We start from the raw sequence: 85,779 nt of genomic DNA, 5'->3' as shown, positions 1-85,779 counted from the left end.
CTTTGTATACTGATTTTGTCGGAGTGCTTGGTCTGGATGTTGCCATAGCTACAGGTGAACTACGCACTTACCCTGGAGATTGGAAATTTAATACTGTGACACGTAATGATCTTGCCTTAGGAATAGCAGCAGTTCTTTCCGAACCAGGCCATAAGAATAAGACATATGAGCTTACTGCACCTCGTCCATGGACCTTCAATGAATTAGCGCTGGTTCTGTCTGATCTTACAGGTAAGCCTATTACTCTCTTTCAAGATCCACAGATTCAAAATTGGATATATGGTTTTTTGGGCAAGATTGATACTTCCTCAACCTCACCAGATTTGGAAAGATTAATTGGAAACCCCGTCACTTCACTGAAAGAAAGCATAAAACAAATGTTCGCTACTAATAAATGATCCCGAGAATAAGTCTTAAGCAGCGAAGCAATCAACAGAAAACGGCTGAAATTAACTGCTGGATATTGCTGCGGTTGTAGGCGTCGCAGGCTTTGATTTCTTGGACTAACTCCCTAACGATATGCGTACGTAAGTTTCGTACTCGCTCCGGCTCGCGGCGGTTCATATCCTCCATAAGGTAGTAACACGCCACATTGTGCAAGGCAAACCCATCTGTAGTGGGACGAATAGCAGCCCTTATATTTGGGGGCTGCTTTTTTTTAGGTAGAATGCCCGCAATTTCCATTACTGTTTGGTGATTTAAGCTGATTTAGAAGGAAAATGCCGGAAGATGTCGAATTTTAAGGATGGATTGACCCGGCAGGATGGCTGAAGGTGACGGTGTCCAGCAACTTCGTACCAGTCTGCTTCTGGGTGTCTCACTTCTGGTACCTCAGCATATCCTAATGGAAGTAAGGGAGGGATGAGATTTGATTGGAACCAAGTACATAAAACTACTAGCACTTATTCTGTGTGTAGTTGTTTTGAATATTATAGTACTCTCGCCCGGATTTGTGGGGGTGGAGATAGGTGGAAGTGCGCTCACAACAGCATTAGGGGTTACATTGCTACTCGCTAGTGTACTTGTGTTGCTGTACGGGAGTTATGTCTGGTTATTCAAGCAACCTGTTGTTATACCTGTTAAGCAAATTAAAACGCACGAGGACTATGTAGAGGCGTTGAATCACTACAGACATGTAAAAGCGCTGGAGGGTGATATTGCGCTTGCCTTGGAGCAGTTGGGTCGGATCAGGAAGAAGACGGATACCTTGATGACCGTCCTTAATCAAAGATTCGATCCGGCTGAATTAAGCTACAAGAAGTTTGCATCCGTTACGCAGGAGGTAGAAAAGCTCTTCTACCTTAATGTAAGGAGTATCCTGAACAGGCTCAACGTATTTGACGAGACAGAGTTTGAGAGTGTCATGAATAAGAAGTCGACTTCGTTCTCTCCGGAGCTTCTTCGAGAGAAAACGGACGTGTACAACGAGTACTTGTCGTTCGTGAAAGGTTCGCTAGGTACTAACGAGGAAATTTTGTTGAAGTTAGATAAGCTGCTGTTGGAAATATCCCGCTTGGACAGTTTCGAGCTGGGTGATATTGAAAATATGCCTTGTATGCAGGAAATAGACTCCTTGATCAAACAAACGAAGTACTATAAACAGTAAGAGGTGTCATAATGACGAAAAAGAGTAAGTTTTTCCTATTGTCGGCTTTTATTCTGGTAGTTGTGTTTGCCCTCGTTTATTTCGGGGTGAATCTAACCTCAAATTTCGGGAAGACAAAGGCGCAGGTGTCTTCGGAAGATGCAGCTAAGCAATTAAGCAAACTGTATTCCGACATCTCGGTTTCTAAGGAAACACCTGCAAAAGGTCAGATCGACCTTAACCCTGCCGATGTGGCGGAGTCATTGCCGGATATCTCTAAGTTCGCAGTATCCGTGAACAATACGACTCCTAATTTTGTGGAGATTTTCTCGTCTACAGAAAAGTCGGGCACGGGTGTTGACGGTTGGCTGAATGGAGTAGCGAACGATTTCAACAAAGCGAATATTGAAGTTGACGGCAAACCGGTCTCAGTCAAGATTCGTAATATTGCTTCCGGTACAGCCTCGGATTACATCAAATCCGGTAAATATGTACCAGACGCCTACACACCTTCCAATGAGCTGTGGGGGGAGATGGTCAAAGCGAGTGGCGTTAAAACTCAGCTTGTCACTAAGCGTCTTGTCGGTAATGTTCCCGGTATTGTCATAGCCAAGGCGAAGTATGACGCTTTGGTAAGTAAGTACGGTTCCGTAAATGTCAAAACGGTCACCGAAGCGATCTCGAATAACGAGTTTTCTATGGGGTATACAGATCCCTTTGCCAGTTCTACAGGCTTAAACTTTCTCATAACAGCGCTCAATACGTTCGACAGCTCGAATATCTTGGGAAGTAAAGCGGTTCAGGGGTTTGAGAAGTTCCAAGCCAACGTCCCCTTTATCGCATCAACAACTATTCAGATGCGCGATGCAGCGAAGTCGGGTATGTTAGATGGGTTTGTTCTGGAGTACCAAACCTATGTCAATGCAGCGGACTTGAAGAGTGGGTATGCTTTCACTCCTTTCGGTGTAAGACATGATAGTCCATTGTACGCTCTGGGTGACCTACCGCAAGCGAAGCAAGACATTATTAAGAAATTCGCTGATTATGTCGCCCAGGAGAAGTACCAGAAATCCGCGAAGGATAATGGCTTCAATGGCCTGGAAGACTACAAGTCTGAACTCAGTCCGGTTGATGGCAGTCTTTTGTCCTCGGCGCAAAAGGTATGGAAAGAGAAGAAGAACGCCAATAAAGCGATCGCGGCGGTATTTGTAACCGACGTGTCTGGCAGTATGGCGGGCGAACCATTGAAACGCTTGAAAGAGTCTCTGTTGAAGGGTCAGAAGTTTTTGGGCAAGAACAACAGTATCGGACTTGTCTCCTATTCCAGCAAGGTAACGATCAACCTCCCGATCGCAAAGTATGATACGAACCAACAGTCGATGCTGGTTGGTGCGGTGAACAGTCTTCAATCCGGCGGCGGCACGGCTACCTTCAACGGTATTGTCGTAGCCTTGAAAATGCTTCAAGATCAGTTGGCGCTTGATCCAAGCATGAAACCGATCATCTTCGTCTTGAGTGATGGAGAGACGAATGAGGGGTATTCGCTGAAAGATATTAGGAGTCTGATTGAGTACTATAAGATTCCGATTTATACGATCGGTTATAACGCAGATATTAAGGCGCTTCAAAGTATTTCGAGCATCAACGAGGCGGCAAGTATTAATGCAGATACAGATGATGTAGTCTACAAGCTCGGCAACTTGTTTAACGTTCAGATGTAATGTAGTCAAGAATTGGCTTACGATGCTGGCTTGCTGACGCAAGCCCCTAGGAGGGTTACGATGTCATTTTCGATGGAAGTAGCAAGTCCGGAAGAGATCAAGGTAGCGATTGAACAAGAGGTGAAGCCTGTACCTGAGGAAGTGGCGAAGCTCAAGGAAGTAGCGGATTCCAATGTGGCCACGATCATGGCGTTGGATATGGAGTCGCTTGAGAAGCGCAAAGAAATCCTGCAATCCATCGACACTTTCGGACTCCAAACGATGAAATTGTCCTCGGATAAAAACACGTTACTTCAGGTATCGGTAGGGAATCTCTCCAAAACGGGTGATGAGGGTGGTCAAGTAGCCAAAGGTTTGGCTGAATTGCATGTTCAGTTGAGGGATTTGGACCCGAGTATAATAGATTTTGCTAAGACGGGTTTCCTCGGCAAGCTGTTCAATCCGCTGCGTGCTTACTTCCTCAAGTATCAGAAGGCCGATGCTGTGATTGCGGATATTGTGGTTTCTCTGGATAAGGGCAAGTCGACCCTCAAGAACGACAACACCACATTGGAGATCGAGCAGCAAGCACTCCGGGATTTGACCAAAAGGCTGCAAAAGGAAATTCAGCTCGGGGTATTGATGGATGAATCCATCGAGTCGCAGATCGAAACGGCCAAACAGCGTAATGAAGACCCTGACAAGATCCGGTTCATCACTGAAGAAGTGCTGTTTCCTCTGAGGCAGCGGGTGATGGACCTGCAGCAGATGTTGGTAGTCAACCAACAGGGGATTATTGCCATCGAAGTCGTAATCAGGAACAATAAGGAATTGATTCGCGGGGTAGACCGAGCTAAGAACGTTACGATCTCGGCGTTGAAAATTTCCGTTACGGTGGCCAGTGCGCTCTATAATCAAAAGATTGTTTTGAAAAAGATCGAGCTCTTGAATCAAACCACGAACGATCTGATCGCCAGCACGTCCAGGATGTTGAAGAATCAAGGAGTGGATATCCAGAAGCAATCGCTTCAGTCCAGTGTCTCGGTAGACACCCTGAAACAAGCCTTTACTGATGTGTTGTCGGCTCTGGATTCTATCAGCACCTACAAGCAGGAAGCACTGCCTAAAATGCGTGAAACGATCAATCAGTTCCGGGAATTGGCAGATGGTGGCGAGAAGCAGATTCAGCGTCTGGAGAAAGGCCATAAGCTCGGTCTGTAAGGGTGGAATTACAAGTAAGCGACAAATGGTAAGGGATGAAGCAGAATGACGAAATCGATAGTAGACAAGCTGGGTTTGCACAAGTACGAACAAGTTGCAGTATTGGATCAACCTGAGGGGATGGACTATCTATCGGAATTGACGGGCTATGCGACTACGCTCAAGGATCGTGTGTTTGATCTCATATTCGCCTTTGTGTTAGATATGGAGTCGCTGAAGGAACTGGTCGATCGTGTGATCGAACATCAACATCTCCGTAATAACGGCTATCTCTTCGTGGCGTATCCTAAGAAAGGGAACAAGGTATATCCGACATTCATTCATCGGGATGACTTGTTAGGTGGTTTGGGAAGCGATGAGGACGGATATGTCGGGAATAGCACGATTAAATTCTCCCGTATGGTTGGGCTGGATGATGTCTTTACCGTGGTCGGGCTCAAACAGGACGCTGGAAGCAAGGACCGGACTTCAACAAATTCAAGCCAACGCGTAGATGATTATATTGCTTTAATTCCCAGTGTGGAAAAGGATTTGGAGGATGCGCCTGAGCTGCTTAGCATCTACCAATCGCTTACCCCCGGGTATCGCAAGGATTGGGCGCGGTATGTGTATAGTGCCAAACAAGAAGAAACGAGAGCCGCGCGGCGAGAGGAAATGAAGATGATTCTTCAGGCAGGGTACAAAAGCCGCGAACTGTATCGCAAAGATCACTGAGGCTGGGTGTAACAATCCCGACCCGGCATTCCTGTAGCCACAAATGCATGCACATTCGCGGCAACAGGAATGCCGGATCGGCGAGAGTCGGTTCATACAATGGCCACACACCCTACTTCTTCTGCGCCGCTCGCTGCTCCTTGAAGAGGTCGTAGATATCCTTCGTTAGGATGATGCGGTCTCTGTCCTGCGCGTAGAAGGTGTGATACCATTCATCGACCTGCTTGCCGCCAGCTTTCTCCCACGTCGTAATCGCATCCAGCTTGGCCATCTCCGGCGTGTATCCTGGTGTTAAGACCGCTTTGATCCAGATGTCACCTTCGGCTGAACCGATCTGCCGGGTTGTCGCTGTCATAATCTGCTGCAGGTCCTTCGGCAGCTGAGGCATCTGCTCGGAATGCGTCGGGCCTGCTACATGCAAGTCGAAGTTGACATACGCCGAATTTTGCTCGAACATCGTCTTTACCTTCGCCTGCAGCGGATCTTGGTCATCCAGCTTGTTCGTCCCGTAGTAGCAGTTGCCGGACAATAACGGCGATGCCAGCATCGCATAATCACCGGAACCGAAGTTGAACTCCGCACGCCAGCGGTCGAGATTGAGCATTTGCGGACATTTGCCTGGCACGGTCATGCTATGCACACCATCGAAACCGTAATACATTGTCTTCATGAACTTATCGGAGGAAGCGAAGTCCACGTATTTCATAACAGCTTCCGGGTCCTTCGTCTGAGCGTTCACGACCGCTGTCATCTGGAACGGATTCACGAAGACCGGGTTGAACTGTCCGACCGACGTCTTCGGATACGGCATGACGGTTAGCTCGGCATCAGGGACATTTTTTTTGAGCGGCAAGTAAAAATCGGTATAGAAGGTGATCGGTACATTGAATTGCTCCATGTAGATGCCGATCTTCCCGTTCAGGAAATCTTGCTTCGCCTTCCACCCGTTCTTGTCGTTCATGTAATTGCGGTCGACGAGACCTTCGCTGTACAGCTTCTTCTTAAAAGCGGTCACCGCCTCAATGTTGTCCCACCCATGCACGAGCTCGTTGTTCCGTACGACGAAGTCCGGATACGTCACGCCAAACATTTCGTCCAGGATGGCCCCAGAATTGTTAGACATAGCGATCCCATACGTATCGTTCTTGCCGTTGCCGTCCGGGTCCAGCTCGGTGAATGCCTTGGCCGTGAGGTACAGCTCCTCCGTCGTATGCGGAATGTCCAGCTTCAGCTTCTCCAGCCAGTCGGTCCGAATGAACAAGCCCCGCATCGGAATCGTTTCGTTGATCCGGCCGAACTGATACAGCTTGCCGTCCGACCCAGTTCCCCCCTTGACGAGAATGGGGTACTTCTTCAACAACTCCTTATAGGTAACACTATACTTGTCGATCATGTCATCTATGGGACGCAGCAGCCCTTGGTTTATCCAGGGGTACTTGATCTGTGGCGAATATTCGAGAATCAAGTCCGGCGCTTCCTCAGCGGCGAATAGTGTGTTCAACCTCTGCTCGGATTGAATACGCGGCACAGAAACGAACTTGACGTTCACCGGCCCGTTCTCATTAATCCAGCGGGTGATGCGGTTATTATCAACCGTTCCTTCGCTGGACGGAATGGTGCCTCGGTCATAGATCGACACAGAGATGGTCCCCCGCTTGGTTGTCGATGTCGGCTGTCCACTGGCCGACGGCTCCCCGTCAGCCTTGCACCCCGACATAAGCAAGAGGACCGCCGCTCCGATGAGCATCGAGAAGACACCCTTGTTCCAGCTAGTTACCATGGCGGTCTCTCCCTTCCACACAGTATGATCCCACACTTCAGCTCTGGTACAGCTTGCGATATTCCTTGGGCGAATAGCCGGTCGCTTGTTTGAACAGCTTGGCAAAATAGTTCGGCAAATCGTACCCGATCACGCCGGACACTTCCGTCACATTCATATCTGTATTGGACAGCAGCTGCTTCGCCCGCTCCATCCGCAGGTCGATGAGAAATTGGACGAAGCTGCGTCCCGTCTCTTTCTTGAACAGGTGACTGAAATAAGCGGCATTCAGATGAATGTGGGAGGCAACCTGCTGCAGCGATAACGGCTCAGCATAATGCTCCTCAATATACCGGACCGCCCGGTTGATCGCGCTGACGCTGTACTTCATCTGCCAATCCTGGAACACCCGCAGGAAGGTCTCTGTCTCCACGGTCATCCAGTAGCGGGCTTCCTCCATCGTGCGACATTCGTGAAGCTTACCGATGCGCTCCGTGAGTGCCTTCGGGTCGTACGCGCTTTCCAGTTGCTTGCGAGCCGTATCCAATAGCGCGAAGCTAAGCGATAGTGCCTCGATCTTCCATGTATCGGTTTCCAGACCATAGCTGCCAATCTCATGGATCAGCTCGCCGAGATAACTCCGAAGCGATTCCGCTTGTCCAGCCGTGATGAAAGCGACCGTCTGTGCGCTGATCAACTGCTGCTTGGCGCGATTAATCGGGAAGGCGTAGTCTACACCGTTGCCGGTCGGAGCGTCGCTAACCGCAGGAGGAAGGGGGCGCGCCTTCTCAGCAACCGATTCATACATGTCAGGCAGCTGAAGGAGACGTGGCACGAGGCCGCCCTCGCGGGCATGCACCGTCAGCCCCAATAACGGTGTAATCGTTGTACATACCGACTCGCAGAACAGTCGCTCCTTGGCCGAGGGCTGCAGCAGCAAGCCGAATCGTCCGGCCTCTATCAACAGCAGTGTGCCGGATAATCCGTGGTTGTCCAGCATCTCGCTAATGATGTTCAGAACGGCGAATTGCAGGAGCGGCACATCGTGTTTCTTGAATTGCTTGTGCGCAGGGAAGAAGTCGACGATCTGGAACACAATGAGCCTTTGGCCGCCAACGGTCCGTTCCAACTCCGTGAGCAGTTCTACCGGATAGGGGAGACGAAGGAAGATCGAGCGCAATGTATTCTCCAGCCGCAACTGATGCTCGCTCGCCGCCTTTCGTGCTATCGCCTGCCGCTCTGACAGGAGAGCGTCCACCTTAGCCAGCACCTCATCTATATCTGACTTGCTGCAAGGCTTGACTAGCAAATCCAACGCACCGTTACGCAGTGCGGTTTGCGCATACTGGAAGTCTTGATAACCCGTAATGACGATGAATTCAATGTGAGGGAACCGGGTCTTCACTCGCTTCAGCAGCTCCAGCCCGTCCATAATCGGCATCCGAATGTCGGTAATGACCAGGTCAGGCTGGCAATCGGCGATGAGTTGTTCCGCTTCCTGCCCGTTATCCGCCTCCCCGCATACGGTCCAACTCGTGCCGGAACCGGCGATCATCTTGGCCAGCCCTTTGCGGAACAAGGGCTCGTCTTCAACCAGCACGATGCGTGTCATCTTCCGCTCCTCCTTCGTTAGGATTGATAGGATGGATATCGTATGGCAATGTAAGCCGGATAAGCGTCCCCTGGGTCAGTGGCCGAATGTCCAGACCGTACGGCTCGCCGTGCACCAGATGGATGCGCCGCGCCACGTTGCGAATGCCGATGCTTTCCCGATCCCGCCGTTCATCGTAGAGCCCTTGGTCCTCCATCGCACGTCGAATCGTCTCCGTTGGCATGCCGCAACCGTTATCCTCGATCTCGATAATGAGCTGAGCGCCTTGGCGGTATTGCAGGAAGGCTCGAATCGATAGTCGTTTATCAGACGTCTGATCCTGGAAGGCGTGAACGAACACGTTCTCCACCAACGGTTGGAGCAGCAGTCTCTGCATCCGACCTTGCAGCAGTTCATCTTCCGCTTCGATCCGTACGGTCAGCTCCTCGCCATGCCGTGCTTCCTGAATCGTCATGTAGTTGCGAATCTGGGTCAGCTCATCCTGAAATGTGCTCGGTGTCGAGATCGAGGCGAGTGAGTAGCGCAGCAGCTCCGACAAGCTGGTCACGAGCGAAGCCGTCTCGGCATCGTCGTACAAATACATGATTTTCCAATAGATCGTATTCAATGAATTATGCAGGAAGTGCGGGTTCAGTTGAGCCTGTAAAGCCTTCAGCTCGGCTTCCTTCTCACTCAGCCTACTGACGTACACTTCCTGAATGAGCGATTGAATGTCGGCGACCATCTTGTTGAAGCTGTCTGCTAGAAAGGCGAATTCATCATTCGATGTCTTCGGGATGACCTCGCGGAAGCTGCCTTCTCTCACTCGCTGCATCGCCCGAACGAGCATATGAAGAGGACGCAGCATCTTGCCGCTGAAGAACGAGACACTGAGCGCCATGAGTAAGACGCTGACAAGACCTGATACGAGGGCGAGCTGGTAGACGCTTCTCCCCTTCGCCTTAATATCAGCGAGCGAGATGCCGCTTACCAAGGTGAAGGAGCGCGGCTCATATATGCTCTTCACGAACAAGAAATCCTCATTGTCCAATTGCTTGATGAACATGCCGGCCCGGTTGTCCAGCTGGGGCTCGTAGCCCTCCCGGCCTTCCGGTTCCCGGCTGTATAGCAGCTTGTTGTTCTGATCGTAGATATACGCCCCTGTGGTGCGGCCTGCCATCAGCGGATCGAGCGAGCTGCCGAGAAACGTCTCGTCCAGAATGAGAATCATCATCCCATACACAGTCTGCTGCTTCGTCGACTTCAACCAGCGTGCCGCGACCAGGTTGCTCTTCTTCTTAGAGGGCTCCGATGAATCCGTAATCTGCATACGCTGCCAGACGATTTCCGCAGAGCTTGGCTTCATGGCCCCCTTGATCTGATCGTAGAACTCAGGGAACTGCACTTGAATCGATGCGGTAGACTGGTTAAAATACACGTTCCGCCCCTGCAGATCGACGATATATAGCCCGCGAATTTGCGGCGATTCGTACTTGAGCGGGAATAGCATCGAGGTCAGCTCGCGCTCTAGCATGAAGTTCCGGTAAGCTTCACTCTCCCCATCCGCCGGCGCGGCGTGCATACTCTGCACGTACTGCTCCACCATTGGATGGAAGAACACGAAGTCGGTGATCCGGTAGATATCCTGGATTTTGAATCCGATCTGCTCACTCGTCTGCTCGCTCGTCTTCAGATATTGCTTGCTGATCTCGCCCTCGAACAAGTTCAGGTTGATCCGGTAGGACACATACCCCGTGACGATCGAACAGACGATAATAATGACCGAGAGGCTAAGAATAAGCTTCACTTTAAAATGCTGATTGATGTAACGGATGAGCGATGGATGCTTCATGGGGCCGTGAATTCCTCCGATACGAAAGTACATGTCATCTTCATTGTAATCGGTTACAGCACATCCGACAGCTAGCAATAATTGAGAAACGGATAAAATCTTTAGATTCTGCGCTGTCCCCTTATTCCCCTGCATTTGAACATCCCCCACCTAAAAATCGTATCCATTTCCCCATAGTTCTTAGATGTTCACTCGACCCGGAAACCGTACACTTAAGCCAACAACAACGATCCGAGGTGAACGAAATGGGTATGTCCGGCAGTTGGAGACAGGCGCTCCGCTACTTGAATCAAAAAAAATATTTGTACATTCTGCTAATCCCGTGCGTGCTCTACTTCTTCATCTTCAACTACATCCCGATGTACGGTGTCATCATGGCGTTCAAGGACTTCAACTTTGCGAAGGGCATTCTGGGAAGTCCCTGGGTGGGGCTCGATAACTTCCGGTACATGTTCGGGTTGAGCGACTTCTATACGGTGTTCTGGAATTCGTTCTATCTGGGCATCCTGCGGCTCCTATTCGGCTTCCCGTTCCCGATCCTGCTCGCACTCTTCCTGAATGAAATGCGTAACCTAGTTTTCCAACGGGTGTCACAGACGATTATTTATTTGCCGCACTTCATCTCCTGGGTCGTCATCGGCGGCATTCTCGTCAACTTCTTGTCCCCGACGTGGGGCGTGGTGAATATTTTCCTGGTCAAGCTGGGGCTCGACCCGATCTTCTTCCTGGCCGATCCCGACTACTTCCGACCTATCGTTATCCTGAGCAGCATCTGGAAGGAATCCGGCTGGGGCAGTATCATCTACCTCGCGGCAATTGCGGGCATCAACTCAGAGCTGTATGAGGCGGCGAGCATCGATGGGGCGGGCAGGCTGAAGAAATTGTGGTACATCACGCTGCCGGGCATCAAATCGACGATTGTCGTGCTGTTCCTGCTGCGGCTCGGCCAGATTATGGGCAACGGCTTCGAGCAGATCTTCGTCCTGCAGAATCCGATGAACCTGGACGTATCCGAAGTGTTCGAGACGTACGCGTATCGAGTCGGTATCTTGGGAGGGCGCTTCTCCTTCGGTACGACGGTAGGGCTGTTCACCTCGGTCATCGGGCTGATCTTCCTGCTGATTGGCAACACGATAGCCAAGCTGTTCAAGGAGGAAGGTATATGGTAGCCCGCCGTACACTGCCAATCCCGTTCCTCACATCACGAGAAGGAGGCCGTTGCCGTGAAGATTAGATCCATCAGCGACCGATTATTCGACATCATTAACTATTTGTGCATCGGCATTTTCGCCTTAGCATGCTTGTTTCCTTTTTATTACGTAGCCGTCCTGTCTGTCACTCCTTATTCGGAATACCTGGATAATCCGTTGCTGCTGTTCCCGAGTCACTTCGAGTTCGGCGCGTATCGACAAATTTTCCAGATGCCGCTCATGTGGTCCGGGTACCGGAATACGATTCTGATCACGGTGCTCGGGGTCGCACTCAATATTGCGCTGCTGCTAGTCTCGGCTTACCCGCTATCGAAGAAGGATCTGAAGGGCCGCAATACCATCCTCATGCTCATCACGTTCACGATGTTCTTTAACGGCGGGTTAATTCCGAATTTCTTCCTCGTCAAGGATCTGAATCTATACAACACGCTGTGGAGCATGATCCTGCCAGGAGCACTTGGCGCATACAACCTGATTCTAATGAAAAATTTCATCAGTGAAATTCCGCCTAGCTTGGAGGAATCGGCGTTCATTGACGGGGCCAACGAGATTACCGTGCTGACCCGCATCATTATCCCGCTGTCGAAGCCGGCGATCGCAACGTTCGTCATTTTCCATGCCGTTACGCAGTGGAACACGTTCTTCTCGGCTATCATCTACACATCCAAGCGAGACTTATGGCCGCTCATGCTCATTCTCCGTGATTTGGTTGTCGATGACGGGGGCATTGCGAAGGATGCGATGGACGCGAGCAGTGCCGGGGTGACGGTCTTCACAATCAAGATGGCGATCATCATCTTCGYGACGCTGCCGATCATTCTCGTGTATCCGTTTCTGCAGCGGTTTTTCATGAAAGGCCTAATGGTGGGCTCCATCAAGGGCTAACCGAATTCATTGGCTTCACTATTTGCTTATAGCTGCCAGCCTTGCTTGCAGTTGTAATAGATCTTACAGTCAAAGGGAGAGTTGGGTATGGGACAAAAGGTGGTCAAGGTCAAGTATTTCGCACGCAGTTTGGCTGCATTGACGCTGATCGTACCGGTTGTGGCGGCATGTGGCAGCAACAGCGACAGCAAGGACACGAGTAAGAACGCAGCTACCACGACTCCAAGTGCAGGGGCAAGCGCCAAACCGGCGGCACCGGCTACGATCAAGATGTTCAACCGGGTGAATGCCGGCATCGTGCTGGAGAACAATCCGGTCGTAGCGGAGGTCGAGAAGCTGGCGAATGTCAAGCTCTCGATCGAAGCGCCTCCGATCAACAACTATGTCGACAAGCTGCAGGTCATGATGGCTTCCGGCGATTTACCAGACCTGGTGTACAACTGGGGCGGCGCGGATGCCAACATGGAGACGTGGGCGAAGAACGGCCTGCTCACGCCGCTCGATGACAAGATTGCCAAGTACCCGAATCTGACGAAGAACATTACGAAGGAAATGTGGGATGGCGTCAAGTCAGTGAACGACGGCAAAATCTACATGATCCCCAGACCGAACGTAGTCAATCACTGGGGTTATACGATTAATCAACAGTGGCTCGATAAGCTGCAATTGAAGGCGCCTACTACGCTAGAAGAGTTCACGAATGTGTGCAAGGCGTTCACGAAGAACGATCCAGACGGCAACGGCAAGGCCGACACATATTGCGTCAGCTTCTCCAACCCGACACTGGGCGGCAATACGATCTGGAACGCGTCGAACTTCCTTGCTTCGGCATTCAGCCTTCCGGTCGTGATCGGGGCGAAGGATATAGACGGCAGCTACAAGATTCGCGAGAAAATGACAGGCTACATTCCGTACCTGACCTACCTGAAGCAGCTGAATGACGAGAAGTTGATCGATCCGGAATTCCTGATCAATAAGATCTACGTCGATCAAGACAAGCTGAATCAGAGCAAGATCGGGATCATCTACTCCCATCAATATGCGGTTATGGGCAACTTGGCCAAGGATAAAGATTCCGACAAGAAGTATACGTTCCATGGGGTATTGAAGGACTCAAACGGAGTCGCTTCGGACTGGGTGCAACCGGCGGTATGGGGCGGTTGGATGATTCCGAAGTCGAGCAAGAATGTCGATGCGGTGCTGAAGTTCCTGGATTGGGGCAATACGACCGAAGCGAACGCGCTCCTGCAGATTGGCGTGAAAGGACTAACGTTCGATTCGTATGACCCGGCGACGAAGAAGATCAGCCGGACAGCGGATCAGAACACGAAGCTGACCACCTTGACGAGTACCTACATGACGCTGGCCAATGCGATTGACGGCAGTGCGTCCACAATTGAAGGAGCCGACACCGAGGAGCGTCTCGCCAAATACAAGGCACAGCTGGATGATGCGCTGAAGCAAATGAAAGTGATCAACATTCCAGCCGTTCGTTCGCCTAAGATTCTGAACTTGAACAGCGCCATTCCGGATTTGGTGAAGAAGAAGGACGATCAAGAGATGAAGTTCATCCAAGGCCAAATCTCGCAGCAGCAATTCAAGGACTTCCTGGATAAGGAATGGTACCCGGCTACAGCGGATGCTGAGAAGGAATATGTCGACTACATGAACAAGCAAGGTAAATAGCATGAAATGGTGCAACGATCGCCCTAGTCCAGGCTGCCTCAGCCGGATGGTGGGGGATCGTTGTTTTGTTAACATATAAGAATTTATAAGTTTTGGGGTTTTTCCTTTTTCAACTGATATGGCCTGGGAGCAAATTCGGTTATCTTGGCTGGGATGGAGTCAGAAACGGTAGTTGGATAAGTTAACTCGTCGATAGAATCGACAATCAGCCTGTATGTTAATTTCAAAAAAAATATTGATTCTGATTATTGGATGTCCTGTGATTACGTGGGATCATCTTGGACTCGGAAAAACCGGACGCGGAGCGTACGGACAAAGGAAACTCCTTGAAGGAAAGCAGAACAAAAAGGGAGTGAGCAGGAGAGTGGAGAAGCGAAGCGTCCGCCTTTGAAACCGATTCCTAACCACGACAACATTCCAATCAAAGGAATCGATTTCAACAGCGGGTGGAACCTCCTGTTCACTCCCTCCCCACGCGCCAAACGAAACTCAACCACTAAGGACCTGGCCGTAGGCTGGGTTTTTCTTATTCGCGGTTCCATCTGAAGAAAGTGCGATGTTCCGAAGAAATCGCTGCGGCGGAAATGGAGAAAGTTCGATTATTCAAAGATAGTTCTATTGCTCGAACCCGCCTGGTCCGGCTATGGTGGCAATAAGCAAACGCATAAAGGAGCCAATCGATGAGCAACGAGCACAACCAATCAACTGTCGCACGAAGAGCTTCGGCAGCGGGAACCGGGAGAGGCACGAGACGAGGCACAAGTTCATTCCACGCTTACTGGAAATACAAATACTTGACGTTGTTATTCCTGCCTGCGGTCGTCTATTACATCGTGTTTCATTACATCCCGATCTACGGCGTCATCATCGCCTTCAAGTCGTATAAGTTTAGCCTTGGCATATTGGGGAGTCCATGGGTCGGACTAGAGCACTTCAAAGATTTGTTCGCGGTACCAAGCTTCTGGCAAGTGTTCCGCAACACGCTGATCATTAGCCTGTACAAGTTCATATTTGGCTTCCCGATTCCGATTATTTTCGCGCTTCTCTTGAATGAGATTCGCCGGGCCTTCTTCAAAAAAGTCGTGCAAACCGTCAGTTACTTCCCACACTTCTTATCCTGGGTCGTACTTGCCGGGATGGCCGTTTCGTTCCTCTCCCCGTCATCGGGTCCGGTGAACTTGATCATGCAGGCGATGGGAATGAAGCCGATCTACTTCCTCGGCAACCCCGAATGGTTCCGTACGGTGCTCGTAGCGTCGGATATATGGAAGGAGCTAGGTTGGAGCACGATCGTATACTTGGCGGCCATCGCAGGGGTGAACCCGGAGCTGTATGAAACGGCAACCGTGGATGGAGCGGGTCGACTCCAGCGTGTGTGGAGCGTGACGCTGCCCGCCATGACACCGGTCATTACGATCATGCTAATCTTCGCGGTTGGACGACTGGTAAGCGATGACTTCGACCAAGTGTACAATTTGTTGAATCCGGCTGTTCTCGGCGTAGGCGATGTATTAGGCACCTATACGTACCGAATGGGCTTGGTCAATATGGAATACAGCTTCGCCACGGCAGTAGGATTGTTCCGCAACATTATCGCCTTCGTGCTGATCCTGATGGCCAACTATATCGCTAAGAAAATCAACGACTACGGCTTATGGTAGATCAGACGCACAGGAAGGAGAACTAACATGGTTGCGAAACGAATGACGTGGTTTGACTGGGTGAACAGCTTGTTCATGATTGTGTTGTGTTTATGTACGGTTTATCCGTTCGTGCACATGTTGTCAGTATCCTTGAGTACGGGCAGCGTGACGATGAATACGTTTCATATTATCCCGTCAGAGATGACCTGGGCGAATTATAAGAAGGTGCTGACCAATGATTTCATTCTCAGTGGCTTCACGAATACGTTAATTCGAACGGTATTAGGTACGACGCTTTCGGTTATTTTCACGGTTTTCACGGCTTATCCGCTGGCCAAACGATATTTTCCACACCGTACTTTCTGGACGACCTTCATCGTGTTCACGATGTTCTTCAGCGGAGGACTGATTCCCAATTACTTGCTAATTAAGGGGCTCGGCTTGATGAACACGACTTGGGCGCTCATATTGCCCGGCTTGATCAGCACGTTCTCCATGATTATAGCCCGGAATTACTTCATGTCGCTGCCCGAAACGTTGGAGGAATCCGCCAAGATCGACGGTGCCAATGAGATCGTCATCTTGTTCAAGATCATCATCCCAATCTCCATGCCGATCATTGCCACCCTCATCTTGTGGAGTGCAGTGGGACACTGGAACGCTTGGTTCGACAGCATGATCTATATAACGGATTCGCATAAACACGTCCTGCAGGTGGTCATGAGGCGAATCGTGCTGGAAGGGACGCAGGATATGTTGGATGTAAATCAGCTGGGCGATCCGAATCAGGTCGTCAACCCGGATACGATCAAGGCAGCTACCGTCATGGTATCGATTATCCCGATTATCTTGTTCTACCCGTTCTTGCAAAAGTATTTTGTCAAAGGCGTACTCGTTGGTTCTTTGAAAGGCTAAGTGCAGTGCACAACATTTGTAAGTATCCAACTTGCAAATTTGATGCTATAAATCTAATTAGAGGAGGGTCACATCATGCACTACAAAACAACGAAGACAACGAAGATTGCAGCCGCCGCCTTAAGCCTGATGCTCGTATTCCTTGCAGGGTGCAGCCAAGACAGCGGTTCCAACGCTCCTAAGTCGAGTGGTGAACCAACCAAGACGGCGGATGGGGATAAGAAAACCGATCCAACGGCACCGAAGGACGGGAAGACCTACAAGATTTCCTGGGTATCCGGTCAGTCGATGCCGGTCGATGCAGATGCCGAGATGGTCAAGTATTGGGAGGATAAACTCAAGGTTGATCTGGACGTATGGAATATCGAATCGACGAAGTACACGGACATCTTGGGGTTGAAATTCGCTTCCGGTGAAATTCCGGATCGCATGGCAGTCCGATCGTTCGGCGATCTGCAGAAGTATGCCAGCCAGGACATTCTGGCGGAAATTCCGCTCGATATGCTGAAGAAATATGYGCCAAACGTGTATGCTATGACCGAGAAGAGCTTCCCGAATGCGTTTAACTATGCCAAAGTAAGCGGTAAAATATATGGGATTCCGAAGCTGAGCTTCTACAGTACCTTCCGTTCGCCGATCGTATGGAGAGGGGATTGGCTGAAAAATGTAGGCATCGATAAATCGCCGGAGACTCTGGACGAATTCGAGAAAGCGGTATATAAGATTGCAAATGAAGATCCGGACAAAAACGGGAAGAAGGACACATACGGACTTTCCCAATCGTCTCTCAGCCTGGTGTACGGAGCCTACGGTTATCAGCCTAATTATTGGGCAGAGAAAGATGGGAAGCTGGTATACGGCGGCGTTCAGCCTGAAATGAAGGAAGCGTTGAAGCTACTCAGCAAATGGTACAAAGAAGGAGTCATTGATCCAGAATTCGTAACGGGCGAGAATAAAGGCGGCTATTGGGCACTATCCCACGCCTTCATCAACGGACGGATCGGGCTAAGCTCATTGGGTGTCTACTACCACTGGAAACCGCTTTTGTTCGAAGGAGACGGCGTCTCCCACGATTACTTGGAAGTGAAGAAGGTCAATCCGCAAGCGGCTGACGCTATGCTGTATGGCATGCCACCGAAAGGCCCCAACGGCAAGTTGGGAGCTCCACAAGCGAGCATGTTGACTGGTCAGTTCATCTCCTTCGGCAAGAAGCTGGAGAAAGAACCGGACAAGTTAGCCAAGATTCTGCAAGTTATCGAAGCGATCAGCGCGACATCCTATGAGAATTACGTAACGGCCATGTTCGGAGTTCAGGGCAAGCACTGGGATTTCGACAAGAACCAAATTCCGTTACTGAAGAACAACCTGCAGTCGCAAGACTTGGAGAAGATGGGCGCGAACAACGTGATGGAATCGTTGGAGCTGCCAGAGTATTCGAAGAAACGGAATGAGATAAGCGCCAAGTGGGCAGAAGCCAATTCGTTCGCCAAGGGAGGCATGACCAACAAGCTGCTGTCTCCATTGCCGTCGGAAGGCAAGTATTTGGCGGAGCTGAATAAGCTGAGTGATCAGTACTACATCTCGATTATTACAGGGGATAAGCCGGTTGATGCATTCGATGAATTCGTGAGCAAATGGAAGTCAAGCGGCGGTGACCAATTGACCAAGGAAGCGAACGATTGGTTTGCACAAATGAAATAAAGCGAACGAGAATCGGGCGGCTGCACAGCAATGTGTTGTCCGCCCGTTGATTTCAAATCAGATGGAATCGAGGTGGAGCTTTGTGACTTTGAAAGTAGGAATCGCCGGAGCACGAGGACTAAGTACATTATTGGGATTTCAAGCGCTGCCGAATGCGGAGGTTGTAGCCCTGTGTGACCTGCATGAAGGCGTGTTGATGGATCAGGCCAAGCGGTTCAACATTCCGCATACATACCGCATATATGAAGATATGCTGGAATCCGACATCGACGCGGTTGTCATCGCCACGCCGATGCAATTCCACTTGCAACAAACGATTCAAGCGTTGGAAGCGGGCAAGCATGTGCTGTGCGAAGTAACGGCCGGCGTGACGATGGACGAACTGTGGTGGCTGAAGGAAGCAGCAGAGAAGCACGATAAGGTGTACATGATGGCCGAGAACTATTGCTATATACCGGAAGTCCAGATCATATCTAACATGGTGTCGCAAGGGTTGTTCGGAGAGGTGTATTTCGGCGAAGGCGAGTATCTACATGAGAATAAGGAGCTGGCGCTCGGCTTCAATCGACGATTCCAGGGGCCGGAGGATGGCAGTCAGAAGACGTCATGGCGGAATTATTGGCAATTCGGCAAGCGCGGGGCGTTCTATCCTACTCACAGCCTGGGGCCGGTCATGCAATGGTTCAAGGGAGACCGTATCAAGGAGGTTTCCTGTGTAGGCACAGGCTGGCATACGGCGCCGCAGTTCCGGCAGGAAGATACGTCCCTCACGCTGTGCAGGATGGAGAGCGGCAAGCTCATTAAGCTGAGGCTGGATGTCATCTCGGAACGGCCGCATAATCTTAGCTACTATACGCTGCAAGGCACGAAAGGTTGTTACGAGGCACCGCGGGGGCTAGGCGATACGCACAAATTGTTCCTCAAGTCCGATCAAGTGCAAGGAAGCCATCCCGAATGGAAACCGCTGACGGACTACTATGATTATTTGCCTGAGCGATACAAGCAGGCGACGGAAGAGCAGCGGAAGACCGGGCATTGGGGCGGCGATTTCTTCATCGTGCAAGACTTCGTGGACGCGGTGTTCACAGGGGTTAAGCCAGCCATTGATGTGTACGATGCGTGCGAATGGACGGCGGTCGGCTTATTGTCCGAGCTCTCCATTATGAACGGGGGCCGGATGATGGAAATGCCGGATTTCCGCAAGCATCAGTCGTATGGGGAACAGATCATTAAGCTGTAGCTGTTAGACGTTTTTTCCTCTGCCCAGATCCGTTAGATTATATTATGATGGACATAAGTCATCTGACGTGCGGAAGAATAGTGGTGAGCTCTTCCATCAACCGCTGGGAAAGGGTTAGAGCGGTATGGATTATGATTTCTTAAACGGGTTCAGCCCCCAAGAGGCAAACCATTGATCGGGAACTTTGAAGTGAGCGGCATAACAATTCGTGTTGCACGAAGGAGTCTGTCAAGCCTTTGGTGTAATCGGATTGTTTTGCCGTCTTTTACTTGTACAACGGGTGAATGGCATGGCATCCTTTACTCCGAGTGTGACCTCTGAATATGTCGGGAAGAAGTCAGAATCTGGGGTACGGTTGTTCATTTTCTCTAGGTAATCGTGCGGGGGAGCAAGTGTAGATTAAAAGCTTTCCGAGCGCTACAATAGAAGTTGAGACACTATTATTATGTGTGTAGGCAGTGGAAATCCCGTCAATACTATTGATAGATTCAAATGGGCGGGATACATGAGAATGACGAAGGGGGATAGTCCTATGTTTGAAAGCATCGATAACAAGAAGCACCTGCTGGATCAGAAGAGGCCATTCCCTACGCATACTTTGCGCAGCATTAGAGAACATCTCATTGTGAACTGGACCTATCATTCGAATGCAATAGAAGGAAATACACTTACCCTATCTGAAACAAAGGTTGCCCTGGAAGGGATTACGGTAGGCGGTAAGACGATCCATGAGCACTTGGAAGCTATCAATCATAAAGATGCGATTTTATATATAGAAGAGATTATCAGCAGGCAGGAGCCATTATCCGAATGGCAGATCAAGAGTATTCACAGGTTGATTCTGAAAGGAATCCAGGATGAGTATGCCGGCGTTTACCGTAAGGAGAACGTGCTCATCAGTGGTGCTAATCATATTCCTCCTGACGCCACTCAAGTTCAACCCCTAATGGAACAGTTCCTGCTATGGTATGAAGGTGAGGGTCGTCAACAACATCCCATCGAGAGGGCTGCTTGGGTCCATGTCGACTTTGTTGGGATTCATCCATTCGTTGATGGTAACGGCAGAACGGCCCGTCTGTTGCTGAATTTCGAATTGATGAAGAGTGGCTATCCACCGATTGTGATTGAGAAGGAAGAGAGGGCGGAGTACTATGCTGGCCTTGATTTCGCACATACAGAAGGAGATTCTGCCCCCTTTCTTGCCTTGATTAGCAAAGTGTTGGATCGGACTTTCGATTTGTACTTGAAATTGCTATAGGTACTATTAGTGCAAAGGAATTATATTTATTGAGAATTGAAAAAAATGAAGGTTTTTTTGATCCTATAGCGAAATTATTAGTCCATAGGAACTAACTTTTTAGCAGCAACCCACTCTTATTATTTCTAAGGTAGCGGGTATAAAACAACTAATTCATGTGCATTTGTCTATTCTATTGATAGATGTGCAGTGGAGTGTAGCTTAACGTATCAGGCAACCAGATCTTGCAAACGGGGATGGGATTTTACTACAGGGAAGTAGGTCGCTCCCGAACGGGGGTGTGGGTTGAAACCAGGTTATGTCTAAGATCAGAGCGTAAGGGATTGAAGGTTCATAAAAAGGCTGTCTCGTGTGGGAGTGGGAGTTCCACAGGAGACGGTCTTTTTGTGTTTTCCGAGGTTCTGGGGGAATCTGGTCGAATAAATGGGGTTCAGTCGAGATTCGGGAAGATGGCACTATGCAGAAAGCATTGTTGTGGAGCTCATACGCACGAATCCTGCAAAAGTGCAGGATTTTTGATCCGTTTACATCCGAATGTGCCATATTGCTGCGAAAGTGCAACTTTTTGGCTGTAGTTCGGGCGAAATCGAGATCTTGTCGATAAAATAACGAAACTCAACAACCAAGGACCTCTCTGCGATCCGGACAAAAGGGTTTTAACGAATCCACGATTTATCGCCTATTAGACATAACATGGAAGTTGGAGAAATATGATGATACTGGATATGCTCAGAACCCGCCTAATAAGCGGGTTTTGTGCTTGCTGCACTTACAACGTTCACAAAAGAAGCACTCGAAAAGGGCCGAATGCGGGGCCTATCGCAAGTGGCGTATTCCATCATTTATGTTTTGTTTCCACTTAGACATAACCTGGAAGGACAAGAATAAGATAATACTGTGCAACAAACAATTGAAGCGTTGTAGCAAGTCGTAAGACATCAAGAAGTAAGGAGAATGGACGATGGAATTCGAACTGGGCAGCATACTGAAACTGGTGAAACGCCGACTGTTGTTCATCACGGCATTGTCGATTGCTGCGCTCGCACTCGCCTGGTACGTCAGCTACTACGTTCTGAAGCCGGAATACGAGGCGACTGCTTCTCTTCTTATTCAAGGAGACAAGCAGCAGCAAGCGATCAACGACATTGTAGCTGGACAGAAGTTGGTGACAACCTACGGGGAAATTATCCGAAGCAACCGGATCGCGGATGAAGTCGTGAAGCGTCTACAGCTGGAGATTACCCCGAAGAAGCTGCTGGAGCAGATCAAGACCCGGACGAGCAGTGAGTCGCTGCTTACGACAGTAATCGCGACCGATTCAGACCCGAAGCGGGCTGCGGACATCGCGAACGGCTTTGCGGAGGCGTTCTACGATAACATCCGGTCGATCATGGGGGTGGAGAATGTTCTGTTCCTCGATCAGGCCAAGCTGCCTTCGATCCCGATTACGCCGAAGCCAATGTTCAATATGGTTGTGGCGTTCGGACTGGCGCTCATGGCCGGAATCGGGATTTCCATCTTAAGGGAGATGTTGGACAAAACGGTCAATAGTGCCAAAGACATCGAGGTCGAGCTGCAGCTCCCGCTGCTTGGGACGGTAGGCAAGCTAAAGCCCCGCAAGCGGCGGTTGAAGTCGAAATCCAAATCACCAAAGGGAGCAAGCAGCTATGAAGAAGACAACGCCAAGATTGTACTGCCTGGACCAACCGAAATCAGCTAGTGCGGAATTGTTCCGCACGATTCGCACGAACATCCGATATACCCGGGTAGGCGGGGAGATCCGGTCGGTTCTCGTTACCAGCTCTCTTCCCGGGGAAGGGAAATCGACTGTAGCCGTGAATCTCGCGGCGGCCATGGCGGAGACGGGAAGGAGGGTGCTGCTCATGGACGGGGATCTGCGTACACCGGCCGTACATGATGCCTTCGACCTTCCAAACCAGATTGGACTGACCAGCATTCTAGTCGATCAGACGAAGTTGAAGGACTGCGTTTATTCCATTCGGGATTCACCAGGATTGTACGTGCTGCCATCAGGACCCGTCTCACCGAATCCGGCAGAATTGCTCAGCTCGGAAGGAATGAGGCAGCTGTTCAGGGAGCTTCATGAGAAGTGGGACACGATTGTCATCGATTCTTCTGCGGTGCTGATGCCGTTCTCGGATGCCATAACTTTGGCGGGGATGGCCGAGGGGGTGCTGCTCGTCGTGAAATCCGGCAAAGTACTGCAGAAGCATGCGAAYACAGCGAAGCAACTGCTTGAGCACCATGGGGCACATCTACTTGGAGCGGTGTTAAACGGTCAGAGGAACAGTGACAGAAGCTATGCATTCCGAGGAGAAGACTTCGCCGAATGGACGTCGTCCACGGGAAAGGGCTGAAGCAGATGAAGCTTCTGGCCCTACGTTACTTGCTCGGCAACATCGTCTATGCGGGAGCCCAGTTCATCATTGTGATCGTACTCAGCAAGTTCGGCTCCCCTGCTAGTGTTGGCCAATACGCGCTTGGCCTAGCTGTGACAGCACCGGTCTTCATGTTATCGCATCTGCATCTGCGGTCAGTTCTGATCGTGGATACGTCCGGCCAGTACGCATTCGGCGAATTTCTGGGGTTGCGGCTTCAGACAACAGCGGTGGCTCTGGCCATCACGACAGGCATCACTCTTCTAGGTGGATTCGACGCTGAGACGACGCTAGTGATTGTTCTGATAAGTGTGTATCGGGTTATTGAATCGGTTAGCGATATCCTGCTCGGTATTTTGCAAAAAAATGAGAGGCTTGATCAAATCGCAGTCTCCAGAGTCGCCAAAGGCTTGTGCTCCATGATCATCTTCACTCTGGTATTCCTCCCTACCCAAAGCCTCGTTCTGGCTTTACTCATCATGATCATCGGATGGTTGGGCATTACGATCGTATACGAAGGCCGCAAGGCCCGCGCGTTAAGTTCACTCCTCCCTGTATGGGGATGGAGAAGACTGCTGCCCTTACTGCGCACCAGTGCTCCACTAGGTATCGTACTCGCCATCATGTCACTCAACACGAATATTCCGCAGTATGTCATCGTTTATTTCTGGGGAAAGCATGACCTTGGCTTATATGCCTCGCTCTCCTACATGATTGTGGCCTGCAATGTAGTTGTGACCGCGCTTGGCGAAGCTGTCACGCCACGTCTGGCTCAGCGTTATGCCGCAGGGCGTCTTGCGGAGTTCACTCGATTGCTCGGGCGCATGACTTCCCTAGGTGCCGGGTTAAGTGTACTGGCGTGGATAGTGGGCTGGGCGTTCGGGAAGGAACTGCTGACACTGCTGTACAGCAGGGAGTTGGCCCAAGAGACGCAGCTGTTCGTCTGGCTGCTCGGTTCGGTCATTCTTGTGTTTGTATCTTCGTTTCTATGGTATGGCATGATGGCGACCGGCAAATTTACTGTGCAAATTCCGTTGTTCGCGTGTACAGCGGGGTGCAATGCGCTGGCTTGTCTGCTGCTCGTGCCTAAGGTTGGCCTGATCGGTGCAGCAGCGGGGGCGATTGTCTCGCTCCTCGTTCAGACGGTAGGCAGTCTACTCGTGCTGATCTATGCGATCCGACAGGCCAAGGGTCATGTACAACGGGAAGCGGCGGCGTAATGGCCAGACGGTTCATCCTAATCGGAAAGTGGGAGCATACATGCCGTCCTTAGCAGGGGTGTGGAATACGCATGGCCACAATGATACATTACGTCGCTCGAACACCGCCGGCTCCAGCAAGCTGTTCAAATTTGCGGTCGCGGGATACATTCTGTCCCTGCCTACCCAATTCGACTTTGGCGGGGCGTTCCGGCTCGCACCGTCCGACCTGTTCCTCATGCTCGGTCTGTTCGCAGCGGGCTTACGGTTGAAGATCGACCGGCGACAGTTCAGCTCCTGGCATTGGGGCATGCTGCTCATCTTCATCTTCGCTTCGTTCGTCTCCATCTGGCGGAACGGGTTCATTACCAAGTACGCCCTGCTGCAGAAGGATGTCGGGTTTATCCTACTGCTGCTGACGTATATCATGCTCATCCAGGCGGTAGACAGTTGGGAGCGGCTGTATGGGATGCTGCGTATCTTTCTGCTTAGCGTACTGTGGCTGAACTGCGTTTCCTTGTTCGCCTTCTTCAGCGGAGTACGCATCCCCTTCATGGAGATGGACGGTCGGCTGTCGGGCATGCTGATCGATCCGAATGCATACGGGGGGCTGCTTGTAACGGCATTCGCCGTCCACATCATGACCAGTGGCGGCCCCGTCCCACTGTTGAGAGGGTGGTTGGGCCTGGTGGCCACCATTACACTATCAGGCGGGATCATGATGACGTTCTCGCGTTCTTCATGGATTGGTCTCGTGCTGGTGTTGCTCGCCTTAACCATCATGAAGCCATCCCGGTTGGTCAAGATTGGAGCCGGATTCGCTGTGGCATTCGCCGTGCTGCTGCTGTACAAGGGTACGGCCTATCTGGACGTATTCGGCTCGATGGCCAGCCGTCCTTCGCAGATTCAATCACGGCTCGATATTCTGAGCAAGGCATTTGATTGGATCGCACAAAGCCCGCTGATCGGTATCGGTCTAGGCACGTACAACTACGAGCTGCGCATTATTATCCACAACACGCCCATGTGGTTGATGACGGAGTTCGGGCTGATCGGGTTCATGGTGTATGTCGGCTTCATGACCTGGTTCTTCGTCATCGGGTTCCGCTCTTATCGGGCCGCAGATGTCAGACACCGCCCGGTTATCCTTGCATTTCTTCTCTCCCATGCTGCGATGATCGGACTATCCATGGGCATTGAAGCGTTATTCCAACGCTACTGGTGGTTCATGATGGCCATGAATGCAGCTTGCATTCGATTGACAGCTGAGCAACCACCCTTACAGGAGCGAATAGTTCCTGCCAAGGTCAGGAAAGGAGGTCAACAGTATGAACAATCTGGCTGAAGGCGAGCCGCGAACGGCTCGATTGAAAGCAGCCTTCGTCGCGTCCATATACGGACATTTCACCGGCTTCCATCTACCCTATATGGAGCTGCTGCAGAAGAAGGGCTGTGAGGTGCATGCCTACGCACAGCCCGGAGAAGGGCGAAAGCGGCTGGAAGACATGGGGGTCGTGTGCCACGACATCCCGATCTGTCGCAGTCCGCTGCGGGTGCAGAACTTGCGGGCGCTGTCGATGCTGACGGACAGCTTCCGCAAGGAGCAGTTCCGGCTCGTGCACGTCCATACACCGGTTGCTTCGTTTCTCGGCCGTATGGCTGCGGGGCGGGCAGAAGTCCCTTGTACCGTATATACGGCCCACGGCTTCCACTTCTTCCGTGGAGCGCCGCTTATGAACTGGCTGCTCTATTATCCGCTGGAGAGATGGATGGCGCGCTGGACCGATGTGCTCATAACGATGAACGGCGAGGACTGGGGGCGCGCATACAAGTTCCCGGTCAGGCAGAAGGTCGTCTATGTGCCTGGAGTCGGAATTGATCTCGGGGTATATGGCAGCAGGGTAGAACTCCCCCCAACAGCCCGAGCACAGCTGCGTGGCAAGCTGGGATTGCCGCTACAAGCGCAGGATCAGCGAGCATTCCTCGTGCTGTGTATTGCCGAACTGAACGCCAACAAGAACCAGAAGCAGCTCATCGAAGCGCTCGGCCGGCTGAGGGACGGTCAAGCTGGGAACGTCCATCTGCTCTTGGCCGGAGTGGGACCGTCCGAGTCCGCGCTTCTGGAGCTTGCCGAACGGCTGGGTGTGCGAGAACGGGTGCACGTGCTGGGCTACAGAAGAGACATCCCGGACCTGCTGGCAGCAAGTGATGCCGCTGCACTCGTGTCCTACCGCGAGGGACTTCCTCGTGCGGTCATGGAGGCGATGGCTGCTGGCAAGCCGGTCATCGGCACGGACATCCGCGGCATCCGCGACCTGGTCGCAGATGGCGTCACGGGGATGCTGGTCCCGGTGGGCGATGCCGAAGCGACAGCGCATGCGCTGCATCAGCTGTGCAGCAATCGGGAGCTGGCCTCCGCCATGGGCGAAGCGGGAGTGCAGCGCATCGTGGACTACGGGTTGCCCGCTGTAATCGGGGAGATGGACGCGATATACACAGAAGCTCTGCTAGGGTCGGCCTGGAAAGCGGCAACGCCCGCTGGACAACCGGCGATGAGTCATCCAGGGGAAAGGTAGTCCGTACATGGATGTACGTTGTTGTTGGTGAACATTCGGTCGATGAGGGTGAAGGAAATGGTGATAAGGACGCGTCTTGTTCGGTTAGCGTTGCTGGATGCAGGCATTGTGGCAGCTTCGGTTTTATTCGTATTCTCGCTTCGGTTTGATTTTGACATCCCCCTGCAGTACTTGCAAATGCTGCCGTACGCGATAGGGATTCATATTATCGTCCATGCGGCTTGCTTCTTCGGATTTAAAGTGTATCACAGCATCTGGAGGTATACCGGCTTAGAAGAACTGGTCTTGTTGTTAAAGGCAAGCGGACTGACGTTCGCAAGTGTTATCGCGGTGAACGCGATCGCGCATTTGCTTGTGCCCGCCTACCGACTCCCGCTCTCGCTCTACTCTGCAGCCGGTTATGTGTTCCTGGGCATTGCCGGGTCCCGGATGATCAGCCGTCTGTGGGGCGACACGTCTCGCCAGCTGGCAGAACCGACTACGGCAAGCGGCAAGCTGCTGATCGTTGGAGCGGGAAGAGCGGGCATTCTGGTAGCGAAGGAGATCAAGCAGTCCCGCTTCAAGTTCATGACACCGGTCGCCTTCATCGATGACGATCCGGCCAAGCAGCAGCTTGAGATTATGGGGCTGCCCATCGTGGGCAATCGCGATCACATTCCGGCTGTTGTCCAGGAGCTGGGCATCGAATATATCGTCATTGCCCTCCCGGCCGCCTCGCGCAGTGCAGTCACTGACATTATTGACATCTGCAAATCGACCAAGGCCCAGATCAAGCTGATGCCCAGCATGAACGATATTCTTAATGGCAAAATGTCGGTCAACATGATTCGGGAAGTATCGGTCAACGATCTGCTCGGCCGGGCGCCGGTAAGGATCGATTCGAAAGAAATTCGTGAAAGCTTAAGCGATGAAACGATTCTCGTTACGGGAGCGGGAGGATCGATCGGCTCAGAGTTATGCCGGCAATTGGCCAAGTTCCAGCCGAGGGAGCTGCTGCTTCTCGGTCACGGGGAGAACAGCATCTATCAGATCGAGCATGAGTTGCGTCGACTGTTCCCTGATCAGACGATTCATCCGATTATAGCCGACATTCAGGACGCGTCCCGGATCGAAAATATTTTCCATAACTACCGCCCAACGCTTGTGTATCACGCCGCCGCACATAAGCATGTGCCGCTCATGGAATTGAATCCGGTCGAAGCGATCAAGAATAACATCATCGGGACGAAGAACGTGGCGGAGGCCAGCGACAAATACGGCGTCAAGCGGTTTATCCTCATTTCCTCGGATAAAGCGGTCAATCCAACGAGCATCATGGGAGCGACGAAGCGTGTGGCGGAAATGATCGTTCATGACAAGAACACATCCAGCAAGACAGCCTTCGCTGCTGTTCGCTTCGGCAATGTGCTTGGCAGCAGGGGCAGCGTCATTCCGCTGTTCCAGCGGCAGATCGAGAACGGCGGGCCGGTCACAGTAACGCATATGGATATGGTGCGATACTTCATGACGATTCCGGAGGCGGTACAGCTCGTCATTCAAGCGAGTGTGCTAGCTAAGGGTGGTGAGGTGTTCATACTGGACATGGGCAAGCCGGTGCGCATATTCGATCTGGCTCGTGACTTGATACGTCTGTCAGGACTGGAGCCGGAGAAGGATATTCCTATCGTCATTACCGGCATCCGGCCCGGAGAGAAGCTGTACGAAGAGCTCTTGACCGAAGAGGAAGGTCTGATGGTCACGAAGAACGACCGGATTATGGTCAGTCGTCCGTCTAGCATTCCGCGATCGGAATTCCTTCTCGTTCTGGGAGTGCTGGAGAATCTAAGCAAGCGATATGAGTATGCAACAGGCGGTTACCCCATCAAGAAATTGCTGAAACAGCTCATCCCGAGCTACCTGGGGCTGCAAGAGGAGACAGAGTTGCCGCCCGAACCAGAGCGGGTTAAGGTCGAGCTGCATGCGGGAACATGAAGACGGCTTGGAGGTATGGCGCGATCTTCCTGTTAAGTGCAGTCGTCATCGGCAGCATTTGGATCGTGGGGCTGTTGAATCCGCAAACCCATTTTCAATCAGCGGCTTCTAACGTGCTGGCCTTGCCGAATCCGGTTGTTCCAGAGGGACCGGAAGGGCTGGTGGAACCGGGAGGGCAGATAGAACAAGAGGGGCAGGAGCCTTCGGAGACATCTTCCGATAGCCGGTCATCTTCCTTCAACGTGGTGTTGATCGGCACGGATACGTGGGGCGGGGAGAGCTCGCGCGCAGACACCATTATGGTAGCCCATGTGATGCCGGATAAGCGGAAGGTGAACATCGTCTCCGTGCCGCGGGATACGAGGGCGTATGTGCAAGGGGTCGGCTACACGAAGATCAACCACGCTCACAGCGTAGGCGAGGCGAAGGCCGGCAATCGGCAGGGCACCCTTACACTCATACAAGCCGTGAGCGATTTCTTGAATATCCCCGTGCATCATTACATCAAGACGAATTTGTCCGGAGTCCGTGACTTCATCGATTCCATTGGGGGCATCGAGATGATGGTCGAGCAGGATGTGGTGATCACTCCGGAGATTACGATCAAGCAAGGGGAACAACGGTTGGACGGCCAACATGTGCTGTTCCTGGCCCGTGAGCGGTACACCTTGGCAGATGGTGACTTCGGTCGTCAGCGGGAGCAGTTCCGTATCGTACGCGCCGTGGCCAAGCAGTTGCTGAAGCCCGAGCATATTCCAGATCTGGCTGGACTCATACGAACGGGCAGGAAGGACATCCTCGACACGAGCTTCCGGGATAGCGACTTGATCAGCTTGGCCTGGATGTTCCGGGGCATGGAGTCGGATGACTTCACTTACGAGCAGATACCAGGCAAGGACAAGTTCGGACCCGATCCACTGGTGGGGGATGATGTGTATTATTGGAGCGCTGATCTGGAGCAGATGAAGTTGCTACGAGACCGCTTATTCAAGGATTAAGTTAGGGGGATTCCATGTACCCATATTGGAAAAGAAGTTGCGACATCGTGGGAGCTTCGATTCTGCTCATCTTATTCGCCCCGGTGATGGCGGTTGTGGCGCTATTGATTCGAGTCAAGCTGGGAAGTCCGGTCCTGTTCAAGCAGCAGCGTCCGGGACGGGGGGAGCGACCGTTCTACATTTACAAATTCCGCACGATGGCGGACCTTTATGATGCGAATGGCCAGCTGCTGCCTGATGACAAACGTTACGTCTCGTTCGGCGGGGCCATACGAAGATTAAGTCTGGATGAACTACCGCAGCTCATCAATGTGCTGAAGGGTGAGATGAGTTTAATCGGACCGCGGCCGCTGCTTATGCGTTACAGCCCTTACTACTTCGAGCAGGAGAAGCTGCGGTTCACGGTAAGGCCGGGTGTTACGGGCTTGGCGCAAATATCGGGACGAAATCGCTTGTCTTGGAACGAGCGGCTCGCATTCGACATCGCTTATGTAGAACAGCTCAGTTTCCGTCAGGATGTGAGGATCTTATGCAAAACCGTGTTAAAAGTAATCCGTCGGGAAGATATTATCGCGAATCCGGGCCATCACGAGTTGCCTCTGGACGCGCACAGGTTGCAGACAAAGGAGGGGTCGGCATGAATGTCGGATTAGGTCCGTTGCGAATAGATGACATTCCACGAGCCTGCCGACTGCTTAGGGAATCCTTGCCCGAGAGGGAGTACACCCGTACCATATTTGCTTGCTCCGGCTATAGCGAATACTTGCGTGCTTCGTGCAGGTGCGGCTCACATGCAGCAACGTTGCTAATCGGCGCATATGCAGGGGAGGAACTCATCGGCTTCGCGGAATGGAGACGGTTGGAACAGATGCTTGTGCTGAATAACCTGAATGTAGACACGGCTTGTCGCAGTCAGGGGATCGGCGCCCGTCTAGTTGCATACGGTGAGGAGCTCGCCCGGAAGGAAGGGGTGCGAACGCTCGCCCTTGACGTGTTCTATTGGAATGAACGGGTGCACGAATGGTACAAGAGGTTGGGATTCACCGAAGCGGGACGCACTTATTGGTATGAGGGAAATCGGTTCATCGATACAGCGAGTGATGCTGAGGCGGGGGGCGATCAGGTGCCGGACTTTATAGTCGATGAGTATCCAGTGGCAGAGGCACATCATGCTGCTTACGGCTTCTCCTCCTTCAAGATTAGAACGAAGCATGGCACCGTGCAAGTTGGGCGGCTTGGTGAGCAATATTACCGTATTCAGACGCAAAAGGCGGATTGGGACTGGGACGGCGATCTGTCCAGGGTGCTGGGCCATCTCGAAGCGGAGCGGAAGCTGCTCGTGCTGTCGCCGGATGCGCAGTTATCCGAAAGGGATCGTCGGCTTACCCCTATCAGCGAAAGCGTACGTATGATCCGAATGCTGGAGAATCAGGCGGTGTTAAATAGTGAGTACTGAGGTGCTGGATAGCTCTCGTGGTGCAGAATGGAACGATTATGTGGACCGCATGCCAATGAAGGACATCTATTACTCATGCGAATACTGCCGCCTGTTCGATGTTGAAGGGGAGCAGCAAGCGGAGCTGTTCGTCTACCAACAGGACGATCTGCTAATCGTGTACCCGTACCTCTTGCGGTCAATCGGCCACCTTCCAGCGATTAGTGAGCTCGGGCTGATGGGTGATATGTACGACATAAGCACGCCCTACGGGTATGGCGGGCCGATCACGAATGCGCCGCATGGTGCAGAACGGGAAGAGCTGTTCCGACAATTCGGCATCACATTCGCCGAGTACTGCCGGGATCGCCGCATCTTGACCGAGTTCGTTCGCTTCCATCCAGGGCTTGGCAACGCAGCGGATTATAAGGATGTGGAGGCACAGCTGTGTCGGAATACCGCCTTCATCGATTTGCGTGTCGGCACAGAGGCCGGGCTAATTCAGCACTATTGCCGCAATCACAAGGCGAATATCCGGAAGTTCCAGTCCTCTCCGTTCGTAGTAAGGCGAACACGTCCGGAGGAGCGGATCGACACCTTCATCCAGCTGTATTACGGCACACTGGATGATCTTCAAGCTCATTCTTTTTACTATTTCCCCCGTACGTTCATTGAAGAGACTTGCCGATTGCTAGAAGGGCGATTGGAGCTGTTCGAGGTAATGGACGGCGAGGTGACGGTGGGAGCCTGCTTGGTGATGCATGAGCGTCCATGGATGCACTATCACTTGAGCGGTTGGAACCGGGATTATCAGTACTGGGCGCCTACGAAGCTGTTGATCCACGCAGCGGCCCTGTGGGGGATGGATAACGGGTTCGAACGGTTCCATCTGGGCGGGGGCTATACGGGTAATGACAAGCTATTCACATTCAAACACGGATTCGCCACCAATCAGGAACCACTTGATTATCATTTGGGGAAGAGGGTGTTTCTCCCCAAGCTGTATGAGCGGATTCGTTCCAGTTACGCGAACCAAGTAGAGGACGATTACTTCCCTCTGTATCGGCACCCGACGCTAGAGATGAGTTCAATTGTTGGAAAGGAGAGACAGGCATGAGCAATCAGGAAGCAAGCCTCCCGCCGCGCATCTTATTGTCCCCCCCGCATCTAAGCGGACGGGAGAAGGAATATGTCGAGCAAGCAATCAACTCCAATTGGATCGCTCCGCTCGGACCGCAAGTCGATGCATTCGAGCAAGAACTGGCGGCCTATACGGGTTCGCTTGGGGCCGTGGCACTCTCTTCAGGCACCGCGGCTATTCACCTGGCGCTTCGTCTGGCAGGTGTCGGTCAGGGCGATTATGTGATCTGTTCCACATTGACGTTCGTTGCTAGCGCCAACCCAATTCTGTATCTGGGGGCCAAGCCTGTGTTCGTAGACTCCGAACCGGAGACGTGGAACATGTGTCCGCTGGCGTTCGAGCGGGCTTGTAGGGATTTGGATGATCAGGGACTCACGCCGAAAGCGGCCGTAGTCGTGAATCTGTACGGCCAGAGCGCAGACATGCAGCCGATTGCCGACACGTGTGAGCGATTCGGCATCGCATTGATCGAGGATGCTGCCGAATCGCTTGGCGCCACGTATCGCGGCCGAGCAAGCGGAACTTGGGGCCGCTACGGTGTCTATTCGTTCAATGGCAACAAGATCATCACCACGTCCGGCGGCGGCATGCTCGTATCGAGCGACACAGAAGGGCTTGCCAAGGTACGCTTCTGGGCGACGCAAGCCCGTGATGCGGCTCCGCATTACCAGCATTCGGAGATGGGCTACAACTATCGGCTGAGCAATGTACTCGCTGCCATCGGCCGGGGTCAGCTGGAGCAGTTGAATCAGCGCGTAGAGCGGCGGCGCGACATCTGCCAAGCTTACATGGACCGGCTGGCGTCCATTCCCGGACTTCACTTCATGCCGGAAGCGGCTGAAGGACGAAGTACCCGGTGGCTCACCGCCTTCACAGTCGATGAGGAACATGCCGGTGTGTCGGCGAAGCAGCTCTTGACCTGCCTGGAGCAGAACAACATTGAAGCGAGGCCGGTCTGGAAGCCGCTTCATCTGCAGCCGTTGTTCGCTCGCGCGGGATACTATCCGTATTTCGAAGGATTCAGCGTCGCGGATCAACTGTTCGCAACCGGTATATGCCTGCCCTCCGGAAGCTCCATGACGGAGGGAGAGCAGGCACGCGTTATCGATACAATCGAGACCTGTATACAGAATGCGAAGAGTGTTGTGCGCTGGTGACGGCTGGTTCTCTTTTCGTCGTACAGCTCTTTACTTGGCTTTCCAGCCGGTGTTGCCTGTACCGCTTTCCTTCACATACAACGCGGCTTGAGCCGTTCCGTCTGAACGCAACGCGAGGCTGCCGACTGGTGCGGACAACACGCCTTCAGGTGTTCCCTCCACGAGGAATACGGCAGGGAGTATAGTTCCGCCTGTGAGCCGGAGCGCTTTCTTGAAATTGCCATAGGTGGACCACCATTCCGGGATCGCGTAGGGGTTGTATAGCGTACCGATGGAAGTGCCTTGCATGGCGACCAGTGTCTCGAACTCCAGGATACGCTTCACCTTCGCCGAGCGGGTGTCGAACACCGCCACATTGCTCAAACGAACGGATGGTTGGGCCGTGCCGTAGGAAGACACCAGCACGACTTGACCCGAGCCGCTGTTGCGGACGATCATGTTGTCGATGGTGGCCATCGTATTCGATTCCGTAGCGAAGATATACACAACGTTGCCGCTCAAGTCTTGTGCATCGATCGTCCCGATGAATAGATCTCCGCCGTCGATCCGGACGCCGCTCGCCAGCGTAGAGCCGGATCCGTACACTTCCAGGGAGCCGATGCGCAGCCGAGGTTTGCCGCCCCCGCTTGCGGCTGCATAGATGGCGGGACCGCCGATGCCGGTGAAGCGGGCACTGGCGATATCGATGAATTGCGAATAAAGCGTCTGCAATCCGTAACCCGCTTTGTGATCCGTGGACTGGATGGACAGGTGGCTGATCTTCAGCGTCAAGCCGTACGACAGCAGAGCTGGCCCGGTCGTTCCGGCTACCCGCATATCAAGGGAGCCGATATCCAGAGTCCACAACTGAGCAATGGCGTCTGTTAATCCGGCGGACAGGTCGTTGCCGAATCCCGTCGTCGACAAGGAATCGAACCGTTGATAGAAGCTGCGGGTTCCCGTGGAGCCATCCGGCTCCAAGTCTAGCGAATTGGCACCGTTGAAGTTGGGAGCCCCTCCGCGGGTGTTGTTCAGCACGGCTGAGTTGACATGCAACTGGTCGACGAAATGGATCACGAAGTTTTTGCGTCCAGCCGTCTCGCAGCGGGCATAACCAATCTGCACGTTGACCGAAGGGTTAACCTCCGTCCCTCCGATGAAGATGTTATCCCCGTAGCAATCATGGGCGTACACGGACTCGATGAGTATATTTCGCGCACTGTAAATGAACAGCCCGTGCAATTGATCGTTGACCGACGTCTTCACGGTGGAGGCGCTCCCGTCAATCTCGACGAGGCCGGATAATGTAATGTTGGAAGCGTTGGAGATTACGAGCACCCGGGTGTCCGACGGGGGATTGGGGGCAAGCACAAGCTTGGCTCCCGGTTCGAATAACAGATTCGATTCTGACGGAACTCGTACGCACCACCAATCGACGCTAGCCGGGTTGCGCATGCGAGCAGACGATACTTTATATACGCCAGCCGGGAAGAACACCCCCAACCGGGAAGCAGTTCCGGCGACGATCGCATTCTGAATCGCAACAGTGTCGTCCTTGATGCCGTTGCCAACAGCTCCGTATGACCGGACGTTGACGAATCCATTCGTTTCGGGATCCAGCTTGATCGCGGTAACGGCTCCATTCTCAATCTTCGCCGTCGATACCGAGCCGTCTGGAATAGGTGAACTTGCCATGTCCATTCACTCCTTCATTCTATAATTCTTGTATCTTATGTGGATATTGGGAGAAATGATAGTACAAACAACACCCTATCGGGGCGTGAGGAGCTATTTGATATGAAAGTACTAGTTACCGGAGGGGCAGGGTTCATAGGGTCCCACATTGTGGACCAGCTCCTGTCGAACCGGATTGAGACTATTGTCGTTGATCATTTGTCCGGGGCTGCCGGCTCGAAGTATGTGAATCCGTCTGCAGTCCTATACACACACGATATCCGGGATGAGTCGCTTAGCGATGTGTTCGAGAGAGAACGGCCGGATGTAGTCATCCATATGGCGGCCCAGATCGACGTTCGGGAGTCGCAGCTCAATCCGTTGTTCGATGCAGGCGTGAACATATTCGGCACACTGAATGTGTTGAGGATGTGCGAGATGTACCATGTCCGGAAGGTTATCTATGCTTCGTCTGCTGCTGTGTACGGCATGCCGGAATACTTGAGCATTGATGAGCGTCACCCGTTGAATCCGACCTCATGCTACGGGATTTCCAAGAGTGTGCCTGAATCGTATATTCGATTGTTCGCTGGCATGCACGGACTCAAATACACGATCCTGCGGTTTGCCAACGTCTATGGACCACGGCAATGTTCGCATGGCGAGGCAGGGGTTGTCTCGATTTTCCTGGATCGATTGCAGCGTGGCGAAAGTCCTATCATTTATGGAGACGGCGAGCAGACCCGGGATTTCGTATATGTGGAAGATGTGGCGGAAGCGGTCGTATCGGCACTCCATGTAGGTAGGAAGGCGGATAATCAGACGATCAATATTAGCTGTGGAAGACCGGTGTCAATAAATAGGCTGCTGGAGCTGATGGGCAGCATGACCGGGTACGTGATGCAGCCTGTTCACAAGCCAGCCCGGCAAGGTGATATTACCCATAGCTATCTGAACAATCGGCGAGCGCGTGAATTGCTGCTGTGGACACCCGACCATACGCTGGAGATGGGGTTGGAGAAGACGATCGCCGCCGGATTGACCGTTGAGAGAGCGGTAGGTACTTGATCCGTTAGCAGGAAGGAGAGCTTCATATGGAACGCAAGATCAACGCCGAAATGTTCGTGCTGCGCAGCATAGCCTGCTTGAGTATTGCTTTGCTTCATGCCCTGTACCGAGTGTACGACGGGAATACGCCGTGGGTCGAATCAGTGGGCCTGCTACTTACATTCGGGACTCCGGTGTTCGTCTTCATCTCGCAGTTCATCCTGTCGTACGCTTATCCGAATGGAAGTCCGAGAGGATTGTGGGGGAAGCGCATCAAGTATATTCTGCTTCCCTATATTATATTCGGCGCCTTGTATGCGGGGTTGAAAGGATTGGATATGGCAGGCAGCGAGGGTATTCCGCTGCTCCAGGCTTGCTGGTATTTCTTGTGGCGACACTGGCTGTTAGGTGATTTTCACGGGTACTTTATCCTAGTGATCTTTCAATTTTATGGACTGCATGTGTGGTTTCAGGCTTATGCAGCGCGGTTCTCACCTCGTCTTGTGCTAATCGTGGCGTTCGCAGTGAACGTCGCTTACTTGGCCTTCTTCAACTTCACCCAACCGGCGGATACCGTTGTCGCCCACTATATTTGGGATAAAATGTACTGGCTGCTGTTCCCCGGATGGCTGTTCTACTTCACAGGGGCTTACTACTTGGGGCGCAATGAGGCGTGGTTTCGGAGTCAGCTGCAGCGATTTCGTCTGGCGGCTTATGGGCTGCCGGTTGTAACCGGGGCGCTCGTGCTGCTTGTGAACGGGCAAGGCTGGATCACGGCTCACTCCTCCAAGCGGATTGATATGCTGTTGTTCTCCTCAAGTATGATCATCCTGTTGTTCACGGTCGCCTCGACGATGAAGCGCGTACCGCGATTGCTGGAGTGGACCAGCCGCTACTCGTTCGGCATTTATTTGCTCCATCCGCTGCTCTTGGCCGTGTTCGTCAAGATGCCAGCTTCCTTCGGGCTGCAAAGCTTAGGGCTGTTCAGCGTCCTCTTGCAGTTCGTGGGTTGTGTGGTCGGTTCGGCCGTCATCATGAATGTAGCGAACCGTATTCCTGGCGGGGCATACGTGGTCGGCCGGGTGGGGATTGGACTGGGACGAAACCGGACAAAGCCGAGTATGGGGCACTCCAATCAGCCTGCGGTGAGTGAACTCAAATAACGGCGAACAGCAACAAAGCCGCCGGCTCGATGCCGGACGGCCTTGTTGCTAAGGATGTTATTGAATGGATTGCAGATGCTCGCTAAGACGATCCCAAGTTTCCGCAATGCCTTGCTCCATTCCCATATCAATAACCGACTTGAGTGCTTCCGGTGAAGCATATCGAGCCCGACTGATAAGCTTCGTCTTGCCCTCGTGTGCTTCGAAAGTCATTGAAACCTGGGCCGAGGGCATGGCGTCTACTTCATTGCCTTCGGCATCGGAGAAGAAGTCGACGTAGTCGATCTTCTCGGATTCAACAATTTCCCCATATACCGCTTTACCCCAAGATTCGAATCCGAAGAAATCCCCCAGTTTCTCGTCGATGCACTTCATGCAATAATGCCATATACCGCCCGGACGGAAATCGATATTGCACACCGTAAGTGTCCAACCGCGCGGCCCCCACCAGTGTTTCAGATGCTCAGCCTCGGAAAATGCTTTGAATACTAGCTCAGGTGGCGCATTAAATACACGCTCCAGCGTAAGTTCCTGACCCTCTACCTTGGTAATCATTTTGTTCGACATTGAAAATCCTCCTCAGATTATTGTTTGTTTTGCTTGGTTTTCAACTTCTTCAAGTAATTCTCCAGAGCATCGAATCTTTCATCCCAGACATGGCGGTAAGTATCCAGCCAAGCGTCGAGTGCTTGGAACGCCTCCAATCGGAGATTGTAGTTCCGGCGATTGGCGTCAGCGTGTACTTCGACTAGTCCGGCCTCTAGCAGAACACGCAGATGCTTGGAGGCTTGAGGCTGGCGGATATGAAGCTGATCGGCAATCTCCCCTACGGTCATGGGACCTTGTAGCAGGAGGTCTACAATGCGTAAGCGGTTGGGTTCGGCTAATGCGCTAAATGTTGTTATATCCATGGTGCGGACGTTTCTATAATGGATCGAATGTTTGCATGGGGTACGGTTCGGGTTCTACTTTCAGTACCAGTCATTTTCAGGTCACCTCGTTTCGTTCGTTAGTTACCGTACTCATGTTTATAATATACCTCATAACGAATATTCCTGTAAAGGAATATTATTAAGTAATGTGAAATTTTTCTTTTGGACAAACGTCAAATAGCCCCATTTTAAAAAGGAGGAGCTTTTGACGTTCGCGGATTAACTAGGAGTCCGGACTCATCCGAACTCTCTTACCGTAATGCCATCCGGAAGCTGCATTTGGTCAAGGGTGAGGATATAGTCACTATAAGCTCTAGCAGCATGGCCGCTCTTTCGTGCAACAGTGACTCGATCCAACAACTGATGTGCAGGGGCATTGCCCAGCTTGGACGCATGCTCGAAGGCGATGAGCTTACGAACAGTCATCTGACCTCTGGACGCAGAACGGTCGTGCTCGAACATATTGGTTAGCGCTTCCCACAGAACATCCAGATCATGATCGCTGAACGCAGTCTTCTCTGCCAAGTAGGATGAGATGTAACCATCCATGCGATATAGAGCATAGGGGATAATGTGCTTCCGGCCCATCTCACGCTCTTTGTCCGCACCTTCTTGCGTGACGGCCTGACGAGTGATCGTCACTTCCTGCGAGAAGATGGGATCGATGCTGCGCGCGAATGTGAACTGGACGGGACCGCGAACTTGACCGGTATTGACCTTGGTCGTCATGACGGCTCCGAAGGTGCGAATATCATAGAAGTTATGGCACATCCACTGTGTAAGCACTCTAGCTTCAGCTATGTCCTTCGGTTTCAATTCCTTGCTCTTCGCATCGTCGGGTCGGATCGCTTGATAGGCTCTACGGTGCTGCTCATTGAGAACTCCGCCTTCGGTCACATAGATGTTGAATCGTTCCAGCCCTTCGCGCGTCAACTCGATGTAATTTCTCACTTTGCGCTTCAGACTCACGTCGGTCATAATTCCGTGACCTGTTTCCGGATCTATGCGAGGCATGTTCCCTGCGTCAGGGTCGCCATTGGGGTTGCCGTTCGTCACATCGAAGAATAAGGAGAAATCAATCCTTTTTTGCAATGCGGGGTGGCTATTGCTCATCTTGCTAAGTTCTCTTTCCGCTGTGGACACTGTAACATCTCACCTTTCGTTAATAGAGTGGATGGAACGGGATGACGGAGAGTTCTTTCTTAACATCTGACGCTGCCTTGATTCTAGCAAAAGTATCTTGCTTCTGGTGGTAGTAGCCAAGTATGAACAAACCTTGTTGTTGTACGGTTAAGCTAGTGGGGAAGTCCTTAACGTCGAACAAGATGTCTGCCATTTCGCCGTCACGGAGGTTCCCAAAGTCAGACTTACTCATATGATTCTGCGACAGGCGGATTAGATTGGGGAACACCGTACCTGGATTGGAGGCAGCAGCATTGAAGAATCGATCCTTAATGGTCGAGTTTAGTTTGTTAGGTCGGGCAGCATCTTCTTGAGCTCGCTCTAATACAGAGAATAGTCTTCCGAGACGGTAGGCAGGCTCCGTAGTTTCCGTGTTCAAACTCATCGTCAATCCCTCCATGATCTTGGTATTGCCATTCAACCGACAGGAACGGACCAAATAGGCTTTAATAATGGAAGCCCGCAGGCGGTTAACTGTCCCATCTGCACGAACTCGGCCAAGAATAGCGGTGTATAGCGAATAAGGATAGGCAGTCCCTTGCAGGATGGCCCGGAACAGCTCTCCGCCCATACGATCTGGTGCATCGTCGCCCACCTTCGTGCCTTCATTGCCGACACGTCTTGTCTCTTCAAGTATTCGGTATAGGGAAGGGGTCTCTTGGGTGAGAGCTTGAACATCAGGGCCTGTTAAGCTGTAATCGATAGCATGAGCGCCGAGCTTCAACACCATATCCCCGAAGTGACCTGTCCAGAAAAACCGTACAGCAACCCTGGCATTATTAGGGGAGAGGCCCAGCACATAAAAGGGGGAGCCGGGATGCGGGATCATCGCCTCATCAAGGTCGATATCGCTTCTAATCCGCTTCATCACATCAGCTAATTGTGCATTCAACACGGTGTCTTGCTTCTCCGTAGCGCTTGGATCCACGATCTGAGCGAAGAAGGACTCGAGTTCATCGGCTGCCGCAGCTAGTCCAGACCAGAATACAACCGTCATATCCCCGACCCATAATCGATTTTTCCTGGAGGCCAGAAGATGATTGAGTGCTGTCGTATAGCCGAAGGAAGCGATCTTGCTTACGGGTGCATTGTAGCTCTGCTGATTATCCTTGCCGTAAGACTCCGCAGAACGGAAGTTGAAGGAAACCAGGGAGGCTCCTGCTTGCTGGGCGTTACGCACCCCCTTGATTTTGTCATGCACTCTGGCGATTGATACGTTGGACAGGCCGGTAATCAAGCACTGCGCGTCATATTCAGACACAGCATCCTGGTTCTCTCTATATTGGATCCATGCTATCTTGATCTCGTTATCCTCATGCGCCAGCATGGATTGACTCTGGAGTTGGAAAGCCATAATCGTATCGGTTCCTTTGTCCAGCTCGCTACAATAGGGTTGGAGCAGAGGGTGATCGCGAATGGTTTCGGGACTCCAGTTATCGTAGAACAGCTTAACTGCCACAGCTACTTCGTTCGTAGCTTCCGCAAGAACGGTTTGAGCAAGCGCACGGGAAGCCACATATTTTCTTAATGCGTCCGATTTCTTCTTGATTGTGTCTTTTTCATTGGACTGAACAGTGTAGAAGCCAATCAAATATTCGGCTTTGTCACACAGCAGATAGGGGAGGATTCCGCTTGATCGGCTGGCCTGCTCGGGTACAACCGTTGATCTTGGCACTGGCTTTTTCCCCGTTAAGTCCCGAATATCCTCTACGTTGACCAATGCCCCGTCACGCCCGATCTCCAACACATAAGATACCTTGCCTGCGCTGAAGTACAACTCGCTTACCCCTGATTCAGGGTCACTGGATAGATCCAGATAACGCTGGTAGAGCGCTTGTATGATCAACGGGTATCGGCTCCTCTCTAGACAAGGATTGGCACATGGACAACTCCTCCGCGCATGGAGGCTCGGAAGAACCGGGGGGTCATTCCGTCCTGGAAATCTATGTCATGCAGCATCCAGCCCAAATCCTGCTCTCCTTGATCTTTATAAAAGGATTCTGGAATTTCGGAAGTGGCTTCGAATAATTGGAACTGTGCAGCGAACTCTCGACAACCTAGATAAGGGCGATGGAAGCATTGCCCTAGCCTAGCTCTACGCAGGAAAATGTTGTAGTGCTTCTCCGGGAAGTCGTCCACACCTGCAAAGGCGGTCATCTCGAAGTGTGCCTCTAATAGATACGCCGGATTTCTCAACATCAGAGTGGCTCTCTGTTGGCGTTCTTCGGTTACGATCTGGGCGAGTGTGTTTGGTTTACCGGACATGGCCGCTTTAATATTGCTTGTGGGGATTTTGTTCTCAATCTCATTCCGGCGAATGTTCTCGAAGCGAATCTCATTCAGTACATGGATGCGATCAATCACCCAACGGATCGAAGGCTTCCAGTGGATGGCTTCGAGAATGCCGCGTGCAGCGGATGGGGTTATGACATCGTAACTGACACGCTCGATTTTCATCTCCGGTCGGGTGAAGCAGGCGTTTTCTCCCCATACCTTCAATCGTATGCCATAACCCATCGTTTACACACCTTTTCTCTATTCATATTTAGGAAATATATAGTTCATTCGTATGAAGTAAGGATTCAGTTCGATGAGCGTAGTGCAAGTGGTCACATCTCAATATACTAGGAAAGGTTGGGACTAAAGTTATATTATCATGTCGACTTGTCATCTGTCTGTCAGTGAAATAAATGATTGAATTGGGTAATTGGGATTATCATTTATAACGCTTGGTATTTTTTCGATGTTGGGGGATTATCAGTGTCCAAAACACACAAGAAAAAACCTCCAATCCACATATAAGCGGATGGAGGTTCTTTTTTGCTTCCTTCGGAATGTCCTAGTTCACAGACGATTGCTTGGCTTTCTCGCGGTCTTCCCCTTTGTCCGATTCGCCCGCGTTTTTGTTGGCCGCTCTGCGGTTGTCTCGCATCTCTTCCACGGTCTTCACCTTCAGTCGGGCTGCGCCCTCGTATGCGCGAGTAGGGATTAACGGGCCGGCAGCGAGACGCTGCTTCGCATCGGCGATGGCGTCCGCATATTGCGGCAGCCATGGTTCTTGAGCGACCAGCATTTCGTCGACCATTTGCCAGATTTCCTTCGGGTTGCAGACTGCTCCGACGAGTGGATCCATCATGAACGCCTGCCGCAGCAGTTGATCGTCTCCATGGACGGCCGCTTCGACGGCTAGGCGCTGCACGGAAATGCTAACGCTGCAGACGGCGGCGCAGCCGAGCGGCAGAGCACCGACAACCGGCATCGCGATGCCGTTGCGGTCCACGTAACCCGGCGCTTCGATAATAGCGTCATTCGGCAGGTTGGTGATAATGCCGTTGTTCACGACGTTGAAGTGACCGCGATACACGCGCCCTGTCTCCAACCCTTCGATAATGTACGACCCGTGCTCCTGTCCGCGATTCTCAGCCTTGTACTCCAACGCCGGATCGATCATCCAGTTCGGAAAGTCGGTTTCGAACCAGCTCCGTCCTTCTGTACAAACGCGTAAGTATCCGCCGGTCTCGCCGTTGATCCAAGAGCCCATGTCGATCCAGTCGTGGATCTCGTCCGGGCGCTTCCGGTACCACGGTACGTATTCGCTGAGATGGCCGTTCGATTCGGTGCTGTAGTAGCCAAACCGTCGGAGCATGTCGATCCGCACCTTCTCCGTCCGACTGAAATCGGGATGGTTCTCGAACGCCTCCAGCAGTTTACCGGTCAGATCTTCCCCTTGGTGGCGGATTTGCACATACCAGGTCTGGTGATTGATGCCTGTGCATACGATATCGACTTCTTCCTTCTTCAGGCCGAACGCGTCCGCGATTTGCTTGTGACCATGCTGCACACCATGGCATAGCCCGATCGTCCGCACCCCGCCGTATTGGTTGCAAGCCCAGGTCATCATCGCCATCGGGTTGGCGTAATTGAGCAGGAGTGCGTTCGGTTCGGCCATTTCCCGAATATCTTTGCAAATGTTCAGCATCTCCGTATTACCCCGCTGCCCATACATGATCCCGCCGGCACAGAGCGTATCGCCTACGCACTGGTCGACGCCATACTTAAGCGGAATGTCCACATCTGTAGCGAAGGCTTCCAAGCCACCCACCCGAATCGTGCAGAACACATACCTCGCGCCCTTCAACGCTTCGCGGCGATCTGTCGTCGATTGGATCCGCACGTGCAGTCCGTTCGAATCGATATCCCTCTGACACAGCTCCGTCACCATCTCCAGATTGTGCGGATTGATATCGAAGAATGCTACCTCCATCGAGCGGAATTCAGGAACCGCGAGCATATCGCGTAGAAGTCCCCGTGTGAAGCCGATGCTCCCGGCACCGATAAAAGTCACTTTGAAACTCATAGTTGTTCTCCTCCATTTCCCTTCGGAATTCCGATTTCCTAAGCCAAATTGTAGCAGGAAGCGGGATGGAGGCGTTATCAAAATCGTGACTTTGTAGAGTCTGAGATGTCCAAAATAATCACTTTTTCTCCCGGAACATCATTCCATTTCTTCATCTCAATCGCGTTTCGATATTCGACGGGAGTCACGTTCGCATGTTTTTTGAAGAGGGTGTGGAAATATGGCCGGCTGTTGATACCGACATAGTCGGAAATATCGCTTACCGGAATATCGGTCTGAGCGAGCAGCATTTTAGCTTTTTCCATTCGCAGCGACGTCAAATACTCCATGATTGTGCGTCCCGTTCGAGCTTTGAAAATACGGTGCAGGTAGCCCGGATGCAGATTGACGGCCGTCGCGATCTCCTTGATCAGGATGTCCCGGTCGTAGTTCTGGTGCAGGAACTCCACGCATTGCTTCACATACAGATCGGCTTGCGGTAAGCCTTGACGCTCGGACGGCTGCCATAAGGCTGCGATTCGGATCAATAGCTGCCACAGTAGCAATTGGACCAGGATTCCTTGCTCCGTTCCACGGCTGTCCAGCTCGAGCACTAGACTTTTGAGAATATGGTACACGTCATCCGGATCGCGCAGCACCAATAAGGAGATCGGCTCCGCCAGAAGCGCCGACAGTCGTTCGTCTTCGGACGCCCATTGGTCGATTGTGGGGAATCCTCCCTTGTTGGCGGAGCCTACGAATTCGACGTTCAGCATCCGGCATGGACTGTCCTTCTCTACGATCAATCGATGGGGGACGTTGGCGTTGAGTAGGATGAATTCCCCTTTTTTAAGCAAAATGTTCTCTTGTTCATGCCGCTCTCGGACCAGTTCGACCCGGCACGTACCGGCGATCACATACATGATTTCGGTGGCAGCATGGGTGTGGAAGGGCATGTAGAATCCGTCCCATTGCTTGAAGTAATAGGCAACCACCTGGAAATGTCCGTGGCCTTCTGTCCATCCACTCCGAAGCAGCCGTTCCTTGTCCATTGTGTACCTCCGTCTTGTCCAACAAGCCTTTAGGAGCAGTGTATCAGAACATTCCGTGCATTCCTACCCATTCCCCGTAACCATTTAATTTTTTTGTAAAAGGTGAGCATTTTCCATGTACCCATCATGAACACACATATGGTACGATGAGCTTGACCTATAAAATAACAATCAGATATGGAATGAACACACACACATGGGAGAACAGGGAGGAAGGTAGAAGCATGGGAACACGGATTCAGCAAGGAGACGTTGTATTATTTCAAGGGGATAGCATCACAGACGCGGGGCGCGTTCGGGACAACGGAAACGATCTGGGCAAAGGGTATGCTTTGATGACAGCCGGGCTGTTCGGAGCTAAGTATCCGGAGCACAAGGTGCAGTTTCTCAATCGCGGTATCAGTGGGAATCGAGTCGTTAACTTACAGGAACGCTGGCAAGAAGATTGCCTCGACTTGAAGCCGACGTGGGTATCGATTTACATCGGGATTAACGATACTTGGCGCCGTTATGACCGTCAGGACGAGACGACGGCTGCCCAATTCGAGAGCGGTTACAGGGATATCCTCAACAGGACGAAGGAGAAGCTGGATGCCAAGCTGATCTTGATCGAGCCGTTCGTGCTGCCGCACCCGGCAGACCGCAAGGGATGGAGAGAGGATCTTGATCCGAAGATTACCATCGTGCGTGAGCTGGCGAGGGAATACGGTGCGCTGCTAGTGCCGCTGGACGGACTGTTCGCAGCGGCTTCGATGCGCGCGGAGTCGAGCTATTGGGCACATGATGGCGTTCATCCGTCTCCAGCCGGTCACGCTCTTATTGCCCAAGCTTGGTTACAGACTGTTGAAGCAGGTAACCGTTGATGTTCAGCACATGGCAACCAGCACCAAGAAATGGCGGCTTCCGGATGGAAGTCTACTGGGTCTGGTGCGGTTCGGCAGTGAAAGGCGAGGACGGCCGCTACCATCTGTTCGCTTCGCGTTGGCCGAAGTCGCTGCCGATGCACCCAGGGTGGCTCGTCGCTTCGGAGGTTGTCCGAGCTGTGGCTGACCGACCGGAAGGTCCGTACGAATTTCAAGAGGTCGTCTTGCCTGCGCGTGGCGCGGAATATTGGGATGGACGCAGTACACATAACCCGCACATTGTGAAGCACAAGGATACGTACTTACTCTACTATATGGGGTCGTCCCATCCGCTTCCTGACCCGGTACCCGGCGATGGGTTCGGGCTGACCGATCCTCGAACCATCGTAGCGCGGGCCAGCAAGCGCATAGGTCTGGCGACTTCGACTAGCATCTTCGGGCCATGGAAGCGGCTGGACGAGCCCGTGCTGTCCACGCGCCCGGGCAAGTTCGACAGCTTCCTGACGTCGAATCCGGCTCCATGCGTACATGAGGACGGCTCCGTCCTATTGATCTACAAGGCGCGTCAATACGAAGGTAATACACATGGTCGTATGACGATAGGAGCGGCACATGCGCCGCATTATAATGGCCCTTACCGTGTACTGAGCGAAGAGCCGATCTTCCCGCCGGACCAGTTCCATCTGGAAGATCCGTTCATCTGGCGGTCCGAGGACGGCTACGAGCTGATCGCGAAGGACATGGACGGCAACGTGTGTGGCGAGAAGTACGGTGGCGTGCATGTCCGTTCCCGTGACGGGTTGCACTGGGAAGTCGCGGCCGAGCCGAAGGCGTACTCACGCCACATCCGGTGGGACGACGGCACCGAGCAGGTGCTCGGCAACATGGAGCGGCCGTTCCTGCTGTTCGACGAGCACGGCCGCCCGACCCATCTGTTCGCTGCGGTGTCGGACGGCAAGACTGGCTTCAGCGATGCTACGGAGACGTGGAACGCCGTGTTCCCGCTGGGGGAGAAGTAGAGTCTAATAAAAGCATCGAACTGAGGGGGATAAGACGCCCTCAGTCCGGTGCTTTTTTGCGCATATTTAGAATTTATAAGTTATTGGGTTCTGTAGGAAGACTGGAGGCTGTCCCCTTAGTTGCTTGCCTTGAAGGATGCAGGAAAGCTCGAATGAGTTGGATAAATAGGGTTCAGTCGCGATTGCTACTATTTAGAATGCGATTGTTGTTGTTGTTGTTGTTGTGCATCTCGTTTGAAAGAATCCTGCAAAAATACATGATTTTTGATCCGTTTGCATCCGAAAGTTCAATATTGTTGCGAAAGTGCAGCATTTTAGCTGCGGTTCGGTCGAAATCGAGATTTTGTCGATAAAATCCTGCACATTTACAGGATTTATTAAATTTGGACGGGGAGGGGGAGAAAATCCTGCACTTTTGCAGTATTCCGGAATGAGTAGATGCCAGTTGGAAAACGAAACTCCTAAAACGAAAGAAGAACAAGAGAGGGCAGGCAGATGGAGTGGAGAAGCGTCAGCGTCCGCCTTTGAAATTGGATTCCAACAGCGGTCGGAACCCATCTGCTTGCCCACCCGCGCGCTAACTGAACTCATCCAACTAAGGACCGTCCGGTGATCTTCTGGACGGTTTTTCTTAATCTGTCGTCGGAGGAGTGCCACTTAGCAGCCAAAAGTCGCCAACGCCCCAAAAACCGTCCGGCAAGAACCGGACGGTATACACTTCTTATCCCTTAATTCGCTTGCTCCGACCCAACTACCCCAGAGGTCGGGAGCCCCGGCGTGAATGTACTTCTTCCTCATACATATTCGTCTCCTCGTATAGGTCAACCCTTCCGATGCTGTTGAAGTTTGTATTCGCTGGGGTTCACCCCGGTATAGTGCTTGAACTTCGTATAAAACCAGTCCATGTCGTTGTACCCGACGGCACTGGCGATCTCATAGACTTTCAGATCCGTGCTATCCAGAAGCTGCTTGGCCTTCTCCATCCGGATGCGGAGCAAGTAGTCGTTGAACCCCATGCCGGTCTCAGCCTTGAACAGCTGGCCGAGATAGGCGGCATTCATATAGAGCTTCGAGGCCAGGCCGCGCATGCTGAGATTGTCGGCGTACCGCTGCTCGGCCCACTGCCTCACGACCGCTGCCGCTCGACCCGGCTGCGTCACCGGCATCGTCGCCGTCGACAACGCCTCGGGCTGCACCGGCACCTCGACGAGCCTCCCTGCGCGCTCCCTAGCCTCCAGCTGTTCCTGCCGCGAGCCGCTCCGACCAAGCAGCTCCTGCCGGAGCCGCTCCAGCATCTGCTCGACGTCGGCCGTCTCCGGCGGCTTCAGCAGATAATCCCGCACCCCGAGCTTCAGCGCGGTCCGGGCATCCTCGAATTCCTCGAAGCCGGTCATGATGACGATCGGTACATCCGAAGCGGCGCGAATCTCCGCGATCAGGCGCAATCCGTCCATCACCGGCATCCGAATGTCGGTGATGACGAGCGAGTAAGACCTGACCGAGAACATGTCGAGCGCCATCTGGCCGTTCGCCGCAACTCCTGCGATCGTGAAGCCGTACTGCTCCCAATTGACCGCGTATCGAATAGACTTGATCGCGCCGGGCTCATCGTCCACTAGCAGCACGTTATGCATCGTTCATCCGCTCCTTCTTGTAGGTCGAGTAAGTCGAGTGGGCCGAGTGGGTCGGCAGGAGGAGGGACACGGTCGTCCCCCGACCAGGCCGGCTCTCCAGGGAGACGCCGTAGGCCTCGCCGAAGCTCCGCAGCCGGTTGTGCACGTTCGCCAGCCCGATATGGCTAGAGTCGTCGGCTTGCTCGGCCCCGGCCTCTTCCTCCAGCAGCCGCAGCCGGATCGCCTCCAGCCGTTCCGGCGGGATGTCGGGGCCATCGTCTTCTACGAGCAGCCGCACCTGCGTATCGTCGACCTGCCAGCCTCGGATTGAGATGCACGTGCTCCCGGGATTGGGCTCTAGCGCATGGACGATGGCGTTCTCGACCAGAATCTGCAGGGCGAGCTTGGGGATCATATAGCGCTGCAAGTCGGCGTCCAGTTCGATCCGGTAAGTGAGACGGTCGGAGAAGCGGAACGACTGAATGCGCAAATAAGTGCCAACGATAACCAACTCTTCGGAGATCGGGATGAGCCGGCTGCTCTTGCCCAGCACATGGCGGAATGACCGGGCCAGCAGGCTGATGATCTCGGCGTTGTGCCGATCGCCGTTCTCCAGCAGGTTGCCCCGGATGGCATTCAGTGTGTTGTACAGATAGTGGGGATTGATCTGGGTTTGCAGGGCGTACAGCTCCGATTCCTTCGTCTTTAGCGCGAGCTCCTTGCGCGCTAGCTCGGATTCGAACACCTCGCCGATCAGCCGCTGCATGCGCAGCACCATGCCGTTGAACATGTGGCCCAGATGACTGACCTCATCGCGGCCGCGCACGACGGCGATCGGTTGCAGATGGTCCATGTCGGTGCTCCGCAGCTTGGCGGACAGCTGCCGCAGCCGCTTGGTCAGCCCGGCTGCCGTAATATAATTGACGATCAGGAACACGAGAAGCGTCAGCACAAACAGCAGAATAGCCGTCGTGCGGATGTCCTGCGTCTGCTTCACCAACTCGTTCAACGGGAGGAGGGAGACGATCTGCATGTTCATGACGCTTGAGCGGGAATCGAGCGTACGGTTGGTGAGCAGGTAGTCCTGCTTGTTGTGCCGGACTACTTTGGAATCGTTTACATCCCGGAGGTCGCCGTAAAACCAATATCCGCTGGCCAGCGCAGGTACCGGCTCGCCCAACAAGCGTTGTAAGACGATATTCCCGTTTGGCATGAAGATGTAGAACTGGTGCTGGCCACTTTCCTTCTTCACCAGATCCTGGATTATCCCGGTACTGACCGCCACTTCCGCGAAGAGGCAAGAGGAGGTGTTCAACTGATTCAGCCGCTGGATCAGCCGGAGCTGCCGTTCTCCGTTCGGAGCGACCACCACGCTCCAACTGCGCAGTTGCGCCGTGGCCACGCCTCCGGACAGGCAAGTCCCGGCCGCTGCATGATCGGGCATGGCCTCGAGCGGCTTGATGCTTCCGATCTGGAACGAGTCGTTGTTCGTATATAAAGTCAACCCCTTCATTTCTTTGAACGATTGGATGGCGGTGAGCTTCGGGACGATTGATTCGAAGTAATCCTTATGAGCCTCCGGGAAGGAGGTGTACCGCTTCAGCATCAGATCCTGCAGCAAAATATCGGTATACAAGGAGTCGGCGATCTGCTCGTAAGACTTCAAGGCATTGTCTACGTTCTCGGAGATCTGGGACAACGAGTAGCCCGTATTTTCCTTCGATTTTTTGAGAATGACGCCTCTTCCATAATGATCCAGATAAAACGTGAGGGAAGCGATCAAGAGTATCACCACCACACCGTTCGTCAGAAACAGTTTAGTCCGGATATTCATGCCGCTTCCCCCAGGTGTCTTATTTTTTGTTAAACATCGGCCCATAGCCGGCTACAAATTTTTTCCACTTCGCCGTATAAGCTTCCTCGATTTTCTTGGCGTTTTCCTTCTCCACTTGGGCACTAAAATCGGTCCACAGCTTGTTGAACTCGGCTTCGGTCTTGGCGAAAATCATCTTCGGCGATTCCTTAAGCCACAGCTGCTCAATCCGTTTCATGTCGGCCCGATACTCCTCGATGTCTCCCATCTGACCCAGCGTAGCCGGAATGTACTGCAGGCTTGGGAGGAAATCGGCCCATACTTCCTTGCCGTACTTGCCCAGCACTTCCTTCGTCCGGGGATCGAAGGCGCTCTTGACCGATTCCTTGGTCGTCGGAGTGGCATAATCGCCGTCTGCGAGCTTCGTCCCGTGATTGAAGTAGATCGAGGTGCCATAGAACGGAGAGACGGTTTCCTTCCAGATCAGATCCGGGTTCGCGGTTTTCTGCTTGTTGAATTCGGCGGTGACGGTGCGTTTGCCGTCTTTCTTCTCATAGTGCTTGCCTTCGATGCCCCAGTTAATGAGGAGCTGGGCTTCGTCAGTGAAGAGGTAGTCGAGCAGCCGGATGACTTCTTCGGGGTGCTTGGACTTTTTGGAGACGACCCAGTTCCAGTTCGACCGCGTTTTGAGCGACATGAACGCTTGGTTCGGAAGCTTCTCATCCGTCAGCAGCGGGAAATAGGCGTACATGTGCTCGAAATCTCCTGCCGCCCGCATTGGCTTCTCAACCTCGGGCTGTACCCACCAGCTCGGGAAGAATCCGGCCAGCACGCGATCGTCGATCACTTTTTTCGACATCGTATCGTTTTTCAACGTGAAAAATTCTTTATCCAGCATATCCGCATTGTACAGCTTGTTCAAGAATTTGTGATACTCTTTTACGGCGTCGGAAGTGTACAGCAGCTTCGTATTGTTGTTCGAATCGATGACGAAGCTGCCGTGACTCGTGAGTCCGGCCGATTCCACGGACGGCGTCAGCATATTCTCTGCTCCATTCCCCGAATAGCTGAAACCGGAGAAGGGAACGACCGGTTTGCCGTCCGTCGTTGGATGCGCCTTGTAATAGGCCTGGAGCACGTCGAACAGCTGGTCGAGTGTCTTCAACTGCGGATAGCCCGCCTCCTTCAGCACGTCGTAGCGGACGGCAAAGTTGCCCTGAAGTGTAGGTGATTGCTCCGTAGAAGTTCGAGGTACGTACAGAGAATAAATGTGGCCGTCCTCATCCTTCAGCAGGTCGAAATAGTCGCCGTACGCCTTCTTGATGTTCGGGCCGTACTTCTCGATTAGCCCCTCCAGCGGGAGAAGCGCGCCTGCGCTCGCGTACTTCGCGATATAATCCGGCTTCAGCACGAACGTGTCCGCCGGGTAGTCGCCGGAGGCGAGCCACAGGTCGAATTTCTGGTTCCGGTCGCCGGTCACGGTGATCAGGTCGAACTTCACGTTCGCCTTCTTGGCCAGCTCCTGCATGACCGGGTTGTTCGGGTCTAAATTCGGGTACATGCTCCCGAGTTGGATGGTGACCGGTTCTTTGGGCGCATTCGCGCTTGCGGTCTCGTTTGTCGCGGGGGCTTTCTCCGTACCGGAGGAGCACCCGGCGACGACGGTGAGCGCCAGAATGGCGCTCATGAGTCCTGCTGTGAGCTTCTTCAAGTTCAACACCCTCTCAATCTGTCTATTATATCACGGGCAATGCCCATAGATATCGGTAGTACCGGAGTCAGGTCTGCTCGGCGAGCAGGCGGCCGTAATCGGCTACGGGCGGCGTGCCGTGAGCGGCGAAATACGCTTCGTCCATGAAGACGGCAAAGCTCGTAATCGAGCGGAAGCCTAGACCGCGATAAAAGGCGATATCCCGCTTCACGGAGTCAGCCTCCCAAACGATCGGACGGACCGGCTTGCGCCAGCGGGAGTGGAAGGAGACGTCGAGCCAATATTCGAGCACCTGGGCGTCTTTGACCCCGAACAGCTCCACGTTGCGGGCGACCGCGCGCTGATACTTCTCCGAGGTGGAGATCGGGAGCGGGTGCTCCTCCTTCATCTGGTGAATGGCCGGCCCGGCAATTTCCAGGAAGACGCCTGGACTCGGCGCCACCTTCGCCGGCGGATTCTCCAGTGTCTCGGCGTACGCCAGATAGGCGAGCTTCGTATCCGGCGCTTCCTGCCGTAGGGCTTCCAGCAAGGCATTCATAACGAGCAGCGTCTGCTCGCTGTCGGAATACACCCGGCAGGCTTTGCAGCGGCACCAGGATTTGTTGTCATCCTGCCACAAGTAATATCGCCCGCTCGTTGGACGGAGCAGCCGGGCGAGCAGCACCGCCCGGGTGGCCGCCTCCGCGAGTGCCTCGACATTCGAGGGGCAGAAGTTGTCCTTCGGCGTCCGCTCGCCGGCCTCGTTCATTCGGAACCACTCCGGATGCTCGTCATAGTGGTGCCGGGGCAAAAGCCAGCTCATCGCATGGAGCTCGAATTCAAGCTCGATGCCTGCTTCGTCCAGCGTATTCCGCAGTCTCCCCCCGGCAGGCGTCTCGAAAAAGCGGATCATTCGTTCGATTTTCTCATGAAACGCATTGTCCCCATCCCAGTTGTGGAGCCCGAGCACATTAATGCCCGCCTCATGCAGCAGGGGAAGCCAGCCGTCGTGCCAATCGTCCAGATCGAGGATGAGTCCTCTTCGTTCAGGCAAATGCTTGAAATTCATAGGCAGGTTCCTTTCTTTGAAATCTGTTACTCCTTGATGGCGCCCAGGGTCATGCCCCGGATAAAATACTTTTGCATGAACGGATAGACGAGCAGGATTGGGGCCGTCACCACGATGGTCATCGTCGCCCGGATCGACTGCGGCGTCGTGAGCCGCATCATTTCGGGATCGTCCATGCTCCCGCCTGCGGTCGCCTGCTGGGACGTCTGCAGCAGGATCTTCATCAGCTCATACTGGAGGAGCGTCAGCCGCTCGCTCGTATTGAACAGGAAGTTGTCGATCCAGGCGTTCCAGTGGCTGACCGAGATGAACAGCGTGATGGTCGCGATGACCGGCATGCTGACCGGGATCACGATGCGGAACAGTGTCTGGATCTCATTGGCCCCGTCCAGCTTGGCCGATTCGATCAGTCCAGCAGGGAGCTGGTCGAAGAAGCTGCGTACGATCATGACGTTGAACGCCCCGATCATGCCAGGGATGATGTACACGAGAAATGTGTTCGTCAGCCCCAGCTGCTTTACCAGCAAGTAATAAGGGATAAGCCCGCCGTTCACGTACATGCTGATGACCAGGATGAGATTCAGCGGCTTGCGCAGCAAATATTCTCGGCGGCTCAGCGTATAGGCGACCATGATCGTGGCAGTCAGGGCGAGCAATGTCCCGAGAAGGGTCCGGACCACCGAGAGCCAGACGGCGGAGAACAGCCGCGGATTCTGGAAGATGACCTCGTAGTTGTTCCATGTGAACCGCCGGGGGAACAGATAGATGCCGCCCCGCAACGTGTCCATGGATTCATTGAGCGAGATGGCGAACAGGTTCACGAAGGGATACAACGTGGCCACTCCGATAAGTGCCAGCAGCAACGCATTCGCGGTATGGAAGACGAGGCCGCTAGCCGTGATACGTTCTCTCAGTTGGTTCACCTCCTAGCGAGCGAGTTGGGTTATAGAACATGGGACTGGCCCATCCGCTTGGCGATCGTATTGACCAGGAGGACCAGGGTGATGCTTACGACTGATTTGAACATGCTGATCGTGACTGCGTACGAGTAATCACCGATGGAGAGAGCGTAGTCCAAGGCGTACAGGTCCAGCACTTTCGAATATTCGATCACGAGGCTGTTGCCTAACAGCATCTGCGATTCATACCCGGTGGCGACCAAGTAGCCGGTGGCGAGGATGAGCAGCATGACCGCGGTCGGGATAATGGAAGGGAACGAGATGTGGATCATTTTCTTGAACCGGCCGGCTCCATCCACCTCCGCCGCTTCATACAATTCCGGGTTCACGCCGGTCAGCACGGCTAAGTAAATGATCGTGCTCCATCCGAGCTCCTTCCACAACGAAGCGAACGTGTGAATCCACCAGAACCACTTTTCCTTGGCCAGGAAGTAGAACGGTTCGTCGATCAGGCCTAGGAACATCAGCAGCTGGTTCAGCGGTCCGTTGTCCGGCGATAGGAGGAAGATCACAATGTTCGAGATGACCACCCACGACACGAAGTGCGGGATGTACGAGATCGTCTGGATCACCCGCTTGAACAGCGAGAAGCGGACTTCGTTCAGCAGCAGCGCGAAGCCGATCGCGCACACGAAGCTGGTGACGAGGCTCATCGAGCTCATGGCGAGCGTATTGCGCAGGGCGATGTAGAACTGGTCGTCGCCGAATAGCTTGGTGAATTGATCGAAGCCTACGAACGGGCTGCCCCAGATTCCCTTGGGGATTGAATACTTCTGGAAGGCCATGATCCATCCCCAGAGCGGGAAGAAGCTGAAGACGATCAGCACTCCGATGAAGGGGACGGACATCAGGATCAGTTGGTACTGTGAGGCGAGCTGCCGGAACCATCTCGATGGCCGCCCCGGTACAGGCTGCTTCGCCGCACTTGCAAGCGTTTGCGTTTTCTCTATGGCGTTGTTCCCCCCTCTTGGTTGTTAGTTTCAGTATAAGAATAGGAGGGGCGAGGGCCTATCCGGGGAGTTATGGGGGAGTACCGGGGAAGTTGCAGGTGTTAGGAGGATGACCTGTGGGATCCAGGTTTACTGCCCACTATAGAAGGAGGCCGACCTAAGGGTTAAAGTATAGGTTCTCAAGGTCGGGTATACAGATTTAACATCGAGTCTCCTTACTCTTTGCACTAGTCCCTGTGCCTGCTATAGTTATACCAAAACCCTTCATCCCAACTAGAGGTGGTCAATCTGCTGCGCAGAAGAAGCGTGTTTGTCACAATTATAGTCTCGTACTTGTTCATCCTGATCGTTCCGACACTAGCAGGGGGAGCCGGCTACCGAATCTTAGAGAGTACGTTGGTCCGCAACGTGAACAGAGCGAACTTCGGCATGTTGGAGCAAGTCCAGCAATTGGTGGACAGCCGGATTCAGGAGGTCAGCCGCATCAGTCTACAGCTGTCGCTGAATCCGAATGTAACATGGCTGCTTCATAACAGCGACCGGTCGCACGGCGATGCCCAGCTGCATGCGGTAGCGCTGATGAAAGAGATGGGCAACTTCATTAATGTAAGCACTTTCACGGACTCGCTGTTCCTGTATTTCCGCGACCGGCAGATAATCCTGACCCCGACGCACCAATCCGATCCGCAGCTATATTTCAAGCGGATCCAGTCCTTCCGACAAGTGGACATGCCTCAGGTACTGGCGAAGCCCCAATCCCAATCGTTCACGATGCAGGAGCTGACGGAGAACGACACCTCGCGGAAGGTGCTCACGTACATCCAGTCGCTCCCTCTAGATGAAGGGATCAGCCCGAAGGGGGCGATCGTCATCCTCATTCAGGAGCAGAAGATGCTGGAGCTGTTGCAGCGCATCGACTGGGAGGGGAAGAGCTCGAACTTTATCCTCGACCAATCCGGTCAAGTCTTGGTAGCTACTGGAGAGCGGTCGGAAGCCGCCCAATCGGTGCTTCCGGAGCTGACGACCGACAGCGGCTCGTTCGCCTGGGAGGAACAAGGGGACAATTTGCTGGTCTCGTACACGACCGGAGAGAACGGTTGGAAATACGTCACCGTGGTCCCGAACGACATCGTCATGCAGCCTATTCAGCGTGTCCAGACACTGTTCCTGCTGCTGCTCTTCTTGGGGGTTGGGGCCGGACTCGTGATCGCTTGCGTCATGGCCTACCGCAACTACAGGCCGATCCAGGACATGCTGCGAACGATTCAGAAGCGCCACGCACTCTCCGGTCTCGAGAAGCGCAATGAATATGAAGTGATCAGCAGTACGCTGCTGCAAGCGTTCGAGGAGGAGCAGTCGCTGAAGAAGACGCTGGAGAAACAGGCGCCGCTCATCCAATCGAATTTCATCGGCCGGCTGATCAAGGGCAACGTAGACATCGCCTCCCTCGACCAAGCGTCGCTCGATTTCATGAACGTACGTCTGGACCAGCATTCCTACCGCGTCATTCTCGTTCAGATCGAGGACGGATCGGAACACAGGATTGCGGGAAGCGAGCAGGAGCTGACGCTCGTCCGGTTCCTCCTGACCAATCTGAGTATCGAGCGGCTGCAAGGACGCGGCTACGTCGTCGAGCTGGAGCGGGATCGGCTCGCGATCCTCGAATTCCTGGGAGAAGAGCCAGGTATGGGCAAGGACGACTGGATCCACGAGCTCAAGGGTCAGGCGGAAGCGCAGCTGCAGCTAAGCCTGACGCTTGCCGTCGGGCTCGTTCAGGAGAAACTGGAGCACATCTGGCGCAGCTATCTCGACTCCTTGGTTGCGCTGGAGCGCAGAGTAGTGATCGGCGGCGATGCCGTAATCTTCCATGAGCCTCATAGCAGCAAGGGCCCGGTGTTCCATTATCCGATCGAATTCGAAGTGCAGCTGATGAACTATGCGAAGACGGGCGACTACGAAAGTGCGGTACACGTCCTGACGCAGGTATATGAAGCGAATTTCACAGCGAATGAGGGCATAACCCCAGAGATGACGCGGTTCCTGTTCATGGAACTGCTAGGCTCGCTGTTGAAGGTGAAGCACGCTACCGTTCCCGCAGAGGAGATCCCACCGGAGCTGGCAGATCCGGTCGCTTTTTTCGCCCATCATCACACGGCTCCGGAAATGCTTAATCAGGTGAAACATCTACTCCGTGAACTATGCAAGTCTGCTAAGATTACGCGTACCGACACGAATGAACGGCTGTACACCGGGATCCGTTCGTTCATCGCCACGAACTATCAGGACGGGAATCTCAGTCTGGTGATGATCGCCGACCAATTCGGTATTACGCCGCCATACTTATCTGCTTTTTTCAAAAAATACGGCCAAATCAACTTATCCGACTATATTGCCGAATACCGGGTGGAGCAGGCGAAGGTGATGCTGATCGAGCACGAGCTGACGGTCGGAGAGATATCCCGCAGGGTCGGCTACTCCAACCATATCGGCTTCGGCCGCGTGTTCAAGAAGCTGGAGGGCATCACACCCAGTCAGTACAGGGAGCTGCACCAGAGATCCATGCCTGGAAGTTAAGAAACGTTACTTGATCATAAATCCGTATACCGTCCTACCTTAAGTTCGGTTGCTGCATCACGTGAATAGACGCTGTTCCAGAGGGGTTGCCCTTCGTTATGATCAGAGCGTAATTCGATCGACACCACAAAAGGGAGGCAACATCCATGCCCAACAACCGCAACCGTTTTAGAAACCGCTTTACTAGGAGAACCGCCATCAGCTTGGTCGCCACATCCGTGCTGGCGGGTACTGCTCTGGCCGGGTGCAGCAGCACCAACACCGAGAAGCCCAAGGATGCGGCTGGCACAGCAAACCCCAGCCCGGCTGCGACTGTAAGCGCCGTCAAGTACCCGGCTAGCTTCACGTATTGGGTCGGGATGACCGCCAACGTCTCGGCAACCATGAAGAACTTCAGCGAGATGGGTGTCTACAAGGAAATGGAGAAAATTACGGGAACGAAGGTGGAATTCCAGCATCCGCCGGTCGGCCAGGACAAGGAGCAATTCAATCTACTGTTAGCATCGGGCAAGCTGCCGGACGTCATCGAATACCCTTGGAGCACCTCGCCGAAGGGACCGGATAACGCGATTAAAGAAAAGCGCATCCTTCGCTTGAACGACTTGATCGAGAAGAACGCCCCGAATCTGACCAAGTACCTGAACGACAACCCGGACGTCAAGCGGCTCATCGCGACTGACGAGGGCAATATCTACGTGATGCCTTATATCACCCCGGATGAATCTGTGCGTGTCTTCAACGGACCGGCGATTCGCCAGGACTGGCTCGACAAGCTCGGCCTCACAGTGCCAACGACCTTGAAAGAGTGGGAGCAGGTGCTAACGGCCTTCCGCGACCGCGATCCGAACGGCAACGGCAAGAAGGATGACATCCCGCTGTTGTATGATCCGAAGGTGATGGATTTCGGGCACGCCTTTATCGGAGCGTACGGGATTACGAGCAGCTTTTACAACGAGGGGGGCAAGGTCAAGTTCGGGCCGATCGAGCCGCAGTTCAAGGATTTCCTGATACTGATGAGCCGCTGGTACAAGGACGGACTGATCGATAAGGACTATGCCACGGTCGACCAGAAGCTGAAGGACGCCAAGATTACGGAAGGTTTGGTCGGCGCCATGGCGATGAACATCGGCTATGGAATAGGTACCTACACGACGACCGTGCAGAAGCTCGATCCGAAGTTCAAGCTGGTCGGAGCCCCGTACCCTTCTCTCGAGGCTGGCGGCAAGTCGATTGGTCAGATGGACAGCGCTTTCTTGGGACGTGGCGCGGCAATTAGTGCCGAGGCGAAGAACCCGGAGCAGATCGTCAAGTGGCTCGATTACGCCTATAGCCCAGCCGGCAGCCTGCTGTTCAATTTCGGCACGGAGAACGTGAGCTACAAGCTGGAGAACGGCAATCCGAAGCTGACTGAGCTCGTGACGAACAACCCGGAGAAGCTAAGCCTGGCCTCGGCGATGACGAAGTATTCCCGCAGCACCTTCTCGGGGCCGTATGTGTATGACAAGCGGTTCGCCGATCAATATACGCTCACGATGCAGGAACAGAGACAAGCCGTTGAGGTATGGAAGAAAGCTGATCATACGAAGCTATTGCCACCAATCTCGCAGACCGCCGAGGAGAGCACCAAGCTGGCTTCCGCGATGACCGACATCAATACGTACTACCAGGAGATGTTCAACAAATTCATCATGGGCGTGGAGCCCATCGCGAACTTCGACAAGTACGTGGAGACGATGAAGAAGATGGGTATTGAAGAGGTGATTAAGCTGAAGCAGGCGGCGCTGGACCGCTATAACAAACGATAAACGGTGACCTCTAAGATGCTACAGGACAAGAACAGCTACGTGAACCGTCTCCTGCGGGATTTTCGCATCAACCGCTATGTGTATCTCATGCTCCTTCCGGTCGTGGCGTACTACTTCCTGTTCCATTACGCGCCGATGTACGGTGTACAGATCGCGTTTAAGGACTATTCGCCGTCCTCCGGTTTCTGGGGCAGTCCCTGGGTCGGCTTCCGCCACTTCACGGATTTCTTCGACAGTTTCTACTTCTGGCGGATCGTTCGCAACACGCTGCTCCTGAGCCTGTATGAGCTACTGTTCGCATTCCCGTCGGCCATCGTGTTGGCGCTGCTGCTCAATGAGGTGCGTCACAACTCGTTCAAGCGTTGGGTGCAGACGATCACTTATTTGCCGCATTTCATCTCGATTGTGATCATCGCCGGGATGCTCGTGGATTTCCTGGCGCGGGACGGGTTGATCAATCAAGTACTGGCCGCGTTCGGCATGGAGCCGATTCCGTTCCTGAGCTTGCCGGAGTGGTTCCGGTCGATCTATATCAGTTCGGGCATTTGGCAAAATGTCGGGTGGGGCTCGATCATCTATTTGGCTGCCATCACGAATATCGATCCCTCGCTCTATGAAGCCGCCAAGGTCGATGGAGCCGGGCGGTGGTTGCAAACGTTCTATATCACGATCCCGGGAATGATGCCTACGGTTATTATTATGCTCATTCTGCAATTCGGCAGTTTCATGGCGGTCGGCACGGATAAGATTCTGCTACTATACAACCCGCTGTTGTATGAATCGGCAGACGTTATCGGTACATACGTGTACCGCAAGGGGATTCTTGAATCGGACTTCAGCTATAGCACCGCCATCGGTCTGTTCAACTCGGTCATCAACTTCGCGTTGCTCGTACTTGCGAACTATGTGAGCCGGAAGAAGACCGACTCTAGATTATGGTAACGGAGGGGCCACACATGAGAAATCGTACACTAGGCGAGCGCCTCTTCGATAGCAGCAACCATACTTTCTTGATGGTGCTATGTCTGTTGACCGCTTACCCGTTCCTATACGTGCTGTTCGCCTCGTTCAGCGATCCTGCGAAGATCATGTCCACGCGTGGTCTGATCTTCTACCCGCAGGGATTCAGCCTGGAAGCGTACCGGCTCGTCTTCTCGAACCCGATGATCGTGGTCGGATATGCCAACACGCTCTTCTATGTGATCATCGGGACGACGTTCAACCTACTCATGACCTCGTTCGGGGCTTATGCCCTTTCACGAAGGGGGCTGATGCTGAGCAATCCGATCATGATGGGCATCGTATTCACGATGTTCTTCAGCGGAGGGCTTATCCCCAATTATTTATTGATCAGCGAGCTGGGGATGCTGAATACGCGCTGGGCGCTCATTATTCCAGGTGCGATTAGCACCTACAACCTCATCATCATGCGCACATCGTTCCAGGGCATTCCTGTGAGTCTGGAGGAGTCCGCGAAGATCGATGGGGCGAATGACTTCACCGTTCTGTTCCGCATCATCCTACCACTCTCGCTGCCGATTATGGCCGTCATGGTATTGTTCTATGGCGTGAGCCACTGGAATGCCTGGTTCAACGCGTTGATCTACTTGCGGGACCGCGACCTGTATCCGCTGCAGCTGGTGCTTCGGGAGATTCTCATTACGAACAGCATCGATACGATGACGGCGGGTGTGGGCGATACAGACAAGGGGCTGGTGTCCGAGACAATTAAGTACGCCGCGATTATTATCGCGACTATTCCCGTGCTCTTCTTATACCCGTTCCTGCAAAAATATTTCGTCAAAGGCGTCATGATCGGAGCGGTGAAGGAATGATCCAGGCGGTGAAGCAGACCGACGAGGATCTCGTGGAGATCCAGTTCGACCCGCGACCGGACTATGTAGCCTGTCAAGTCGCCTACAGCCTCGACGGAGCGCCTTGGGTGTGGGCCAGCCTGTACCCGGACTTGGTACCGGAGACGGTACTGAACGGCTGCGACTTCCTGTGGGAACAGGCGCAGACGCAAGGGACGTTGCGGCTTCAGGGACGAGAGAACCTATGTTGTTATTGGAATCCTTATCTGAACGTCGCCTTTGCGACGGGTTCCGTCCGGCTGAAGGTAAGCTTCTTAACGGAAGCAGGATGTTATGAGGATGAAGCTACGATAGAGCTGAAGCCGCCTCGCTGCGTGTATCTGTATGATTGGAACGCTTACGCTGGTGCGGCGGATGATGCTGACATCATGAAATCGAGTCGTTGGGACGTTATCCCGGGGCCAGTCGGGACGATGGTCGGGCTGAAGGCGAAGCGCGGGGTCCCACCGCTCCTGGTACCTCTGCCTGTCAGGGGTAGGTATCAAATCATCTTCGGAGTAGCTAGAGGTGGGCTGCGTTGCCTGGCTAAACTTGGAGATGAGCCGTACGCGCGCATCATGGCCAATGGAAGCCGCTATCAAGGTGCTCCTGAAGGCAAGGCGAACGTAGAGCTAGTCTGGCAAGAGGCGGAACTAGGCCCGGATTACAGCCTGGAGCTCTCTCAGCTGAAAGAGACGGTCGAGGGCCATGAGTCGTTCGGTTGGTTGTCTTACATCAAGCTCGTGCCTTGCACGACTATCGACAGAAGCGAGAGCGTGCGGGAGGAAGGAAACAGTGCGGTTGTGGGAGTGGATGCCAATCAGAATGCGTGTGCAGATGCAGGTGTTGATGCGAAAGCTTCTGCACCTGCACCTGCAAATGCATCTGCACTTCCGACTGAAGGATTGCTGCACGATCTCGACGTGATCCTGTACTACGAGCCATACAGCTACGCCCTGCACGGCATTCACACGCCGGAGCAGCTGAACGGCATCATGCTCGAGGAATTCCTGCGGGCGCGGCCGCAGGAGATCGCCTGCTCGACGGTACGCGTCGGCATGAAGGCGATGCACCGCAGCCGCTTCCTCGAGACGGTGGATACGGCAGCCGTGACCGACGACAATACGACGACCTCCGATCCCGTGAAGCTGGCGGCGAGTGGCGATGTGCTGGCGGAGACGATCTGCTACGCCTCCGGTCGGGATGTCCGGCTCACCGCTTGCGTCGGGATGAACCGACCCTACCTGTGGAACCCGGTGTTGTCCGAGCGGTTCACCCGGGAGCATCCGTCCTATGTGGTGGACGGCGACTTCGACTACCGCGTCCCGGAAGTGCGCGGCTATGCGTTACGCATCCTCGAGGAGCTCGTCTGCGACTATGACACAGACGGACTCGTCCTCGACTACATGCGGCATTACCGCAATCAGACGGTGGACACGCTCGTCGAAGTGATCCGCGGGGCCCGCAGACTGCTCACGGAGCGGGCGCGGCGCGACGGCCGTCGGCGGGAGCTGAAGGTCCGGGTGCCGGCCGACCAGCTCCATTACTACGACGCGCTACGTATTTGCGTCGCGACGGGCGATGTGGACGGGATCATCCCGTCCAATCTGTTGACAACCCTGCCACTGCCGCCGGTCGAGCACTACGTGGCCTTGTGCCGCGGCACCGGGGTGCGGGTGTACGGCTGCATCGATGGCTGGAAGTGGAAGTCAGCCTCCAACCCGCGGTCGGGCGCTATGACCCTGCATCATACACCGCAGGATGTGCGGGACGCCGTCCGGTCTTACCGGGAACGGGGTGTGGGCGGGATCTTCTTCTACCAGGGGGACCAGTTCACGGGAAATCCTTATCTGGAGAAGCTGTTTCATTAGATGAATGGCAAGCACAAGCAAGCACCGAACGGAGGGCGACCTCTGGTCCCGTGCTTGCTTGTGCTTCTGTGTCAATTGATAAAAATGTAGTTCGATTCCAACCCCGCTTTTGTCAAAAGTTGAGAAACTGTACCGATTCCGATCAAGCGGCCTGTAACAGGTCGGCTATTAAACGGGCAGGATTGTGTAATCACTTCGCGAATATTTCAAATACGGTGAAATGGCTAAGTTCATAAAAAAGACCTTTTAACTGAAATTATTGCAAAGGCGGGGAGACAATAAACAAGTTAAAAGTTAAATTACTTTTATATTTTGCACTCCTCATGATTGTTAGTTTACCCATGATTATTAAGATTTTTGAGAACATTGAATATACGAGAGGTCTGCGATCAGCGATAATCAGCTATTACACGGCCAATTGTAATACGGAGATTCTTTTTATTGATATGACAGTTCCTTTAGTTCAGATTAGCAACTTTATGTATATCGGTGGAAGGGAACAAGTATGGGGTGCAAATATTAACTCAAAGGATTACTTTGAAGGCCACTATGGAGATCAAATTATTACTTTACATGAACCTAAATGTGTAGAATTAGATAGAGCTCAATCATGGGTATATGATCATGAAAAGAGGGTTTTTACTATAAGAAGTGGTAGCTATTCTCTCAGCAGCAATGATAAGAAAGGAGTTTCTGAAGGGTCTTTACTTTTCTATATTTTGTTATATAGCTTTGCCCTAATAGTATCAATTATTTTGACTGTGAGAACCTTAGTTAGAAGATTATCCAGTAAACGAAACAACATCAACTAACACCAGGGGGGAGGAGAGCTAATCCTCCGGTGTGCGGTCAACGTAAAGTCGGGTTACTGAGGTTGAATCGCCTTCCTTAATTTCATTTTCAGTAGGCTTTTCTTCAAGCTGATCGTGCATATTCATTCCAGGTGCAATTGTAGGTACATGGTCTTCTTTTTCGTTCGACACAGGGCTTCCTCCTTTCGTTATCAGAAAGTAGGATAGCCAACTAAATGTAACATTATCCAAAGCCTCCGAGCAGAATAGAAACCCAGGATACAGTGCCAGTTAATGGACTACGTTGAGTTACCTCCTTTCTACGGTGTTGATACCAGGCGTCATAAGGTATGGATCAGCAGTGTTCGCCGACCGCGTCAGCAAGAGTCGGTAATTAATATTCTGAATTGTTTTACATATGGGGTAATTGGGATGGTCTTATGCAGTACTGTTCAAAGATAAAGTGTATAAAGGATTAGGAAATAAAGAAGCCACTAACGAACTCAGAATTCGTAAGTGGCTTTTATAAGATTTATTGTTGTCTACCCGGATGGTGATGCATTGGATAATGATGATAATGATGATGATGATGGTAGTGATGATAAGTCATAATATGAGGATGCCCAGGATGATAAACATGGTGAGGATGATGATAAGGTTCTCTTTGCTGAAGATCCGTTTGCTGAGGTTCCTTTTCTTGCATTTGTTGATAAATATTTTCTTGACTCATTGTTTAACTCCCTTCCTTGAGATTAATCTATACTATGCTGGAGCCAAGAATAAGGGCATGTACCTAAAAAAATGGGCATTAGCTGAAAATCGTGGCTTTATTTGTTCGCCGGCGAGTAGATTACTTCGTCCCAAAAACAGGACTCCGTAAACTGTTCTGGTCATCAGTGCTGCTCAAGGCACTCCGACTCGTAGACTTGCCTACCGATTTCGGGACAGAAGAATCTGGGTAAGTGGGGTAATGGGAGAATATCGTATAAACAAAAAGCCAGCCCTACAACTATTTGCAGGGCCGAAGGTTATTGGGTCTCCTCAATTGTACTCATTCATTATTAAGTCTACCTTAAAAATCAATTAATAAACTTTTAAGTTTACCTTAATTCCGTTACCGTCAGCCCATTCCGTGGTGATACACAGCATCGGTGGAGTGGGGCGGAACTTTTGATCGTAGGGTGATGCTGTGAGTTGGCCGAATAACGAAAACTGATAGTTTTTTGATGTAGAAATTGATAGCGATTATTTGGGATGATAAGTACGGATGCTGATCCATTAAACATAAAGAAGAGGAGTGTTTTTTTTGGAAAGGTTAAGCAGGAAAAAACTAACAATCATGTTATCCATTACGACCGTTCTACTCATGTTAAGCGTTGCATTTAATGTGTCTGCGGCATCGAATCTGGTAGAAATTCAAGCCTTTTTGAACAACGAAATCAAAATAATGCTTCACGGCAAGTCATTTGAACCGAAAGATCCGGATGACGGGACCAAGTATGTTCCCATTACCTACAAAGGAAGAACCTATTTGCCGATGCGCGCGGTTGCTGAAGCAGTCGGTTTGGAAGTGCTGTGGGACAATAATACGCAAACCGCAAGTATTGGAAATACCGGTGGGGAGATTGTGAAAAATAAGATCAGTTGGATCAATGCATCTCCCGAGTTTGGAGGGGGAGCTTCCAATTATCGGTTGAAAAGCAGAACGCCGGAGCTTTTGACGGCAGGAGACAAGACGGTATTTGATTTCGGTTATTTTGCTGAAAATTCTGCAGGGCAATCGGAGAGTTTCAATACAAACTTTGGATATGACAAATTTAAAGCTCGTTTCTGGGTGGATGATGATAAGGATGAAGAAGGGAAGTACAACTATCTAGATTCATTTATCGAAATTACCGACGAACACGGAATTACGATAAAGAAAATAGATGTGGAATACAACAAAATGTACGATGTAGAAATCAATATAAAAGATGTGAAGGAATTAAAGATTTGGGTTCGAGGTGGAAAGAGCATCATCGGCGAACCGATGCTAGGGAAATAAAGTAATCCTGACATAAGTGTTGTAAAGGCCGATGATCCTGATGGAGTCGGCCTTTATCAACGATTCAGAATGATTAACTTCGCTAATTGTTCATCGTCTCGGTAAACGCACGGCGTCAAAGGACGCCGTTAGGCGTTTATCCTTTTGGAGGTATATAACGTCATGAAGAATAGGATGGGTTCAGGAATTCGCCTACTGATTGTCTTATCTCTAGCTACCGCCATGGTTGGCTGTCAAGATGATCAAGCCGTATTCAAGGGTGAAGTAAAGGAATACAATCTGGTCGTAGACAAGATCGACCGCGTTGTCGAGGCTTTAGTGCTGGATACGTCGAATTTGCCGATAGCAGACCCATTTGCCATCACTGATCCGGTCGTGAAATCCAAACTTGCCATCGAACTGGCCGACGACATGGCCTATGCCCAGTTTTTCGATCTGGTTACGGATCCGATGCTCGTGATTGCCGGGAATGCGGTCAAAGCTTATCCTCATCCGCTGCTGTTGAATAACTACGCCTCTATGCTGTTTGGAAGTGGAAGTTCGGAGGACGCGCTGTTTTTTTATTTGCAAGCGTTGAATCAAGAACCGGGTAACCCTGTCTTACTTACGAATATCGCCAACGTGTATATCGAACAGGATGACTTTAATGCTGCGCGTCAATACGCCGAACAAGCGCTGCTGGCAGTTTCCGATTTTGGCCCCGCCTACCAAGTATTAACAACAGTGAACTTGAAGGATGAGCATAGCGAGCTTGCCGCCGAAACGATGGTGAAGAGCGCCAGGCACATGTTTAACGAGATCACCGTCCACCATTTCGACTCTTTTCTGGAAGCGGTTAGCGGTCTGGATCCCGAGTTTGATGAGTATCCGCTTAAAGAAGCGTTTTTAGATGAGCTGTATGAGATAGCTCGGACGAATGTGGACACGAAGAGTGTCAAACGCAGCGTAGATACACCGTCAGGGCAGATCAAGATCAAACCGTTCCCCTATATCGCCGGAGCGGATGATTTGATAAACTCGCAGGATTATATCAAAAGCGAAAGCGACAAGCTGTCGGCGCAGTATGCCGAATATAAATCGGAAGCTATTTTATACGATCGGGGGTATTACAAACATCTCCATCCGGACCCTCCGGTAGAAGGGGTTTATCCGATACAGAAAAATATGAGGCAAATTTATGCGTATAAAGTGATTGAATCGTTCTATAATTTTCGCCTGCAAAAGCTGCATAAACAGAAGCTCCGGATGATCAAAAGTTTGGAAAAGGAGCGGAGCGAACGACTGAGGCAGTTGAAAGCGGTTTACACGCCGCAGCGTGAACAGATTAAGAAGGATGGAGATAAGGCTAATCAGCAAATGCTGGAGGGGCTCCTAGGTTTGCAATCCTTCGATGTGATGAAGTCGCAAAAGGCGGCGCTTCAACTGGCACAACTCGATTATGAATGGCAAACGAAACAATTCGATGCCTACAAAGAAAATGCAAATCGATTGATAACAGAATGTCAAAACCTATACGAAGCTACGAAAAAAATCCTGGAAGAGTTTTGGCTCAAATCAGGCGGTTTGCTTAAATATATGACCAGCGATGTGGTATTTCAAAAGTTGGATACACAAAGGAAAATGGTCGTATATGACTATATCTCGGACCCGGTCGATATATTGGCGGATGCCGCCAACCCTCTGTATATGCAAAAAATCGAGATGGACCGAGCGGAATATCTTGTGCAGGTAGTACAGCAAACAGCGAGAGCGGCTGATCGGGCACAAGAAATAATGGAAGGGGACAAAAAACGCAGGGAACAGCAAGAAAGTATGAATCCCGAGTTCGACAAGCTCGAGCGGGAAGCGTATGAAACTTTTCCTGAAGTGGGGGACACGCCGGAATCCAGTCTGAGTCTGAGCCTCTTCGGGTTCGGCGGATCGCTGGCTACGAATGGCGATGCATATGAATATGGCGGGGAGACGCCGAACGGGTTGGTATCCGGCTCTGTACAAAAAAGCATGTCCAACGACGAAGAGAAAGTGACAACGCTTCTCAGTGTCCAGGCAACCGCCAATACGGAATGGTTTCACAACAAAAAGGCGATCGAACAAGCGTTAAAGAGTGGAGATAAGACAGGAAGTGCAGCGGGTTTGTTAGGCGGCATTAACTTTGCAGTTTCAGAAACAATCAGGAAAGGAGAGTATGAAACAAACAGAACGGGTCACGGGGTGATCGACCAAGGAAAAGTGTATATACGGGAGCGAACTGTGGGTAGCGGCCCTTTCAGTCGAACGGAGAAAGTCGAGATTTCCAAGTCGACGAAGATGATTAATGACGAGAGGGGATCAAGGATGTCGGGCGTAGCTGAGTTGAAAAGATCGGTCAGGTATTCCTTTTCATTCGAAGCGAGAGGTGCCGCGATTTCTGGCGGTATTACGGTTAGAGAATAATCATATAGGCCGACTACCCTGCTCTGTTGGTGTCGGCCTCTCCGATTCTTGCATTCCCTATTTATTGACCAATTCGTAAGCCAACTTGCGCACGGCCATTCGCAAATACCTGAAATAGCTTGGATTCGGGATATTCAAATATTCTGCAACCGTTTCATGCGTGCCGATTTTTTGAAGATAGGCATAGTGTAATATTTGATAGAAGCGCTGATCCTCTTTGTTGCCTTGAGAGAGCGCTTGCACTGTCGTTCGAATCTTTTCTTGAATCAGATGTGCAGTCAACTCCGCTTCCCGATCCGAATGATCGTCTGTCAGCAAGGGTCGCAAGGAGACGGCTATCTCAGGCTGCAGAGGGAGACGCGAAAAATGTTTAAGCGCACATTGAACAAGTTTGACCGCTTCTACCAAGGGTAGTCTCAACGGAGTCTCAAGATTGGACGCTTCCATTGGCATGATGGATTTCGTCGGTTCCATTGCCGAAATGATCCGATCCACTTGTAGAGGAATATCCTCTGTCCTCAGATCCAACTGGAATCCTTTATATTCAACACCCATCTGAGTAACCGAATCTGCCCATGGTGCCCTATCGAAACCCAGCAAGGGTATATACGGAATCCAGTTCGGCATCGAAATCAAATCAAGAATGAATGCTTGGTGGTCGATGATCTTGATCAACGCGCGCGCGACCGAACCGCTGATTTCGTTCTCTAATTCCGGTTCCACTCCAGCTATACATACGATGTATTGCCGCTGATTAGGATCAAATTKGGAAGTTGCAGGCGCGGTTGTGGGATGATCGCGGAATATTCGGATGGTCTGTTCCGTAAAAGGAATACATGAACAGAAAGCGACGAGTTGCTTCTCTTGCCAAAGTCCGGTGAAAGTAGTGGGATCGATGTGCCATAAGGGACGGATTAACGATTCTAGGTGAATTTCTCCCGGAACATAATTGGATTGACTGTGCAAATACTTCAAATAAAGCTGTTCCACTTGCTCCAAATCCTGTGCCTTACATTCACGAAGAGTCAAACTATCGTCCCAATGAAAGCAAAAACCTCGAACAAAATCGTCTTCATGCAAGTAAATTTTTTCAAAAGCGAATTCCGCTTTCTTATCAGGTTGCGCGAGTTCCCGTTTGCGCAATGCGTCCAATGCATGCTTACGGTAATTGTGGAACGTCTGGGGCATGCGGCTGCGGAAGTCGGTATATATCCAATGACGGACGGAATCGTGTAGTGACCAGCTATTCTCTTGTCTAATCACGAAAGGAAGCAAACAAAAATCGCGAAATCTTTCCGTCGGGATGATCTCCTGGAGCAATGTTTGCAAAAGCTCTTGGTCGAATTTCCAAACAACCGATGCCGCTTCTGTGTATCGTTGGAGCGAATCGCCTATATCTTTGGTTAATTCCATAGCCAGGTATCCAATCATTTCCTTTTGCTGCGAATGATCAAGAAAGCTTGTTTGACCGTTACGTTCGATGATTTCGCAAGCCATCGATAAAGCAAGCGGTACACCATTCGAAAAGCGCAGTAAAGCGTCCGCGATGTCCCGATTCGCGATTCCACGCAAATTCGTGTAATTCAAAACCTCTGTATTCGAAAGCGGCTGCAGCTCGATGTCCCGCATAAGCAGATTCCAATCACCGCGCTGCCACTGATCCTTCAAAGTGTAGCGACCGGCTACAATTACCTTGACGATCGGACTCAGTTTGAGGAGAAATTCATTGCGAAGCCAATACTCGATCGCTCCCCACTGTTCGAATGTATCTAGAAAAAGAACTACTCCCTGTTGCTGAACAGCATAAAGATTGAGTAGTTCGATAACTTTTGTTATCTCTGAAGCGGCTGGATCATTTTGATTTACCGCATCGTCTTTAAGGGGCATAGTCAACATGTTTTCCAGAAGAGTATGGCGGATCTTCGACAAAAAATCGTGGGGCCGTTGAAAGCCGCTATGTCCGTCGAAATAAAAGCATTGGGACGGGGCCATCGTTTGGGCAAACAGTCGCAGTAGTGTCGTTTTTCCAATGCCGCCTGGTCCATGAACGTTCACCATTTGCCATCCGGGGTCGGATAACGTTAACTTAAGAATGGCTAGTTCCTTTTCCCGACCGACAAATAATGACTTTTGCCGTTCTAGCAGCAAATCGCTTATATTCAGGTCGGTTACCCCCTCAAAGTGTTAATGGGCTGACGAACATACACTTCCCGCTCATTATGAAGCATAACGAATTCAGTAAACTATATCAACATGTTAAGAGGTTTTGGTTCAAAAGGATCACAGCTCTCAAGACGCAACTTAATTGTGCACAAATAGTTGCGATACGACGCGGCAGCTGCTCTATACTTCGATGGAGAGGAGGGGAACTGATGGATTGGCTTGCAAGGATGAATCGAGCCATGGATTACATTGAAATGAATTTATCGGAAGAGATTGAACTGGCTGAGGTTGCCCGTAAGGCTTGCTGTTCGTCGTATCAGTTCCAAAGAATGTTTTCATTCATAACGAATGTGACGCTTGCGGAATATATTCGGCGTAGACGGCTTACCCTTGCCGCACTTGAATTGCAAAATAGCGATGCTACTAAAGTTATCGATATTGCCCTTAAGTACGGCTATGAATCGCCGGTTTCTTTCGCGAGAGCTTTTCAATTGCTGCATGGTGTCACTCCGGCAGTGGCCCGTCAAGACGGGATCGCGCTCAAAGCCTTTCCTCGGCTTTCCTTCCTAATCTCGATTAAAGGAGCAGAAGCGATGAATTATCGTATCGAAACAAAAGAAGCTTTCCAAGTATTTGGCATCGAAGGAGTGTTTCACACAAACGGAGACGGCGAAGCGCCGAATACGCCGGCACTATTGTGGCAGCAATGCCACGCCAATGGCGAAGTCAAGAGACTTGCCGCCAATGCGGGCGAGTTGCCTTCTTTTGTGAGCCAGGATCTATATAAGGTACATGCGGTTTGCAGCTATAGAAAAACCGGGAATGAGACTTTTCCGTATATGCTGTGTGCATTTAAGAGCGAGTCCAGTAAAACAGACGGATATTCTACCATCACGATTCCCGCGCATACTTGGGCCATTTTCCACTCAGACCCGTTCACATGGGATAAATTTGATGAGACCATCGAGACGTTATACCGGCGATTTTTCTCAGAATGGCTGCCAACGGCAGGATATGAGCAGGTCGATGGATTGGATTTCGAAATCTACGGCGGCGCAGCCGGACTTAGCTACGTTGAACTATGGTTTGCCGTAAGAAAAATTGCTTAATCTGGATGATGATTATTAATGGTGTATAACAAAATCCCTGTAAATTGGGGATTTTTGTTTTTAGTACTAACTTTGGTATCGAGAAACCTTTGATACTTCTAATGGGAATGCAGTATTAGCCAATGTTCTAATGAACAATACGAATTGGACCATCTATACGGCATCCTTCACGGCTCCAGCGGCCTATGATCATGTCTTGAAGGTTATTATTACGCATGACAATCCCGCCGGCGAATACATTAACTTAAGATCGGAATTCTATTGTCCTTTTGTTGTGTATTATTACCCTATATTTACCAATCCCATCCATTGACTGCCAAGGCCATGGACGATCTGCCCTTGCGAAGTTCATTGAAGTAACGGGCACGTTAGTTCATTCAAAAGGATTAAAATCTCTCATTAGTAGCAAACCTAGATTTAGTAGGTCTAGTGGATGCATTGCAGCCATTTTGGGAGTCACTTTGCAAATGCTAAAGGAATATTTGGCTAAGTAATCAGATCGATTGAAGCCAAGTAGCTTAGGACATCGTATTCGCTGTTCGTTCTCTTTTTCGTTCTTTTGTTCTAGTCATATGGTGAATGGTGTGCTATAATAAATTTATCTTTAATATTAATGTAATCGATTACAGAGACGCGTACAGAGGATGAATCCTGGATGAGCTCCATCAAAGAAGTTGCAAGTCGAGCAGGCGTTTCCGTCGCAACGATTTCCCGGGTGCTGAACAACGATCCGGTCGTCAAGCCCGACACGAGAAACAAAGTGCTGCAAGTGATCAAGGAAATGAATTACAAGCCGAATTTGCTGGCCAAAAACTTAAGGAAGCAGGCGAGCCGAACGATTGTGATGGTGCTTCCGTCCATGTCCAACCCATACTTTTCGGAAATCGCCCGAGGCGCGCAGGCTGCTGCGTATGACAGTACGTACAACATTATTATCGGGACGATCGAGTCGAAACGGTGGATTTTGGATACGTACATCAACATGCTCAAGACAAATTTGGCCGAAGGCATCGTCTTCGTTTCGTCCAGCGCCAGCACGGAGTTACTGGAAAGCTTGATGGGCGACTACAAAGTGGTGCTATGCACGGAATATTATAAAGGCATCGACGCCACTTGCTATACGATCGACAACCGAAAAGCCGCATACGAAGCGACGAGCGAATTGATCGGGCGCGGACTCACCTCTATAGCGTACATCACCGGAAGCCGCGAAACGAGCTCGGTTGCCGCCCGGATCGAAGGATACAAAGATGCGCTCCGCGAGGCGGGCATTCCGTTTCGTCCGGAACGTATAGCCGGCGCCCAGAACAAATTCGAGCATGTGAAAGAGGCTGTCAACCAGATGGTGCAGCAAGGCTTGGAGATCGACGGGATCATTACCCATTCGGACATGCAAGCTTCCTACGTATTAAAAGGGATCAAGGAGCGTTCGATTCACGTTCCGCAGGAGATCGGCCTGATCAGCTTTGACGGGACGTTTTTGGCGGAAATCACGAATCCGACGATTACGACGATCGTTCAGCCGCTATACGATTTGGGCTACGGCTCTGTTCGGAAGCTCGTCCAAAAGCTGAATAACGAGCCGGACGTAGGGGAGGAAGGGTTGATCGTGCTGCCGCATCATTTGGTGGTACGGGAGACGTGACAGTCGGGGACGGCCTTCCTTTTTTGTTAATAATGTAATCGATTACAAATGGCAACTATCGCTGAACATGTTGCAACGATAACAACGATGACGACACTGAAAGGGGCTTTCCGAATGGCAATCGTTACGAACTCGAAAGTGCAAACATTCGTTCCCGTATGGGCTCCGTTTAAAGGGTTCTCGCTTTTGTTCGACAACCCGGGCGACAGCTATTCCAGATTAAGCGATTTTGCGGCGTTGGAGAAAGTCGATTGCCGCAAGGACGAGCGGGAGCTGGCGTTTTACCGGACGCTTCGCGATACGACCGGACAAATGGCGCATGAACTGACGCGGGATTATTTATTTTGTCCTCTGCCGCTGCACTCTTATCATGTAACGGTTTGGGACGGAATCAACGACTTTAATGTTGGCCGGCTGAATGAAGTGGAGCGGGCGGAAGCCATGCGCTTGCTGCAGGGAATGCCCGCATCGTTTCATGCGGATCATGGGGTGCTGAAGGGCGATGGGGGCGTGCCGGTCGGGATCGACGCGGAGCCGATCGAATTTGCGTATGACCGCTGTGAGAAATGGAACAATTCAGTCGTCGCTTTGCTAAAACCGGCCGATGACCGCTCCGATATGGCCTTGCGCAGCCTGGAGAAACGACGCGAGGAGCTGAACCGCAGCTCCGAGGAACGGTTCGGCATCGCCACGGCGACGAAGCCGTACCGGCCACACGTATCGCTCGGGTATTTGGCGAACAAGGAGCTCGGTGAAAAAGCCGAAGACGCCGTGCGGAGACTAAATGAGCTGCTGGCGGCGGCAATAAGCGAAACGACGATACGATTTCCCAGCATAAGCCTGTACGGCATGACGGACATGGAAACGTTTTTTCGTTGGACGACGGAAGGGAATAGGCAAGCTTAACATATTCTTTACGAGAACGTGCACCTCATTTTACATATTGGTGATATGCTGGAAGTGGCTGACGAGCCAAGTGTGCGTCCGAGAATGTAATCGATTACGAAAAGCTGCTTCCACTATGCAAGTATGAGTGTTGGATATAAATCACAGGGGGTGATTTCGCCGCTGAACCCAATAAGTATTGGTTGTATTGACTGAACTCTTTAATTTGTCAAAAATGTAATCGATTACGAATAAACAAAACATTGAAATCGAAGGGAGTCTTGAAAAATATGAAAAGTTCAAAATGGGCGAATCAGATGAACCGAAAAATGGTACGTGTTTTACGATACATACTCCCGGTCGCGGTGATTGCCGTGTTGGCCGCTTGCTCGTCATCGGCGGATCCGAAAACGACCGTTAAGAAGGAAGAGGAGCCTGCTCCCGTTACGATGAAGATCGGAGTCAAGAAGGGCGGCTATTTAACCGACGAAGAGTTTAAAAGGTTTATCGCCGACCCGGTGCGGAAGAAGTACCCGTATATTACAGCGGAAAGAATCGACTACGACGACAAATTGATTCCCGAGATGCTCGCCTCGAACAGCGTACCGGACATCATTATTACGAACAACGTAAACGGCATTCCCGCGATCAGCGAATCGAAGCTGCTGAAATCGCTCACCGAAGGACTGAAAATACACGGCATCGATTTGGCGCGGTTCGAGCCCCAATCTCTCGAGGCGATGAAGGCTGCCGCGCAAAGGGACGATTTGGTGGCGATTCCTTACACGAGAAGCTTCAGCGCCTTGTATTATAACAAGGACATTTTTGACAAGTTCGCCGTACCGTATCCGAAGGACGGCATGACGTGGCAAGAAGCGACCGATCTGGCCAAACGGCTTACGAGAATGGAAGAAGGGAAGCAGTACCGCGGATTGGAGCCGAACGTGCCGGAACGAATGGCCATGCAGCTGTCTTTGCCGTTTGTCGACACGAAGACGAACCGTGCGATCATTAATAACGATCTGTGGAAAAAGGTGCTCGTTCAGGCTGCGGATATTTACAAAATTCCGGGCAACGAGAAGTATGCGTGGAAAACGGCCGGCATTAACGCCTTCACTAAAGATCGAACACTGGCTATGCTGGCCGACGTTAATATCATGACAACCGCCGGGTTGGGCGCGTTGACGGATTTGAACTGGGACCTCGCAGCCTACCCGGTATTTCCCGAAGCGCTGGGAAAAGGGATGGGACCCGATTTGCACATCATGGTTCCTACGAGTACGAGCAAGTACCCGGATGAGGCGTTCCGCGTTATCTCCGCGGTCATCTCCGATGAGGTGCAGCTCGATATGGCGAAGCAGGGCAGAAGCAGCATCATGAAAGACGAGAAGTATAAAACGGTATTTGGGCAGGACTTGCCGTTCCTGAAGGGCAAAAATGTGGCTGCCGCCTATAAGACGGTTACGGCGGATCCGTACCAGCCGTCGCTTCACGATACGGCCGCTATGAGCGTTATCCAGGCTGAGCTGCGAAATATGTTCCAGAAGGGAAAAGACGTCAATTCGGCTTTGCGCGATGCCGAAGAGAAAATCAACAGCGATATTGCGGCCAAAGGGCAAAAATAAAACGAGGTGATCTCGATGTATTTAGAAGACAACCGTGATTCGAAGACGAAACTTAGCCGCAGAAAGCTGCTGCAATCATTCGGCGCCGTAGGAGCCGCCATGGCTTTCGGATCGATCGGAGCCGTCGTGGCGAATGGGAAAGCGTATTCCCCTGAGGATAATCATCCGGTCGGCACGGTGACGGACAGCGTTTACTCGACCAGCAAAGGGCGCTCGGATCACCCGCGCTTCGAAGAGCATGATTCGGCCCCGATCTTCGATGTGAGACGCCTTGGAGCGGCCGGAGACGGAGTCGCCGACGATACGGCGGCGTTCGAGCAAGCACTGCAAAAGGTGAAGGAAAACGGCTGCGGTGTCGTTCAGGTGCCGCCGGGGCAATATGTCATTACGCGGGCTCTACGGCTGTGGCGAAATACGTTTATCCGGATGGATGACAGGGCTGTGCTCAAAAAAATGGGTGATCCCGATACGAATTTGAAGCTGTTCGTCAATGGTGAAGTCGGCAACCCGGGCTATGCGAGCGGCTACGAAGGCGACGGTAATATTACGGTGATCGGCGGCACCATCGATCTGTGCGGCCAGACGAATGCGCCGACCAAACCGTCGCTTAATTTTCAAGCTTTCGCGATCGCGCATGCCGACGGCGTTCATATTGAAAGGGTAAACTTTATTAACGGCCACAACGGCCATATTATCGAGTTCAACTCCAGCCGCAATATCAAATTGATCCATTGTTTATTTAAGGACCAATATGTTCGCGGGACGGGTCAATACGAGATGGTACAGATCGACTTCGCCTCGAAGGAAGCTTTCCCCACATTCGGCTCGTTTGACGATACGCCTTGCCAGGACGTATTAGTGTCAGGCTGTTCGTTCGAAAACGGTCATCGGGGCGTCGGCACGCACGGCTCGAAGTACAACCTTGCGGGCAATCAAGTATTTCACGAACAGATCCGCATCGTGGACAATCATTTTAAAAATATGGCGGACATCGCCATTAAGCCGGAAAGTTATCGCAATGCCGTTATTTCCGGCAATACGATCGACCAAACAGGCAGCGCCGGCATTGCCTTGTACTCGTGCCAAAATACGATCGTATCGAACAATACGGTCCGCGCGGCCGGATTGCACGGGATTACGATTTCCCGCAAAACGGTCAGCGGTGGATTTGACGAGCCGTCCGTTCACATAACGGTATCGGATAACATAGTGACGAATACGGCCAATTCTCCGCTAAGAATAATCGGAGGATTACGGATTTTGCTCGAAAGCAACCTTTGTTCGATTTCCGGCAGGGAAGGGATATACGTAACGAATACGAACGATATCGTTGTGCGTAATAACATATTCCGGGGAGTAGCTCAGGCGCAGCACGGTCTATATTACGGATTTCGCGCGGACGGCTGCACCCGGCTCGAGGCGACGGGCAACTCGATCATCAACTCCGATTTTCCGAGTAATTACAAATACGCCGTTTACATACCGGCCGGCAGCTCCGGCGTGAAGGTGAGCGGCAATACGATTGCTTCGGGGACGTTCGGAACGATTCTCTGCGATGCGGCGGATTCAATCGTGGAATCTGAGGGCGGCGAGCGAATGCTGACAGCCGTCCTGAGTGAAACCTCCGGCACGATTACGTTAAACGACGATATAACGAAGTACAAAAGCGTGATCGTGGCGACAGGCTCCGTGTCCGACGGGAATTTGCGGCATGAATGGGCTAGAGGCTGGTCTACGTCCGGCTTCAGGCCCGGTACAGACTATTTGAACGTTAGCACGTCAAACGGGAAGCTGGTCGCTACAATCGATACGAATAATCGGATTACCATCATTAGCGCCAGCGATCCTTTGCGGTACATTATCGGCATTTTGTAGCCGGATTGTCGCCCTTAGCGTTGAAACATTTAGGTTGCCAGTCTGCTCCACAGCTTGTACATTAAAGGTAAACCGATGAAAGAGAGAGGGGAACTCCGCACATGCAGAGAATCGAACTGAGTCATTCCATATTTAGAGGTGCCGTTTCACTGGAACAAATGGAGGATGGAATAAAGCCATGGCGTATTAATTACAATCAATACGAACTGTTTCCGCCGAATGGAATTAACGGAACGGCCGTCTTATCCGCCGGCGTACGTTTGCGATTTGCAAGCGACACAACGACCGTATCGCTGGAGCTGGCTTCTGTACAGGTACAAGTTCAAGTCGACCTCGTCAGCGGAGATGCCCCTTTGATGACTAAAGTGCTGGAGCCCGGCGAAACGACGGTGCGATTCGACCAGCTGCCGGCCCAGGACAAGGTGATCGAGCTATATCTTCCTCAAAAAGCAAGCACGGTCGTCAGAACGATCGGCATCGACGACAACGCCAAATGGCACATCCCGGAAGATCGCCGACCGAAGTGGATTACATACGGCAGCTCGATTACGCAGTGCAACGCCGCGTTCAGTCCGGCGCAAACTTGGCCGGCGATCGTCGCCCGTCGTTTCGGGCTCGATCTGACATGCCTCGGCTATTCCGGCCAATGTCATCTGGAGCCGATGGTCGCCCGTACGATCCGGGATTTGGACGCCGACTTCATATCGCTCTGTATGGGCATTAACGTGTACGGCGGCAGCACTTTGAGCAAACGGACGTTTCGGGCGGCCGTTATCGGGGTCGTCCAGATCGTGCGCGAGAATCATCCGGACACGCCGATCGCCGTTATGTCGCCGATTTGGTCGCCGCCTAGGGAAACCGTGCAGAATACGGTAGGATTCACGCTGTGCGAAATGCGTGAGGAGATCGAAGCGGCAGTGGCGGCGATGACCTCTTTGGGCGATAAGCATCTGCATTATGTCCACGGACATACGATTTTCGACGAAATGTATGCGGAGCATCTGCCCGATAATCTGCATCCGGACGGGAGAGGCTACGCGATTATGGGAGAGAACTACGGGGACAAGGTGATGCAGCCGCTGCTTGCACAGTATGGACTGGGTCGCGGGCAAGCCGTTGCGAACGGTTAATTTGATGTAAACAATGGTGCCTGCACAATCGGTACATAGGCTACAAACCGCATCTGGTGGGATTACGAGTTGAAGGAGCTTACCCAAGATTATCCGAATGCAGGTTATTGAGAAAACAAGGACAATAAACGAACAGCCCAAGCAGCCCGGCCTTTGAGGCTCGGGGTGTTAAGACAGCTCCAGGTTGCTTGGGTTTAATCAGGTCCCGCTATGAGATAGGTGCGGCGGGAATGTAAGTATATCCTTGTCATTTATATAACTATGTTCTTGTCATCTGTCGAATGACGTGAACATATATCGATAACTGGCCGCCTAATGGCGGTTTTTGTGTGTTATGGATATATGTTCTTGTCAAACGTGAATGACATGAACATATATCCTTTGCCGATGGGAATAATGCCGAATGGAAACCTGAATAAACATAGAAGATTATGTTATGGATGTATGGAAATCAGAGTACAAGGAGAAAGAATTATCGGATGTAATGGCGGATTCGAGGGTGTCAGTGCGGCACTAGCCATGTATATGCACAGTGGTTATACATTGGCGGTATTATCAAATTATGATCATGGAGTTATGGGAGTTCATCTACGAGAGCATCATGACAACAGGCTACCGCATCGCCACGTTTACGATTGCTGCGAATGAATTCGCCCCCCATCGGACTGCTCTCGTCCATCGCCTTCGATATGGACCGAAGTCCTGGCACGGTGGGTCTCATCGTGACGGCCTATGCTTTGATCGGAGCAGGGAGCGCCCTGTTGTCCGCCGAAAGTATATTAAGTATTATTTATAGGTAGAATTTAATGAAGAAATGAGTTAATAATCACAAAAATCACTTTCGACTTTCTTGCATATCGTGTTAATTTAAACCAGGAGGTTGCAGCGATGGACTTAAAGTTATCTGGAAAAAAAGCACTTATTGTAGGAGGAAGCCGTGGTATTGGTAAAGCGATTGCCCGCCAAATGGCTCTGGAAGGTGTAGACTGTACGATTTGTTCAAGAAACGAATCCTCGCTAAAAATCGCTGCAGAGGAATTGGCTCAGGAAACAAAAAGAAATATCTATCCGATTGTGGCAGATACCATGAATCCTGACTCTATCCTAAATTTAGTTGAAAATTCAGCTAAGGCGATGGGGAGTATTGATATTCTAATCAACAGCGGGGCCCGTGTTGGCGGTCAAGTGCCGGAGGATTTTTACAGCATTAAAGATGAACTTATTCTGAAAGATTTTGAAGAAAAGTATTTGGGCTATTTTCGCAGTATCCGTGCTGTAGCACCTTATATGATAAAAAATAATTGGGGACGTATCATTAATATAAGTGGTTTGGCTGCCAGAATAGGCGGCAATTATTTTAGTTCCGGTCCGCGTAATGCATCTGTTGTCCATTTAACAAAATCCGCATCATTGGAATTAGGGAAGCACGGAATTACCGTCAATGCGGTTTATCCAGGGATTGTAAGTACGGAAGCATTTAGAGAACGGGTTACTGATGAGGATGCTTTACGCCAGTTAGCGGCAATGAATACGCTCGGTCGCTTGATTACAGGGGAGGAAATTGCTAATGTCGTTACCTTCCTGGCTTCACCTTTGTCGGCATCGATTAGCGGCGATGTCATTTCGGTAACCGGCGGAATTGGAAATACCGTTTATTACTAAAAAGTTAGGACGATACTGTTAACTGTAACGCAGATTATCAATACAAAAAAACGAGCCTCGCTAAAATCTGAGGTTCGTTTTTTGTTTTTATCGTTGTGTGACTTGGCTTTATGGCACTTGTCGAAGAAATAACCTGATATAGAGTAAACTCGCGTTAAAACTGACTGAAGCTGCCGGCATGATCGGCGGCCTAGGGGGAGATTTCTCATATCCAAAACGTGAACGGTTATCATGCGAGATTAAGTCATTGGATTGACCGATTTTAAGACGTTGGAACAAAATACCAATACCTTAATAATGATTTGGTATGGTTTCAATTCCTCGAATGAAGGGCTTTGACGTAATTCACCAGTCAAAATTTTCTCTTGAATCATTTGTGGTATAATATTTGGTAGATAAGAGGACTAATTTGAAATTTGGCTATATGCGTGTTTTGGCTTATTTTTTGATAAAATATGGATTCTTAATGTTAGGAAAAAAGAGAGAAAACGAGGGATGGGAATGTCGTATATCGTTGATTTTAAAAATGTGTCTACGGTTGGTTTAGAGTCTTCACCTGTAGTAGAAGCGCTTGCTGGTTTACGTGCTAATGAAGCCCGTTACTTTATGAACAAATACGAGCATGAATTTACGGTTGTACCAGCTAGCGAAAGTCAGGAGAACCTTGATTATGTGAACCGCATTTTGAAAGAAGAACGTGATATTGCGTTTGCGGCCAAACCTTTAGAAACGTCGCGTTTTCAAGTGGAAAATATCCAATTTACCTACGTCTTTTATGAGGATGGTCTTGCGCTCAATGTCATGTATACGGTGGATGACCCTAAGAAGCGGGCCGTTGGTTTTAAGCTTTCTGAGGGGATGGAGGTACCAAAGGAGTTAGAAGAGAAGTTTAAGTTTGCTAGGCAGAAGTCTAAACTAGCTGGAACAATTCGGGGCTCGTTTTTTGTAATTAAAGGACAATATTAAAGTAAGCAAAAGCGCAGTTGGAGAAATTTTGTTTGATTTATTAAGCGCTACCTGGACGACTGTGAGAAAGGCTGTTCGAATGAAGCGAATTGGCATCGGCGTCGAATTACAAGAACGATTGGCGCTTAAATCGAGTTGGGTATGCCTTCGACATGTAGAAAAACAAAAAGCACACGGATATAAGGGGGCTCCTTAATTCGTGTGCTTTACATTATATATAGCATATTACTGAAGAAGAATGTTGACGCAAAAAAAAATTTCCTACACACATAGGCGAATTGTTGATGCCATTTCAGACGTAGAAACCCACTGTTGACCCGCCAATACACCGTAGTAGACCTTCAGTTAAAGGAACCGAACATCGAAGATATCATTAAGGAAATATATAAGTAAGAGACTAATGTATAAAAGTACTACAAAAACTTAGTACTAGTCATTCCTCCTCAAATAGCCGATTATGAAGTTATACTAATATTTGGCTATTTGTCAGAAGGAGGCACTATGAATTCGGTTTATATCACGAGTATAGGCAAATTTCTTCCAGGATCGCCAATCGGGAACGATGAGATTGAGGATTACTTAGGCCGAATTGGCGGGAAAAACTCGAAATCCATGAGACGGATCTTGGAGCAGAACCAAATTCGTTATCGGCATTATGCCATTAATAAAGAGCAACAGAGCTTATACTCCAATGCAGAGATGGCCAACCTTTCTATTCGCGATGCTCTGGATCGCAACCGTGACATACGAAATGAAGACATTGAATTTCTTGCCGTTGGTACGACGCAGGGAGATTTGCTCGTTCCCGGCTTTGCAAGTATGGTACATGCTGAAACGGGCTTACCTGTTATGGAGATTGCGACACACCAAGGCGTTTGCGGTAGTGGGATGCAGGCGATGAAGAATGCATTCCTTCATATCCAGTCTGGGGAGAACAAAGCAGCCATTTCATGTGCAAGTGAATTTCCAAGTCGTGTGTTCAAGCATACCCGGTTTGAAGATCAGGGCAAATATGCAGAGCGGGCCATTCCATTCGACACCGATTTTCTACGATTCATGTTGTCAGATGGAGCGGGTGCCGCGGTATTGCAGGACCAACCAAGCCGAACTGGCTTATCCTTCCGTATTGAATGGATCGATAACCAATCTTACGCTCCCTTATATGACGTGTGCATGTATGCCGGCATTAATAAAGACACAGAGTCCTACAAGTCTTGGATGGATTATGCCACTATTCAGGATGCAGCTGACGATGGAGCGATGAATCTCAAGCAAGACATACGACTAGTGAACGAGATGCCCAAAGTGGGTGTCCAGCGCTTCTTCGAACTTGTGGAAGAGGGCAAAGTAAACCCGGCTGCGATTGACTGGATGGTGTGCCATTATTCTTCCCATTTTTTCCGTGAGGAAATTTTTCGACTGTTACAGCTGGGCGGGTTGATGATTCCGGAGGAGAAATGGTTCACCAATTTATATACAAAAGGGAATACAGGGGCTGCGTCCATCTATATTATGTTGGAAGAGTTGCTTAATGAGGGGCAGCTTGCTCCTGGTGAACAAATCTTATGTATGGTTCCGGAAAGCGGGAGATTCCAAACTTCATACATGTTGCTTACCGTTGTAGGTACCGACAGCAAGATAGCAGCAGGTTTCACAGAGCGACAACCTGAAGCACCGCATGTCCAATTCGATGAATTCCAAGAAGTCCAATCTTATTTGGTTCGTCAACTGGTCCAGATATGGATTGACTTTGAGCAGAAGTTAGCTCAGGTTCCTATTATTCATAAGCTGTATCACAATAAATTTACGCTGGAAGATTATAAGCTTCTCATGGAGAACATTCGACAGCAGGTCATTGACGGTTCGCAATGGATTGCTCGTGCCGCTTCTTACATCTCGATCGAACATATTGATTTGCGATCTTTGTTCATTGCCCATGCGCGTGATGAGCATCGTGACTTTCAGATTTTGGAGAGGAATTATTTGGCTGTTGGTGGGGCGCTGACCGAGATACAAGCCGGTGAGAAAAATATAGGCAGTGAAGCTTTATCCGCCTATTTATTCCAGCGTGCGAGCCGGGAGAACCCGGTAGATTTGATAGGGGCTATGTGGATCATAGAAGGTCTTGGCTGTAGAATGGCAAGGTATTGGGGGGAGATGATCCGTGACCAATTAAACCTTCAAGATGAGCATGTCTCCTTCCTGCTCTATCACAGCGATTCCGATGAGAAGCACTTCGAACGGCTTGAAGCTGTGGTGCAGCATCCGATGTTAACGATGGGGATAGCTGCCAGGATGGTTAAGACGGCGAAGACGACCGCACGATTGTATTTACTCCAATTAGAGGAGTTGGGGAATACATGAGCCAAGCCGACTATTTCAAGAATATGCCTCATGACAAACGTGACCCGAATCCATTTCTAGCTATATATTTGGACCAAAGCATTCCATTCAATGAGGAGGCGAAGGCGGCTTATTTGAAGGATTGCTCCAGCAAATCCAGACAATTCCTGCTCCCGATCCTAAGGCCATTAGCTAGGCTTCTCATTATCCTGTTTCAGATCTACAAAATCATTTTTCCCAAAGCATTTACCTCCTCCAAAGTGCTGCACCGCATATTATATTGGGGGATGAGGACGTTTGTAAGTCCCGATGCGAACTACATGATTCTTCGCCATTTCTATCTCGGTTCAGAAGTACTGCAGTTCATTCGGGATAATGTATCTGGCGTTCAAGTGGATATGAATCCGCTCAAGCCAACCAATCTCAAGCCGGTGAAGGATGATTTGTTTCTAGTGCACGATTTGAACTTATATAACTTTGTGATCAACTTGAACCGGGAAATTCGAGAGAAGAACATTGAGGTTACCAAACAAGTCAGACTGAACTTCAGCGGCATTACTTCCGACACGCTCCCTATCGAGCCGATGCCGAATCGGTGGACCAACTTTCTTGATCTGACTACTGCCATTGAATGCTTCACACCGGTCTACCAGTTGTTCCTGACCGATAATGACTTCTGGAGGGCGACGAATTCGTTGCAACTAGATGAGACGATCGGCATTCTTGCTTCCAAAATTATCGGCAACAATGACAGACTCGCGCTCATTAATAACAAACATCCTATGGTTCCGCTTACCACGCTTCGTGCCGGTTTCCGCTTAGTGCTGCATGGGCTGGCCACGGAACAGATGCATGCCCTGTTGGTGGAGCTCAAAAACAAACAGGCCTCCTAGACGGGGCCTGTTTAATATTTATTCCACTTTCTTCCTATCTTGCATCTGTGCCACTTTGATATGTTTGGCTAGTCCGAGACGTTTGCAAATTTGGATGAACTGCCACGATAAATCATATTGGCCCTTCATCAGGCCCATCTTAGCGCTGGACGGGAAGGTGTGATGATTGGCGTGCCACTCACCCGCACCGAATATCCCAACAATCCAATTGTTTCTCGCCATATGGCTCACTTGATAGGGGCGTCTCCCGTAAAGGTGAGCGATACTATCCGTAAAATCACCAACGGTATAAATGGCCAAGTATGTGATATAAAGACCGATCAGACCGCTGATTCCCCATATCCCATACATTCCGAAGATGAGAAAGCCCATATGAAAAAGGATGATTACTGCATAAGGAGTGGGCCTACTTAGCCAAGCATAGTATTTGTCCTGCATCACATCCGTGGCTAATTCATTGAATTGCTGGTTCGTTCTCGGTCTCCAGAAAGCATCGAAAAGCGTGCGAAGCGGTCCTGCTGCTGCATATAGTGCACATAGAATCGGATTACGCGTCCCCAGATACCAGCCGCAATGAGCATACCAGAAACCGTCCTGCACCGGGGAGTGAGGATCATTCACCTCATCTGTATGCTGATGATGATAGCGATGGTTCCCTGCCCATTGAACAGGAGTTCCAGCTGCCAGCCCTATAGTGATCATCGATTTCTCAAGCCAGCCGGACAGGACAAGGGCTCTATGACTTAGTGCTCGGTGATACCCGACGCTGATTACGATGGCTGCTAGTAAATAGTACCCTATGCAAAAACTGACCAGACTCAGGATGAACGCCACCTTCTTTCTTTGTTTGTCGTCTTGAAGAGCTGGTCGAAATAGGGGAGAAAAAAGCCGAAGTTACCCTTATTCTTATCATGATGTGCACTATGTCGAAGGG

68 protein-coding genes and 1 pseudogene are annotated in these 85,779 nt (G+C 51.5%); 48 read left to right on the top strand and 21 right to left on the bottom strand.

Annotated elements, in window-relative coordinates; all coding sequences use genetic code 11:
* The 5 genes from AC1DWB_RS08910 to AC1DWB_RS08890 all read left to right on the top strand — a co-directional run.
* Positions 1 to 398 (top strand): Rossmann-fold NAD(P)-binding domain-containing protein (locus AC1DWB_RS08910; RefSeq protein ID WP_477540696.1); only part of this gene is annotated, 398 nt, incomplete at its 5' end.
* A gap of 470 nt (positions 399 to 868) precedes the next feature.
* Complete coding sequence (locus tag AC1DWB_RS08905; protein ID WP_477540695.1) at positions 869 to 1,606, top strand: hypothetical protein; 738 nt, start codon at positions 869 to 871, stop codon at positions 1,604 to 1,606.
* An 11-nt stretch (positions 1,607 to 1,617) separates the two neighbouring features.
* A complete protein-coding gene (locus AC1DWB_RS08900) occupies positions 1,618 to 3,306 on the top strand; it encodes a vWA domain-containing protein (protein WP_477540694.1) in 1,689 nt (562 codons plus the stop codon).
* A gap of 60 nt (positions 3,307 to 3,366) precedes the next feature.
* Entirely contained in the window at positions 3,367 to 4,506 is a 1,140-nt protein-coding gene (locus AC1DWB_RS08895; RefSeq protein ID WP_477540693.1) for a toxic anion resistance protein, read from the top strand.
* 45 nt (positions 4,507 to 4,551) lie between these two features.
* Complete coding sequence (locus tag AC1DWB_RS08890) at positions 4,552 to 5,220, top strand: YdeI/OmpD-associated family protein (protein WP_477540692.1); 669 nt, start codon at positions 4,552 to 4,554, stop codon at positions 5,218 to 5,220.
* Positions 5,221 to 5,332: 112 nt separating this feature from the next.
* On the opposite strand, the gene AC1DWB_RS08885 is transcribed toward AC1DWB_RS08890, so the two are convergent.
* Genes AC1DWB_RS08885 through AC1DWB_RS08875 form a run of 3 tightly spaced genes read right to left on the bottom strand, consistent with a single transcriptional unit; the run spans position 5,333 to position 10,557 of the window.
* Positions 5,333 to 7,000, bottom strand: coding sequence for an extracellular solute-binding protein (locus AC1DWB_RS08885; protein ID WP_477540691.1), 1,668 nt, complete (start codon positions 6,998 to 7,000; stop codon positions 5,333 to 5,335).
* A gap of 37 nt (positions 7,001 to 7,037) precedes the next feature.
* On the bottom strand, positions 7,038 to 8,591 hold the full coding sequence (locus AC1DWB_RS08880; protein ID WP_477540690.1) for a response regulator transcription factor: 1,554 nt from the start codon (positions 8,589 to 8,591) through the stop codon (positions 7,038 to 7,040).
* Entirely contained in the window at positions 8,569 to 10,557 is a 1,989-nt protein-coding gene (locus AC1DWB_RS08875; RefSeq protein WP_477540689.1) for a sensor histidine kinase, read from the bottom strand. Before AC1DWB_RS08875 ends, AC1DWB_RS08880 begins: the two co-directional genes overlap by 23 nt.
* 116 nt (positions 10,558 to 10,673) lie before the next feature.
* On the opposite strand from AC1DWB_RS08875, the gene AC1DWB_RS08870 reads away from it, so the two are divergent.
* From AC1DWB_RS08870 to AC1DWB_RS08780, 19 genes are all read left to right on the top strand, one after another.
* The gene (locus AC1DWB_RS08870) at positions 10,674 to 11,591 is read left to right on the top strand and encodes an ABC transporter permease (protein WP_477540688.1); all 918 of its coding nucleotides are present in this window, start codon (positions 10,674 to 10,676) and stop codon (positions 11,589 to 11,591) included.
* Between the two features lie 54 nt (positions 11,592 to 11,645).
* Entirely contained in the window at positions 11,646 to 12,518 is an 873-nt protein-coding gene (locus AC1DWB_RS08865; protein WP_477540687.1) for a carbohydrate ABC transporter permease, read from the top strand.
* Between the two features lie 87 nt (positions 12,519 to 12,605).
* Positions 12,606 to 14,204 (top strand): extracellular solute-binding protein, encoded by a 1,599-nt coding sequence (locus AC1DWB_RS08860; protein WP_477540686.1) that lies wholly within the window; start codon positions 12,606 to 12,608, stop codon positions 14,202 to 14,204.
* A gap of 680 nt (positions 14,205 to 14,884) precedes the next feature.
* On the top strand, positions 14,885 to 15,865 hold the full coding sequence (locus AC1DWB_RS08855) for an ABC transporter permease (protein ID WP_477540685.1): 981 nt from the start codon (positions 14,885 to 14,887) through the stop codon (positions 15,863 to 15,865).
* 27 nt (positions 15,866 to 15,892) lie between these two features.
* The gene (locus AC1DWB_RS08850) at positions 15,893 to 16,762 is read left to right on the top strand and encodes a carbohydrate ABC transporter permease (protein ID WP_477540684.1); all 870 of its coding nucleotides are present in this window, start codon (positions 15,893 to 15,895) and stop codon (positions 16,760 to 16,762) included.
* Positions 16,763 to 16,837: 75 nt separating this feature from the next.
* Positions 16,838 to 18,463 carry a type 2 periplasmic-binding domain-containing protein gene (locus tag AC1DWB_RS08845; RefSeq protein ID WP_477540683.1) on the top strand — a complete coding sequence of 542 codons (1,626 nt, stop codon included), beginning with the start codon at positions 16,838 to 16,840 and terminating at the stop codon, positions 18,461 to 18,463.
* An 82-nt stretch (positions 18,464 to 18,545) separates the two neighbouring features.
* A complete protein-coding gene (locus AC1DWB_RS08840; protein ID WP_477540682.1) occupies positions 18,546 to 19,703 on the top strand; it encodes a Gfo/Idh/MocA family protein in 1,158 nt (385 codons plus the stop codon).
* Positions 19,704 to 20,235: 532 nt separating this feature from the next.
* Positions 20,236 to 20,961 (top strand): Fic family protein, encoded by a 726-nt coding sequence (locus AC1DWB_RS08835; protein WP_477540681.1) that lies wholly within the window; start codon positions 20,236 to 20,238, stop codon positions 20,959 to 20,961.
* Positions 20,962 to 21,922: 961 nt separating this feature from the next.
* A complete protein-coding gene (locus AC1DWB_RS08830; protein ID WP_477540680.1) occupies positions 21,923 to 22,681 on the top strand; it encodes a YveK family protein in 759 nt (252 codons plus the stop codon).
* Entirely contained in the window at positions 22,629 to 23,339 is a 711-nt protein-coding gene (locus AC1DWB_RS08825) for a CpsD/CapB family tyrosine-protein kinase (RefSeq protein WP_477540679.1), read from the top strand. The genes AC1DWB_RS08830 and AC1DWB_RS08825 overlap by 53 nt, the downstream gene beginning before the upstream one ends.
* On the top strand, positions 23,312 to 24,580 hold the full coding sequence (locus AC1DWB_RS08820; RefSeq protein ID WP_477540678.1) for a lipopolysaccharide biosynthesis protein: 1,269 nt from the start codon (positions 23,312 to 23,314) through the stop codon (positions 24,578 to 24,580). Before AC1DWB_RS08825 ends, AC1DWB_RS08820 begins: the two co-directional genes overlap by 28 nt.
* Positions 24,555 to 25,904 (top strand): O-antigen ligase family protein, encoded by a 1,350-nt coding sequence (locus AC1DWB_RS08815; protein ID WP_477540677.1) that lies wholly within the window; start codon positions 24,555 to 24,557, stop codon positions 25,902 to 25,904. The genes AC1DWB_RS08820 and AC1DWB_RS08815 overlap by 26 nt, the downstream gene beginning before the upstream one ends.
* Positions 25,888 to 27,135, top strand: coding sequence for a glycosyltransferase family 4 protein (locus AC1DWB_RS08810; protein ID WP_477540676.1), 1,248 nt, complete (start codon positions 25,888 to 25,890; stop codon positions 27,133 to 27,135). The genes AC1DWB_RS08815 and AC1DWB_RS08810 overlap by 17 nt, the downstream gene beginning before the upstream one ends.
* 57 nt (positions 27,136 to 27,192) lie before the next feature.
* On the top strand, positions 27,193 to 29,106 hold the full coding sequence (locus AC1DWB_RS08805; RefSeq protein WP_477540675.1) for a polysaccharide biosynthesis protein: 1,914 nt from the start codon (positions 27,193 to 27,195) through the stop codon (positions 29,104 to 29,106).
* On the top strand, positions 29,103 to 30,104 hold the full coding sequence (locus tag AC1DWB_RS08800) for an LCP family protein (RefSeq protein WP_477540674.1): 1,002 nt from the start codon (positions 29,103 to 29,105) through the stop codon (positions 30,102 to 30,104). The genes AC1DWB_RS08805 and AC1DWB_RS08800 overlap by 4 nt, the downstream gene beginning before the upstream one ends.
* 14 nt (positions 30,105 to 30,118) lie before the next feature.
* Positions 30,119 to 30,745: a sugar transferase gene (locus AC1DWB_RS08795; RefSeq protein WP_477540673.1), complete on the top strand. Its 627-nt coding sequence runs from the start codon at positions 30,119 to 30,121 to the stop codon at positions 30,743 to 30,745.
* Positions 30,742 to 31,560, top strand: a complete 819-nt coding sequence (locus AC1DWB_RS08790) for a GNAT family N-acetyltransferase (RefSeq protein WP_477540672.1) — start codon at positions 30,742 to 30,744, stop codon at positions 31,558 to 31,560. Before AC1DWB_RS08795 ends, AC1DWB_RS08790 begins: the two co-directional genes overlap by 4 nt.
* Positions 31,550 to 32,656: a GNAT family N-acetyltransferase gene (locus AC1DWB_RS08785; RefSeq protein WP_477540671.1), complete on the top strand. Its 1,107-nt coding sequence runs from the start codon at positions 31,550 to 31,552 to the stop codon at positions 32,654 to 32,656. The genes AC1DWB_RS08790 and AC1DWB_RS08785 overlap by 11 nt, the downstream gene beginning before the upstream one ends.
* Positions 32,653 to 33,837 carry a DegT/DnrJ/EryC1/StrS family aminotransferase gene (locus AC1DWB_RS08780; protein WP_477540670.1) on the top strand — a complete coding sequence of 395 codons (1,185 nt, stop codon included), beginning with the start codon at positions 32,653 to 32,655 and terminating at the stop codon, positions 33,835 to 33,837. Before AC1DWB_RS08785 ends, AC1DWB_RS08780 begins: the two co-directional genes overlap by 4 nt.
* Positions 33,838 to 33,867: 30 nt before the next feature.
* Here AC1DWB_RS08780 and AC1DWB_RS08775 read toward each other — a convergent pair whose 3' ends face one another.
* Positions 33,868 to 35,511: a glycosyl hydrolase family 28-related protein gene (locus tag AC1DWB_RS08775; RefSeq protein ID WP_477540669.1), complete on the bottom strand. Its 1,644-nt coding sequence runs from the start codon at positions 35,509 to 35,511 to the stop codon at positions 33,868 to 33,870.
* A gap of 102 nt (positions 35,512 to 35,613) precedes the next feature.
* Between AC1DWB_RS08775 and AC1DWB_RS08770 the strand changes: the two genes are divergently transcribed.
* Both AC1DWB_RS08770 and AC1DWB_RS08765 read left to right on the top strand, forming a co-directional pair.
* Entirely contained in the window at positions 35,614 to 36,558 is a 945-nt protein-coding gene (locus AC1DWB_RS08770) for an NAD-dependent epimerase/dehydratase family protein (RefSeq protein ID WP_477540668.1), read from the top strand.
* A 26-nt stretch (positions 36,559 to 36,584) separates the two neighbouring features.
* Positions 36,585 to 37,700: an acyltransferase family protein gene (locus AC1DWB_RS08765; protein WP_477540667.1), complete on the top strand. Its 1,116-nt coding sequence runs from the start codon at positions 36,585 to 36,587 to the stop codon at positions 37,698 to 37,700.
* A 57-nt stretch (positions 37,701 to 37,757) separates the two neighbouring features.
* On the opposite strand, the gene AC1DWB_RS08760 is transcribed toward AC1DWB_RS08765, so the two are convergent.
* From AC1DWB_RS08760 to AC1DWB_RS08730, 7 genes are all read right to left on the bottom strand, one after another.
* Positions 37,758 to 38,267, bottom strand: coding sequence for an SRPBCC domain-containing protein (locus AC1DWB_RS08760; RefSeq protein ID WP_477540666.1), 510 nt, complete (start codon positions 38,265 to 38,267; stop codon positions 37,758 to 37,760).
* 17 nt (positions 38,268 to 38,284) lie between these two features.
* The gene (locus AC1DWB_RS08755; protein WP_477540665.1) at positions 38,285 to 38,611 is read right to left on the bottom strand and encodes an ArsR/SmtB family transcription factor; all 327 of its coding nucleotides are present in this window, start codon (positions 38,609 to 38,611) and stop codon (positions 38,285 to 38,287) included.
* Positions 38,612 to 38,869: 258 nt separating this feature from the next.
* The gene (gene cas7c, locus AC1DWB_RS08750) at positions 38,870 to 39,775 is read right to left on the bottom strand and encodes a type I-C CRISPR-associated protein Cas7/Csd2 (protein WP_477540664.1); all 906 of its coding nucleotides are present in this window, start codon (positions 39,773 to 39,775) and stop codon (positions 38,870 to 38,872) included.
* Between the two features lie 19 nt (positions 39,776 to 39,794).
* Positions 39,795 to 41,660, bottom strand: a complete 1,866-nt coding sequence (gene cas8c / locus AC1DWB_RS08745) for a type I-C CRISPR-associated protein Cas8c/Csd1 (protein ID WP_477540663.1) — start codon at positions 41,658 to 41,660, stop codon at positions 39,795 to 39,797.
* A 17-nt stretch (positions 41,661 to 41,677) separates the two neighbouring features.
* Entirely contained in the window at positions 41,678 to 42,331 is a 654-nt protein-coding gene (cas5c, locus tag AC1DWB_RS08740) for a type I-C CRISPR-associated protein Cas5c (RefSeq protein WP_477540662.1), read from the bottom strand.
* Positions 42,332 to 42,653: 322 nt separating this feature from the next.
* Positions 42,654 to 44,171 (bottom strand): alpha-galactosidase, encoded by a 1,518-nt coding sequence (melA, locus tag AC1DWB_RS08735; RefSeq protein ID WP_477540661.1) that lies wholly within the window; start codon positions 44,169 to 44,171, stop codon positions 42,654 to 42,656.
* Positions 44,172 to 44,248: 77 nt separating this feature from the next.
* Positions 44,249 to 45,202: an AraC family transcriptional regulator gene (locus tag AC1DWB_RS08730; protein WP_477540660.1), complete on the bottom strand. Its 954-nt coding sequence runs from the start codon at positions 45,200 to 45,202 to the stop codon at positions 44,249 to 44,251.
* Between the two features lie 224 nt (positions 45,203 to 45,426).
* Between AC1DWB_RS08730 and AC1DWB_RS08725 the strand changes: the two genes are divergently transcribed.
* Both AC1DWB_RS08725 and AC1DWB_RS08720 read left to right on the top strand, forming a co-directional pair.
* Positions 45,427 to 46,065, top strand: coding sequence for an SGNH/GDSL hydrolase family protein (locus AC1DWB_RS08725; RefSeq protein WP_477540659.1), 639 nt, complete (start codon positions 45,427 to 45,429; stop codon positions 46,063 to 46,065).
* Complete coding sequence (locus AC1DWB_RS08720; RefSeq protein WP_477540658.1) at positions 46,065 to 47,084, top strand: glycoside hydrolase family protein; 1,020 nt, start codon at positions 46,065 to 46,067, stop codon at positions 47,082 to 47,084. Before AC1DWB_RS08725 ends, AC1DWB_RS08720 begins: the two co-directional genes overlap by 1 nt.
* An 821-nt stretch (positions 47,085 to 47,905) precedes the next feature.
* Here AC1DWB_RS08720 and AC1DWB_RS08715 read toward each other — a convergent pair.
* The 6 genes from AC1DWB_RS08715 to AC1DWB_RS08690 all read right to left on the bottom strand — a co-directional run bounded on the left by AC1DWB_RS08715 (position 47,906) and on the right by AC1DWB_RS08690 (position 55,076).
* Positions 47,906 to 48,718 (bottom strand): response regulator transcription factor, encoded by an 813-nt coding sequence (locus AC1DWB_RS08715; protein WP_477540657.1) that lies wholly within the window; start codon positions 48,716 to 48,718, stop codon positions 47,906 to 47,908.
* A complete protein-coding gene (locus AC1DWB_RS08710; protein WP_477540656.1) occupies positions 48,711 to 50,531 on the bottom strand; it encodes a sensor histidine kinase in 1,821 nt (606 codons plus the stop codon). Before AC1DWB_RS08710 ends, AC1DWB_RS08715 begins: the two co-directional genes overlap by 8 nt.
* Before the next feature lie 19 nt (positions 50,532 to 50,550).
* The gene (locus AC1DWB_RS08705; protein WP_477540655.1) at positions 50,551 to 52,221 is read right to left on the bottom strand and encodes an extracellular solute-binding protein; all 1,671 of its coding nucleotides are present in this window, start codon (positions 52,219 to 52,221) and stop codon (positions 50,551 to 50,553) included.
* A gap of 67 nt (positions 52,222 to 52,288) precedes the next feature.
* A complete protein-coding gene (locus AC1DWB_RS08700) occupies positions 52,289 to 53,269 on the bottom strand; it encodes a DUF4838 domain-containing protein (RefSeq protein ID WP_477540654.1) in 981 nt (326 codons plus the stop codon).
* A gap of 26 nt (positions 53,270 to 53,295) precedes the next feature.
* Positions 53,296 to 54,183 carry a carbohydrate ABC transporter permease gene (locus AC1DWB_RS08695; RefSeq protein ID WP_477540697.1) on the bottom strand — a complete coding sequence of 296 codons (888 nt, stop codon included), beginning with the start codon at positions 54,181 to 54,183 and terminating at the stop codon, positions 53,296 to 53,298.
* A 29-nt stretch (positions 54,184 to 54,212) separates the two neighbouring features.
* Entirely contained in the window at positions 54,213 to 55,076 is an 864-nt protein-coding gene (locus tag AC1DWB_RS08690; RefSeq protein WP_477540653.1) for an ABC transporter permease, read from the bottom strand.
* Positions 55,077 to 55,484: 408 nt separating this feature from the next.
* On the opposite strand from AC1DWB_RS08690, the gene AC1DWB_RS08685 reads away from it, so the two are divergent.
* The 6 genes from AC1DWB_RS08685 (at position 55,485) to AC1DWB_RS08660 (ending at position 64,093) form a co-directional block, all read left to right on the top strand.
* The gene (locus AC1DWB_RS08685; protein WP_477540652.1) at positions 55,485 to 57,752 is read left to right on the top strand and encodes a helix-turn-helix domain-containing protein; all 2,268 of its coding nucleotides are present in this window, start codon (positions 55,485 to 55,487) and stop codon (positions 57,750 to 57,752) included.
* 146 nt (positions 57,753 to 57,898) lie between these two features.
* Positions 57,899 to 59,557 carry an extracellular solute-binding protein gene (locus tag AC1DWB_RS08680; RefSeq protein WP_477540651.1) on the top strand — a complete coding sequence of 553 codons (1,659 nt, stop codon included), beginning with the start codon at positions 57,899 to 57,901 and terminating at the stop codon, positions 59,555 to 59,557.
* A 15-nt stretch (positions 59,558 to 59,572) separates the two neighbouring features.
* Positions 59,573 to 60,499: an ABC transporter permease gene (locus AC1DWB_RS08675; RefSeq protein ID WP_477540650.1), complete on the top strand. Its 927-nt coding sequence runs from the start codon at positions 59,573 to 59,575 to the stop codon at positions 60,497 to 60,499.
* A 14-nt stretch (positions 60,500 to 60,513) separates the two neighbouring features.
* Complete coding sequence (locus AC1DWB_RS08670; protein WP_477540649.1) at positions 60,514 to 61,392, top strand: carbohydrate ABC transporter permease; 879 nt, start codon at positions 60,514 to 60,516, stop codon at positions 61,390 to 61,392.
* Positions 61,389 to 63,281, top strand: a complete 1,893-nt coding sequence (locus AC1DWB_RS08665) for a hypothetical protein (protein ID WP_477540648.1) — start codon at positions 61,389 to 61,391, stop codon at positions 63,279 to 63,281. The genes AC1DWB_RS08670 and AC1DWB_RS08665 overlap by 4 nt, the downstream gene beginning before the upstream one ends.
* A gap of 446 nt (positions 63,282 to 63,727) precedes the next feature.
* Complete coding sequence (locus tag AC1DWB_RS08660; protein WP_477540647.1) at positions 63,728 to 64,093, top strand: hypothetical protein; 366 nt, start codon at positions 63,728 to 63,730, stop codon at positions 64,091 to 64,093.
* An 18-nt stretch (positions 64,094 to 64,111) separates the two neighbouring features.
* Here the strand turns inward: AC1DWB_RS08660 and AC1DWB_RS08655 are convergent, their stop codons facing one another.
* Together AC1DWB_RS08655 and AC1DWB_RS08650 are read right to left on the bottom strand one after the other, a co-directional pair.
* On the bottom strand, positions 64,112 to 64,264 hold the full coding sequence (locus AC1DWB_RS08655) for a hypothetical protein (RefSeq protein ID WP_477540698.1): 153 nt from the start codon (positions 64,262 to 64,264) through the stop codon (positions 64,112 to 64,114).
* Positions 64,265 to 64,604: 340 nt separating this feature from the next.
* Positions 64,605 to 64,802, bottom strand: coding sequence for a hypothetical protein (locus AC1DWB_RS08650; protein WP_477540646.1), 198 nt, complete (start codon positions 64,800 to 64,802; stop codon positions 64,605 to 64,607).
* A gap of 576 nt (positions 64,803 to 65,378) precedes the next feature.
* Between AC1DWB_RS08650 and AC1DWB_RS08645 the strand changes: the two genes are divergently transcribed.
* A complete protein-coding gene (locus AC1DWB_RS08645) occupies positions 65,379 to 66,116 on the top strand; it encodes a stalk domain-containing protein (protein ID WP_477540645.1) in 738 nt (245 codons plus the stop codon).
* 162 nt (positions 66,117 to 66,278) lie between these two features.
* Complete coding sequence (locus AC1DWB_RS08640) at positions 66,279 to 68,549, top strand: tetratricopeptide repeat protein (protein WP_477540644.1); 2,271 nt, start codon at positions 66,279 to 66,281, stop codon at positions 68,547 to 68,549.
* A gap of 57 nt (positions 68,550 to 68,606) precedes the next feature.
* Here AC1DWB_RS08640 and AC1DWB_RS08635 read toward each other — a convergent pair whose 3' ends face one another.
* On the bottom strand, positions 68,607 to 70,697 hold the full coding sequence (locus AC1DWB_RS08635; RefSeq protein ID WP_477540643.1) for an ATP-binding protein: 2,091 nt from the start codon (positions 70,695 to 70,697) through the stop codon (positions 68,607 to 68,609).
* Between the two features lie 224 nt (positions 70,698 to 70,921).
* Here AC1DWB_RS08635 and AC1DWB_RS08630 point away from each other — a divergent pair, with 224 nt between their 5' ends.
* From AC1DWB_RS08630 to AC1DWB_RS08575, 12 genes and pseudogenes are all read left to right on the top strand, one after another.
* Positions 70,922 to 71,821 (top strand): AraC family transcriptional regulator, encoded by a 900-nt coding sequence (locus AC1DWB_RS08630; RefSeq protein ID WP_477540642.1) that lies wholly within the window; start codon positions 70,922 to 70,924, stop codon positions 71,819 to 71,821.
* Between the two features lie 655 nt (positions 71,822 to 72,476).
* Positions 72,477 to 73,466 carry a LacI family DNA-binding transcriptional regulator gene (locus AC1DWB_RS08625; protein WP_477540641.1) on the top strand — a complete coding sequence of 330 codons (990 nt, stop codon included), beginning with the start codon at positions 72,477 to 72,479 and terminating at the stop codon, positions 73,464 to 73,466.
* Between the two features lie 114 nt (positions 73,467 to 73,580).
* Positions 73,581 to 74,372 (top strand): hypothetical protein, encoded by a 792-nt coding sequence (locus AC1DWB_RS08620; RefSeq protein ID WP_477540640.1) that lies wholly within the window; start codon positions 73,581 to 73,583, stop codon positions 74,370 to 74,372.
* A gap of 269 nt (positions 74,373 to 74,641) precedes the next feature.
* Entirely contained in the window at positions 74,642 to 75,976 is a 1,335-nt protein-coding gene (locus tag AC1DWB_RS08615) for an ABC transporter substrate-binding protein (protein WP_477540639.1), read from the top strand.
* Between the two features lie 15 nt (positions 75,977 to 75,991).
* Positions 75,992 to 77,851: a right-handed parallel beta-helix repeat-containing protein gene (locus tag AC1DWB_RS08610; protein WP_477540638.1), complete on the top strand. Its 1,860-nt coding sequence runs from the start codon at positions 75,992 to 75,994 to the stop codon at positions 77,849 to 77,851.
* A gap of 101 nt (positions 77,852 to 77,952) precedes the next feature.
* The gene (locus AC1DWB_RS08605) at positions 77,953 to 78,981 is read left to right on the top strand and encodes an SGNH/GDSL hydrolase family protein (RefSeq protein ID WP_477540637.1); all 1,029 of its coding nucleotides are present in this window, start codon (positions 77,953 to 77,955) and stop codon (positions 78,979 to 78,981) included.
* Between the two features lie 562 nt (positions 78,982 to 79,543).
* Positions 79,544 to 79,777, top strand: coding sequence for a hypothetical protein (locus AC1DWB_RS08600; protein ID WP_477540636.1), 234 nt, complete (start codon positions 79,544 to 79,546; stop codon positions 79,775 to 79,777).
* Positions 79,778 to 79,869: 92 nt separating this feature from the next.
* Entirely contained in the window at positions 79,870 to 80,643 is a 774-nt protein-coding gene (locus AC1DWB_RS08595) for an SDR family NAD(P)-dependent oxidoreductase (protein WP_477540635.1), read from the top strand.
* A gap of 200 nt (positions 80,644 to 80,843) precedes the next feature.
* Positions 80,844 to 80,969 (top strand): annotated as a pseudogene (locus AC1DWB_RS08590) (IS1595 family transposase); the annotation flags it as partial.
* Positions 80,970 to 81,144: 175 nt separating this feature from the next.
* Positions 81,145 to 81,609 carry a phage tail protein gene (locus tag AC1DWB_RS08585; RefSeq protein WP_477540634.1) on the top strand — a complete coding sequence of 155 codons (465 nt, stop codon included), beginning with the start codon at positions 81,145 to 81,147 and terminating at the stop codon, positions 81,607 to 81,609.
* A 501-nt stretch (positions 81,610 to 82,110) separates the two neighbouring features.
* A complete protein-coding gene (locus AC1DWB_RS08580; RefSeq protein WP_477540633.1) occupies positions 82,111 to 83,973 on the top strand; it encodes a beta-ketoacyl-ACP synthase III in 1,863 nt (620 codons plus the stop codon).
* The gene (locus AC1DWB_RS08575; RefSeq protein WP_477540632.1) at positions 83,970 to 84,845 is read left to right on the top strand and encodes a DUF6999 family protein; all 876 of its coding nucleotides are present in this window, start codon (positions 83,970 to 83,972) and stop codon (positions 84,843 to 84,845) included. The genes AC1DWB_RS08580 and AC1DWB_RS08575 overlap by 4 nt, the downstream gene beginning before the upstream one ends.
* Positions 84,846 to 84,863: 18 nt before the next feature.
* On the opposite strand, the gene AC1DWB_RS08570 is transcribed toward AC1DWB_RS08575, so the two are convergent.
* Complete coding sequence (locus AC1DWB_RS08570; RefSeq protein WP_477540631.1) at positions 84,864 to 85,679, bottom strand: hypothetical protein; 816 nt, start codon at positions 85,677 to 85,679, stop codon at positions 84,864 to 84,866.
* Positions 85,680 to 85,779 lie beyond the last annotated feature (100 nt).

This window comes from Paenibacillus sp. P4_E11 (assembly GCF_056401635.1).
Note: the sequence above shows the minus strand (reverse complement) of the source record. Positions and strands in the feature narration are given on the sequence as shown.

What these genes read in the sequence shown, in the direction of transcription:
- AC1DWB_RS08900 (WP_477540694.1), top strand. Translation starts at nt 1,618, where the DNA reads ATGACGAAAAAGAGTAAGTTTTTCCTATTGTCGGCTTTTATTCTGGTA.
- AC1DWB_RS08895 (WP_477540693.1), top strand. Translation starts at nt 3,367, where the DNA reads ATGTCATTTTCGATGGAAGTAGCAAGTCCGGAAGAGATCAAGGTAGCG.
- AC1DWB_RS08890 (WP_477540692.1), top strand. Translation starts at nt 4,552, where the DNA reads ATGACGAAATCGATAGTAGACAAGCTGGGTTTGCACAAGTACGAACAA.
- AC1DWB_RS08885 (WP_477540691.1), bottom strand. Translation starts at nt 7,000, where the DNA reads ATGGTAACTAGCTGGAACAAGGGTGTCTTCTCGATGCTCATCGGAGCG.
- AC1DWB_RS08880 (WP_477540690.1), bottom strand. Translation starts at nt 8,591, where the DNA reads ATGACACGCATCGTGCTGGTTGAAGACGAGCCCTTGTTCCGCAAAGGG.
- AC1DWB_RS08875 (WP_477540689.1), bottom strand. Translation starts at nt 10,557, where the DNA reads ATGCAGGGGAATAAGGGGACAGCGCAGAATCTAAAGATTTTATCCGTT.
- AC1DWB_RS08870 (WP_477540688.1), top strand. Translation starts at nt 10,674, where the DNA reads ATGTCCGGCAGTTGGAGACAGGCGCTCCGCTACTTGAATCAAAAAAAA.
- AC1DWB_RS08860 (WP_477540686.1), top strand. Translation starts at nt 12,606, where the DNA reads ATGGGACAAAAGGTGGTCAAGGTCAAGTATTTCGCACGCAGTTTGGCT.
- AC1DWB_RS08855 (WP_477540685.1), top strand. Translation starts at nt 14,885, where the DNA reads ATGAGCAACGAGCACAACCAATCAACTGTCGCACGAAGAGCTTCGGCA.
- AC1DWB_RS08850 (WP_477540684.1), top strand. Translation starts at nt 15,893, where the DNA reads ATGGTTGCGAAACGAATGACGTGGTTTGACTGGGTGAACAGCTTGTTC.
- AC1DWB_RS08835 (WP_477540681.1), top strand. Translation starts at nt 20,236, where the DNA reads ATGTTTGAAAGCATCGATAACAAGAAGCACCTGCTGGATCAGAAGAGG.
- AC1DWB_RS08830 (WP_477540680.1), top strand. Translation starts at nt 21,923, where the DNA reads ATGGAATTCGAACTGGGCAGCATACTGAAACTGGTGAAACGCCGACTG.
- AC1DWB_RS08820 (WP_477540678.1), top strand. Translation starts at nt 23,312, where the DNA reads ATGGACGTCGTCCACGGGAAAGGGCTGAAGCAGATGAAGCTTCTGGCC.
- AC1DWB_RS08815 (WP_477540677.1), top strand. Translation starts at nt 24,555, where the DNA reads ATGTACAACGGGAAGCGGCGGCGTAATGGCCAGACGGTTCATCCTAAT.
- AC1DWB_RS08810 (WP_477540676.1), top strand. Translation starts at nt 25,888, where the DNA reads ATGAACAATCTGGCTGAAGGCGAGCCGCGAACGGCTCGATTGAAAGCA.
- AC1DWB_RS08805 (WP_477540675.1), top strand. Translation starts at nt 27,193, where the DNA reads ATGGTGATAAGGACGCGTCTTGTTCGGTTAGCGTTGCTGGATGCAGGC.
- AC1DWB_RS08800 (WP_477540674.1), top strand. Translation starts at nt 29,103, where the DNA reads ATGAAGACGGCTTGGAGGTATGGCGCGATCTTCCTGTTAAGTGCAGTC.
- AC1DWB_RS08795 (WP_477540673.1), top strand. Translation starts at nt 30,119, where the DNA reads ATGTACCCATATTGGAAAAGAAGTTGCGACATCGTGGGAGCTTCGATT.
- AC1DWB_RS08790 (WP_477540672.1), top strand. Translation starts at nt 30,742, where the DNA reads ATGAATGTCGGATTAGGTCCGTTGCGAATAGATGACATTCCACGAGCC.
- AC1DWB_RS08780 (WP_477540670.1), top strand. Translation starts at nt 32,653, where the DNA reads ATGAGCAATCAGGAAGCAAGCCTCCCGCCGCGCATCTTATTGTCCCCC.
- AC1DWB_RS08775 (WP_477540669.1), bottom strand. Translation starts at nt 35,511, where the DNA reads ATGGCAAGTTCACCTATTCCAGACGGCTCGGTATCGACGGCGAAGATT.
- AC1DWB_RS08770 (WP_477540668.1), top strand. Translation starts at nt 35,614, where the DNA reads ATGAAAGTACTAGTTACCGGAGGGGCAGGGTTCATAGGGTCCCACATT.
- AC1DWB_RS08765 (WP_477540667.1), top strand. Translation starts at nt 36,585, where the DNA reads ATGGAACGCAAGATCAACGCCGAAATGTTCGTGCTGCGCAGCATAGCC.
- AC1DWB_RS08760 (WP_477540666.1), bottom strand. Translation starts at nt 38,267, where the DNA reads ATGTCGAACAAAATGATTACCAAGGTAGAGGGTCAGGAACTTACGCTG.
- AC1DWB_RS08755 (WP_477540665.1), bottom strand. Translation starts at nt 38,611, where the DNA reads ATGGATATAACAACATTTAGCGCATTAGCCGAACCCAACCGCTTACGC.
- cas5c (WP_477540662.1), bottom strand. Translation starts at nt 42,331, where the DNA reads ATGGGTTATGGCATACGATTGAAGGTATGGGGAGAAAACGCCTGCTTC.
- melA (WP_477540661.1), bottom strand. Translation starts at nt 44,171, where the DNA reads ATGAGTTTCAAAGTGACTTTTATCGGTGCCGGGAGCATCGGCTTCACA.
- AC1DWB_RS08730 (WP_477540660.1), bottom strand. Translation starts at nt 45,202, where the DNA reads ATGGACAAGGAACGGCTGCTTCGGAGTGGATGGACAGAAGGCCACGGA.
- AC1DWB_RS08725 (WP_477540659.1), top strand. Translation starts at nt 45,427, where the DNA reads ATGGGAACACGGATTCAGCAAGGAGACGTTGTATTATTTCAAGGGGAT.
- AC1DWB_RS08720 (WP_477540658.1), top strand. Translation starts at nt 46,065, where the DNA reads ATGTTCAGCACATGGCAACCAGCACCAAGAAATGGCGGCTTCCGGATG.
- AC1DWB_RS08715 (WP_477540657.1), bottom strand. Translation starts at nt 48,718, where the DNA reads ATGCATAACGTGCTGCTAGTGGACGATGAGCCCGGCGCGATCAAGTCT.
- AC1DWB_RS08710 (WP_477540656.1), bottom strand. Translation starts at nt 50,531, where the DNA reads ATGAATATCCGGACTAAACTGTTTCTGACGAACGGTGTGGTGGTGATA.
- AC1DWB_RS08700 (WP_477540654.1), bottom strand. Translation starts at nt 53,269, where the DNA reads ATGAATTTCAAGCATTTGCCTGAACGAAGAGGACTCATCCTCGATCTG.
- AC1DWB_RS08690 (WP_477540653.1), bottom strand. Translation starts at nt 55,076, where the DNA reads ATGTCCGTCCCCTTCATCGGAGTGCTGATCGTCTTCAGCTTCTTCCCG.
- AC1DWB_RS08680 (WP_477540651.1), top strand. Translation starts at nt 57,899, where the DNA reads ATGCCCAACAACCGCAACCGTTTTAGAAACCGCTTTACTAGGAGAACC.
- AC1DWB_RS08675 (WP_477540650.1), top strand. Translation starts at nt 59,573, where the DNA reads ATGCTACAGGACAAGAACAGCTACGTGAACCGTCTCCTGCGGGATTTT.
- AC1DWB_RS08670 (WP_477540649.1), top strand. Translation starts at nt 60,514, where the DNA reads ATGAGAAATCGTACACTAGGCGAGCGCCTCTTCGATAGCAGCAACCAT.
- AC1DWB_RS08665 (WP_477540648.1), top strand. Translation starts at nt 61,389, where the DNA reads ATGATCCAGGCGGTGAAGCAGACCGACGAGGATCTCGTGGAGATCCAG.
- AC1DWB_RS08660 (WP_477540647.1), top strand. Translation starts at nt 63,728, where the DNA reads ATGACAGTTCCTTTAGTTCAGATTAGCAACTTTATGTATATCGGTGGA.
- AC1DWB_RS08650 (WP_477540646.1), bottom strand. Translation starts at nt 64,802, where the DNA reads ATGAGTCAAGAAAATATTTATCAACAAATGCAAGAAAAGGAACCTCAG.
- AC1DWB_RS08640 (WP_477540644.1), top strand. Translation starts at nt 66,279, where the DNA reads ATGAAGAATAGGATGGGTTCAGGAATTCGCCTACTGATTGTCTTATCT.
- AC1DWB_RS08630 (WP_477540642.1), top strand. Translation starts at nt 70,922, where the DNA reads ATGGATTGGCTTGCAAGGATGAATCGAGCCATGGATTACATTGAAATG.
- AC1DWB_RS08625 (WP_477540641.1), top strand. Translation starts at nt 72,477, where the DNA reads ATGAGCTCCATCAAAGAAGTTGCAAGTCGAGCAGGCGTTTCCGTCGCA.
- AC1DWB_RS08620 (WP_477540640.1), top strand. Translation starts at nt 73,581, where the DNA reads ATGGCAATCGTTACGAACTCGAAAGTGCAAACATTCGTTCCCGTATGG.
- AC1DWB_RS08615 (WP_477540639.1), top strand. Translation starts at nt 74,642, where the DNA reads ATGAAAAGTTCAAAATGGGCGAATCAGATGAACCGAAAAATGGTACGT.
- AC1DWB_RS08610 (WP_477540638.1), top strand. Translation starts at nt 75,992, where the DNA reads ATGTATTTAGAAGACAACCGTGATTCGAAGACGAAACTTAGCCGCAGA.
- AC1DWB_RS08605 (WP_477540637.1), top strand. Translation starts at nt 77,953, where the DNA reads ATGCAGAGAATCGAACTGAGTCATTCCATATTTAGAGGTGCCGTTTCA.
- AC1DWB_RS08600 (WP_477540636.1), top strand. Translation starts at nt 79,544, where the DNA reads ATGATCATGGAGTTATGGGAGTTCATCTACGAGAGCATCATGACAACA.
- AC1DWB_RS08595 (WP_477540635.1), top strand. Translation starts at nt 79,870, where the DNA reads ATGGACTTAAAGTTATCTGGAAAAAAAGCACTTATTGTAGGAGGAAGC.
- AC1DWB_RS08585 (WP_477540634.1), top strand. Translation starts at nt 81,145, where the DNA reads ATGTCGTATATCGTTGATTTTAAAAATGTGTCTACGGTTGGTTTAGAG.
- AC1DWB_RS08580 (WP_477540633.1), top strand. Translation starts at nt 82,111, where the DNA reads ATGAATTCGGTTTATATCACGAGTATAGGCAAATTTCTTCCAGGATCG.
- AC1DWB_RS08575 (WP_477540632.1), top strand. Translation starts at nt 83,970, where the DNA reads ATGAGCCAAGCCGACTATTTCAAGAATATGCCTCATGACAAACGTGAC.